The organism is Pseudoclavibacter sp. Z016 (assembly GCF_002931215.1).
Lineage (GTDB): Bacteria > Actinomycetota > Actinomycetes > Actinomycetales > Microbacteriaceae > Pseudoclavibacter.
The window spans coordinates 1-110274 of record NZ_PSTU01000003.1 but is presented as its reverse complement, the minus strand read 5'-3'; the positions used below and the strand labels follow the sequence as shown (position 1 = coordinate 110274).

114 protein-coding genes, 1 pseudogene and 2 riboswitches (1 of these 117 only partly in view) are annotated in these 110274 nt (G+C 69.5%); of the genes and pseudogenes, 44 read left to right on the top strand and 71 right to left on the bottom strand.

Annotated elements, in window-relative coordinates; translation table 11 throughout:
* The 5 genes from C5B99_RS01825 to C5B99_RS01810 all read right to left on the bottom strand — a co-directional run.
* On the bottom strand, positions 1-503 hold the 5' end (the start) of the coding sequence (locus C5B99_RS01825; protein ID WP_104240075.1) for an adenylosuccinate synthase. Its footprint begins 784 nt before the window's first position; only the first 503 of its 1287 coding nucleotides appear in the window; its start codon is at positions 501-503; its stop codon lies beyond the left edge, outside the window.
* 129 nt (positions 504-632) lie between these two features.
* Positions 633-1070, bottom strand: a complete 438-nt coding sequence (locus C5B99_RS01820; RefSeq protein WP_104240074.1) for a DUF3151 domain-containing protein — start codon at positions 1068-1070, stop codon at positions 633-635.
* Between the two features lie 81 nt (positions 1071-1151).
* On the bottom strand, positions 1152-1595 hold the full coding sequence (locus C5B99_RS01815; RefSeq protein ID WP_104240073.1) for a PaaI family thioesterase: 444 nt from the start codon (positions 1593-1595) through the stop codon (positions 1152-1154).
* A 110-nt stretch (positions 1596-1705) separates the two neighbouring features.
* A complete protein-coding gene (locus C5B99_RS18940; RefSeq protein WP_146080459.1) occupies positions 1706-1891 on the bottom strand; it encodes a hypothetical protein in 186 nt (61 codons plus the stop codon).
* Positions 1892-1953: 62 nt separating this feature from the next.
* Positions 1954-2472: a MarR family winged helix-turn-helix transcriptional regulator gene (locus C5B99_RS01810; RefSeq protein WP_104240072.1), complete on the bottom strand. Its 519-nt coding sequence runs from the start codon at positions 2470-2472 to the stop codon at positions 1954-1956.
* A gap of 221 nt (positions 2473-2693) precedes the next feature.
* Between C5B99_RS01810 and C5B99_RS01805 the strand changes: the two genes are divergently transcribed.
* Together C5B99_RS01805 and C5B99_RS01800 are read left to right on the top strand one after the other, a co-directional pair.
* The gene (locus C5B99_RS01805; RefSeq protein WP_181059569.1) at positions 2694-3155 is read left to right on the top strand and encodes a nuclear transport factor 2 family protein; all 462 of its coding nucleotides are present in this window, start codon (positions 2694-2696) and stop codon (positions 3153-3155) included.
* On the top strand, positions 3152-3625 hold the full coding sequence (locus C5B99_RS01800; protein ID WP_104240070.1) for a nuclear transport factor 2 family protein: 474 nt from the start codon (positions 3152-3154) through the stop codon (positions 3623-3625). Before C5B99_RS01805 ends, C5B99_RS01800 begins: the two co-directional genes overlap by 4 nt.
* 33 nt (positions 3626-3658) lie before the next feature.
* On the opposite strand, the gene C5B99_RS01795 is transcribed toward C5B99_RS01800, so the two are convergent.
* Together C5B99_RS01795 and C5B99_RS01790 are read right to left on the bottom strand one after the other, a co-directional pair.
* Positions 3659-4078: a hypothetical protein gene (locus C5B99_RS01795; RefSeq protein ID WP_104240069.1), complete on the bottom strand. Its 420-nt coding sequence runs from the start codon at positions 4076-4078 to the stop codon at positions 3659-3661.
* Positions 4075-5691, bottom strand: a complete 1617-nt coding sequence (locus C5B99_RS01790) for an ATP-binding protein (RefSeq protein ID WP_104240068.1) — start codon at positions 5689-5691, stop codon at positions 4075-4077. The genes C5B99_RS01795 and C5B99_RS01790 overlap by 4 nt, the downstream gene beginning before the upstream one ends.
* Before the next feature lie 185 nt (positions 5692-5876).
* On the opposite strand from C5B99_RS01790, the gene C5B99_RS01785 reads away from it, so the two are divergent.
* A complete protein-coding gene (locus C5B99_RS01785; RefSeq protein WP_181064906.1) occupies positions 5877-7247 on the top strand; it encodes an NAD-dependent succinate-semialdehyde dehydrogenase in 1371 nt (456 codons plus the stop codon).
* A 125-nt stretch (positions 7248-7372) separates the two neighbouring features.
* Complete coding sequence (locus C5B99_RS01780; protein ID WP_104240066.1) at positions 7373-8524, top strand: AAA family ATPase; 1152 nt, start codon at positions 7373-7375, stop codon at positions 8522-8524.
* A gap of 16 nt (positions 8525-8540) precedes the next feature.
* Here C5B99_RS01780 and C5B99_RS01775 read toward each other — a convergent pair whose 3' ends face one another.
* A complete protein-coding gene (locus C5B99_RS01775) occupies positions 8541-10184 on the bottom strand; it encodes a bifunctional 3'-5' exonuclease/DNA polymerase (protein WP_104240065.1) in 1644 nt (547 codons plus the stop codon).
* A gap of 99 nt (positions 10185-10283) precedes the next feature.
* Here C5B99_RS01775 and C5B99_RS01770 point away from each other — a divergent pair, with 99 nt between their 5' ends.
* The 3 genes from C5B99_RS01770 to C5B99_RS01760 all read left to right on the top strand — a co-directional run bounded on the left by C5B99_RS01770 (position 10284) and on the right by C5B99_RS01760 (position 12399).
* Positions 10284-10925 (top strand): SRPBCC domain-containing protein, encoded by a 642-nt coding sequence (locus C5B99_RS01770; RefSeq protein ID WP_104240064.1) that lies wholly within the window; start codon positions 10284-10286, stop codon positions 10923-10925.
* A 90-nt stretch (positions 10926-11015) separates the two neighbouring features.
* Positions 11016-12023 carry an LLM class flavin-dependent oxidoreductase gene (locus C5B99_RS01765; RefSeq protein ID WP_104240063.1) on the top strand — a complete coding sequence of 336 codons (1008 nt, stop codon included), beginning with the start codon at positions 11016-11018 and terminating at the stop codon, positions 12021-12023.
* 46 nt (positions 12024-12069) lie between these two features.
* The gene (locus tag C5B99_RS01760) at positions 12070-12399 is read left to right on the top strand and encodes a DHCW motif cupin fold protein (protein WP_104240062.1); all 330 of its coding nucleotides are present in this window, start codon (positions 12070-12072) and stop codon (positions 12397-12399) included.
* 19 nt (positions 12400-12418) lie between these two features.
* Here C5B99_RS01760 and C5B99_RS01755 read toward each other — a convergent pair whose 3' ends face one another.
* Entirely contained in the window at positions 12419-12700 is a 282-nt protein-coding gene (locus tag C5B99_RS01755; RefSeq protein WP_104240061.1) for a hypothetical protein, read from the bottom strand.
* Positions 12701-12801: 101 nt separating this feature from the next.
* The gene (locus C5B99_RS01750) at positions 12802-12966 is read right to left on the bottom strand and encodes a hypothetical protein (RefSeq protein WP_258063000.1); all 165 of its coding nucleotides are present in this window, start codon (positions 12964-12966) and stop codon (positions 12802-12804) included.
* Between the two features lie 59 nt (positions 12967-13025).
* Between C5B99_RS01750 and C5B99_RS01745 the strand changes: the two genes are divergently transcribed.
* The 3 genes from C5B99_RS01745 to C5B99_RS01735 are packed head-to-tail and all read left to right on the top strand — an operon-like array spanning position 13026 to position 14970.
* Complete coding sequence (locus C5B99_RS01745) at positions 13026-13523, top strand: SRPBCC family protein (protein ID WP_104240060.1); 498 nt, start codon at positions 13026-13028, stop codon at positions 13521-13523.
* Positions 13478-14227 carry a helix-turn-helix domain-containing protein gene (locus tag C5B99_RS01740; protein WP_146081115.1) on the top strand — a complete coding sequence of 250 codons (750 nt, stop codon included), beginning with the start codon at positions 13478-13480 and terminating at the stop codon, positions 14225-14227. Before C5B99_RS01745 ends, C5B99_RS01740 begins: the two co-directional genes overlap by 46 nt.
* Positions 14224-14970 carry a hypothetical protein gene (locus C5B99_RS01735; RefSeq protein ID WP_104240058.1) on the top strand — a complete coding sequence of 249 codons (747 nt, stop codon included), beginning with the start codon at positions 14224-14226 and terminating at the stop codon, positions 14968-14970. The genes C5B99_RS01740 and C5B99_RS01735 overlap by 4 nt, the downstream gene beginning before the upstream one ends.
* Before the next feature lie 187 nt (positions 14971-15157).
* Here C5B99_RS01735 and C5B99_RS01730 read toward each other — a convergent pair whose 3' ends face one another.
* Together C5B99_RS01730 and C5B99_RS01725 are read right to left on the bottom strand one after the other, a co-directional pair.
* On the bottom strand, positions 15158-16558 hold the full coding sequence (locus C5B99_RS01730; protein ID WP_104240057.1) for an ice-binding family protein: 1401 nt from the start codon (positions 16556-16558) through the stop codon (positions 15158-15160).
* Positions 16559-16691: 133 nt separating this feature from the next.
* Positions 16692-17618, bottom strand: coding sequence for a LysR family transcriptional regulator ArgP (locus C5B99_RS01725; RefSeq protein ID WP_104240056.1), 927 nt, complete (start codon positions 17616-17618; stop codon positions 16692-16694).
* 69 nt (positions 17619-17687) lie between these two features.
* On the opposite strand from C5B99_RS01725, the gene C5B99_RS01720 reads away from it, so the two are divergent.
* The 5 genes from C5B99_RS01720 (at position 17688) to C5B99_RS01705 (ending at position 20365) form a co-directional block, all read left to right on the top strand.
* Positions 17688-18302, top strand: a complete 615-nt coding sequence (locus C5B99_RS01720; RefSeq protein ID WP_104240055.1) for a LysE/ArgO family amino acid transporter — start codon at positions 17688-17690, stop codon at positions 18300-18302.
* 112 nt (positions 18303-18414) lie between these two features.
* A complete protein-coding gene (locus tag C5B99_RS01715) occupies positions 18415-19359 on the top strand; it encodes a hypothetical protein (RefSeq protein ID WP_104240054.1) in 945 nt (314 codons plus the stop codon).
* The gene (locus C5B99_RS01710) at positions 19356-19691 is read left to right on the top strand and encodes a GntR family transcriptional regulator (protein ID WP_104240053.1); all 336 of its coding nucleotides are present in this window, start codon (positions 19356-19358) and stop codon (positions 19689-19691) included. The genes C5B99_RS01715 and C5B99_RS01710 overlap by 4 nt, the downstream gene beginning before the upstream one ends.
* 108 nt (positions 19692-19799) lie before the next feature.
* Complete coding sequence (locus C5B99_RS19125) at positions 19800-19946, top strand: hypothetical protein (RefSeq protein WP_181057671.1); 147 nt, start codon at positions 19800-19802, stop codon at positions 19944-19946.
* Between the two features lie 131 nt (positions 19947-20077).
* Positions 20078-20365 carry a hypothetical protein gene (locus C5B99_RS01705; RefSeq protein WP_104240052.1) on the top strand — a complete coding sequence of 96 codons (288 nt, stop codon included), beginning with the start codon at positions 20078-20080 and terminating at the stop codon, positions 20363-20365.
* On the opposite strand, the gene C5B99_RS01700 is transcribed toward C5B99_RS01705, so the two are convergent.
* Genes C5B99_RS01700 through kdpF form a run of 6 tightly spaced genes read right to left on the bottom strand, consistent with a single transcriptional unit; the run spans position 20362 to position 28223 of the window.
* Positions 20362-21087 carry a response regulator gene (locus C5B99_RS01700; RefSeq protein ID WP_104240051.1) on the bottom strand — a complete coding sequence of 242 codons (726 nt, stop codon included), beginning with the start codon at positions 21085-21087 and terminating at the stop codon, positions 20362-20364. The genes C5B99_RS01705 and C5B99_RS01700 overlap by 4 nt on opposite strands.
* Complete coding sequence (locus C5B99_RS01695) at positions 21084-23636, bottom strand: ATP-binding protein (RefSeq protein WP_104240050.1); 2553 nt, start codon at positions 23634-23636, stop codon at positions 21084-21086. The genes C5B99_RS01700 and C5B99_RS01695 overlap by 4 nt, the downstream gene beginning before the upstream one ends.
* A gap of 3 nt (positions 23637-23639) precedes the next feature.
* Positions 23640-24275: a potassium-transporting ATPase subunit KdpC gene (kdpC, locus tag C5B99_RS01690; RefSeq protein WP_104240049.1), complete on the bottom strand. Its 636-nt coding sequence runs from the start codon at positions 24273-24275 to the stop codon at positions 23640-23642.
* A gap of 41 nt (positions 24276-24316) precedes the next feature.
* Entirely contained in the window at positions 24317-26449 is a 2133-nt protein-coding gene (gene kdpB / locus C5B99_RS01685; protein ID WP_104240048.1) for a potassium-transporting ATPase subunit KdpB, read from the bottom strand.
* Between the two features lie 2 nt (positions 26450-26451).
* Positions 26452-28113: a potassium-transporting ATPase subunit KdpA gene (gene kdpA / locus C5B99_RS01680; protein WP_374953458.1), complete on the bottom strand. Its 1662-nt coding sequence runs from the start codon at positions 28111-28113 to the stop codon at positions 26452-26454.
* Between the two features lie 20 nt (positions 28114-28133).
* A complete protein-coding gene (kdpF, locus tag C5B99_RS01675; protein WP_104240046.1) occupies positions 28134-28223 on the bottom strand; it encodes a K(+)-transporting ATPase subunit F in 90 nt (29 codons plus the stop codon).
* Positions 28224-28529: 306 nt separating this feature from the next.
* Here kdpF and C5B99_RS01670 point away from each other — a divergent pair, with 306 nt between their 5' ends.
* Positions 28530-29522, top strand: a complete 993-nt coding sequence (locus tag C5B99_RS01670) for an NAD(P)H-binding protein (RefSeq protein WP_104240045.1) — start codon at positions 28530-28532, stop codon at positions 29520-29522.
* Here C5B99_RS01670 and C5B99_RS01665 read toward each other — a convergent pair.
* On the bottom strand, positions 29512-30129 hold the full coding sequence (locus C5B99_RS01665; RefSeq protein WP_104240044.1) for a biotin transporter BioY: 618 nt from the start codon (positions 30127-30129) through the stop codon (positions 29512-29514). The two genes, C5B99_RS01670 and C5B99_RS01665, sit on opposite strands and share 11 nt — an antisense overlap.
* Before the next feature lie 69 nt (positions 30130-30198).
* Here C5B99_RS01665 and C5B99_RS01660 point away from each other — a divergent pair, with 69 nt between their 5' ends.
* Entirely contained in the window at positions 30199-30879 is a 681-nt protein-coding gene (locus C5B99_RS01660; RefSeq protein ID WP_104240043.1) for a TetR family transcriptional regulator, read from the top strand.
* Here the strand turns inward: C5B99_RS01660 and C5B99_RS01655 are convergent.
* Positions 30876-31523 (bottom strand): TrmH family RNA methyltransferase, encoded by a 648-nt coding sequence (locus C5B99_RS01655; RefSeq protein WP_104240231.1) that lies wholly within the window; start codon positions 31521-31523, stop codon positions 30876-30878. The genes C5B99_RS01660 and C5B99_RS01655 overlap by 4 nt on opposite strands.
* A 114-nt stretch (positions 31524-31637) precedes the next feature.
* Here C5B99_RS01655 and C5B99_RS01650 point away from each other — a divergent pair.
* The 5 genes and pseudogenes from C5B99_RS01650 to C5B99_RS01630 all read left to right on the top strand — a co-directional run.
* A pseudogene (locus C5B99_RS01650) lies at positions 31638-32288 on the top strand (NUDIX domain-containing protein); the annotation flags it as partial.
* A gap of 22 nt (positions 32289-32310) precedes the next feature.
* Entirely contained in the window at positions 32311-33609 is a 1299-nt protein-coding gene (gene nadA, locus C5B99_RS01645; protein ID WP_104240042.1) for a quinolinate synthase NadA, read from the top strand.
* 1 nt (position 33610) lies between these two features.
* Entirely contained in the window at positions 33611-35329 is a 1719-nt protein-coding gene (nadB, locus tag C5B99_RS01640; protein WP_104240041.1) for an L-aspartate oxidase, read from the top strand.
* Positions 35329-36210 (top strand): carboxylating nicotinate-nucleotide diphosphorylase, encoded by an 882-nt coding sequence (gene nadC / locus C5B99_RS01635; RefSeq protein ID WP_104240040.1) that lies wholly within the window; start codon positions 35329-35331, stop codon positions 36208-36210. Before nadB ends, nadC begins: the two co-directional genes overlap by 1 nt.
* A gap of 1 nt (position 36211) precedes the next feature.
* Positions 36212-37348 carry a cysteine desulfurase family protein gene (locus C5B99_RS01630; RefSeq protein ID WP_104240229.1) on the top strand — a complete coding sequence of 379 codons (1137 nt, stop codon included), beginning with the start codon at positions 36212-36214 and terminating at the stop codon, positions 37346-37348.
* Here the strand turns inward: C5B99_RS01630 and C5B99_RS01625 are convergent.
* A complete protein-coding gene (locus C5B99_RS01625; protein WP_104240230.1) occupies positions 37345-38283 on the bottom strand; it encodes a site-specific DNA-methyltransferase in 939 nt (312 codons plus the stop codon). The two genes, C5B99_RS01630 and C5B99_RS01625, sit on opposite strands and share 4 nt — an antisense overlap.
* A 138-nt stretch (positions 38284-38421) precedes the next feature.
* Here C5B99_RS01625 and C5B99_RS01620 point away from each other — a divergent pair, with 138 nt between their 5' ends.
* Positions 38422-39000: a sugar O-acetyltransferase gene (locus tag C5B99_RS01620; protein ID WP_104240039.1), complete on the top strand. Its 579-nt coding sequence runs from the start codon at positions 38422-38424 to the stop codon at positions 38998-39000.
* A 29-nt stretch (positions 39001-39029) separates the two neighbouring features.
* Positions 39030-39680 (top strand): TMEM175 family protein, encoded by a 651-nt coding sequence (locus C5B99_RS01615; protein WP_104240038.1) that lies wholly within the window; start codon positions 39030-39032, stop codon positions 39678-39680.
* Between the two features lie 27 nt (positions 39681-39707).
* Here the strand turns inward: C5B99_RS01615 and C5B99_RS01610 are convergent, their stop codons facing one another.
* Entirely contained in the window at positions 39708-41057 is a 1350-nt protein-coding gene (locus tag C5B99_RS01610) for a PLP-dependent aminotransferase family protein (protein ID WP_104240037.1), read from the bottom strand.
* An 89-nt stretch (positions 41058-41146) separates the two neighbouring features.
* On the opposite strand from C5B99_RS01610, the gene C5B99_RS01605 reads away from it, so the two are divergent.
* Entirely contained in the window at positions 41147-41989 is an 843-nt protein-coding gene (locus tag C5B99_RS01605; protein ID WP_104240036.1) for an NAD(P)-dependent oxidoreductase, read from the top strand.
* Between the two features lie 210 nt (positions 41990-42199).
* On the opposite strand, the gene C5B99_RS01600 is transcribed toward C5B99_RS01605, so the two are convergent.
* The 10 genes from C5B99_RS01600 to C5B99_RS01555 form a co-directional block, all read right to left on the bottom strand.
* A complete protein-coding gene (locus C5B99_RS01600) occupies positions 42200-43258 on the bottom strand; it encodes an ABC transporter substrate-binding protein (protein WP_104240035.1) in 1059 nt (352 codons plus the stop codon).
* Positions 43259-43293: 35 nt separating this feature from the next.
* Entirely contained in the window at positions 43294-44103 is an 810-nt protein-coding gene (locus tag C5B99_RS01595; RefSeq protein WP_104240034.1) for an ABC transporter permease, read from the bottom strand.
* Positions 44104-44205: 102 nt separating this feature from the next.
* Positions 44206-44332: riboswitch (FMN riboswitch) on the bottom strand.
* Positions 44333-44522: 190 nt separating this feature from the next.
* On the bottom strand, positions 44523-44951 hold the full coding sequence (locus C5B99_RS01590) for an SRPBCC family protein (RefSeq protein ID WP_104240033.1): 429 nt from the start codon (positions 44949-44951) through the stop codon (positions 44523-44525).
* A gap of 23 nt (positions 44952-44974) precedes the next feature.
* A complete protein-coding gene (locus C5B99_RS01585) occupies positions 44975-45565 on the bottom strand; it encodes a septum formation family protein (RefSeq protein ID WP_104240032.1) in 591 nt (196 codons plus the stop codon).
* A gap of 9 nt (positions 45566-45574) precedes the next feature.
* The gene (pyrE, locus tag C5B99_RS01580; protein WP_104240031.1) at positions 45575-46138 is read right to left on the bottom strand and encodes an orotate phosphoribosyltransferase; all 564 of its coding nucleotides are present in this window, start codon (positions 46136-46138) and stop codon (positions 45575-45577) included.
* A 31-nt stretch (positions 46139-46169) separates the two neighbouring features.
* Positions 46170-46388 carry a hypothetical protein gene (locus tag C5B99_RS01575; RefSeq protein WP_146081914.1) on the bottom strand — a complete coding sequence of 73 codons (219 nt, stop codon included), beginning with the start codon at positions 46386-46388 and terminating at the stop codon, positions 46170-46172.
* A gap of 313 nt (positions 46389-46701) precedes the next feature.
* Entirely contained in the window at positions 46702-47538 is an 837-nt protein-coding gene (locus tag C5B99_RS01570) for an alpha/beta fold hydrolase (RefSeq protein WP_104240029.1), read from the bottom strand.
* Between the two features lie 97 nt (positions 47539-47635).
* Positions 47636-48754, bottom strand: coding sequence for a GNAT family N-acetyltransferase (locus tag C5B99_RS01565; RefSeq protein ID WP_104240028.1), 1119 nt, complete (start codon positions 48752-48754; stop codon positions 47636-47638).
* A complete protein-coding gene (locus C5B99_RS01560; protein ID WP_104240027.1) occupies positions 48751-49818 on the bottom strand; it encodes an LLM class flavin-dependent oxidoreductase in 1068 nt (355 codons plus the stop codon). The genes C5B99_RS01565 and C5B99_RS01560 overlap by 4 nt, the downstream gene beginning before the upstream one ends.
* Complete coding sequence (locus tag C5B99_RS01555) at positions 49815-50681, bottom strand: DUF1684 domain-containing protein (protein ID WP_104240026.1); 867 nt, start codon at positions 50679-50681, stop codon at positions 49815-49817. Before C5B99_RS01555 ends, C5B99_RS01560 begins: the two co-directional genes overlap by 4 nt.
* 235 nt (positions 50682-50916) lie before the next feature.
* On the opposite strand from C5B99_RS01555, the gene C5B99_RS01550 reads away from it, so the two are divergent.
* From C5B99_RS01550 to C5B99_RS01540, 3 genes are all read left to right on the top strand, one after another.
* Positions 50917-52185, top strand: a complete 1269-nt coding sequence (locus C5B99_RS01550) for an ammonium transporter (RefSeq protein WP_104240025.1) — start codon at positions 50917-50919, stop codon at positions 52183-52185.
* Between the two features lie 125 nt (positions 52186-52310).
* Complete coding sequence (locus tag C5B99_RS01545; protein ID WP_104240024.1) at positions 52311-52892, top strand: hypothetical protein; 582 nt, start codon at positions 52311-52313, stop codon at positions 52890-52892.
* A 125-nt stretch (positions 52893-53017) separates the two neighbouring features.
* The gene (locus tag C5B99_RS01540; RefSeq protein ID WP_104240023.1) at positions 53018-53413 is read left to right on the top strand and encodes a hypothetical protein; all 396 of its coding nucleotides are present in this window, start codon (positions 53018-53020) and stop codon (positions 53411-53413) included.
* 61 nt (positions 53414-53474) lie between these two features.
* Here the strand turns inward: C5B99_RS01540 and C5B99_RS01535 are convergent, their stop codons facing one another.
* The 3 genes from C5B99_RS01535 to C5B99_RS01525 form a co-directional block, all read right to left on the bottom strand.
* Positions 53475-54245, bottom strand: coding sequence for a lytic transglycosylase domain-containing protein (locus C5B99_RS01535; protein ID WP_146081268.1), 771 nt, complete (start codon positions 54243-54245; stop codon positions 53475-53477).
* Between the two features lie 151 nt (positions 54246-54396).
* A complete protein-coding gene (locus C5B99_RS01530) occupies positions 54397-54750 on the bottom strand; it encodes a multidrug efflux SMR transporter (RefSeq protein ID WP_104240022.1) in 354 nt (117 codons plus the stop codon).
* Between the two features lie 2 nt (positions 54751-54752).
* On the bottom strand, positions 54753-55067 hold the full coding sequence (locus C5B99_RS01525; RefSeq protein WP_104240021.1) for a multidrug efflux SMR transporter: 315 nt from the start codon (positions 55065-55067) through the stop codon (positions 54753-54755).
* A gap of 10 nt (positions 55068-55077) precedes the next feature.
* Positions 55078-55144: riboswitch (guanidine-III (ykkC-III) riboswitch) on the bottom strand.
* Between the two features lie 142 nt (positions 55145-55286).
* Between C5B99_RS01525 and C5B99_RS01520 the strand changes: the two genes are divergently transcribed.
* Both C5B99_RS01520 and C5B99_RS01515 read left to right on the top strand, forming a co-directional pair.
* Positions 55287-56609, top strand: coding sequence for an APC family permease (locus tag C5B99_RS01520; protein WP_104240020.1), 1323 nt, complete (start codon positions 55287-55289; stop codon positions 56607-56609).
* Positions 56610-56723: 114 nt separating this feature from the next.
* Entirely contained in the window at positions 56724-57677 is a 954-nt protein-coding gene (locus C5B99_RS01515) for a manganese catalase family protein (protein ID WP_104240019.1), read from the top strand.
* Positions 57678-57708: 31 nt separating this feature from the next.
* Here the strand turns inward: C5B99_RS01515 and C5B99_RS01510 are convergent, their stop codons facing one another.
* From C5B99_RS01510 to C5B99_RS01470, 9 genes are all read right to left on the bottom strand, one after another.
* A complete protein-coding gene (locus C5B99_RS01510; protein WP_104240018.1) occupies positions 57709-59406 on the bottom strand; it encodes an HNH endonuclease signature motif containing protein in 1698 nt (565 codons plus the stop codon).
* 60 nt (positions 59407-59466) lie between these two features.
* Entirely contained in the window at positions 59467-61008 is a 1542-nt protein-coding gene (locus C5B99_RS01505; protein WP_104240017.1) for a PepSY domain-containing protein, read from the bottom strand.
* Positions 60966-62204 carry a Dyp-type peroxidase gene (locus C5B99_RS01500; protein WP_104240016.1) on the bottom strand — a complete coding sequence of 413 codons (1239 nt, stop codon included), beginning with the start codon at positions 62202-62204 and terminating at the stop codon, positions 60966-60968. Before C5B99_RS01500 ends, C5B99_RS01505 begins: the two co-directional genes overlap by 43 nt.
* Positions 62204-62830 carry a copper chaperone PCu(A)C gene (locus C5B99_RS01495; RefSeq protein WP_258062999.1) on the bottom strand — a complete coding sequence of 209 codons (627 nt, stop codon included), beginning with the start codon at positions 62828-62830 and terminating at the stop codon, positions 62204-62206. The genes C5B99_RS01500 and C5B99_RS01495 overlap by 1 nt, the downstream gene beginning before the upstream one ends.
* 49 nt (positions 62831-62879) lie before the next feature.
* Positions 62880-63587, bottom strand: coding sequence for a copper resistance CopC family protein (locus C5B99_RS01490; RefSeq protein ID WP_104240015.1), 708 nt, complete (start codon positions 63585-63587; stop codon positions 62880-62882).
* A 141-nt stretch (positions 63588-63728) separates the two neighbouring features.
* Positions 63729-64565 (bottom strand): hypothetical protein, encoded by an 837-nt coding sequence (locus tag C5B99_RS01485; RefSeq protein WP_104240014.1) that lies wholly within the window; start codon positions 64563-64565, stop codon positions 63729-63731.
* A gap of 22 nt (positions 64566-64587) precedes the next feature.
* Positions 64588-65919 carry a glycosyltransferase family 2 protein gene (locus C5B99_RS01480; protein ID WP_104240013.1) on the bottom strand — a complete coding sequence of 444 codons (1332 nt, stop codon included), beginning with the start codon at positions 65917-65919 and terminating at the stop codon, positions 64588-64590.
* Positions 65916-66617: a lysophospholipid acyltransferase family protein gene (locus C5B99_RS01475; protein WP_104240012.1), complete on the bottom strand. Its 702-nt coding sequence runs from the start codon at positions 66615-66617 to the stop codon at positions 65916-65918. Before C5B99_RS01475 ends, C5B99_RS01480 begins: the two co-directional genes overlap by 4 nt.
* A gap of 54 nt (positions 66618-66671) precedes the next feature.
* Positions 66672-67244: a hypothetical protein gene (locus tag C5B99_RS01470; RefSeq protein WP_104240011.1), complete on the bottom strand. Its 573-nt coding sequence runs from the start codon at positions 67242-67244 to the stop codon at positions 66672-66674.
* 170 nt (positions 67245-67414) lie between these two features.
* Here C5B99_RS01470 and C5B99_RS01465 point away from each other — a divergent pair, with 170 nt between their 5' ends.
* The gene (locus tag C5B99_RS01465) at positions 67415-68461 is read left to right on the top strand and encodes an alpha/beta hydrolase (RefSeq protein WP_258062998.1); all 1047 of its coding nucleotides are present in this window, start codon (positions 67415-67417) and stop codon (positions 68459-68461) included.
* 85 nt (positions 68462-68546) lie between these two features.
* On the opposite strand, the gene C5B99_RS01460 is transcribed toward C5B99_RS01465, so the two are convergent.
* The 4 genes from C5B99_RS01460 to C5B99_RS01445 form a co-directional block, all read right to left on the bottom strand.
* The gene (locus tag C5B99_RS01460; RefSeq protein ID WP_104240010.1) at positions 68547-70022 is read right to left on the bottom strand and encodes an MFS transporter; all 1476 of its coding nucleotides are present in this window, start codon (positions 70020-70022) and stop codon (positions 68547-68549) included.
* Positions 70023-70039: 17 nt separating this feature from the next.
* Positions 70040-71062 (bottom strand): ABC transporter substrate-binding protein, encoded by a 1023-nt coding sequence (locus C5B99_RS01455; protein ID WP_104240009.1) that lies wholly within the window; start codon positions 71060-71062, stop codon positions 70040-70042.
* A gap of 71 nt (positions 71063-71133) precedes the next feature.
* Positions 71134-71952: an amino acid ABC transporter ATP-binding protein gene (locus tag C5B99_RS01450; protein ID WP_104240008.1), complete on the bottom strand. Its 819-nt coding sequence runs from the start codon at positions 71950-71952 to the stop codon at positions 71134-71136.
* Entirely contained in the window at positions 71949-73046 is a 1098-nt protein-coding gene (locus C5B99_RS01445) for an amino acid ABC transporter permease (protein WP_104240225.1), read from the bottom strand. The genes C5B99_RS01450 and C5B99_RS01445 overlap by 4 nt, the downstream gene beginning before the upstream one ends.
* Before the next feature lie 340 nt (positions 73047-73386).
* Here C5B99_RS01445 and pcp point away from each other — a divergent pair, with 340 nt between their 5' ends.
* On the top strand, positions 73387-74028 hold the full coding sequence (gene pcp / locus C5B99_RS01440; protein ID WP_104240007.1) for a pyroglutamyl-peptidase I: 642 nt from the start codon (positions 73387-73389) through the stop codon (positions 74026-74028).
* 8 nt (positions 74029-74036) lie between these two features.
* Here the strand turns inward: pcp and C5B99_RS01435 are convergent, their stop codons facing one another.
* The 4 genes from C5B99_RS01435 to C5B99_RS01420 all read right to left on the bottom strand — a co-directional run bounded on the left by C5B99_RS01435 (position 74037) and on the right by C5B99_RS01420 (position 78381).
* Positions 74037-75098, bottom strand: a complete 1062-nt coding sequence (locus C5B99_RS01435; RefSeq protein WP_104240006.1) for a sulfate/molybdate ABC transporter ATP-binding protein — start codon at positions 75096-75098, stop codon at positions 74037-74039.
* Positions 75095-75913 (bottom strand): ABC transporter permease, encoded by an 819-nt coding sequence (locus C5B99_RS01430; protein WP_104240005.1) that lies wholly within the window; start codon positions 75911-75913, stop codon positions 75095-75097. Before C5B99_RS01430 ends, C5B99_RS01435 begins: the two co-directional genes overlap by 4 nt.
* A gap of 11 nt (positions 75914-75924) precedes the next feature.
* The gene (gene modA / locus C5B99_RS01425) at positions 75925-76734 is read right to left on the bottom strand and encodes a molybdate ABC transporter substrate-binding protein (RefSeq protein WP_104240004.1); all 810 of its coding nucleotides are present in this window, start codon (positions 76732-76734) and stop codon (positions 75925-75927) included.
* A gap of 213 nt (positions 76735-76947) precedes the next feature.
* Positions 76948-78381: a hypothetical protein gene (locus C5B99_RS01420; RefSeq protein ID WP_146081913.1), complete on the bottom strand. Its 1434-nt coding sequence runs from the start codon at positions 78379-78381 to the stop codon at positions 76948-76950.
* 137 nt (positions 78382-78518) lie between these two features.
* On the opposite strand from C5B99_RS01420, the gene C5B99_RS01415 reads away from it, so the two are divergent.
* Both C5B99_RS01415 and C5B99_RS01410 read left to right on the top strand, forming a co-directional pair.
* Positions 78519-79559, top strand: coding sequence for a Gfo/Idh/MocA family protein (locus C5B99_RS01415; RefSeq protein ID WP_104240002.1), 1041 nt, complete (start codon positions 78519-78521; stop codon positions 79557-79559).
* Between the two features lie 88 nt (positions 79560-79647).
* Positions 79648-84426, top strand: a complete 4779-nt coding sequence (locus tag C5B99_RS01410) for an NAD-glutamate dehydrogenase (protein WP_104240001.1) — start codon at positions 79648-79650, stop codon at positions 84424-84426.
* Positions 84427-84459: 33 nt separating this feature from the next.
* Here the strand turns inward: C5B99_RS01410 and C5B99_RS01405 are convergent, their stop codons facing one another.
* Both C5B99_RS01405 and C5B99_RS01400 read right to left on the bottom strand, forming a co-directional pair.
* Positions 84460-85089: a Fic family protein gene (locus C5B99_RS01405; RefSeq protein ID WP_104240000.1), complete on the bottom strand. Its 630-nt coding sequence runs from the start codon at positions 85087-85089 to the stop codon at positions 84460-84462.
* A complete protein-coding gene (locus C5B99_RS01400) occupies positions 85089-85328 on the bottom strand; it encodes an antitoxin VbhA family protein (RefSeq protein ID WP_104239999.1) in 240 nt (79 codons plus the stop codon). Before C5B99_RS01400 ends, C5B99_RS01405 begins: the two co-directional genes overlap by 1 nt.
* Positions 85329-85457: 129 nt before the next feature.
* On the opposite strand from C5B99_RS01400, the gene C5B99_RS01395 reads away from it, so the two are divergent.
* Together C5B99_RS01395 and C5B99_RS01390 are read left to right on the top strand one after the other, a co-directional pair.
* Positions 85458-85925: a nuclear transport factor 2 family protein gene (locus tag C5B99_RS01395; RefSeq protein WP_104239998.1), complete on the top strand. Its 468-nt coding sequence runs from the start codon at positions 85458-85460 to the stop codon at positions 85923-85925.
* A 5-nt stretch (positions 85926-85930) separates the two neighbouring features.
* A complete protein-coding gene (locus C5B99_RS01390; protein ID WP_104239997.1) occupies positions 85931-86494 on the top strand; it encodes a TetR/AcrR family transcriptional regulator in 564 nt (187 codons plus the stop codon).
* Between the two features lie 73 nt (positions 86495-86567).
* Here C5B99_RS01390 and C5B99_RS01385 read toward each other — a convergent pair whose 3' ends face one another.
* The 4 genes from C5B99_RS01385 to C5B99_RS01370 form a co-directional block, all read right to left on the bottom strand.
* Entirely contained in the window at positions 86568-87407 is an 840-nt protein-coding gene (locus tag C5B99_RS01385) for a DNA-3-methyladenine glycosylase (protein ID WP_104239996.1), read from the bottom strand.
* 238 nt (positions 87408-87645) lie between these two features.
* On the bottom strand, positions 87646-88635 hold the full coding sequence (locus tag C5B99_RS01380; RefSeq protein ID WP_104239995.1) for a C-terminal binding protein: 990 nt from the start codon (positions 88633-88635) through the stop codon (positions 87646-87648).
* Entirely contained in the window at positions 88635-89420 is a 786-nt protein-coding gene (locus tag C5B99_RS01375; protein ID WP_104239994.1) for an HpcH/HpaI aldolase/citrate lyase family protein, read from the bottom strand. The genes C5B99_RS01380 and C5B99_RS01375 overlap by 1 nt, the downstream gene beginning before the upstream one ends.
* A gap of 77 nt (positions 89421-89497) precedes the next feature.
* Positions 89498-90895 (bottom strand): MFS transporter, encoded by a 1398-nt coding sequence (locus C5B99_RS01370; RefSeq protein ID WP_104239993.1) that lies wholly within the window; start codon positions 90893-90895, stop codon positions 89498-89500.
* A 75-nt stretch (positions 90896-90970) separates the two neighbouring features.
* Between C5B99_RS01370 and C5B99_RS01365 the strand changes: the two genes are divergently transcribed.
* Positions 90971-91642, top strand: a complete 672-nt coding sequence (locus C5B99_RS01365) for a GntR family transcriptional regulator (RefSeq protein WP_104239992.1) — start codon at positions 90971-90973, stop codon at positions 91640-91642.
* Positions 91643-91712: 70 nt separating this feature from the next.
* Here C5B99_RS01365 and C5B99_RS01360 read toward each other — a convergent pair whose 3' ends face one another.
* Genes C5B99_RS01360 through C5B99_RS01345 form a run of 4 tightly spaced genes read right to left on the bottom strand, consistent with a single transcriptional unit; the run spans position 91713 to position 94444 of the window.
* Positions 91713-92465: an ABC transporter permease gene (locus tag C5B99_RS01360; protein WP_104239991.1), complete on the bottom strand. Its 753-nt coding sequence runs from the start codon at positions 92463-92465 to the stop codon at positions 91713-91715.
* 5 nt (positions 92466-92470) lie between these two features.
* Complete coding sequence (locus tag C5B99_RS01355; RefSeq protein WP_104239990.1) at positions 92471-93436, bottom strand: ABC transporter ATP-binding protein; 966 nt, start codon at positions 93434-93436, stop codon at positions 92471-92473.
* A 1-nt stretch (position 93437) separates the two neighbouring features.
* Complete coding sequence (locus C5B99_RS01350) at positions 93438-93743, bottom strand: transcriptional regulator (RefSeq protein WP_104239989.1); 306 nt, start codon at positions 93741-93743, stop codon at positions 93438-93440.
* Complete coding sequence (locus C5B99_RS01345; protein WP_104239988.1) at positions 93740-94444, bottom strand: hypothetical protein; 705 nt, start codon at positions 94442-94444, stop codon at positions 93740-93742. The genes C5B99_RS01350 and C5B99_RS01345 overlap by 4 nt, the downstream gene beginning before the upstream one ends.
* 66 nt (positions 94445-94510) lie before the next feature.
* Between C5B99_RS01345 and C5B99_RS01340 the strand changes: the two genes are divergently transcribed.
* Entirely contained in the window at positions 94511-95347 is an 837-nt protein-coding gene (locus C5B99_RS01340; RefSeq protein WP_104239987.1) for an exodeoxyribonuclease III, read from the top strand.
* Positions 95348-95372: 25 nt separating this feature from the next.
* Here C5B99_RS01340 and C5B99_RS01335 read toward each other — a convergent pair whose 3' ends face one another.
* The 3 genes from C5B99_RS01335 to C5B99_RS01325 all read right to left on the bottom strand — a co-directional run bounded on the left by C5B99_RS01335 (position 95373) and on the right by C5B99_RS01325 (position 98536).
* The gene (locus tag C5B99_RS01335; RefSeq protein WP_104239986.1) at positions 95373-96302 is read right to left on the bottom strand and encodes a carbohydrate ABC transporter permease; all 930 of its coding nucleotides are present in this window, start codon (positions 96300-96302) and stop codon (positions 95373-95375) included.
* The gene (locus C5B99_RS01330) at positions 96299-97150 is read right to left on the bottom strand and encodes a carbohydrate ABC transporter permease (protein WP_201297692.1); all 852 of its coding nucleotides are present in this window, start codon (positions 97148-97150) and stop codon (positions 96299-96301) included. Before C5B99_RS01330 ends, C5B99_RS01335 begins: the two co-directional genes overlap by 4 nt.
* A 129-nt stretch (positions 97151-97279) precedes the next feature.
* On the bottom strand, positions 97280-98536 hold the full coding sequence (locus tag C5B99_RS01325) for an ABC transporter substrate-binding protein (RefSeq protein ID WP_104239984.1): 1257 nt from the start codon (positions 98534-98536) through the stop codon (positions 97280-97282).
* Between the two features lie 225 nt (positions 98537-98761).
* On the opposite strand from C5B99_RS01325, the gene C5B99_RS01320 reads away from it, so the two are divergent.
* Entirely contained in the window at positions 98762-99997 is a 1236-nt protein-coding gene (locus C5B99_RS01320) for a Gfo/Idh/MocA family protein (RefSeq protein WP_104239983.1), read from the top strand.
* 86 nt (positions 99998-100083) lie between these two features.
* On the top strand, positions 100084-101064 hold the full coding sequence (locus tag C5B99_RS01315; RefSeq protein WP_104239982.1) for a LacI family DNA-binding transcriptional regulator: 981 nt from the start codon (positions 100084-100086) through the stop codon (positions 101062-101064).
* Positions 101065-101121: 57 nt separating this feature from the next.
* On the opposite strand, the gene C5B99_RS01310 is transcribed toward C5B99_RS01315, so the two are convergent.
* From C5B99_RS01310 to C5B99_RS01295, 4 genes are read right to left on the bottom strand one after another with little or no spacing between them, the layout of a single operon-like run.
* Entirely contained in the window at positions 101122-101841 is a 720-nt protein-coding gene (locus tag C5B99_RS01310; RefSeq protein WP_104239981.1) for a CoA pyrophosphatase, read from the bottom strand.
* A 28-nt stretch (positions 101842-101869) separates the two neighbouring features.
* On the bottom strand, positions 101870-102670 hold the full coding sequence (locus C5B99_RS01305) for a DeoR/GlpR family DNA-binding transcription regulator (RefSeq protein ID WP_104239980.1): 801 nt from the start codon (positions 102668-102670) through the stop codon (positions 101870-101872).
* A 7-nt stretch (positions 102671-102677) separates the two neighbouring features.
* On the bottom strand, positions 102678-104108 hold the full coding sequence (locus tag C5B99_RS01300; RefSeq protein WP_104239979.1) for a GntP family permease: 1431 nt from the start codon (positions 104106-104108) through the stop codon (positions 102678-102680).
* Complete coding sequence (locus tag C5B99_RS01295; protein WP_104239978.1) at positions 104101-105489, bottom strand: homoserine dehydrogenase; 1389 nt, start codon at positions 105487-105489, stop codon at positions 104101-104103. Before C5B99_RS01295 ends, C5B99_RS01300 begins: the two co-directional genes overlap by 8 nt.
* 140 nt (positions 105490-105629) lie before the next feature.
* Here C5B99_RS01295 and otnK point away from each other — a divergent pair, with 140 nt between their 5' ends.
* Positions 105630-106883 carry a 3-oxo-tetronate kinase gene (gene otnK, locus C5B99_RS01290; protein WP_219819603.1) on the top strand — a complete coding sequence of 418 codons (1254 nt, stop codon included), beginning with the start codon at positions 105630-105632 and terminating at the stop codon, positions 106881-106883.
* Positions 106880-107533 carry a class II aldolase/adducin family protein gene (locus C5B99_RS01285; protein WP_104239976.1) on the top strand — a complete coding sequence of 218 codons (654 nt, stop codon included), beginning with the start codon at positions 106880-106882 and terminating at the stop codon, positions 107531-107533. The genes otnK and C5B99_RS01285 overlap by 4 nt, the downstream gene beginning before the upstream one ends.
* Before the next feature lie 18 nt (positions 107534-107551).
* Here C5B99_RS01285 and C5B99_RS01280 read toward each other — a convergent pair whose 3' ends face one another.
* Positions 107552-108085: a ferritin gene (locus C5B99_RS01280; protein ID WP_104239975.1), complete on the bottom strand. Its 534-nt coding sequence runs from the start codon at positions 108083-108085 to the stop codon at positions 107552-107554.
* Positions 108082-108636 carry a hypothetical protein gene (locus C5B99_RS01275; protein ID WP_104239974.1) on the bottom strand — a complete coding sequence of 185 codons (555 nt, stop codon included), beginning with the start codon at positions 108634-108636 and terminating at the stop codon, positions 108082-108084. The genes C5B99_RS01280 and C5B99_RS01275 overlap by 4 nt, the downstream gene beginning before the upstream one ends.
* A gap of 93 nt (positions 108637-108729) precedes the next feature.
* Between C5B99_RS01275 and C5B99_RS01270 the strand changes: the two genes are divergently transcribed.
* Both C5B99_RS01270 and C5B99_RS01265 read left to right on the top strand, forming a co-directional pair.
* Positions 108730-109389 (top strand): XRE family transcriptional regulator, encoded by a 660-nt coding sequence (locus C5B99_RS01270; RefSeq protein ID WP_104239973.1) that lies wholly within the window; start codon positions 108730-108732, stop codon positions 109387-109389.
* Between the two features lie 55 nt (positions 109390-109444).
* Complete coding sequence (locus tag C5B99_RS01265; RefSeq protein ID WP_104239972.1) at positions 109445-110170, top strand: GPP34 family phosphoprotein; 726 nt, start codon at positions 109445-109447, stop codon at positions 110168-110170.
* Positions 110171-110274: the final 104 nt, after the last annotated feature.

The window sequence follows — 110274 nt, the reverse complement described above, 5'->3', positions numbered from 1 at the left end:
TTCTTGCCGAAGAGCGCTGCTTCGACCTTCTGGCGGAGGATGTTCTCGTCGAAGAGGTCCTGCACGCGGATGCCGATGCGGTTGATCTTGTCGGCGTAGGCGGGGCCGATGCCGCGTCCGGTGGTGCCGATCTGGCGCTTCCCGAGGAACCGCTCGGTGACCTTGTCGAGCGTGGTGTGGTACCCGGTGATGAGGTGCGCGTTCGCGGAGACGCGCAGCTTCGAGGTGTCGACGCCGCGCGCCTCGAGGTGGTCGATCTCGTGGAAGAGCACGTCGAGGTCGATGACGACACCGTTGCCGATGACGGGGGTCACGCCTGGGGTGAGGATTCCGGAGGGCAGCAGGTGCAGCGCGTACTTCTCGTTACCGATCACGACCGTGTGGCCGGCGTTGTTGCCGCCGTTGAACTTCACGACGTAGTCGATGCGGTCGCCGAGGAGGTCGGTTGCCTTGCCCTTGCCTTCGTCGCCCCACTGGCCGCCGATGATTGCTACGCCTGGCATGTGTCGCCCCTGTTCTGTCGGATCGGCGCAGCTCGCGCCTGTCGTGTGCGTGGCGTGAGCCGCGCGGTCGGCGGACCGACTCGGCGGCCCTGCCTTGTTCCCTGCTTGTCTGCTGGTGCGGATGCGCCGCTAGCTCGCCGCGTGCATCCGCTCGATCTCGGTGATCGCCTGCGGGTCGGCGTCGTGGAGCAGGCTGGCGAGGCGCTCGGGCTCGCCCTCCTCGCCGATCTCTGCTGCGCTTCGTCGGAGCGCGTAGAACGCGCGCAGGACTCCCTTGTTGGGGTCGTGCGACCACGGCACGGGGCCCTGGCCTCGCCACCCGGCCTTGCGAAGGGCGTCGAGCCCCCGGTGGTAGCCGACGCGTGCGTAGGCGTACGCGCCGATCGTGTTGCCGTCGGCGTGCGCGGCGTCTGCGAGGGTCGCCCACGCCAGCGATGAGGCCGGGTGCTTCTCGACGATGGCTGCAAGCGCGGCCTGGTCGTGGGGCAGGTTGGACAGGTCGTCGACGACCTCTGGCTCAGCCGCAAGGCGCGTCTCGGGGATGCCGAGGAGATTCGTTCCGGTCACGGGAGCCGATTCTATCCTGTGCTCGTTTCGGGGCGCGCTCGAGAAGTGAAGCTGTGGAGAAGCGCGACTCAGAAGACCGGGTCAGCGCGCTGGGAAGATCGCGCACGTGCTGGTCGCCGTAGCGAGGAGCACGTCGGCGGAGTCCCTGAGCTCGGCTTCGACGAACGCCGCCCTCGCCCCTGACTTCACGACGCGACCGCGCACCCGGACGGGGCCCGTCTCCACGGTCATGGGGCGCAGGAAGCTGACCTTGATCTCGAGGGATGTGTAGGCCTGCCCCGGGCGGAGCGTCGTGTGGACTGCCGTGCCGCACGCCGAGTCGAGGAGCGTCGCCGCGAATCCGCCGTGCACGGTTCCGATGGGGTTGTAGTGCGACCGGTCGGGAACACCCTCGAAGATCACCTCGCCCTCGGCGAAGCTCACGACGGTCATGCCGAAGTGCTGCGCGATCGGAGCGATCTCTGCACCGTTCGCGAGGTGAGCCCTCAGCTGCTCGAGGCCGGTCATCGAAGTCGGGTCGGTCATGTCGCTCCTTTGCGCCATGGCATCCGGAGATGGATGCGCACCGAAGAGCCTCGCACCCATCGGCTGGCACTTCGAGAGCCTTGTGGCGACCATCCAAGTGGCCGCTCGCGCTACCAGGGGAGGAAGGCGAAGAACGAGACCGCGATTCCGATCGAGATAGTGGCACCCACGAAGCAGAGCGCAAGAAGCTCCCCGGGCATGATGGTGCGCTGGTAGACGTCCCAGTAGCGCTCTTCTGCCCGTCGTCGAGCGGCGGCTACGGCACTGCGGTTGAGCCTGCGTCGTTGTTTGAGCACATAGGTAGCTTATTTAACTAAACAAAGCCGAAGACGGGGGTTGACTCTCGAGGAGGCACCCACTAGTGCTGCGGAGCGCCCTGCGGCTCGGCCGCCTCGACCGAGCCGACCATGCCGGAGAGGAACTTCGCCACCCCGTCGAGCTCCTCGGTCGTGAGCGAGTCGACGACCGCGATCATGCGCTGGTGCATGAGGCCGAGCGTCTCCCGCACCTCACGGTCGGACTCCGCGGTCGACGCGATGATCGAGGCCCGCCGATCGGTGGGGTGCGGCCGCCGCTCGACGTGACCGCTCTTCACGAGGCGATCGACGAGGCCGGTGACAGATGCGGAGGAGATCTTGAGCCGCTCCCCCAGGTCCTTCTGCACGACGACCTTGCCCTGGCGCTGCTGCTGGAGCAGGAAGCGAAGCGCGAGGAGGTCGTTCTCGTTCATCCGCATCGACGAGCGCGTCCGCGCTCGCATCTTCGCCTCCGCTTCGCGGTAGTCGCGCAGCAGGTTGAGCACGTCGACCGAGGTCGCATGCTCTCCGCCGGTCGGGTACCAGTACCCGGACGAGCGCTCAGCGGGCGTGTGCGCCATGGTCCTCCTCGTGGTGGCGCCGTCGACGCCATGAAACTAGTTCAACAAACTAGCAAAAATGGGTGCGCCCCGGTGCGGAAACGACAGACAGAGCCCCCGCTGGCAGGTTTTGCCCGAGATTTCCGCTCGTGACGCCCGCGGAAGTTCCGCGACCACGGAGAGCACGCGGATGTCGGTGGCTGGTGAGACTGTTCCTGAACGGAAACGAAATGGGGCTGAACGTGACCACACTCACCGCCGACGACCGCTGGGGCATCCAGCAGACCCTCGCGCTCTACGGGCACTTCGTCGACAACGGCGAATGGACCCTGCTCGACTCGGTCCTCGCTCCGGATGCGCGCATCGAGAGCCCTGCTGGCGAGTTCACTGGCGCATCAGGAGCGAGAGCCTTCGAGCAGCAGCTCGCGGCCTCGCTCGGCGGGCACCTGCCCTCCCACCACACCATCAACACGGTCATCCGGGCTGGCGAGGCCGCCGGGTCGGCCGTCGCCTGGAGTCGCTACGTGCTCGTCACCTACGAGGCATCCGCCGCAGGCGGCGACTACCTCGACACCCTCGAGGAACGCGACGGCACGTGGGTCATCACGAGCCGCCGCATCACGGAGCGAAACCGCGAGCGCCCGAGCGGACAGTACTCGGCCGAGGGCGCGGAGTCCTTCGCGAGCTTCGAGTCGTCGCGATGACAGCGCAGAGCCCGAGCGCCGTGGCAGCGCAAGTGCCTGCCGCCGACGCCGCCGAGGTCCTCGACGTGCTCGCCCGCTACGGGCAGGTCATCGACAACCGCGACTGGGATCACCTGCGCAAGGTATTCACGGAGGACTTCTCCTTCGGCACGGGCCCGAACGCGGTGCGCGGTGACGAGGCGCTCGCCCGGGTCATCAACACCGTGCAGCCGTACCACCCGCATTACACCACCGACACCGTCCTCCATCGGGTCGACGCCGACACCATCACGTCCTGGTCGAAGTTCCTCCTCGTGCGAACGGACGGCACGACGGCGAGCGGCGACTACATCGACACCTTCGTCCGCACTGCAGACGGCTGGCGCATCAGGGTGCGCGACGTGAGCCGCGGCTCACGCCCGCCGAGCGACCCGGGCGGCGCTTCGACTCGCACCTTCTCGTCGGAGCGCTGGCTGTCAGTGGTCAGCTGAGAAAGTCGCGGGACACGGAGCGCGGCGCCAATATCAGTCGATGCAGGGGCCCTCATGATCGAAGTGGGTGCCACGGAGCTGGCATGAGGCCGCTTCTTGATCACTGCGGTCTACGCCCGCCTTTCCGGCGAAGTCCATGACGATAAAGTTCGACTGCGCCCCGTCTGCAAGCCCATCAGCGAACTCGGCGGCCTCGTCGCGCGTCGCGAAACGGTAGTAGTCAGCCTGATCCGTCGACCAGGCCTCAAGACAGTCGATCTCTTCGCCGCAGGCCGACTCCGTGATCTCCACGGGGTCGCTGGCGTAGTCGGGGCCCGTGTACTCCGCGTCGACCACCGCTTCCCTGATCGTGAGTCCGTATTGTGGGATGAAGATTGAGCATCCGCTCGTCGAGAGCAACGCGGCTGCGCAGAGGCCGGAGATCAGACCCGCGCGAAGTGCGCGCGTTTTCATCGCTGGTCCGCCTGATGCACGGGGCCAGAGCCGTTCGCCTCCCCCGCGGAACCGACACCTGGCTCAGGCGGGGCGCCAGGCACACCAGGCGGGTAGACCGCGTCCGAGGCCGGAACGTACGCCGTCCAGCCGGGGTCAGCCTCTGCACCCAGAGCCCCGTAGGTGACGGACCCCGTGCGGTCGCCTTCCGCTGTGGAGATGATCTCCACCCCGCCCTCAGTGGCTTCGTCGCCGCTCGGCTCCGTGCCGTCGCCGAGGAGGCGCCTCGTGAGCGCGGACTGCGCCGACATCAGCTCGTCGAGCTCGAACAGCAGGATCTCGTCGTCCGGCTCGACGCCATGCCGTGCCGCCGCGAGCACCGCACGGCGGATGAGCTCCTTGGCGAACGACCCGGTGGTCTGCTCGGCACGACCCGACGCCTCCAGGAGCGCTTCGTCGCTGAACGGCAGGCCCGCGGCGTACTTCTCGAGCAGACGGTAGCGCTCCGGCCCGCCTGGCAGCGCGATCTCCACGGCCAGGTCGACGCGACCGGGACGCGAGACGAGCGCCCGCTCGAGCACCTGCACCCGGTTGGTGGTCATGATGAAGGCGACGTCGGCATCGCCGTCGAGGCCATCAAGCGCGTCGAGCACCTCGAAGAGCAACGGCTGCGGGGACGCGTGGCGTTCCATGGCAACGAGGTCGATGTCCTCGAGCACCACGATCGACGGCTGCAGGGTGCGGGCCAGTTCGGCGGCCGCGCCGATGTGCTGGATGCTCGACCCGGTCAGCAGCACGGCCGTCACCCCCTCCGTGCGGCTCAGGAGATGCCTGACCGTGAGCGTCTTCCCGGTCCCAGGCGGGCCGTACAGCAGCACGCCTCTCTTCAGGTGCTGGCCCGCGGCGAGCAGGACCTCACGCTGCCGCCCGATCTCGATCACGTGCGCCACCACTGATTCGAGGACGCCGTACGGCAGGATCACGTCGGTCTCGGCGACGTTCGGGCGCTCCAGGAAGGACGCGCCAGCGTCCATCCGGTAGTCGCTGTTCTCGAACGCGAGCACCTTGCCGCGCAGCACGCTGCGCTCGATCATGAGGGCTCGAACCTCGCCGAGGAGATCGGAGACGAGCGAGGGGTCTGCGGCGGTGAGCACCTCGAGCTGCCCCTGCGGTCGGCCCATGTCGGGGCGGGATGCGCGCTGCATGACCACAACTCGGGCACCACGGTAGGTGAAGAGTCGTGCACCGAAGCTCACGACCTGTCGTGTCGACCTGGGCCCTGTCGCCTTCTCGGCGAACTCGGCGGGCCCCGACCTGAACGGCATGTGCGGGCTCGAGATGAGCTCCGCGAGGCCGGCGTGCGCGTGGGCGGAGCCACCGGCGACACCGACGAGCCTCGCTTCGCCGCGGGCGGCGATCTCCTCAAGTGCGATATCCGCGTCGACGATCCGGTAGCTCGCAAACTCCTCGACGACAACCGGGAGCGCCTCGGCGTCGGCGCCGAGGAAATCGCTCAGCTCGCCGCCGAAGGGCGTGCGCACGACTTGGACCTCGGCCGGCGTCTCGTTGACGCGTTCGAGGAACCGCTTGAACGCACGGAAGAACTGGACATCGTCGTGTGACTGCTCGCTCATGCCATCCCCTGCCTGCGGGCGAATCCCGCCGCTCCAGAGCCTAGAGCCGCATCGCCGGAGAGGCACCCTGTAAATAAACGATATTCAGTTAAATCGGCCCGAACCCTGGGTTTCCAAGGCCCCATCTCCTAGGCTTCACCCAATCGCGCGATGCTGCGCGCACGCATCCAATGTCTGGAGTGAGTTTGAGCACCTACGTAGTCGTGAACCCAGCCACCGGCGAGCAGGGACAGGAATTCCCGCTCGTCACATCCGAGGGCATCGAGACCGCCCTGCAGAGCCTCGACGGCGCCTACCGGACCTGGTCGAAGCCGAGCACCGTCGCAGAGCGCGCCGCCCTCATGAGCCGGGCAGCCGAGCTGCACCGCGAGCGCCGCGAGGCCCTCGCCGAGATCATCACGAAGGAGATGGGCAAGCCCATCGAGCAGTCCTACGGGGAGGTCGACTTCAGCGCCGACATCCTGCAGTACTACGCCGACAACGCGGAGAACTTCCTGAAGGACGCCCCGATCGAGCTGCTCGGAGGCGAAGGCACCGCCCTCATCCGCCGCTCCGCCCTCGGTCCCCTCCTCGGCATCATGCCCTGGAACTTCCCGTTCTACCAGGTCGCTCGCTTCGCCGGCCCGAACCTCGTGCTCGGCAACCCGATCCTGCTGAAGCACGCCGGCCAGTGCCCCGAGTCGGCGACAGCGCTCCAGCAGATCTTCGCCGACGCCGGGTTCCCCGAGGGTGCCTACGTCAACATCTTCGCCACCAACGAGCAGATCGCCGACATCATCGCCGACGACCGCATCCACGGCGTCTCACTGACCGGCTCGGAGCGCGCGGGCGCCGCGGTCGCCGAGATCGCGGGCCGCAACCTCAAGAAGGTGGTCCTCGAGCTCGGCGGCTCCGACCCGTTCATCCTGCTCAGCACCGACAGCGTCGACGAGGCCGTCGAAGCCGCGGTCGCCGCGCGCCTCGATAACTCCGGGCAGGCCTGCAACGGCGCGAAGCGCATGATCGTCATCGACTCGCTCTACGACGAGTTCGCGGAGAAGTTCACGGCCGCGATGACCTCGGTCGCTCCCGTCGACCCGACGGAGGACGACTCGGAGCTCGGCCCGCTCTCCTCTGCCCCGGCCACGAAGAACCTCGCCGAGCAGGTCGAGCGGGCTGTCGCTCAGGGCGCGCAGCTCCTCGCAGGTGGTGGCCACGACGGCAACTTCTTCGAGTCGACCGTGCTCGCCGGAGTCACCCCCGACAACGACGCCTACACGGAGGAGTTCTTCGGCCCCGTCGCCGCCCTCTACAAGGTCAGCAGCGAAGAGGAGGCCATCGAGCTCGCGAACGCGACGCCCTTCGGCCTTGGCTCGTACCTCTTCACGACCGACCAGGAGCAGGCGCAGCGCGTCGCCGACGCCATCGAAGCCGGCATGGTCTACATCAACGGCGTCGGGCTCGACAGCCCCGAGCTGCCCTTCGGCGGAGTGAAGCGCTCCGGCTTCGGCCGCGAGCTCGGTTCGCTCGGCATCGAGGAGTTCGTGAACAAGAAGCTCATCCGCCAGGTCAAGTAGACGGCCAGCGCGCAGAGGACAAGCGCGGCACCGCCTCTCCGGAGGCGGTGCCGCGCTTGCTGCATGTGCAGGGCGCGACCGCACCCTCCAGCGGCGATGTCGGAGGTACCCCCTAGCGTGTGAGCATGCTTGAACTCCTCGCCATCGAGAACTACCGGTCCATCAAGAGCGTCACGCTCGGGCTCGAGCGCTTGAACGTCATCACGGGGGCGAACGGCAGCGGCAAGTCCAACCTCTACCGAGCGCTGCGCCTGCTGCACGACATCATCCGCGAGGGGGCCCTCTCGTCGCTCGCGATGGAGGGCGGTCTCCGGGCGGTCATCCACGCCGGCAAGCGGTCCCGCGGTGAGCCCGTCACCCTCAAGCTCGGCCTGCGCACCTCCGGGGTGTCCTTCGCGACCGACCTCGGTATGCCCTCGCCGGAGCAGGTCCAGAACTTCGCGATCGACCTCGGCATCCCGATCATCTCCGATTTCCCCTTCGACCCGGTGGTCAAGAGCGAGCTCGTCTGGGCGAGCGAGCTGCTGCGCCCCTCGACGACGCTCGTCGAACGCCGCGCGAACTCGGTGCGCGTGAGAGACGCCGACTTCAAGCTCGTGCAGGCCGAGTGGAGCGTGCGCGAGGCCGAGTCGATGCTCGCGACACTCGCCGATCCCTCAACAGCACCCGAGCTGTACGCGCTGCGCGAGTCGGCGCGCGGTTGGCGCTTCCTCGACTACCTCCGCACCGACGCGGCGGCTCCCGCTCGGCTGCCGAGCCCCGCCACGTTCACCCCGGTGCTCCCCGACGACGGCTCGCGGCTCCCAGCCGCGCTCGCGACGGTGCAGCGAATCGGCCAGGCGGGGGCCTTCCACGACGCCATCGATGCTGCTTTCCCGGGGTCACGGGTCAGCGTCGAGGAAGACGAGTCTGGCATGGCGAAGATCGTCATGTCGCAGCCGGGCCTCGCGAGGCCACTGGATGCGCGGGAGCTGTCCGACGGCACGCTGCGGATGATCCTCCTCGCGACGGCGCTCCTCTCGCCGCGCATGCCAGAGCTGCTGGTCCTGAACGAGCCGGAGGCGAGCCTCCACCCCAGCCTCCTGCCAACGCTTGCGGGCCTCATCCGGCGAGCCTCGGAGCAGACGCAGGTGATCGTCGTCACCCACTCGCAGTCCCTCGTCGATGGCTTGCGCGACGACGCGAACGTCGTCGAGCTCGAGAAGGAGGCGGGGGCGACGAGCATCCGCGGCAAACTGCAGTTCGACGGACCGCTCTGGGTCTGGCCGAAGCGCTGAGTCGCCGAAGCCGCGCCTACTTCGCTTCTCCGTAGCTGTCCACGACGTGCGCGACGACGGGGAACGTGACCTGGCTGCCGGCGAACAGGAAGCGCCCTGCCTCTGCGGCGGCCGCGATGACCTCCGCGGCGGCGCGCTCCGCGTGCTCGGCTGGCGCGTGCACGACCACCTCGTCGTGCAGGAAGTAGGCGAGGTGCGCCGTGCGCTCGAGCGGCGCATCCGCGACCGAGCCGGTGCCCCGCGGGTCTCCCGTTCCCGAGCCGAGGGCGGCGAGGCGCTGCCGGATACCCGCCATCCACGTGAGCGCCCATTCGGCTGCCGTGCCCTGCACGATGAAGTTCCGTGTGAAGCGGCCGAAGTCGCGAGGCGAGAACTCAGCGGGCGGCCACGGAGACGTGCGACCGAGCCAGGTCTGCACCTGCTGCCCCCGCTCACCGGAACGCGCAGCCGAGGCGACAAGCCCCATGGCGTGCGGGAACGCCCGCTCGAGACCCGGCAGGAGGACGGCGCTCTGGCCCGTCGTCGCGCCGTACATGGCCCCGAGCATCGCGACCTTGGCGCTGTCTCGGTCCGGCACGACGCCGCGGTCGACGAATGCCGCGTACATGTCGCGCTGCGCGCCCGCCCGTGCCATGGCCTCATCCCCCGACATGGCCGCGAGGATCCTCGGTTCGAGCTGGGCCGCGTCCGCGACGACGAGCTTCCAGCCGGTGTCGGCGACCACGGCGCTGCGGATCTCCTTCGGGAGCTGCATCGCTCCGCCGCCGCTCGTCGCCCAGCGCCCGGTCACTACGCCGCCCGGCACATAGTCGGGGCGGAACCGCCCACCGTGGATCCACTCCTCGCGCCACGTCCAGCCGTTCGCCGTGAAGAGCCGATGCAGACGCTTGTAGTGCAGCAGCGCGTCGACGACCGGATGCGATTTGCCGACGAGTTCCCACTTGCTGGTGCTGGCCACATCGAGCCCCGCCCGGCGCAGTGCAGCGAGGAGGTCTTTTGGCGAGTCGACGTTGAGCGTCGCCTCCCCGAGCGCAGCTCGAACAGCTGAGGCCGCCGCCTCGAGCTTCGCCGGTCGGCCACCCGTGCCCCTCGCGCCGAGCGCCTCGACGAGCACTCCCTCGTGGCGTTCGACGCTGAACGGCATGCCCGCCGCCCGAAGCTCGGCCGCGACGAGGGCTCCAGCGCTCTCGACGCCGACGAGGAACGCGAGGGCGCCCTTCCGATCCGCTTCCTGATCCGACGCCTCCAGCCCGGCGAGCTGGGCGTCGAAGAGCCGCCGCGTCGCCTCGGGCGTTCCCGGGTTCTCGGCGTCGAGATCGAAGAGGCCCTCGCCGGGGTGCGAGCCCCCACGAGCATCCGCGACGTCGAATCGAGCGTCGAGGTAGCCGGCCGTGATGAGGATGCGCCCGGCAAGGCGCAGATCGTGGCAGCGCCCCACCCGCACGCCGTGGGCGAGAAGTCGCGGCACGATGTCCTGGCTGTTCCACACCCACCGGATGGGATCGGACGGCGGCGCAGACCGCTCACGTTCGGACACGAGCTGCGCGAGGGCGATCGCGTCGGGAACGGTGACGGGCGCCGACGCCTCGTCGCCATCGGCGGGACCTCGCCGGTCTTCGAGCGCGAAGCCGCGCGCGAGCGACGTGACGAGGATGTGCATCCGTTCATTGTGGGGCAGGGCACCGACAATCCAGGACGCCGATACCCGGGTCGCCCCGGGTCTGCGCGATTCCACAACATCCGCGGGCACGCTGGTCGCATGGAAACGAAACCGGTGTCCCCCGCCGGAGCGTCGACCGACAGCCTCGAGAACGTCACGCGCAGCGTCGCGCGGGATGGCACGAGCCACGTGGTGACGCTCGAGCGCGACTTCGCGAATCCACCAGAGAACATCTGGGGCCTGTGCACGACCCCGGAGGGTCTGGCCCGCTGGTTCGAGCCCGCCGAAGGCGAGCTCCGGCAGGGCGGCAGGTACCGGCTGACCGACAGCGGCACCTCCGGAACCATCGAGCGCTGCGAGGCGAACGCCCTCATGCATCTGACGTGGGAGTACGACGGCGACGTGAGCCGCGTCAGCCTCGCCCTCGAGCCAGCGGGGCACGGGACGCGCCTCACGCTCCGACACGTCGTGGCAGACAACGAGCACTGGGCCCAGTACGGGCCAGCTGCCACCGGCATCGGCTGGGACGGAGCTCTCCTCGCCCTGGCGATCGCCCTCGCCGACGAGGACGCGGACGTCCACGCGACCATGTCCGCCTTCAACGACTCCGACGGCGGCAGGCGGTTCGTCGCCTCCGCGGCTGACCGCTGGTGCATCGCGCATCTGAGCGCGGGCGCCGACCCCGACGACGCCCACGAGTCGGCGACGCGCACCGCGGCCTTCTACACGGGCGACGAATAGACGTAGAGCGGTGCGAGAGTTCAGGCACGGCCGACGAGACGACTCCGACCCGCCGGGAACACCTGACGCCTCTCGGCGGTTGCATCCAGGGTGACTGTTCCTCTCTCAATCCTCGACCTCGCTCCCATCGCCCCTGGCCAGACCGTCAGGGAGAGCTTCCAGGCGAGCGTCGAGCTCGCCCAGGCTGCCGAGCGCTCCGGCTACCGCCGTGTCTGGTACGCCGAGCACCACAACATGCCGACGATCGCGTCGAGCGCAACGAGCGTGCTCATCGGGCACATCGCCTCGCAGACCTCCACGATCCGGCTGGGCGCGGGTGGCGTCATGCTCCCGAACCACTCCCCGCTGGTCATCGCGGAGCAGTTCGGCACCCTCGCGACGCTCTACCCGGACCGCATCGACCTGGGCCTCGGGCGCGCGCCAGGGAGCGACCAGGCGACGTTCCGAGCGCTGCGGCGTTCCCCGGCCTCCGCCAATGAGTTCCCGCAGGATGTTCTGGAGCTGCAGGCGTTCCTGCGCGGCCAGTCGACCATCCCCGGCGTGCAGGCGGTGCCGGGCGGTGGCACCGAGGTGCCCCTCTACATCCTCGGCTCGAGCCTCTTCGGCGCGCAGCTCGCCGCACAGCTCGGCCTGCCATACGCGTTCGCGTCGCACTTCGCCCCGGACCAGCTGTTCCAGGCCGTCGCCCTGTACCGCGAGCAGTTCCAGCCCTCCGAGCAGCTCGCCGCGCCCCACCTCATCGTGGGCGTCAACGTCGTCGCGGCCCTCGAATCGGCGGATGCGCAGGAGCAGTTCACCCGCTCCCGGCGCTCCAGGCTCCGCAGCATCCTGCTCCGCGGGCCGAACTCCGACTTCAGCGATGAGCAGATGGACCAGATCATCGCGAGCCCGCAGGGGCAGCAGATCGCGAACATGATGCGGTACACGGCGGTGGGAACCGGCCAGGAGGTGCGCGACTACCTCACCGAGTTCGCGGAGGCGACCGGCGCCGACGAGCTCATCATCGGGCACGGCTCGCTGGAGAGCGCCGATCGGGTCAGTTCGCTGGAGATCACGGCAGAGGCGATGCGCACCCGGGAGCTCAGCGGTTCCGTGTGAGCCGCGGCGGTCTCGCCGGCATTCGCCGGGGAGCTATCGTCGGGGGATGGACCTCATCGGGCACGCCTTCACGACCACCGACTGGGCGGCAGTAGCGCCGACGCAGCACTCCGGCGAGACCGGCGGCGCCACCTGGCGGACGCAGCAGATCGGTGACACGCGCATCCGTCAGGTCGAGTACTCGCCGGGCTATCTCGCCGATCACTGGTGCTCCCGCGGGCACGTGCTCCTCGTGCTCGAGGGGAGCCTCGAGACCGAGCTGGACGACGGCCGCCGCGTCACGCTGGAGGCGGGCCAGAGCTACCAGGTCGGCACCGGCATGGAAGCGCACCGCTCCAGCACGGCGACCGGCGCCAAGCTCTTCGTCATCGACTGATCGTCGGCCCGAGGGGCGGCTACGGGGCGCGCCGCGCTCCACCCGTGCCGCCGGTCCCGTCATCGTCGGTGTCCGCCGACGGCGTCCCGTCGGCGGTCGAGGCGGCGGCTGACGCGTCCGGGAGCTTCCCGAACGCGAACACGTTGGCGAGCTTGCCGACCGCGCCGAGCAGGTCGCCCTTCTCGCCAGCCGTCTCGGCACCGGATTTCTCTTCACGCCCGCTCCGCTCGCCCGGGTCCCCAACGGGGTCACCGGCGCCTGAGCTTCCGGGGCGCGCGTCGCGGTGTCGCTTGTCTTCCATGGGGGCTCCCGCCAATTCGCTTGCGGAGTTCTCGCGTCTCAGGCAAGCACGCGATCCTCCGCGAACCTGGGGAGCGGGGTTCAGGGGCGCAGCCGGGATCTTCAGTCGGGCCGCTTGGCTTCGATGAGGTGTCGAGTGGAGTGCGCGACGAACGCCCCCTCACGCTGGATGAGCTCGTGCAGCTCTCGCAGGCGGGTCCGATAGGCGTCGACGCTGGCGGCCTCGGCCTCGGCCTCGGCGATGAGTTCCTCGAATGCGCTGTCCATCACCCCATCATGTCGAACCTCGCGGACGCCTCTCGGGAACGCGCGTGTCACGATGGGGCATGCCCGTCGTCGAGTCCCGCTGCATCGTCCACGTCGATCCTGCGACGGCGTTCGCCGTATCCCAGACCACCGGCGAGGTGCGGATGCGCTGGGACCCGTTCATCCGGCGCCAGCACTTCCTCGACGGGGCGACGCTCCCCGCGAAGGGGGTGCGCACCGCCACCGTGCAGCGGCTCGGCTTCCGGATGATCAGCGAGTACGTCTCCTACGCCCCGCCGACGAATGTTGGCATGAAGATGACGAAGGGCTCCTGGTTCTTCGAGCGCCTCGGCGGGGGCTGGCGGTTCACACCCGCCCCGGACGCCGAGGGCGACGGTGAGGCCCGCACACTCGCGGTATGGCGCTACAACTTCGCCTGCAAGCCGAAGTGGCTCGCCCCGGTCGCGGAGCGCATCGGGAAGTTCGTGCTGCAGCGCGACATCGACCGCCGCATCCGCGGATTCGCACGCGGATGCGAAGACCCCGTCGTGCTCGCCGCGGTCGCCGCGGCGGCTTAGGCACGCCCAGCAGCCGCACCCATATACACATCCCTACCGCTGCCGGTACGCTTGTGTACATGCCAGAAGAGAGCGTTGCCGAGTTTGCCAAACGTGAGGGGGTGTCCCCTCGCCGCGTGCGCGCACTCATCGAGCAAGGCACCATCCCGGCCCGCCAGGTGGGTAGGCAGTGGCTCATCGATCAGTCCTCCGCACACCGCCCCGCAGCCTCTCGCCCGCTGGCCAACCGGATGCGCGCGAACCTCCTCGCGATCCTCTCCGGAGATGCCCCTGAGGGGCTCTCGACATCCGAACGCGCACGACTCCGCCGCTACCGCAACGAACTCATGCACAGCCCCGATCCGGACCGCATCCTCGGCGCTTGGATCCGCGAAGAGGCACCCCTGAAGCTCCAGGTGGCTGCCAGTGACCTCGCCGACCTCGCCGCCGACGAGCGCATCGTCAAGTCCGGGTTCAGCGATCCGCGCGCCGAGATCGCCGCCGCGGGCCAGCTCGAAGCCCGGGTCGCCAAGGATGATGCCGCCGCGATCCGCCGCGAGTACCTGCTCCGGCCATCCGAGAGGCCCAATGTTCTCTTGCACCTCACCGACGAGAAACCGCCGTCACCCCTGCCTCTCGGGCTGCTCCTCGTAGACCTCGCACACCATGACGGCGTCCGCGAGCGATCCCGCGTCGCCGAACTCCTCCGAAAGGTCGACGATTGACCTTCACCGCCCCAGCCATGACTCCCGCCCAGGCCGAGGCGTGGCACGCGCTCTTCGAGGTCTACAAGGCGCACCCAAAGGGCTGGGCGCTCGTCGGCGGGCAGATGGTCCACTCGCTCTGCTGGGAGCGCGAGGCGGACCCGCCTCGGCCCACGCAAGACGCGGACGCCATCCTCGACATCCGGGCCCATCCGACCATGCTCTTCGACTTCACCAAGACTCTCACCGACCTTGGCTACAAGTCCGCAGGCGAGTCGCCGTCGATCCTCGAAGGCATGAAAGGTGTGCAGCATCGCTGGGTGAAGGGTGAGGCGCAGATCGATGTCCTCATTCCGCGATTCTTGGGGGAGCACGCCGACAATCGAACCGGCGTCACGGGCGGCCGCACCATCGCCGCACCTGGTGGCCAAGGCGCTTTGGATCGCTCCGAGGTGATTGAGGTCGCCGTCGCGGGCGTCACTGGCACCGTCCGCCGACCCACGCTTCAGGGGGCCATCATCGCGAAGGCGTCCGCAATGCTGATCGGCGAGGGCACTAAGGAAGAACGCCACCTCAACGACCTGTCGATCCTCGCCTCCCTCGTCACCCGAGGTGACCAGGTCGGGGAGAACGTCACCAGTAAAGAGGCCGGCAGAGTCCGGGTCGCGTTCAAAAGGATCCTCGACCGGCCTTCTCTGCACCTCAGCGTCGGCGTGGACGCGGAGGCGATCAAGATCGTCCTGGAGCAGTTCGTTTTGGAGTGAGAGCGGGATGCCGGCGGGGTTCGGGATGGGAGAACCTGTGCTTTGCCTAGGCGGTACCTTGCTGCGGCCTCAGAAGAACGTGCGGTGAATGCACGGTGACGGGAGGCGGACGCCGAGAAGGCCCCGGCCGGTGCGTTTGGCACCTGCCGAGGCCTGCTCAGTTCAGTTCAGTCGCAGCCGCGCGGGCTCAGACCTCGTGCGAGTTGCGTCGACGCAGGCTGGCGATCAGCAGCGCGCCGCCGGCGATGAGCACGGCGAGCCCTCCGATGAGCCAGGGACCCGCATCCTGAGCACCGGTGGTCGCCAGGTCAGGCGAGCCGGTGGCTCCGGGCTTCACGGGAACGACTGCGGGGGCCGTCGTCGTCGGCGTGACCGACGCCGTCGTCGTCGGCGTGACCGACGCTGTCGTCGTCGGGGTGACTGACGCTGTCGTCGTCGGGGTGACTGACGCTGTCGGCGTCACGGTCACGGTCGGCGTCGCCGTCGCCGTCGCCGTCGGCGTCGGCGTCACGGTCGTGGTCGGCGTGGTCGTCTCCGTCGGCGTCGTCGTCTCGGTCGGCGTCGTCGTCTCCGTCGGCGTGACCGTCACGGTCGGCGTCGTCGTCTCCGTCGGCGTGACCGTCACGGTCGGCGTTGTCGTCTCCGTCGGCGTGACCGTCACGGTCGGCGTCGTCGTCTCCGTCGGCGTGACCGTCACGGTCGGCGTCGTCGTCTCCGTCGGCGTCGTCGTCTCCGTCGGCGTCGTCGTCTCCGTCGGCGTCGTCGTCTCCGTCGGCGTGACCGTCACGGTCGGCGTCGTCGTCTCCGTCGGCGTCGTCGTCTCCGTCGGCGTGACAGTGACGCATTCACTGGTCGTGAAGGTGTTCGTGTCGAGGGTGACCGAGCCGTTCCTGGCGAGCGCACGTCCGTCGACGGTCGATCCCTCGTTCACGGTGATCGAGGTGAGGGCGAGGATCGAGCCGACGAAGGTCGTGTCGGTGTCCAGCGTGGCGGAGCTGCCGATCTGCCAGAACACGTTGCACGCCTGTGCGCCGTTGAGGAGCGCCACGGTGCTGTCGGGTGCGGTGGTCAGCGCGGAGCCGATCTGGAAGATGAAGACCGCGTCGGGATCGCCTTCCGCGTCGAGGGAGAGCGTCCCGGTGATGCCCGCGGTGCTCGAAGCCTCGTACACGCCGGCCGTGAGCGTCTGCCCGCCGAGGTCGGCGCTGATGGGCGCATCGGCGGCCTGACCTTCGAGCGCGTTGTACGCGGTGGTCACATCCGCCTGGGCCTGCAGGGAGTTGGCGTCCGTGGCGTGCACGTCGCCGAGCACGATGCCGGGCGGGAACCCGCTGATCGCCGTCCCGGGGTTCACTCCGAGGTCGCCATCGAGCACGCTTGGGCCCGTGTTCGTCACCGACTGCCCGCCGAGCACCGAGTAGCTGGCGGCGGTGCCGAGGTCGGGCGCCGTGCCGATGGCCTGGGCCGACTGGGAGCCGAGCAGGACTGGGAAGAGGCCCGCGACGGCGACCGTCGAACCCGCAAGGAGGAGGAGCTGCTTGCGTCGAAATCTGAGGGGAGGAGTGGTGCGAACGGATGTGCTTCCCATGGGGACCTTCCTGGTGCCGCGGATGCGGGCGCGCGCGAGAATGCGAGCCCGGCTGAGACTAGATGAACTCCGGGAAACTTATTGGGGGTTGCACTCTGCTCGGCAAAAGCGCACTGTTGGTAGCCATTCCAGCTCAGAGGCTGCGAGCGGCGGCGGCGAAGACCGCCGACGCGGTCCTGCCGAGGGCCTCCGTATGCAGCTGCCATTGCTGCCAGAACAGGGGCACTGAGATCGACGCGCCGGGGTCGATCTCGACGAGCGAGGCATCGTCGCCTCCCTGGAGGTCCGGCACCAGGCCCCAGCCGAAGCCGAGGCGAATGGCCCGCACGAAGTCCGCGGAGGACGGCACGAAATGGCAGGGCGGGCCCGCCGGGTCGACGCCGACCCCGCGCAGGTAGCGCTCCTGGAGCCTGTCGGCTCGGTCGAAGACCACAACGGGCGCGTACGCGAGCACCCCTCCCGAGTTCCGAGCGCTCCCCGTGAACCAGCGTTCCACGAAGTCCGGCGATGCCATCGGCGTGTAGCGCATCTCTCCGAGGAGCGCGGAGGTGCAGCCCTGCACGGGGACCGGGTCGGCGGTGATCGCGGCGGTCACGGCGCCCCGCCTGAGGAGGTCCGTGGTGTGCGCCTCGTCGGCTCGGTGCAGGTCGAAGGCGATCTCCCCGGCCAACGGCGCGAGGGCGGGGAGCAGCCAGGTCGCCAGCGAGTCGGCGTTGACGGCTATCGGCAGCCGCTCGAGCATCGGTGGTGCCTCGGCGGCTCCATGAGTGGCGCCGGATGCTCCGCCCACTCGCCCGAGGACGTTCGACGCCTCCCTACCGAGCGCATCCACCTGCCGTGCGAGGCGGAGGAGGACCTCGCCCGATTCGGTCGGCACGACCGGCTTGCTGCGTTGGAGCAGCACGCGCCCGGTCTCGCTTTCCAGGGATTTGATGCGCTGGCTGATCGCCGAGGGCGTGATGCGCAACTCCCGGGCGGCCGCCTCGAACGTGCCCGTCTCGACGGCGGATCGGAGTGCGGCAAGTCGCTGAGGGTCGAACGCGTGCGGGAAGTCAGGCATGAAGCAATGCTAATGATTCACAAGAAACATGAGCTGGACCATCACCACGGGCACGAATACGGTCACACCATGACCCCGGATCTGCTCCCCCTGCTCGCTGGCTTCGGCTTCGGCCTGTCGCTCATCGTCGCGATCGGCGCGCAGAACGCGTTCGTGCTGCGCCAGGGACTGCTCCGCACACATGTCCTCGCCGTGGTCGCCGTGTGCGCCCTCTCCGACGCGATCCTCATCCTGCTCGGCATCGGGGGTGCCGGCATCGTCTTCACGGCGCTCCCCTGGCTGACGACCGTGGTCCGCATCGGGGGCGCCGCGTTCCTCCTCGGCTACGCCGTGCTCGCGGCCCGCCGCGCCCTCAGGCCGAAGGCACTGGATGCGGACGAACCACGCGCCTCGGCCGCCCTGCTCCCGACGCTGCTCACGGCACTCGCGCTCACCTGGCTGAACCCGCACGTCTACCTGGACACGGTGGTCCTGCTCGGGTCCGTCGCGAACACCCACGGCGATGCGCGCTGGCTCTTCGGCGCGGGGGCGGCACTCGGCAGCATCGTCTGGTTCACAGCCCTGGGCTACGGGGCCAGGCTCCTGCAGCCGGTCTTCGCACGCCCCGCCGCGTGGCGCATCCTCGACGCCATGATCGCCGTGGTGATGGCTGGCATCGCGGCCTCCTTGCTACTCGGGCTCTGAACCAGGCAAACCGCCGACGCCTCCAACCTCAGCACTTGTACCGCCGAGCAGGTACAAAATCTTGTACCCTCGAAGAGTAACAAGAGGTTGACGACTGCCAAAGGAGGCGCAGATGAGCCCGCTGTTCTTGATCCTGATGTTCGACCTGGTCACATTCGTGCCGGCGGCGGTGCTCGCCCTCGGACTGTGCTTCGCCCCGTGGGTGCGCTCTCGAGTGCACGTCCCGACAGCGACCCCGGGTCTGCTGCGCTCACGCCCAGATGCGCTGGCCAGCCTGACCCTCGGCGTCGCCGCCATGCTGGCCGCCCTCGTCGCGTTTGCACCCTTCGTCGAGGGCATGCTGCCCGGCTGGCTCACGCTCAACTCGGACCCGTTCGACTTCCGCTGGCACGACTTCTCTCGAGAGCTCATCGTCGGCAGCCTCGCCCTCATCGTGGTCGCTCTGATCCTCGCCCTGTTCCGCAGCACGCCTCGCGCTGCGGTTCCGCCTTCCGGGCCGCGCGGTTTGCGGACCTACGCCCCGGGTCGCGGACTCGCGACCCTCGCCGCGGCTCTCGCTGCGCTTCTCCTCCTGACCGTGTTCGCGGGCTCGATCTCGAGCGCGGATGAGGACGGCCGCCACACCCTGTTCGTCATCGAGACCGGTGGGCAGTTCTCGGCTGCATCGGGGCGCTTCTACGGGTGGGCGTATGGCGTTCCGGCAGCGATCGCGGCGGTCGCCCTCGTCGCGGCAACCGCGTTCGCACTGCACGCCAATGCGACGCGCACCTTCCTCGAGCCGAAGAGCGTCGAGTGGGAGAGCCAAGCACGTCGGGCGCTCGCAACACGCGTCCTCTGGTTCTCGATCGGGATCCTCGTCTTCGTGCTCGGCAACTGCGCGCTCCGGATGGGAGGCGCGGCCGGTGCGCAGCTGACCGCGCCCGACTACTCCTGGGGCACGAGCATGGCCGCCTTCGAGCCGGTGCTCACATGGGGCGGCCGCCTGCTCCGCGGCATCGGCCTCACGCTGCTCCTGCTCGTCGGCTTCACGCATCGGACCGGTCGGGGACGACGATGAGCGAGGGCACGTCGGAGCAGGTCGCGGCCCACTTCCGGGGGCTGATCCTGGCGGGACGGATCGGCGCGGGTGAACGACTGCCAACCGTTCGCCAGACCGCCAGGGACTTCGGCGTCGCCCTCGGCACCGCGGCGCGGGCCTACCGGCTGCTCGAGGCGGAGGGCACGATCGTCACACGCGGAGCCGCGGGAACCCGGGTCGCGGACCAGCCCTCGACACTGCCCGGTGCCGTCACCGCGAAGCTGCGGGCCGCCGTCGAGGAAGCACGGCGCTCAGGCACGTCGCAGACGGAGATCATGAACGCGCTGACGGCGATCTGGGACTCCGAGTAGCAGCCACCGCTCCCCGACGTCACCCCGCCGCGTCACGTCCCGCAAACTCCCCAGCCGCGAGCGCTATCGTCGGCCCAGTCAAGGAAGATCCCGACCGGAAGGCCAACGATGAGCGACCAGAAGATTTCCCACGACGCCGACGGCGAAGAGAAGCCGAACGGCCTCGGCGAAGACGGGACGATTCCCGACTCCGACGATGGAGTCGCGGTCGGCTACGACCCTGACGCCTCCACCTTCGAGCCCGAAGAGGACTGACACCGGCCATCCAGCCGGTTGATGCTGTGGCCCGCGACGCTCCGGCGACGCGGGCCATCTGCGTCGAGACTCACGGGCTCCACGCATCCGGACCCCCGCGGCTTCCCAGGACGAGCCCACAGGCTCGCGGGATGAGCCACCAGATGCACGATCACGAAGACAGCCTCTCCACGGACGAGCAGCTCGAGAAGGACACCGCCTACTCCCCCGGAAGCGAGACCGAGACGCAGGCGAAGCAGGAGACCGGCACCGCACGGGTCGACGAGGTCGACGGGCGCCTCGACGGCGACATCGACACCGACAAGGTGAACGTGCGGCCGGGCACGGGCGGGCCAGACGACGTCGGCGATATCGACGCGGAGGGCATTGAATTCCCCAGCGCGGAGGAGGCGAGCCGAGCGGCCCCCTCGGACAGCTAGCCCTTCTCGGCCAGCGAGGCCGAGGCGGGGCCGTCCGGCCGCAGCACCAGCCGGTAGCCCATGCCGGCCTCCGTGAGGAGGTGGCGAGGCTCGGACGGCACCGGCTCGAGCTTCTTGCGCAGCTGCGACATGTACAGCCGGAGATATCCAGTGTCGGTGACATGCTCGGAGCCCCAGATGCTCGTGAGCAGCATCTGCCTCGTCACGAGCCTCCCCGCGTTGCGCACGAGCAGCTCGAGCACCTGCCACTCCGTCGGGGTGAGGCGCACGTGCGCCGCCTCTCCCCCTCCCGTGCGCACGACGCTCTTCGCGGCGAGGTCGACAGACACGTCGCCGAACGCGACGACGGGTTCCGCGTCGCCCTGCGGCACCCGACGAGACAGGGCACGGATGCGCGCGAGCAGCTCGTCGACGGAGAACGGCTTCGTGACGTAGTCGTCGGCGCCGGCATCGAGCGCATCCACCTTGTCGCCGGCCCCGCTGCGCCCGGAGACGACGAGGATCGGCGCGTCCGACCACCCGCGGATGGCTTGGATCACTTCGATCCCGTCGAGCTCGGGCATCCCGAGGTCGAGGAGGTACAGGTCCGGGCGGCGCTCGGCCGCGATCGAGACGGCCTCCGTTCCGTTGCGGGCGACGAGCACCTCGTACCCCTTGGCGGTGAGGGTGATGCGCAGTGCGCGCAGCAGCTGCGGGTCGTCGTCGGCGATCAGGATCTTCATGCGCGGTCTCCCTGGATCTGCTCGGGCGGGTTCCCGGTGACCGGCAGCGTCACGACCATCGTGAGCCCTCCTCCCGGGGTGTCCTCCGGCACCAGTGTGCCGTGCATCCCCTCCACGAATCCCTTCGAGATGGCGAGGCCAAGCCCGAGGCCCGTCGAGTTGTCGGTGTCGCCGAGGCGCTGGAAGGGCACGAACACGTCGTCGCGGCGTTCGGCGGGGATTCCGGGCCCTCGGTCGATGACCCTGATCTGCACGCTCCCGCCGAACTCGCTTGTCGCGAGCCGCACGCGGCGGTTCGGTGGCGAGTGCCGGACCGCGTTGGCGAGGAGGTTCACGAGGACCCGCTGCAGGAGGGCCGGGTCGGCGGCGATGGATGCGGCGCTCGAGTCGAGCGCCAGCTCCACGTCGTCCGGGCCGAGCTGCAGCTCGTCGAGCGCGGGCACGATCACGTCGGCGGGGTCGGTCGGCATGATCGACACCGCGAGTCCCCCGGACTGCAGTCGACTCACGTCGAGGAGGTCGGTGACGAGAGCGGCGAGCGTTCCGAGGCTCTCGTCCGCGGTCTCGAGGAGCTCGTCACGGTCGGCTGCCGCGAGTTCCTCGCCAGCGGAACGCAGGCCGCTGACGGCCGCCGTCGCCGAGGCGAGGGGCCGCCTCAGGTCGTGGCTGAGGGCGGACAGGAGCGCCCGTCTGACCTTGTCGGAGGCGGCGAGCGGGGCCACCTCGTCTGCCGCGACCCGCAGGTCGCTGTGCTCCAGAGCCGCACCGAGCTGGGCGACGATGACCGTCAGGAGGCGACGCTCAGAGGCATCGAGCTCGCGCCCGTGCAGCTCGAGTCGCGCGCCAGCCCCGTCTGACGTCCCCGCGCTCACCGGGATGACCGCGTGGCGGTTCCCGCGCACCGGCTCTCCGCAGCTCGCGAGCACAAGCGGGTCATCCGCGCTCGCCTCGCCCCGCGCATCCACGAGTCGTACACCCGCGAGCCCGAACGCCTCCCGTGTCCGCTCGACCAGCGCCTGCAGGGCGCTCTGCCCGCGCAGCACGCTGCCGGCAACCGTCTGCAGCAGCTGCGACTCCGCGGCGGCCCTCCTCGCCTCGCGCGCCCTCCTGGCCGCCCGGTCGACGACGAGGCTCACGAGCGTCGCGATGACCACGTAGAGGACGATCGCGACGAGGTGGCTCGGCTCGGTGATGAGGACGGTGCCGAACGGGGCGACGAAGAAGAAGTCGAGCGTGATCCCCGAGAGCACGGCGGCGAAGAGCGCGGGCCACAGCCCGCCGATGAGGGCGACCGTGACGACGAGGAGCTGGTAGCTGAGCGCGTGCGTCGTGAACGAGTCGACGCTGCCGAGCGACGCCAGGAGCCAGGTGAGCAGTGGTCCAGCCACCAGGGCGAGCGCCAGCCCCGCGATGCGGCGACGCATCGTGAGCGCACCGCCGAGCCGGGGCAGCCTCACGCCGCCGCCGGCTCGCGCGTGGTTCACGATGTGCACGTCGATGCTGCCCGCCTCGCGGGTCACCGCGCTCCCGACGCTCGGCCCCGTGAGCAGCGCAGCCAGACGATTCCGGCGGCTCACGCCGATGACCAGCTGGGTCGCGTTGACCGAGCGCGCGAACTCGATGAGTGCCGCCGGGACATCCTCGCCGACGACCTGGTGGTACGTTCCGCCGAGCTCTTCGACGAGCGCCCGCTGGCGCGCGAGGTGCGCTGGGTCTCCGGCGCGAAGACCGTCCTGGCTCGTGACATGCAGCGCAAGCAGCTCCCCGCTGCCCGACCTCGCGGCGATGCGGGCGCCGCGGCGCAGCAGCGTCTCGCCCTCCGCGCCACCGGTGATCGTCACGACGACTCGCTCGCGCGCCTCCCACGTGGTGTCGATGCCCTGCTCGGCGCGGTAGCTCTGCAGGGACTGGTCGACCTCATCGGCGAGCCACAGCAGCGCCAGTTCCCGCAGCGCCGTGAGGTTGCCGAGGCGGAAGTAGTTGGAGAGCGCGGCGTCGACACGCTCCGCCGGGTAGACGAGGCCAGCCGCGAGCCGATCGCGCAGCGCCTGGGGCGAGAGGTCCACCACCTGCACCTGGTCGGCGCGACGCAGCACCTGGTCGGGGATCGTCTCCCGCTGCGGTGCGCCCGTGATCTGCTCGACCACGTCGCCCAGCGACTCGACGTGCTGGATGTTCACCGTCGAGAGCACGTCGATGCCGGCCTCGAGGAGCTCCTCGACGTCCTCCCAGCGCTTGGCGTTGCGCGAGCCGGGGGCGTTCGTGTGGGCGAGCTCGTCGACGAGGGCGATCTCGGGGCTGCGCTCGAGCACGGCGTCCACGTCCATCTCCGAGAGCGTCACGCCGCGGTGGAGGGACTCCGCACGCTGCAGCACCTCGAGCCCGTCTGCTGCGGCAGCCGTCGCGGCCCGGCCGTGGGTCTCGACCACCGCGACGACGACATCCTGTCCGGCTTCGCGCATCCGCCTGCCCTCGTTGAGCATCGCGAACGTCTTGCCCACGCCAGGGGCGGCGCCGAGCAGCACCCGCAGCCGTCCGCGCTTCGCCATGACTCAGCGCTCCTTCGTATCCGTGGTCGGGGCCTGCTGCTCGACCAGGGCCTGGTTGAGTTCGAGCACGTTGACGCTCGCCTCCCCGAGGAAGCCGAGGAAGGGGCTGGTCGTGTGCGCTGCGACCAGAGTACGGACGTCCGCCTCCGCGAGCCCGCGAGCCTCGGCGACGCGTGCCACCTGCAGGGCGGCGTACTCGGGGCTGATGTGCGGATCGAGGCCGGATGCGGACGCCGTGACGGCATCCGCGGGCACCTCCGCGAGCGAGACGCCGTTGAGCTCCGCGACTTCGCGGCGCCGCTCGTCGATGGCTGCGACGAGCTCCGGGTTCTCGGGCCCCAGGTTCGAGCCGGAGGAGGCGCCCGAGTCGTAGCCGTCGCCCGCGGCCGATGGGCGCGACTGGAAGAACTCGGGAAGCGGATTGCCTTCGGCGTCCGTGAAGGACTGCCCGATGAGGCTGGACCCGATGCTCGTGCCGTCGTCGTGCAGCTGGGAGCCGTTCGCCTGGGCTCCGAACGCGAGCTGCCCGACGCCCGTGATGACCAGGGTGTAGCCGACGCCGAGCACGAGCGTGAAGAGGAGCATCGCCCGCACGGCGACCCAGGTGGTGCGCGCCGTGGCGCGAGTTGAGGAGTTCAAGGTGGAGTCCTGTCAGATCAGTCGGGGCGGTGGTGGCGGGGTCAGAAGCCGGGGATGAGGCGCACGACGAGGTCGATGAGCCAGATCCCGACGAACGGTGCGACGATGCCGCCAGCCCCGTACACGAGCAGGTTCCGGCCGAGCGTGCTCGCGGCGTTCGCTGACCGGTACTTCACGCCCCGGAGCGCGAGCGGCACGAGCGCCACGATCACGATGGCGTTGAAGACGATGGCGGAGAGCACGGCCGAAGCAGGCGAGTGGAGACCCATGATGTTGAGGACCCCGAGACCGGGGTACACGCCCATGAACATGGCCGGGATGATCGCGAAGTACTTGGCGATGTCGTTCGAGATGGAGAACGTGGTGAGCGCGCCGCGCGTGATGAGCAGCTGCTTGCCGATGCGCACCACGTCGATGAGCTTCGTCGGGTCGGAGTCGAGGTCGACCATGTTGCCAGCCTCCTTCGCCGCCGACGTGCCCGTGTTCATCGCGACGCCCACATCGGCCTGCGCGAGCGCCGGCGCATCGTTCGTGCCGTCCCCCGTCATCGCGACGAGGTTGCCGCCGTCCTGCTCGCGGCGGATGTAGGCGAGCTTCTGCTCCGGTGTCGCCTCGGCCAGGAAGTCGTCGACTCCGGCCTCCTTGGCGATGGCGGCCGCCGTGAGCGGGTTGTCGCCCGTCACCATGACGGTGCGGATGCCCATCGACCGCAGCTCCGCGAAGCGCTCGCTGAGGCCCTCCTTGACGATGTCCTTGAGGTGGACGACGCCGAGCACGCGCCCGGCGGCCGCGCCGGGGCCGGTGCCTCCGGCCGCGCCGGTGCCGGGCGCATCCATCACGGCGACGACGAGCGGGGTGCCTCCGCTCTGCGAGATGCGGTTCGTGGCGTCCTGGAGCTCCTCGAGCCGTGAGGCCTCGAGTGGCGCGCCCTCGTCGGCGAGCCAGGCGGTCACCGCGGACCCGGCGCCCTTGCGGATGCGCGCGCCGTCAGGCAGGTCGAGTCCCGACATGCGGGTCTGGGCCGTGAACGCGACGACCTCGCCCTGCGCCGCACCCGGTTGGGCGGCGAGATCGACGCCCTCCTGGCGGGCGAGCTCGACGATGGAGACCCCCTCGGGGGTCGGGTCGGCGAGCGAGGACAGGGCAGCGGCGCGGACCAGTTCCTGCTCGCCCGTGGCGGGCATCCGCACGAACTCGGACGCGCGCCGGTTGCCGTAGGTGATGGTGCCGGTCTTGTCGAGCAGCAGCGTCGTCACGTCGCCGGCGGCCTCGACGGCCCGCCCGGACATCGCGAGCACGTTGCGCTGCACGAGCCGGTCCATGCCCGCGATGCCGATCGCCGACAGCAGCGCTCCGATGGTGGTCGGGATGAGGCACACGAGCAGGGCGATGAGGACCGTGATGCTGACGGGCTTCGCCGCGTACGAGGCGATCGGGTTGAGCGTCAGCGCGACGACCACGAACACGATCGAGAGGGACGCGAGGAGGATGGAGAGCGCGATCTCGTTGGGCGTCTTCTGCCGGGAGGCTCCCTCGACGAGGGCGATCATCCGGTCGACGAACGTCTCGCCCGGCTTCGAGGTGATGCGAACCACGATGCGGTCGGAGAGCACTCGGGTGCCCCCGGTCACAGCGCTGCGGTCGCCGCCGGACTCGCGGATGACGGGGGCCGACTCGCCCGTGATGGCCGACTCGTCCACGGAGGCGATCCCCCAGATGATGTCGCCGTCGCCCGGGATCAGCTCGCCCGCGGAGACGACGACGACGTCGCCGAGGGTGAGGTCGGCCGAGGAGACCTCGACGGTGCTCCCGCGCTCCGCCCCCGGGTCGCCTGCGGGGTCGTAGCCGCCCACCCGGTGAGCCGCGGTGCTGGTCCTGGTCTGCCGGAGGGTCTCGGCCTGCGCCTTGCCTCGCCCCTCGGCGACCGACTCGGCGAGGTTCGCGAAGAGCACCGTCAGCCACAGCCAGACGGCGATGGCGATGGTGAACGAGGCAGGGATCTGCGTGCCGCCGGAGTCGGCCGGACCGCCCAGGAAGGGCTCGGCGATGGCGAGCGCCGTCGTGAACGCCGCTCCGACCCACACGATGAACATGACCGGGTTGCGCCATTGCGCGCGAGGGTCGAGCTTGCGGAACGCGCCGGGCAGCGACGCCATGATGGGGATGCTCTGCATGGTCAGGAGAGTCCTTCTGCGAGGGGGCCCAGCGCGAGCACTGGGAAGTAGGTGAGGGCCGTGATGAGGACGCTCACGCCAGTGAGCAGCCCGATGAACTGCGGGCGGTGCGTCGGCAGGGTGCCGACGGTGGCCGGCACCTTGTCCTGCGCGGCGAGCGAGCCGGCGAGCGCCAGCACGAACACGATGGGGACGAAGCGGCCGAGCAGCATGACGGTGCCGAGGGCCGTGTTGAGCCATGGCGTGTTCGCGGTCAGGCCGGCGAACGCCGATCCGTTGTTGTTGGCGGCGGAGGTGAAGGCGTAGAGCACCTCGGAGAGGCCGTGCGCGCCCGGGTTCCAGATGGACGTCGACTGCACGTCCTCGCGGATGCCCGGGATGGCGAAGCTCAGGGCGACTCCCGTGAGCACGAGGACGGGCGTGACCAGGATGTAGAGGCTCGCGAGCTTGATCTCTCGCGGCCCAATGCGCTTGCCGAGGTACTCCGGGGTGCGCCCGATGAGGAGGCCGGCGATGAACACCGCGATGATCGCCAGCACGAGCATGGCGTAGAGGCCGGAGCCGACGCCGCCTGGCGCGATCTCGCCGAGCATCATGTTCAGCATCGGGAGGAGGCCGCCGAAGGCCGTGTAGGAGTCGTGCATTGAGTTGACGGCCCCGGTCGACGTGCCAGTGCTCGTGGTGGCGAAGAGCGTCGATCCGATGATGCCGAAGCGCTGCTCCTTGCCCTCCATCGCTCCCCCCGCGGCCTCGGGCGCGGCGCCGATGCCCGCGCTCTCGACGGCGGTGAGCACGGCGAACGACACGGTGAAGAGCGTGGCCATGACGGCGAGCACGGCGAGCCCCTGGCGGCGGTCGCCGACCATCCGCCCGAACGTCCGAGGCAGCGAGAACGGGATCGCGAGCATGAGGACGATCTGCAGCAGGTTCGTCACAGCGCTCGGGTTCTCGAACGGATGCGCCGAGTTCGTGTTGAAGAAGCCGCCGCCGTTCGTGCCGACGAGCTTGATCGCCTCCTGGGACGCGACGGGGCCGCCTGGGATGGACTGCGTCGCCCCGGCGAGCGTCGCGACGTCGGTGAACCCGTTGAAGTTCTGGATGACGCCGCCCGCGAGCAGCGCGAGCGCGGCGATCGTCGACATGGGCAGCAGGATTCGGACGGTGCCCCGCACGAGGTCGACCCAGAAGTTGCCGAGCGTGCCGCTGCGGGTGGCGGCGAGACCGCGCACGAGGGCGATCGCGACGGCCAGGCCGACCGCGGCGGAGACGAAGTTCTGCACGGTGAGCGCCGACAGCTGGACGGTGTAGCCGAGCGTGAGCTCCGGCGAGTACGACTGCCAGTTCGTGTTCGTGACGAACGAGACTGCCGTGTTGAAGGAGAGGGGCTCGGACGGCGCCGGCAGCCCAAGCGAGTACGGCAGCCACTGCTGGGTGCGCTGCAGCAGGTAGACCAGGAGCACGCCGACCGCGGAGAAGATGAGCACTCCGCGGAGGTACGACTGCCAGGTCTGCGGGGAGGCGGGGTCGACGCCCACGAGCCGGTACGCGGCCCGCTCGAGACGCCAGTCCTTCTCTGAGGTGTAGACCCAGGCGAGGTAGTCGCCGAGGGGGCGGTGGAGTGCCGCGAGGATGAGCGCGAGAGTCAGGAACGTGAGGGATGCCATGAACACAGGAGATCCATCCATCAGAAGCGCTCCGGTTTCAGGAGTGCCACGACGAGGTAGACGATGGCGGCGATGCCGAGAGCGACGGCGACGATGTCGAAGACGATCACAGCTTCTCCATCGCCTTGCCGAGCAGGCCGATGGTGGCGAAGAGGGCGAGCACGCCCGCGACGAAGACGACGTCAAGCACTTGGGCTCCGTTCGGAGGTCAGCGGCCGAGCCGAGGCGGCTGGGCTGCACGCCGTGAGGCGCAGTGCTCGATACAACTCCTCTCAGAGCGCCAGGAGGGTCGTCCTAACGGAACCCATACGAGGTGGATGCCCTTCCTTACAGAACGCCGATGCCGCCTCGCAGCTTGCACCGCCATGATGAGGGTCGGCACCCGACGCGGTGCCGAGGAGGCAGGGCTTCGACCGATGAACGTACTGGTGATGGGCGCGACGGGATACATCGGCAGCCGAGTGATACCGGTCCTGCTCGACGCGGGCATGGAGGTCACGGCCGGCGCCCGCAAGCCGGGCGACCTCGACGCGTTCTGGTGGGCCGAGCGGGTGCGCCGGGTCGAGCTCGACGTGCTCGATGAAGCTTCCGTCGCGGCAGCGGTGACGGCCGACGTCGACGCCATCCTTTACCTCGTGCACGGCATGGCGAGCGACGACTTCCGCGAGGCGGATCTCGAGGCGGCGCGGCTCGTGCGCGCGGCCGCTGACCGCTCCGGGGTGCGACGCATCGTGTACGTCTCCGGCATCATCCCGCCCGTTGCGGAGGAGGAGCTCTCGGAGCACCTCACTTCGCGCCTCGAGGTCGAGCGCGAGCTCCACGAGGCGGACGCGGTGGTCGTGACCCTGCGAGCCGCCATGGTCCTCGGCGCGAGCTCCACGAGCTTCGAGCTCATGTCGCAGCTCGCCGCCCGGCTGCCCGTGACCGTGGTGCCTGCGTGGATGCAGAGCGACGTCGAGCCCATCGCGGTGGTCGACCTTGCCAGGGCCGTGAGCGGCGCGCTGACCGCCGACGTCTCGACGCGCGCCTACTCCGTCGGCGGCGGCGAGCGACTCCCCTACCCGAGACTCATCGACCGCTACGCCGACACCGTCGAGAAGCGCCGACCGCAGGTCATCCTGCCTGGACTGCCTGAGCCCCTGGTCGCGAGGCTCGCCACCCTGATCACCGACGTGCCGTCCTCGACCGTGACGTCGCTCATGGAGAGCCTGCGCGAGGACATGGTCGCCGACGACGACACGTGGATCGCCGAGCTCCTCCCGGAGGACGCCGAGCGCCCGCTGTCCATCGACGAGGCGCTTCGTCGCTCCGTCGCGCAGCCCGACCCCACCGTGCCCGCGTCGCAGCGAGACCCGATGGGGCGGCTCCCCGGCGACCCGTCCTGGGCCGCGGCTGCCGCTACCGCCTGAGCAGCTTCCACGTCGACGGCAGGAGCGCGCTGACAGCCGCGATCTTGATGGCGTCGCCGATGAGGAAGGGCACGACCCCGAGCGCGAGGGCGGTGCCGAGGTCGACGCCGAGCGAGACCGCGAGCCACGGCACGCCGGCCGCGTAGACGAGGAGCGTGCCGAGCACCGTGGCGCCCACTGTGGACGCGACGTGGCGGTCGGCGCGGCGACGGGCGAGCGCACCGACGGCGACCGCGGCCAGCACGTAGCCGATGATGTAGCCGAACGACGGGAACAGCACACCGGAGGCCCCGTCGGCGAAGATGGGCGCGCCGAGAGCTCCGAGCGCGAGGTACAGGCCGGCGCTCGCCGCGGCCCGTGCTGGCCCGAGGGATGCGCCGGTCAGCAGCACGGCGAAGGTCGCGAGCGAGACGGGCACGGGCGTGAACGGCAGCGGGATGACGATGAAGCCGGCCGCGATGAGGAACAGCGTGCCGCCGAGCACGAGCGCGACGTTGAGGAGCTGAACCCCGGTGCGTGAACCGGCCCCGGCCACGAGATCGGCGAGAACGCGGGGCACGGCGCCATTGGCGGGACGCCTGGCGGCGTCGATCGATTCGGTGCTCATAGGGAGTTGGACCTTTCTCTCGAATCTCCTGAACGGTGTTCAGTGAACAGTGTTCAGTAGATTAGCGCCATGACACCCCGTGGTCCAGCCGAAGGCGCCTCGCGTGACGCCGCACGCACCCCTGCGAGCAGCCACGAGAAGCTCAGCCGCACCGAGATCGTCACCACAGCGCTCGAGGTGCTGGACGAGCACGGCCTGCCGAACCTCTCGATGCGGCGCATCAGCGACTACCTCGAGGTGCAGCCGAGCGCGCTCTACTGGCACTTCCCCAACAAGCAGTCGCTGCTGGCGGCCGTGAGCGACCGCATCCTGCGCCCCCTCACCGCCGAGACCTGGCTCCTCCCGGGTGCAGGGACCGAGCCCGGAACACAGCAGACCCGCACCCTCGCGCTGCAGCTTCACACCGCGCTCCGCTCCCGCAGGGACGGCGCCGAGCTCGTCTCGAGCTCGTTCGCCCTCGGCCTGCTGACCGTCGATCTGGTGCGGATGACCTCAGGCGCGGCCCGCAGCGACTTCGCCCTCGATGGCTGGGGCGGTCGCACGTGCGCCGAGGCGGTCGTGCACTACACGATCGGGCAGGCCTTCCACGAACAGCAGCAGACTCACGCCGCGGAGGTCGGCGCCCTCCAGGCCCACGCCCAGGACCCACTCGAGCCGCAGGACCCCACCGAGCGCTTCACGGCTGGCCTCGACCTGATCCTCGCCGGAGCCGCGACGCTCGCGAAGGACGAGACGAGCACCGCCCCCTAGGCGAAGTCGACGTGCTGCAGCACCCACGTGTGCATCGCGACGGCCGCCGCCGCTGACGCGTTGATCGAGCGAGTCGAGCCGAACTGCGAGATCTCCAGCACAGCATCCGACACCTCGACGGCCTCCGCCGACACCCCTGGGCCCTCCTGCCCGAACAGCAGCACGCACCGCTCCGGCAGCTCGTAGGTCTCGATGGGCACGCAGCCGGGCACGTTGTCGATGGCGAGCACGGGCATGCCCTCGCTTCTCGCCCAGGCGATGAACGCCTCGACCGTCTCGTGATGCACGACGTGCTGGTACCGATCGGTGACCATGGCACCCCGCTTGTTCCAGCGGCGCTTGCCGACGATATGCACCGTGTCGGCGGCGAACGCGTTCGCGCTGCGCACGATCGAGCCGATGTTCATGTCGTGCTGCCAGTTCTCGATCGCGACGTGGAACGCGTGACGCTTCGTGTCGAGGTCGGCGACGATCGCTTCCATCGACCAGTACCGATAGCGGTCGATCACGTTCCTGCGGTCGCCGTGCTCGAGAAGCTCCGCATCGAACCAGGGCCCCTCTGGCCAGTCCTCGCGACCGCCGGGCCAGGGGCCGACCCCGTGCGGGGCGTCGTCTTCGCTGCCGAACTGCTGCTGTTCACTCACCGCCACAGCCTAGGCGCGCCGGGCCGCGAGCGTGGCGTACACTCCACTTAGAGTCGAACTGACCTTAAGTACCCGCCGCCACGGCGACACCACCAGCAGAGAAGAGAGCAGCGGATGACCGCCACCAACGCGACCCTCGCCGTCTCCACGGTGATCTTCGCGCTGCGCCCATCCCCGCCCTCGTCGCACCGGGCGCCAGCGCCCACGATCTGGGTGCCGCTCGTGCGCCGTCAGCGCCAGCCGTTCATCGACCTCCTCGCCCTCCCAGGCGGACCGCTCGGCGACGAAGACCTCGGCGCCGCCGCCTCGCGCACCCTCTTCGAGACGATGCGCCTCGCGCCCAAGTACCTCGAGCAGCTCTACGCCTTCGGCGACGCCGACCGCGTCTTCGGCAACGACCCCCGCGTCGTCTCGGTCGTCTACTGGGCGCTCGTGGGCGGCGAGGAGGCCAGCTCCGCCCGCCTCGGAGACAACGTGCGCTGGCACCCCGTCGACGACCTCCCGCCCCTCGCCTTCGACCACCGGCGCATCATCGACTACGCCCTCTGGCGGCTCAGGAACAAGGTCGAGTACAGCTCGATCGCGCACAGCTTCCTCGGTGACTCCTTCACCCTCGCCCAGCTGCGGGAGGTCTACGAGGCAGTGCTCGGCAGGCCGCTCGACGCCGCCAACTTCCGCCGCGACATGCTCGCCTCGAAGTCCCTCACCGAGACCGGGGAGACCCTCGCCGGCACCCGACACCGACCCCCGAAGCTCTACCGGTACCTCCCCCAGAAAGACGCAAGCCATGACCACGACCGCCTCAGTGCACACCACGATCACGCGCATCCAGAACGGCAAGCAGGCGGGCGAGAGCTGCTCGCCGGAGCTCGTGAAGTCCCCGTGGGTGTTCGACCTGCAAGTGCCGTCCTACGGGCCTGGGGCGTCAATGGCCGACCGGCTTCCGCCCGCGGCGCCCAGGCAGGAGCTCCTGCCGGAGGAGTACCGGACCGCGAGTGACGACGAGATCCACGACCGCATCCTCGCCGCCAAGGCCACGCTCGGCGACCGAGTCGTGACCCTCGGCCACTTCTACCAGCGAGACGAGGTCGTGCAGTACGCCGACTTCATCGGCGACTCCTTCCAGCTCGCGAACGCCGCCAAGGCCAAGCCGGAGGCAGAAGCCATCGTGTTCTGCGGCGTGCACTTCATGGCGGAGACCGCCGACATCGTGTCGGCACCGGAGCAGGCCGTCATCCTCCCGAACCTCGCGGCCGGATGCTCCATGGCAGACATGGCCGACAGCGACTCGGTCGAAGAATGCTGGGAGCAGCTCACCGAGCTCTACGGCACGGAGCCGGACGCCAGCGGCCGCGTGCCCGTCATCCCCGTCACCTACATGAACTCCTCCGCCGAGCTCAAGGCGTTCTGCGGCCGCAACGGCGGCATCGTCTGCACCTCCTCCAACGCCGAGACGGTGCTGACGTGGGCCTTCGAGCGCGGCCAGCGGGTGCTCTTCTTCCCCGACCAGCACCTCGGCCGCAACACCGCGAAGGCCATGGGCGTGCCCACCACGGAGATGCCGCTCTGGAACTCGCGCCGCCCCCTCGGCGGGCAGACCCCGGAGTCGCTCGACGCCGCCAAGGTGATCCTCTGGAACGGCTTCTGCTCCGTCCACAAGCGCTTCACCGTCGCGCAGATCGAGAAGGCCCGCGCCGAGTACCCCGACGTGCGCGTCATCGTGCACCCCGAGTGCCCCATGGCGATCGTCGACGCCGCCGACGAGTACGGCTCCACCGACTACATCACGAAGGCCATCGCGGCCGCCCCAGCCGGGTCGGTGTTCGCGATCGGCACCGAGATCAACCTCGTGCAGCGCCTCGCCGCCGAGTACCCCCAGCACACCATCTTCTGCCTCGACCCCGTCGTGTGCCCCTGCTCGACGATGTACCGCATCCACCCCAGCTACATCGCCTGGGTGCTCGAAGGGCTCGTCGCGGGCGAGGTGCGCAACCAGATCAGCGTGCCCGCCCACATCGCCGAGCCCGCCAGGGTCGCCGTCGAGCGGATGCTCGCGGCAAGGCCAGACACCACGATGGCGTCCTGACATGGCCCCGGAGGCCGGGCCCCTGCGGGTCCTCGTCATCGGGAGCGGCATCGCCGGCCTGACCGCCGCCCTCGCCGCCTGTGCACAAGGCCACGACGTGAGCGTCGTCACGAAGTCGACACTCGATGACACCGCCACGTCCCACGCCCAGGGCGGCATCGCGGCGGTGCTCGGCACCGGCACCGGGCCTGGCGGCGACGCCGACGACAGCGTCGAGTCGCACGTCCGCGACACCGTCGCGGCCGGTGCCGGCCTCGGGGACCGGCGCGCCATCGAGGAGCTCTGCCGTTCCGCGGAGGCGCGCATCCTCGAGCTGATCGCGCTCGGCACCCGCTTCGACCGGGAACCCGCCGGCGCGCTCAGCCGGGGCCTGGAGGCCGCGCATTCGCACGCCCGCATCCTGCACGCGTTCGGGGATGCCACGGGGCGAGAGATCCAGCGCGCGCTCAGCGCAGCAGTCCGGTCGGCGGCCGCGAAGGGCGAGCTCCGGCTGCTCGAGCACACGTTCCTCGCCGACGTCGCGGTGCGCGGCGAGCGTGCCATCGGCGCGCGGCTGCTCAGCCCCGAGGCGTCGACGCCCCGGTTCCACTGTGCCGACGCCGTCGTCCTCGCGACGGGCGGCACGGGCCAGCTCTTCGCCCACACGAGCAACCCCGCTGTCGCGACCGGCGACGGCATCGCCGCCGCAGCCAGGGCCGGCGCGCAGCTCGCCGACCTGGAGTTCGTGCAGTTCCATCCGACGGTGCTCGCCGGTTCCGGCGGCGCGCTCATCTCGGAGGCCGTGCGCGGGGAGGGAGCCGTGCTGCTGAACGAGGCGGGCGAGCGGTTCCTCCTCGGCGTGCATCCCGACGCGGAGCTCGCGCCGCGCGACATCGTGGCGCGGGGCATCGCCGACGAGATGGCGAGGCAGGACGGCCGCCCCGTCCGCCTCGATGCGAGGCACCTCGGGCGGGAGTTCCTCGAGCGCCGATTCCCCAGCATCACCGCGCACATCGACGAGAGCGGGCTCGACTGGTCGCGCGAGACCGTGCCCGTGACGCCGGCCGCCCACTACCTCATGGGCGGGGTCGTGACCGACCTCTCCGGGCGCACAAGCATCCCCGGACTGTTCGCCGCCGGGGAGACCGCCCGCACCGGCGTGCACGGCGCCAACCGGCTCGCGTCGAACTCGCTCCTCGAGGGTGCCGTGTTCGGGCGCCGCGTCGCGGAGGCGATCCACCACGACGCCGCAGCGCGATCCCTCGCCCCGGCTCCCGCCCCCGTTGCCGGCGCCGCTGACCAACTTCAGTGCGAATCTGCCCCAGCGGGGCCAGTTCAACCGCTTTCTCGCCAGAATCGCACTCATGTTGGACAGGCGACGTCGCGCGACGAAGCTCCGGCCTTCTCGCGCGCGGCGCTGCAGGAGCTCATGTGGGCGCACGCGGGCCTGCACCGCAGCGGTCCGGCACTCGAAGACGCCAAGCGCACGCTCGACGCGTGGGCCGAAGCACGGCCAACAGAGGGGGCTTCCTCCTCCGTCTCCGACCGCGAGGACACGAACCTGCTCCTCCTCGCCCGCCTCACGGTGGCCGCAGCTCTTGCCCGCACCGAGTCGGTGGGCGCGCACTTCCGATCCGACGAGCATCCGGCGGCGGGGGCGGCAGTGGCCGCGTCCCCGCCCGCGTCGCCGCGCGCACTCCCCCGCTCGCTCCCCCTCCGACAGAAGGCGATGGCGCACTGATGCTGACTCCTGCCCACATCGCGACCGCCGTGAGCGCGGCGCTCGCCGAAGACGCCCCGTGGGGTGACATCACGGTGCACGCGCTCATCCCCGTCGAGGCGACCGCGAGCGCGACGCTCGTCGCCCGCGAGGCGGGGGTGCTCTCGGGCATCGACGTGTTCGCGGCGGCGTTCCGGCTGACGGATGCCGAGGTCCTCGTCGATCTGCACGCCGAGGATGGCGAGGCGTTCGCGGCCGGGGATGTGCTGGCGACCGTGACGGGCCCCGCCGGGTCGGTGCTGACGGCCGAGCGGGTCGCGTTGAACTTCACGCAGCGGATGAGCGGCATCGCGAGCCTCACTCGGAGCTACGTCGAGGCCGTCGCCCACACCTCGGCTCGCATCACGGACACCCGCAAGACGACGCCAGGGCTCAGGGCCTTCGAGCGGCACGCCGTCGCGAGCGGGGGCGGCCGGAACCACCGCTTCTCGCTGTCCGATGCGGTCATGGCGAAGGACAACCACCTGGCGGTGCTGCTCCAGCAGTCCGGCCTCGGGGTCACGGATGCGCTCCTCGCGGCGCGCGCGAGGCTGGGCCACACGACGCACGTCGAGGTGGAGGTCGATCGGCTCGACCAGATCCCGGCGGTGCTCGACGCGGGCGTGGACACGATCATGCTCGACAACTTCTCGCTTGCCGAGCTGCGCGAGGGTGTCGCCCTCATCGCTGGTCGGGCGGTCGTGGAGGCGAGCGGCGGGGTGAGCCTCGAGACGGTCGCGGCGATCGCGGAGACCGGTGTCGACGTCATCTCCGTCGGCGCACTCACCCACAGCGCGCGGGCCATCGACCTGGGTCTCGATATGTCGCTCGAGGTCGGGCCCGTGTCAGACGCCGATGGCTGACGTGCTGCACCTCGACGCCGCGGCGACCTCGCCGGTTCGCGAGGAGGCGCTCGCCGCCGCCTGGCCGTTCCTGACGGCGTCGTTCGGCAACCCGTCGAGCACGCATGGGCTCGGCGAGGAGGCGGCTGCAGCGCTGGCCGACGCCAGGAAGAGCATCGCGGCCGTGCTCGGCTGCCGCGCCACCGAGGTCGTCTTCACCTCGGGCGGCACCGAGGCGAACAATCTGGCGGTCAAGGGCCTCGCGCTCGGCGACCCGCGCGGACGGCACGTCGTGACGAGCCGCCTCGAGCACGAATCGGTGCTCGCCTCCGTCGACGCACTGGTCCGGCTCCACGGCTTCGAGGTGTCGTTCGTCGACGTGGATGCCCGCGGCACGGTCAGCGCGGAGTCGCTCGCCGCTGCCCTCCGCGACGACACGACGCTCGTCTCGCTCTCGACGGCGAACAACGAGGTCGGCACGGTGCAGGACATCGCCGCTCTCACCGTCGTGGCCCACGCGCGCGGTGTGCCGTTCCACACGGACGCCATCCAGGCGGCGGGCTCCCTCGACATCTCGATGTCGTCGACCGGCGTGGATGCGATCAGCGTGTCCGGCCACAAGCTCGGGGCCCCGAAGGGGGTCGGGGTCCTCGCGGTGCGGTCGAGGCTGCCGCTCGAGCCGCTCATCCACGGTGGCGGCCAGGAGCGTGGGCGGCGCTCGGGCACGGAGAACGTGGCCTTCGCGGTGGCGTTCGCGGTCGCGCTGCGACTCGCCGACGAGGAGCGGCGCGCGGGTCAGCTCGACGCCGTCAGCGCCAGGGACGCCTTCATCACCGCGGTGCTGGGGTCGATCCCGGGCGCGCGGCTCACGGGCCACGCATCCGCTCGCCTCCCCCGGCACGCGTCGCTCGTCATCCCCGGCATCAACGGCGAGACGGTGCTGCTCGAGCTCGAGCAGCACGGCGTGCTCGCCTCGGCTGGCGCGGCCTGCGCCGCAGGCCACGACGAGCCGTCGCACGTGCTGCTCGCCCTCGGCATCGCGGAGGACGACGCGCGGACCGCCCTACGGTTCACGTGGGGAGCGTCCACGACCGCAGAGGAGCTCGGTGGGGTCGCGGATGCCCTCCTCGAGTCGGTCGCGCGCGTCTCGAGGGGCTAGCGCCTGCGCTTCGGGGCGCCCGAGAGGAGCCTCGAGCCGTCCTTCGTGAGCTTCCGGTACTCGACCCCCTCTGGGCCGAGACGCCTCCGCATGGTGCGCAGCGCATCCACCGACGCGTCGACCGTCACGACCCTGCGCCCGCACTCGCGCGCCACCGCCGCCGTCGTGCCGGAGCCGCCGAAGAAGTCGGCGACCCAGTCGCCCTCTCGGCTGGATGCGCGGATCATGCGCCGCAGCAGCCCTGCCGGCTTCTGCGTCGCGTAGCCGGTGCGCTCCTTGCCGGTCGGGGAGACGATCGTGTGCCACCAGACGTCCGTCGGCAGCTTGCCCCGCTCCCGCTTCGCCTCGGTGACCAGGCCGGGTGCCATGTACGGCTCACGGTCGACCTCGGCGGCATCGAAGTGGTACTTCTTCGGGTCCTTCACGTAGACGAGGATCGTGTCGTGCTTCGCCGGCCACCGCTTCGACGTGCGCGCCCCGTAGTCGTACGCCCAGATGATCTCGTTGAGGAACTTGTCGCGCCCCACGAGCGCGTCGAGGACCACCTTCGCGTAATGCGATTCCCGGTAGTCGAGGTGCAGGTACAGGGTGCCCGTCTCGTCGAGCAGCCGCCAGGCCTCCACGAGGCGCGGCTCGAGGAAGCCCCAGTAGTCGGCGAACTCGTCGTTGAACGCCGAGAGCTCCCCGAGGGTGTGCTCGTAGCTGCGACCCTGGAACCCCGTGCGGGTGAGCGGCGTGGATGCTGGGGCCGCGGCCTCCGACTCGGCGGGTGCGGCGTCGTGCGCGAGCGCCTCCCCGAGCTCGGCGGCTTCGACGGACTCCTCCACTGGCGACTGCCGTTTCACCTTCACCGACTGCCGCTTCTGCTGCTTGCCGGTGTTGAAGGGCGGGTCGAGGTAGATCACCTGGAAGGCACCGTCTGGGAGGCGACTCATGGCGTCGAGGTTGTCGCCGTGCACGACGAGGTCGGGTCCTGCGGCGTTCCACAACGAGGTCACCCGTCGAGATTAACGCGCCGAGCGCGTCGGAATGTGCACACTCGGCCGTATCCGGGCGCAGGCTAGGGTTCTGCCATGACGGTGAACTTCGACGACGGTCGCACCATGAAGCAGCGGATGCTCGCCGGCGAGCTGTACCACGCGGACGACCCGGAGCTGCTGGCGGGGGCGGAGCGCGCGGTTCGGCTGCAGGCCGAGTACAACGCGGCGTTCCCCGTCGACACGGAGCGCGCATCCGGGATCCTCGCCGAGCTCCTCGGCAGTCTGGGCGCGAACGTCACCGTGAAGGCGCCCCTGTACGTCGACTACGGCTCCAACATCACGATCGGCGACGGCACCTTCGTCAACGTAGGTCTCGTGGCGCTCGACGTCACTCCCATCACGATCGGTGCGGGGTGCCAGATCGGGCCGAACGTGCAGCTGCTGACGCCGACGCATCCGCTCGACCCCGAGCCCCGTCGCGCCGGCTACGAGGCGGGCGCGCCCATCACGCTCGGCGACAACGTGTGGCTTGGCGGCGGCGTCATCGTCTGCCCCGGCGTCACGATCGGCGAGAACACGGTCGTGGGCGCTGGCGCCGTCGTCACGAAGGACCTGCCCGCGAATGTCGTCGCCGTGGGCAACCCGGCACGCGTCATCCGATCCCTCGACTGACCGGACCTCACGGAGACGGAGCATCCATCATGGCTTCACGCAGCTACGCACGCGGCACCACGGAGTTCGACCGTGGGCTGACGTTCTTCGACGCGGTCTACGCGGTCGCCATCACCCTGCTTGTCGTCGACATCGTGCCGCCAACGGCAGACCATTGGGCGAGCTGGGATGCGCTCGCCGGCTCCGGCGTGCTCGACCAGCTCCTCGCCTTCGCGATCAGCTTCTTCGTCATCGCGAACTTCTGGAAGGTCAACCACCGCCTCATGGGCGAGGTGTCGGCGCTCGACGGCCCGCTGCTCAACACCAACATCGTGGCGATGTTCTTCATCGTGCTGCTGCCGTTCAGCACCGCGTCGATGAGCGAGGCGACCCTCGACGCGCAGCCCCTGCCGGTCGTGCTCTACGCCGTCAACATCATCTGCGCGTCGCTCGCGCAGCACGTCATCTGGGTCGTGGCCGTGCACCGCGGGCTCACGGAACCGTCGCGGGCGGCGCGCCGCCGGTCGGCGTTCACGTTCGTCGTGCCGGCCGTGTTCGCCCTGTCGATCCCGGTCGCGTTCCTCCTCGGCCCGGACCCTGCGCGCTACACCTGGCTGCTGCTGCTCCTCACGGGCCCCGTCACGTCGGCCATCCAGAAGCGGATGGCCGCGCGCGACGGCGAGGAGCCGGAGGACGCCTAGCTGTTGCTGGCCGTGAGGTTGTTAACGTCAAGGCGTGTTCAGTAGCGCGATGAGGGCGTTGATCGCTGGTTCGAATTGAGGGCGCGAGGGTGTAGCGAATCCGGTGACGAGCGCACGGGGTTGCGGATGGCTTCGGGTGTAGCGGGAAAGCGTGTGCACTGCGACAGCGTCTGAGGAGAGGCCGTCATGGTCGCTCGCCAAGGTCACCTGATCCTCACTCACCGGGATCAGGGCGTGGAGTCCGGCCGGGATACCGGGGACGTCGTACCCCGCGCTGTGGAGCGCGCGTTGAAGATAGGCGCGGCGTCGAGCGTATTCGCGGCGCTGGCGGCGGATGTGGCGTTCGTAGTCCCCACTGCGGAGCAGGTCCGCGAGAGCGAGCTGGTTGAGTACCGCGGCGCCGCCAGTGAGGGCCTCGGAGACCTCAGTGACGGGCTGTACGAGATCGTGCGGAAGGACGAGCCAGCCGAGCCGAAGCCCGGGATCGAGGGTCTTGCTGGCGCTACCGGCGTAGACGACGTGTTCGGGCACGGATCGTTGCAATGCCGCGATCGGGCGACGATCGAAGCGGAATTCGCCGTCGTAGTCGTCCTCGATGATGTAGCTGTCGTTTGTTGTGGCCCAATCAGCGACGAGTTGACGTCGGGCAGGGGCGAGCGCGCCGCCGAGCGGGAACTGATGCGCCGGGGTCAGCAGGACTGCGTCGGTCTCATTGCGTAGCTGACTGACATCGGCACCGTCGTTGTCTACGGGAAGATCCTTCACGGTGAGCCCGGCCGTGCGCCAGGGCCGGTCGATCCCGGGCAGCGATGGGTCTTCGATCTCGATCGTTGTCGCGCCCTGAGATGCGAGTGCGGCGGCAAGAAGCGTGCAGGCGATGCGGAAACCAGCACAGATCACGATCGCCTCGGCAGTGGCCTCTACCCCGCGGGCTCGACTGAGATAGGCCGCGAGCTCGCTGCGCAACTCCAAGACGCCCGCTCCATCCGTTTCTAAGGCCCCCGCGGTTGACGCGGCGCGCCGGGTGGCACTGAGCCATCGTGTGGTCGGGAAGGAGCCGCGCTCGGGCTGCCCTGGCCGAAGATCAAACCCAGACCGCATCCCAGGGGCAGTCTTCTCCGTGCGGTGTGCCGGGGAGGTGTTGCGAGCGACGAAAATCCCGGCCCGCGGCCGGGCTTCCAGGACGCCTTCGGCGACGAGGTCGTCGATCGCGGCCACAACGGTGTTGCGGGCGATGCCGAACTCCACAGCGAGTTCGCGCGTGGCAGGCAACCTGGACCCTTGAGCGAGGGCACCTCGTGCGATCGCATTGCGGATGGTGTGCTCGACCGCACGCGCTTTCGGCAATGACCTGTCCAGACGGAAGAGATCATCCATTGGACCAAGATACTGCTCGTCATCTGGAACTTTCAGATGGTCCAGGGCTGGTTTAGCCTCGTGAGCGTTCCTGACGAGAGGGGTTCCTGTTGCGCATCTTCATTGCTGGTGGTTCCGGCGTGCTCGGGCGTGCACTCATTCCGCTGCTCAACGCGGCCGGGCACGAGGTGGCAGCCACAACCCGCTCCGAGGTCAGGGCGGCCCTCTTGAGCCGGCTCGGCGCGGCCCCGATCGTCGTTGATGCGCTCGACAGAGACGCCGTGTTGCAGGCGGTGGGCCAGGCAAGACCAGAGGTGATCGTGCATCTCCTGACGGATCTCGGCACGGGAAGCTCTGCAAGCAACGCGCGCTTGCGCATCGTGGGCACCCGCAATCTCGTCGACGCAGCCCGGCAGGCTGGTACGTCTCGGATGATCGCAGAGAGCATCTCCTGGGTCTACTCCTCTGGAGCCGAACTCGCCGGAGAGGCCGAGCCGCTCGATCCCGACCCCGCCGAACCCAGGCGTACGACGATCTCCGCGGTGAGGGCGCTCGAGTCTGCGGTCAGCGAGATCCCGGAGCATGTTGTGTTGCGGTTTGGTCAGCTCTATGGACCAGACACCTGGTACTCCCGCGACGGACGCTACGGACAGGACGCACGAGCCGGTCGCTTGCAGACCACCGAGACAGTGGCGTCCTTCATCCACACCGCCGATGCTGCCCACGCGGCCCTCCTCGCGCTGGGGTGGCCGAGCGGGATCTGGAACATCGTCGACGACGAGCCCGCGGCCGGGTACGAGTGGGCACCACTCTTCGCGGCCGCAGTCGGCGCGCCCGAGCCGAACACCCCGGACTCCGGCAATATCGGTCGCCCCGTCTCGAACGCGCGCGCCCATGACACCGGTCTCGTTCTGCAGCACCCAAGCTGGCGCGAAGGTTTCAGCACTCTGTGAGGCCAGCATTCCGGCCCGGAACCTGGCGACAGGCCGTCATCACCTACACGGGAGTCCTGCCCGTCAGCCTGGTCCTCAACTTCGTCCGCCCCACTCACTGGCCACTGGCCACGACTGGTATTCGTCGTCTCCAACGCCGCCGTCCTCGTCGCAGCACTGAACTGGGCGTTATTGCCGGCGCCGCGTCAACAACGTCCTGGTCTCAGACGTCTAGCCCTTTGGCACGTACGCGTTCGTGAACGCGTCGCCGTCCAGCGGCTTCTCGAGCAGGTCCTGATCGCTCATGAACGTCGCCATCGTGGCCCACACGTCGGCGTCGTTCGTGAAGAGCGGCTGCCCCTCCTGCGCGGACAGGAACGGGATGGTCGCCTCGAGCGTCGCGAGCGCGTCGCTCTTCGCCTCGTCCGTGTAGAGGGTCGGGATGTACTCGGCGGCGATGTCGATCGACTCCTCCGGGTTGTCGATCACGTCCTGCGTGGCCAGGGCGAGGGCCTCGAGCACGGGGGTGATCGACGCATCGTCGCCCTCGATGATCGAGTCGGCGACCCCCAGGGACGGGCCGACGAGGGTCGGCGCATCCGCCGGCGCGATCTCGATCGTGCGAACCGGGAAGCCCGCCTTCTCGAACTGCACGGCGTCGTTGTTGATGTAGCCCATGACCCCATCGACCGCGCCCGTCGTGAGCGCCGCCTGCTGCGTGTAGCCGATGTACTCGATCTTCACGTCGTCCGCCGTCAGCCCGTTGCTCTGCAGCAGCGACAGCAGCGCGAAGTACGTCTGCCCGTAGGGGCCGGGCGTGCCGATGGTCTTGCCGCGCGCATCCTCGGCCGTCGTGATGTCGGAGTCCTCCGGCACGATGAGCGTCGCCGGGTACGTGTTGTAGAGCGTCGCCACCGAGGTGACGGGGATGTCGGCCGCCCGCGCCTGCGTGATCTCGTCGCCGCCCGCGTACACGAAGTCCTCCGTGCCGTTCGCGAGCGCACCGAACAGGTCCTCGCCCTCGCCGTGGTGGCGCAGCTCCACGTTGACGCCCTTGTCGTCGAAGTAGCCCTTCGCCTCGGCCACGTAGAACGGCACGAACTGGATGTTCGGGGTGTAGGTGAGGCCGATGGTCACGTCGCCCGCGGCCGCGGCGGGCGCCTCCGCGCCGTCGCCACCTGCCGAGGGGGAGCATCCGGCGAGCACGGCCACGGCTGCCACGGCGCCGGCCGCGATGACGGAGCGCACGGCCCGCGAGCGGAAGCCCGCGGTGGTTGGACGAGTGTTCATGGGCGTCTCCAGATCGAGAGAGGTGCGGTGGGAGGTCAGGCGGGGAGCGGTTCGTCGGCGAGCACGCGGGCGCGCCGCCTCGACTTGGGTTCGTCGTCGTTCCAGGTCACGGCGTTCTGGAACAGCCGCATGAGGATGTACAGGGCGACCGCGAGGAGCACGAGCATGAGCAGCGTGGAGAAGATACCGGGGATGTCGTTGGCGTCGCGGTTGAGGGTGAGGAGCATGCCGAGCCCCCGCCCACCCATCGTGAACTCGCCGACGACGGCACCCGTGATGGACAGCGTCACACCGGCGCGGATGCCGGCGAGCACGCTCGGCAGGGCGAGCGGCCCCTCGACCCACCACAGCAGCTGGTACCAGTTGGCGCCGTCGATGCGCCCCGCCTCGATGACGTCCTGCGGGAGCTGCCGCACGCCGAGCACGGTCGTGACGATCATCGGGAAGAAGGACATGATCGCGCAGAGCACGACCGTCGGGGCGAGGCCGTAGCCGATCCACAGCACGAGCAGGGGTGCGAGGGCGATGGCCGGGACGGCCTGCGACGCGGCGACGTACGGGGTGATCGCGACATCGACCCACGGGAGGCGCGCGATGAGGTAGCCGAGCGGCACGGCCACGAGGATCGCGAGGAGACTGCCGAGCAGGGCCGCCGAGAGCGTCACCCAGGCGTGGCCCAGCATCGGGCCCTTCGTCACGTCGAGCCAGAAGCGCTCGGCGAGCTGGCCGGGAGCAGGGAGGAACTGCGGCGAGATGAGCCCCGCCGCTGTGACGAGCCACCACACGGCGAGCACACCGATCGCCACCGTGATCGGTGCGAGGAAGCGTGCTGACGTCGTGTTCATCTACCCGGCTTTCGTGGAAAGCTCCGGGGATGACGAGGCGCGTGGAGGTCGCCGAACTGGTCGGCGGATTCCACGAGCTGACGGTACGCCGAGGCGTGCCGTCACGTGCGCCTCCCTTCCGGACTTTCACCGTCGGTTCCGGAATTTCACCAGATCAGCCACTCCCTTGCGGGAGCAGGTCGCGGACTATAACCGCCGGCTCGGAATTACACCGACCCCGGAGCACGTGGACTCTGTCGCCAGAATACGACACGCCCCCGTGATGCGCGACATCGTGACGCTCCGCGACGAGCGAACAGCTCCAGGGAATGCCTGGACAGCAGCGCCGTCGCCCTTGCCACCGTTCTCTCGGGATGGTCTGCACGCACGCGGATGGCTTGCAACACATCCCGAGGCGCGAAGGCCATCTCGAGACACGGCTATCCGGCGGCGGCCTGCGCCTCCGCGGTCTTCTTCGCGCTGCGGAGCTCGCTGGCGATCGCGGCTGCTGCGATGGGCTTCACGAGGCCGAGGCGCTCGGCGATGCCGCCGGCGTCGAACTCCGCATCCACCGTCACGCGGGTGCTGGCCGGGGTGATCGCCTCGGTGCGCACCTCGGCGGCGAAGGACGCACGGCCCTCGACCGATTCCCAGCGAAGGCGCTTGCCCGGCTCGTTGACGACGACCTTCGCGTCGATCGAGCGTCGCTGCCCGACGAGCTCGACGTCCCACCGGATGAGGTCGGGGCCGAGCACCTCGACGTGCTTCACGATACTGAGGACGCTCGGGAGCGACTCCGGCTCGGCGTAGAGGTTGAAGAGCACGTCGACGGGCACATCGATGTCGATGGATTCACTCACGAAGGTCATGCGATGAGCGTAGCCGTCGCACGCTACCGGTTCGCCGCGAGCGAGCCGGTCGTGGACGCCCCCGGCGTGGAGGCGAAGCAGCGGTAGCCGCGCAGCCCCGCGTCCCAGTCCGCCTGGTTCAGGGGGTAGCTGGCCTCGATGACGAGCCCGGGCACGGCCGCAGCCGCGGCGGTGTCGAGGACGTCGCTCGCCTGGCACGTGATCTGGGCGCGGTCCCTGAGCGCTTCCTCGCCCGGGTACTCGGCGTCTGCGGACAGCGTCGTCGCCTCGACGTCGGCGAGCAGCTGCCCCGAGTGCTCGGCGTCGCAGTCGACGACATCGAACCTGGGCTCCCAGGGCGAGACGTAGTCGCGGATGCACTGGCCCGGCTCGAGCAGCGACGCGTCGACGCCCGCGAGTGGCACCTCCGTGAGCGCGGGCCCGGCCGTCTCCTCTGGCGGGACCTGCCCGCCGCCGAACGGCTGGAGCCAGACTCCGAGCGCGGCCCCACCGAGGAGGAGGACCCCGATCAGCGCTGCGAGGACGCCGCGGTTGCGGCGCTTCGCGGCGCGCTCCACCTGCTGCTCGCGCGCTTCAGGCTGCTCGCGCGCTTCAGGCGTGGGGGTCGCTGCCATGGGGAGTGCCTAGGCGAGGCCCAGGTCTTCGAGGCCGATCGCGGCGCGATACGGGTAGCCCGCGGCTTCGATGACGCCCTGCGCTTCCGTGGCGCGGTCGACGATGACGGCGACGCCGACGACCTTCGCGCCGACCTTCTCGAGGGCTTCGATGGCCTTGAGCGGCGAGCCGCCCGTGGTGGACGTGTCCTCGAGCACGACGACCCGCTTGCCTTCCAGGTCCGGCCCTTCCACCTGGCGGCCGCGGCCGTGGTCCTTCGGCTCCTTGCGCACGACGAACGCGTCGACGATCTTGCCCTGCGCGAGCCCCTGGTGCATGACGGCGCTCGCGAGCGGGTCTGCACCCATCGTGAGGCCGCCGACTGCATCCACCGGCGCGCCCGTGAGGGTCTCGAACTCCTCGATGACCTCGAGCAGCACGCGGCCGATGAGCGGCGAAGCGCGGTGGTCGAGGCTCAGCTTGCGGAGGTCGATGTAGTACGTCGCCTTCTTCCCGCTCGTGAGGGTGAAGTCGCCGTGGAACACGGCTTCGTCGCGGATGAGTTCGATGAGGGCGTCGCGGTCTGTCGTCACGGTCCTCAAGCCTAATCGCCCGAGGGGCCGGTCAGCGCGCTGAGAGCGGGTCCGCTGCGATGGCGTCGGCGATCGTGGCCCGCGGATGCGCGCGACGCCACTCCCGCAGGGCGGCGCCCGTCGGCAGCCCGTGTTCGTCGCGGCTCGCGGTCATACCGCCGCCACCGGAGGACGCGGGCCGATGGTCGCCTGCCCCGGACGACGTGGTCGGGTCGAGTTCGCTGGTCTTCGTCACGGTGTTCGTCTTCATCACGCCTCCTCCGGCCAGCGCCTCGCTGGCCTTCGTTGTCTCGGGATGCTTCCGGTCCTGCGCGTCGAGCTGCCGCCAGCCCATCAATCCCCTCGGGCCGCTGTCAAGCGCCGAGGGCTGTCCATGGCCCGGATTCGCGCGATCCCACGACTCCCAGCGAACTCTGCGAACCCTGCGATGGCGGCGATCCCGTCGCCTCCAGGGCCGCCGAGCGCGCGCACACTGTGAGATTGCCGAGACGCCGAGACCCGGCCACCGAATGAACGGTGGCCGGGTCTCGGCGTTCGGCGGAGTTGTCGCCCTCCGCGCGGAATCAGCGGCTGAGGAACTCCAGCACGACCCGGTTCCACTCGTCGGCGTGACTCACGTTGACGCCGTGGGGCGCATCCGCCACGACGTACAGCTCGGAGCCGGCGACGGCCTCGTTCGTGCGAGCTCCGGAGCCCTCGAAGGGCACGGTCGCGTCGCTGTCACCGTGGATGACGAGCGTCGGCACCTTCACGGCCTGCAGGTCGTCGCGGAAGTCGGTGCTCGCGAACGCCGCCATGGCCTGCAGGGCGGCGGGCTTGAACGCCTGCTTGGTCAGCTCGATGGCCGCCTGGCGCTCCTGCTCGGAGACGACGAGCTTGTCGTCGACCGAGTAGAAGGTGGTGATGAAGCCGTCGTAGAACGACTCCTGGTTGGCGGTGAGCGCGGCCGTCATCTTGGCGGCCTCTCCAGCCTCGAGGGGGCCGTCCGGGTTGCCGGCGGTCTTCAGCAGGTACGGCGGGACAGCGGATGCGAAGACGACGCTGTGCACGCGCTCGTCGCCGAACTTCGCGAGGTAGCGGGCCACTTCGCCGCCGCCCATGGAGAAGCCGACGAGGGTGACCTCGCGCAGGTCGAGGGCCTCGAGCACCGACTGCAGGTCGTCGGCGAAGCTGTCGTAGCTGTACCCCGTGAGGGGCTTGTCGCTGCGGCCGAAGCCGCGTCGGTCGTAGGTCACGACGCGGTGGCCGGCGGCTTCGAAGGCCGGCACCTGGTGGTTCCAGGCTTCGCCCGAGAGCGGCCAGCCGTGGATGAGGACAACGGGGCGACCGGTTCCGCCCGTGTCGTCGACGTGGAGCTTCGTGTCCGCGAGCAGGCCGTGGTGTGCGGTGATCTCAGTCATTGCGGTGCCTTCCCGCGCCGCGACTTGCGACGCATCGGGAATCATTCGGAGCCGGGCTTCGCATCGGATCGGTGGCTCGGAGGTTCGGAGGCAACGCTCAGACGTCGATCGTGAAGGCGAGGAGCTGGAACGGCGGCCGCCCGTCGCCGGGGTCGACGGTGCGCACGCGCGACTCGAGGATGGAGAAGCCGAGCCGCTCGTAGAGGCGGTGCGCTCGCACCATCTGCGGTCCGCTGTTCATGACGACGCGCCGCAGCCCGCGCTGTCGCGCGAGCTCGATGACAAGCCTCGTGAGGATCGCGCCGACCCCGCGCCCGCGAGCGCCTGGGTCGACGGCGAGCAGCCGGAAGTCGAGCTCCTCGTCGCTCTCGGGCAGCGTCGTGAGGTGCTCCCCCGGTTTCGGCGTCACGACGGATCCGAGCAGCTCCCCGCTCAGTGCATCCACGGCGACCCACACCTGGTTGGCTTCGGCGCGCTCGGCGACGGAGACGATGTCGTCGCGGTAGTGGCCCGAGATCGTGTACTCGAGTTCGTAGGCGCGCAGCGAGAGGGCTGAGACGGCGTCGATCTCGTTCGGCCGCACGAGCCGCACCACGACGCCGGGGTCGAGCTGCAACGGCAGCCGGTAGTCGATGTGCGGGACACGGGACGCGTCGGCGACTGCCTCCGTGTCGCTCGCGTCGGCCCCGTTGGTGCGCCGATAGCCCAGGCCCTCGTAGAGCGCCTGCGCGGCGAGGTTCTTGCCTCCCGTGTCGAGCACGAGCGCGGATGCGCCCCACCCGAGGGCCGTCTCGCTCGCCGCCTGCATGAGGCGCTTCGCGACGCCGAGCCGCTGCGCGGTGGGTGAGACGGCGAGGAGGCGCACCTCCGCTTCCTCCCCCGTGGCGAGGCGCGAGGGGCCCGTGCCGGCGCGCGCGATGCTGAGCGTGCCCACGACCTCGGCGCCGCCGCGACCGCCGGGACCGCCGCGTTCGGCGACGAGCACAGCACCGGCTGCGGCTCGTCCCTCGACGTCCCGCACGAAGCGTCGGCGCTCCTCGCCGACCTGCAGGTGCCCGTATGGCCCAGCGGCGAACGCGGCCTCGCTGACCCGGATGACCTCGGGCCAGTCGGCGGGCACCGCCTCGCGGACGTGGATCCCAGCGGGCACAGCGCGCCTTGCGGGCCCTGGCCCGGCCGACGCCGACTGCGTCGGCACGGGTGCGGTCTGCGTCATGCGGCGGATGCCCCGACCAGCTCGTCGCTCCAGAGCGTCGTGGGGAACTCCTCGCGGAGCGCTGGGATGACGGCAGTTGCGAAGTACTCGAGCTGGTCGAGCTGCTGCTCGTGCGGGAGCGTGGTGGGGAGGCTGATCGACTGCAGGTCGTGGTCGAAGGCGCCGTGGAAGCGGCCGATCTTGTCGATCACCTGCTGCGGGCTGCCGACGAGCGCCGGCCCCTCGGCGATGGCGTGGTCGATGTCTCGGAACACGGAGTTGTTGCCTGGCACGTTGGTGGCGGCGACGAGGGCCTCGTAGACGGGCCCGTACTGCTCCTTCGCCTCCTGGGAGGTCTCGGCGATGAAGAGCGAGCCCGCGCCCGCGCCGACGAACGCGGTGCGGGGGTCATGGCCGTGGCGCTCGAACTCGTCCCGGTAGTGGCGCACGAGCACCTCGTAGTTGCGCAGGGGCTGGATGGCGTTCGCCGAGAAGAGCGGGTCGCCCCACTTCGCCGCGAGGGCTGCTGAGGCGAGCGTCGTGGCCGAGCCGTGCCACACGCGGGGCGGTCCGGCATACGGCCGCGGCAGGGTCGTGACCTTCGTGAGGGGGCGCGTGAACTCGCTGCCTGGCCAGTCGAGCTCGGTCTCCCGCCACAGCTGCCGGAGCAACGCGTACTTCTCGGCGAGCAGCTCCCACTGGTCGTCGATCTCGAGACCGAACAGCGGGAACTGGGCGACCTCGTTTCCTTTGCCGATGGTGATCTCGAGGCGGCCACGCGAGAGCTGGTCGATCGTCGCAAAGTCCTCGGCGACTCGAACGGGGTCGAGGATCGACAGCACGGTCACGCCCGTCTGGAGGCGGATCGTCGACGTCTGCGCCGCGATGGCCCCGAGGAGCACGCTCGGCGAGGACGACAGGAAGCGGCCAGCGTGGCGCTCCCCCACCGAGAAGGCGTCGAAGCCGAGCTCCTCAGCGCGCAGCGCGAACTCGAGGGTCTCGTGGAGCCGCTCGGACGGCGTCAGCTGCTCGCCCGTGACCGGGTTGGCGACGTACGGGACGATGTCGAGGACCTGGAACTTCACGCTGAGGCGCCCTCTGCGTGCTCGCCGGCCTTCGCGAGCGGCGTCTTCTCCCCGGCCTCGATGCCGACGGGGAGTCGGTTCTCCGCGGGAGGCAGCGGGCAGGTCGCGAAGACCGTGTACGCGCATGGCAGGTTCACGGCGCGGTTGAAGTCGACCGTGACGCGGCCCTCCGCATCCGGTGCCGAGACCGACAGGGCACGGTTCGCGGCGTACGTCGTGAGGCCGCTCGTCGCATCCGTGAACAGGACGAGCAGCGATCCAGCCTCGTGCCCGTTGAACGCGGTGAGCGAGAACTGCTCGCCGCGAAGCTCGAAGGTGACCTTGCCCGGCGAGGAGTAGACGTGCTCGAGCCCCTCGACCGCCGCACCGACGGTGACATCGCGCGGCTCGTCGAACGCCTCGAATGTGCCCTGCGCGCGCCAGCGCGGGTTGGGGAGGTAGGTGGGGGTGCCCGAGTAGGCGGCCAGGTAGTCGTAGTCGGGGTCGCGGGGGCGCACGATCGTGAAGCCTCCCCGCTTGGCGATCTCGATGAGCACCCTGCCGGCGCGGGCGGTGACCCCGTCCCGCTCGGCGATGCACGGGAACCGGTGCAGCCGGGGCCCCTGCAGCAGGAGGCCGTCAGCCTCGAGGGTCTCGCCGTCGGCAAGATCGACGATCGCCTGCCCGTCCTCGAGCGACCAGGAACCGGGGATGCCGTCGATGGCCTGCGGATCCTCCGACAGGAAGTTCAGGCTGGTCACGGCTAGGAACCCGTGGCCATCGGTGCGCCGCTTCTCGTGCTCGACGTGCCACGCCTCCCAGTCGCGGTTGAACTGGGCGCGGTCGACGTCGCGGACAAGGGACGGGGAAGCCGAGATGCTCATGCCGGGATGGTAGGCAGACGCCGCCTGGAACCGTAAGACGGGGGCTGCGCCGGACTACTCAGGGCGTCACATTGTGCAAGGCGGGCGGTGCGTTTCAGGGGACACACCGGAAACACGACTGCAACACACTTCGTTCGTTCGCGTAACACCACCGCCGCGCAGGCGAAACAGCACGAGCGCACCATGAGTGCACCCCGACGCCCCACGTGCGTCCCTTGCAGAGAGGTCTACAACGATGGATCAAGGAAATACCGCATTCATCCTCTTCGCGGCGGCGCTCGTGCTGCTGATGACACCAGGACTGGCGTTCTTCTACGGAGGCCTGGTCAAGGCGAAGAGCGTGATCAGCATGATGATGATGAGCTTCGGAGCGATCGGCCTGATCGGCGTGCTCTGGGTGCTCTTCGGCTACTCGATCGCCTTCCCGGCGGCTGAGGGCCTGAGCCCGCTCTTCGCGATCGACCCGTCCGCGATGGGGCTCTCCAGCCTCCTCGAGGTGCCGGAAGACGCCGCCTACCCACCGCTCGCGTTCGCCGCCTTCCAGGCGACCTTCGCGATCATCACCGTCGCCCTCGTCTCCGGAGCCATCGCCGACCGCGCGAAGTTCGGCTCGTGGATGATCTTCGCCGGCATCTGGGCGACCGTCGTCTACTTCCCCGTCGCGAGCTGGGTCTTCAACTTCGGCCTCGCCGATGACGGCTCCTTCGCCTACGGCGGATGGACGACCTACGGCCTGCAGGAGACGTTCGGCCTCGGCGTCATCGACTTCGCCGGCGGCACGGCAGTGCACATCACGGCCGGCGCGGCAGCCCTCGCCCTCGCGATTGTCCTCGGCCGCCGCGTCGGCTTCGGCAAGGGAGCCCACGTCCCCCACAACCCGCCGTTCGTGCTCCTCGGCGCCGGCCTCCTCTGGTTCGGCTGGTTCGGCTTCAACGCCGGGTCCGAGCTCGCCGCTGACGGCGTCGCAGCCCTCGCCGTCGTCAACACGATCGCGGCCCCCGCGGCCGCGCTCCTCGCCTGGCTGGTCGTCGAGAAGATCCGCGACGGCAAGCCCACCTCGGTCGGTGCAGCATCCGGTGCCGTCGCGGGCCTGGTCGCCATCACCCCCGCCTGTGCATCCCTCGACCCCGTGTGGGCGATCCTCCTCGGCGTCATCGCCGGAGCCGTCTGCGCCATCGCGATCGACCTGAAGTTCAAGCTGGGCCTCGACGACTCGCTCGACGTCGTGGGCATCCACCTCGTCGGCGGCCTCATCGGAACCCTCTACCTTGGCTTCTTCGCCAACGGCACCGGCCTGTTCCTCGGTGGAGACGGCACGCAGCTCCTCGTGCAGGCCATCGCGGCCTTCGCCATCATGGCGTACTCCTTCGTCGGAGCCCTGGTCATCGGATTCATCATCCACAAGACCATCGGCTTCCGTGTGAAGGACGAGGACGAGATCGCCGGTCTCGACACCGTCTCGCACGGTGAGGCTGGCTACGTGCTCGAGGACACGCGCGTCTAGCGTCGCCCCGTTCACCGACCTCGAAGGTGGCGGCACAGTTCACAGACTGGCCGCCACCTTCTGGCCTTCCCCCACCAGGGCAGCGCCAACCCCAACTGAGCTACACGCAGATTGGACGCCGTTCGATGAAGATCGTCACGCCGCAGTCGCTGCCCCGGGAACGACTCGGCACCGACCTCCGCTCGGGAAGCGTGCACGAGATCTGGCGCGACCCGGACGACGAGGTCGACCCCAGGTGGAGCCTCTCCCTCGTCGACGTGAAGCGAAACGTGAAGTCGCTGCACCGACCTGAGGGAACGGTCGACCACTGGCTCGGCATCAGCGGGCCGCAGCTGCGACTCGTGGATGGGACACGGCAGGAGAAGGTGCGCGCCGACCACCAGATCGTGGTCGAGTCGACGACGCCGCTCCTCCTGCTGCGCAGCTCCATCGGACGCGCGAAGAGCACCCGGCTGCTGCGGGTGACCCGCAAGTCGGAGATGCAGCCCATCATCCTCGGCCGCGTGTTCGTGAGCGACCCCGTCGAGTTCGACCCGGACGTGCGGGCCATCTACCTGATCAGCGGGCGCCTCCGCGTCGCCGACACCGACCTGGCTGAGGGCGAGGCGGCGATCTTCGACGAGACCGTCCCCCCGGTGATGCACTCGGATGGCGCCTTCGTCGCGACCATGGCGATCCCCTGCGTCGAGGTGCCCCAGGGCTCGTGACCGGGCTGTGACAGGTACGCGCTTGATCGTGCCGAACCGTTATCGCAAACGTCGCCGCGCATCTGCTCGCTCCCCATACGGTGGTGAGCGACAGCTGGCAGAGAGCCGGCAGACGGGGAGCATCAATGCGCGTCGACTTCTTCCGTCTGGCATCCCTCGTCGCTGGGCTCGCAATCGCCCCACTAGCGCTCAGCGGTTGCACGGCGCTCGATACTGCACAGGAGGCAGAGCCCAGCCCGACCGCGACGCTCGTCGCGGAGTACACGATCGAGCCCGCGCTTGAGCTGACTCGCGAAGAGGCGATCAGCAAGTGCGTGACCGCGATCAAAGACAAGTACGCCGGGCCGATCTTCGGTAGCGACCCGGAGGTGTCTTCCTACGAGGCGATCTTCGGACACCTCGCGCCTCAGGTGCACCAGGACGGAATGAATTGGGTGGTCTCCTACTCAGGCGCAGAAGCGTTCTCCCTGAAATGCACGACACAAGGCGATCAGGTCAAGATCTCACTCCCCGGCAACTGAGCCCGCATTCCGCTCCCCGTTCGACGCATTCTCGCGCCCCTCCGCGGTTGCTCTGAAACTCCTACGGGGCGTAGAGCACGGCGTAGCCGGCGACCTCGCGTGCGTACTCGGCCGGGAGGTTGTAGGCGGAGATCGCGGTGTTCCAGCCGTCATCGCTCGTGAGCTCGCCACCCCGCTCGCACAGGTAGGCGGCCGCCGTCTGCACGGCGTCGTCGATGTGGTGCGGGTCGGCGACCCCGTCGAAGTTCGCGTCCTGCCCGAACTTCGCCCACGTCTCCGGGATGAACTGCATGGGGCCGACGGCGCGGTCCCATTCCGTGTCCTCATCGAGGGCACCGCCGTCGGTGTCCGGGATGGCGAGGAACCCTGCGCTGCCATCGAGCGGCACGCCGATGATGCGCGGCTCGACCTGACCCGAATCCAGTACCTGAGACCCGCCGTACGTGCCGTGTCGGGACTCGACGGCCCCGATACCGGCGAGGGTGTTCCAGCCGATGCCGCACTCCGGACGTGTCTCCGAGACGCGGATCGCGGCTCCCGCGTACGCCGAGAGCGCCCTGGTCGGGATGCCCGTCGCCTCCGAGGTCGCCTGCACCCAGGCCGGAGCTGCGAGCTCGGCGAGCGGCACATCCCAGATCCCGTACCCCGCCGACTCGGGCAGGGCCTGCGCAGGCGCCGCCGGGTAGCCCTCGGCCGCGGGGTCGAGTTCCGGCTCCGTCTGCACCTGAGCCTCCCCGCTGCCGACCTCGTCCTCGCCGTAGGCGGGTGAGAAGAAGGACCCGGCGCATCCCGTCAGCAGCGAAGCGGACGCGACGCCGACACCCAGGGTCATGAGCAGACGGGTGCGAGCGGGGGTGCTGGCAGACGAGGCGATGATGCTGGCCCTTCCTGGGGTCGGCGGCGGGGGTCGGCGGCTGGCTGGGGCCGAAAGGCTCAGCGTACGTGCGACCACGGACACCCGACTGGATGCGCGCCGAACGCGCTCAGGCGCGTTCGGCTTCTTCGGCCAGCCCAGCCTTCTTCTCCGGCACGAGCTTCAGCCCGATGACGGCCAGGATGATGCCGGAGATGAACACGGCCTTCCACGGAGAGAACGCTTCGTCGCCCGTCGCCATCGCGTAGATGACGGTGAGCGCCGCCCCGATGCCGACCCACACGGCGTAGGCGGTGCCGATCGGGATGCGAGCCGCGGCCCACCCGAGGCCCAGCATGCTGAGCACGACCCCGACGAAGAAGACGATCGTCGGGCCGGGCTGCGTGAACCCGTCCGACTGGCCGAGGGCGGTGGCCCAGACGGCTTCGAGGATGCCGCTGATGACAAGCGCGATCCACGCCATGGTCAGCTCACCACCTTGAGGCCGATGACGGAGCCGACGAGCAGCAGGAGCAGGAGGACTCGGGCGACCGAGACGCGTTCCTGCTTCGTGACCATGGCCCAGACGACGGTGAGGGTCGCGCCGATGCCGACCCAGACCGCGTAGGCGGTGCCGGTGGGCAGCTGCGTCATGGCCCAGGCGAGGCCGGCCATGCTGATCGTGAGCGACACGAGGAACACGACGACGGGGACGGGCTTCTTGAAGCCCTTCGAGGCGGAGAGCGCTGAGGCCCAGACGGCCTCCAGCATTCCAGACAGAATCAACACGAACCAAGCCACGACGGCTCCTTCTGAGTCAGTCTTGTCGTGGTGCGGGTACTGCTCCCTCGTCCGCAAGCCCGATTCCGGGGCTTCAACATCCAACGGTAGCAACAGCCAGGACCATTGGCCAGGCCTGAGGCGCGGTCGCTGCGGATGCACAGGGGCCGTCGGATGCACACCACGGCACACGTGACAAGGGGTGGGGGCCTTCATCCCCACGCGGGACAGACTCAGAGCATGTCTCCCACGCAGCCCCCATCGCAGACTCCGGCACTCAAACGCGACGTCACGGGGCTGCTGCTCTTCGTGTTCATCCTCGGCGACGTGCTCGGGGCCGGGATCTACGCCCTCGTCGGCACCATCTCAGGCGAGGTCGGCGGCGTCACCTGGCTGCCGCTGCTCGTCGCCCTCGGCCTGGCCCTGCTCACAGCGGCGTCGTACGCGGAGCTCGTCACGAAGTACCCGAAGGCGGGCGGCTCCGCGGTGTTCGCGCAGCGCGCCTACCGCTCGGAGTTCGTGTCCTTCATGGTGGGCTTCTGCATGCTCGCGGCCGGCGTCGTGAGCGCGGCGAGCCTCGCACTCGCGTTCAGCGGCGACTACCTGGCCACGTTCGTCGATCTGCCGCCCGTGGTCGGCGCATCCCTGCTGCTCGTGCTCATCGCCCTCGTCAACCTCCGCGGCATCAAGGAATCGCTGCGCTCGAACATCATCATGACGTGCATCGAGCTCACCGGTCTCGTCTTGGTCGTGGTCCTCGTGGGGGTCCTCGTCGGCAACGGCGGTGGCGACATCGGCCGGGCCGTGTCGTTCGGCGACGGCATCAGCCCGCTCCCGGCCGTGCTCGGCGCGGCCCTGCTCGCCTACTACTCCTACGTCGGATTCGAGACGTCGGCGAACCTCATCGAGGAGGTGCGCGAACCGTCGAAGGTGTACCCGAAGGCCCTCTTCTTCTCGCTGCTCACCGCCGGCTTCATGTACATGCTCGTCGGCACCGCCGCATCCATCGCCGTGCCCGCCGGCGAGCTCGCCGAGTCCACCGGCCCGCTGCTCGACGTCATCGAGGCGACCGGAGTGCCGGTTCCGGCTTGGCTGTTCAGCGCGATCGCCCTCATCGCGGTCGCCAACGGAGCCCTGCTGACCATGATCATGGCGAGCCGCCTCACCTACGGCATGGCAGGGCAGGGCCTGCTGCCCCGGATGCTCGGGCGCGTGCTCCCCGGGAGGCGCACCCCGTGGGTCGCCATCATCGTCACCACCGTCTGCGCCATCGTGCTCACCGCAACCGGCGGCATCGCCGTGCTCGCCGAGACCGTCGTCATCCTGCTGCTCATCGTGTTCATCAGCACCAACCTCGCCGTGCTCGTGCTGCGTCGCGACAAGGTCGAGCACGCCCACTTCCGAGCCTGGACGGCGCTGCCCGTGCTCGCGATCATCTCCTGCATCGTCCTGCTCACGCAGCAGAGCGGCGAGGTGTGGCTGCGCGGCGGGATCATCGTCGCGGTCGGGCTCGTCACGTACGTCGTGCTGCGCTTCGCGCGGCGAACACGGACGAGGGACTGAGGTTCTACACCCCCGCGGCCATTCGCGATACCCCACGGGGAAACACAGGGCGGCTTGGTCTGGTTGCGACAGCGGCGTCTTCTTGGCGTCGCGCTCGATGACGAGGAGACACCCATGTACTTCCACGCACAGACCTGGATCAATGACATCGCCGACGGCGAGCCAGACCCCGCAGCGGCGAACGCGCTCCAGGAGGGGCTCGGTGGGCAGTTCGGCGAGATGCGCACCATGATGCAGTACCTCTTCCAGGCGATGAACTTCCGGGGCCCCACCGCGAAGCCCTACCGCGACCTCATCCAGGGCATCGGCACGGAGGAGATCAGCCACGTCGAGCTCATCGGGACGACGATCTCGCGCCTCCTCGACGGCTCCCCCGAGTACACGGGCAAGCTCACCGACCCCGTCGACAAGCCGGGCGCCGGCGGTGCGACGCCACTGAAGATCGCGCTCGACACGAGCAACATCCACCACTATCTCGTGGGTGCGCAGGGTGCGCTGCCGGTGGACGCGGCCGGCAACCCGTGGAGCGGCAGCTACGTGTACAACTCCGGCAACCTGCCCCTCGACCTGCTGTACAACCTCATGCTCGAGTCGACGGGGCGCCTGCAGAAGTGCCGCATCTACGAGATGACCGACAACCCGACGGCGCGCGGCACGATCGCCTACCTCATCGTGCGCGATCAGGCGCACGAGAACGCCTACGCGCGGGCGCTGGAGACGCTCGGCGTGAGCTGGAAGTCGCTGCTGCCCATCCCCAAGACGAACGCCGAGGCGTTCCCCGAGGTGAAGGAGCTCCTCGACCTGGGGTTGCAGAGCAAGCAGTACTCGTTCGACCTCGACGGCAAGTCGGAGGCGGGCAAGATCTTCCAGGGAGCGTCGCCCTCGAAGGACGGGACGACGCTGGACGCCTCCGAGCAGGCGCCGGCCGGCGCCCCGTCGTTCATCGCCGACGAGCGTCTCGAGGAGTTCGCGCCGGGGCTCGACGCCGAGCTGCTCGCCCTCATCCAGGCGACGGCCGAGCTCGAGCTGTCGGAGGTCAACGGGTTCTACGGGCCGACAACGAAGTAGAGCGAAGACAGGGCAGCGCGACCGGCCCCGGTCAGAACGGCGGAGGGTCGACGCCAGAGGCTGGGCCAGGCGACGGGCCGGGCGCCAGGCCAGAAGCCGGGCCGGTCGCCGGGCAAGCGGACGGGCCGGGCGCCAGGCCAGAAGCCGGGCCGGTCGCCGGGCCAGCGGACGGGCCGGGCGCCGGGCCAGCGGACGGGCCGGGCGCCGGGCCGGTCGCCGGGCCAGCCGACGGGCCAAGCGCCGGGCCAGAAGCCGGGCCGGTCGACGGGCCAGAAGCCGAGTCAGCGTCTGGGCCAGCGACTGGACCAGAAGCCGGGCCAGAGAACGGGCCGGAGAACGGGCCAGGCGCAGATCCCGGCGGTTGCACCCGGTAGGTGCTCCCGCGGATCTCGATGCTGGGCGCACCGCCCGGCGAGGGCCCGAAGGTGACGCCGCGCGGTTCAGGAGCGTCGACCAGGACGATGCCGCTGGGCGAGGTCCACTCGAGGACCCCGCCCGGCAGCTGGCGGACCCGCCAGGCCGTGTTGCCTTTCACCGTGTGGTTCCAGCGACACAGCCCGGCGAGGTTGACGAGGCTCGTCGGCCCGCCCTCGGACGCCGGGATCGTGTGGTCGAGGTCGCACTTCTCGGCGGGGAGGCGACACCCCGGGAACCGGCAGTGCACGTCTCGAGCGCGCAGCCACGCACGCATCTCCTCGGTCGGCCGATAGCGGTCGACCTCGACCACCGTTCCCGTGATCGGGTGGGTCAGGATGCGCTCGAAGCTCGGCACGTTGGCGGCGAGGGCCTTCGCGACGCTCATCGGGATCGGCGTCACGCCGTCCAAGAGCGCGGGAGTCGTCTCGAGCGGGCTCCCGTCGCCTGCCCTGGCGTCGAGAATCGTCAGCACCGGCATCGTGACCGATGCCTTCGCGGTGATGCCTGCCGCAGCCGGGCAGGACGTCAGCTCGCCGGTGAGGAGCAGCTCGGCGAACACGTCGGCCCGCACCTGGTAGAAGGTTCGCGGGTCGTCGGATTCACCGCCCCTCGCCGCGATGATGGACTTCGCAATTTCGGACAAGCGCCCGTCGATCGCCGTGAGCACCGGCAGCGAGTGCCGCGCGCCAAGCGACGCCATGCCGTCCGCCTCGCGCGTGACGAGCACAGCCCGCGACCCCATCGCCTGGTCGTAGCGTTCCTCCAGCGACGAAGCCGTCAGTCGCTCGGCCTGCTTGATCGCGAAGTCCTTCAACCTGCCCGGCGACGTCGACCGGGCCTTCTCGAGCGCAACCTGCACGAGCAGCTCACGCCGCGCGGCCTGTTCCGCTGGGTCTTCGTGCACGATGATCGTGCCCGCCTCGCACACGATGCGCGCGTGCGCCATCGACACCTCACCGGCCGCGAGCGCCGCGTGCACAAGCGGGAAGTCCTCCGTGAGAACCGCCGAGCGGCCCATGATGCTCGCGACGGCCTGCCTCGAGGTGTTCGTGACCGCCGCGATCTCCGCCTTCCACGACCGCAGCGCCCACTCCTGCTCGAGGGTGCCCGCTCGCTCATCTTCAGCGACCCCGGTTCGTGCCGCCAGCGCGTAGACGCGCGCCTGCTCTGCCTGCGCGCGGGCCACGTCGGCGTTCGCCTCGGCGATCAGGGAGACCAGCAGGAAGCGCTCGAGGTTGCGCACGCGTTCGACCATCTGGGCAGGTGGCATCCACCCTTCCGGGATCCTCGTTGCGAGCGCTTCATCGATCATGCGACCAGCTTCCCCCGGACCACCGACATTCTTGGTCCGGTCCGACGACACGCTCGAAACTCACCGCTGAAGATGAGGAGTTCTGCTGCGCTCCCTTCCCCGACGCCGACCCCGACGCCGACGCCCGACCACGCCAACGGCGAGGTCGACCAGCAGGAACGCGGCGAGGCTGGCTCCCATGAGCGGCAGGAACACTCCGACCGCTGCCGCACCCGCCAGCACGAGCAGGACGCCCCACCACGGCGCGCGCCGGAACGCTCCCCGCGGCGGAGACGCGCCGACACGACGCGACGGGTCGTGCTTCGGCCGCCGCTGCCACCACATGACGTAGCCCCATACGACCATCGCCGCGATGCCGACGGCGACGGCGAACAGCACGAGCTGGTTGGCGAGGCCGAACATGGAGCCCATGTGCAGGTCGATGCCCCACCGACTGAGCTTCGCGACCGGCCCGAACTCGGCGAAGTCGACCCGGTCGACGACCTGCATCGTCGCGCCATCGATGGCCACCGCATCCACCTCGGTCGGGAAGCTGCGCTGGATCTCCTGCACGACCCACGCCGTGCCCGGCTCGGCCGGCGGCCTGATCTCGACGAGACCCGTGTTGACGTTCACCTCGCGCGCGACCGAGAGCACCGAGTCGTAGGCGCGCGGGCTCAGCGCTGCGACGTCGGCACTCGGCGTCGGCGCACCGTGACTGTGCCCGTGCCCGGTGTGCTCGTCGTGCTCGTCGGCAGCTGGGCCGCCCACGCCGTCGAGGCTCGTACTGACCGACGGCGTCGTCCAGCCCACGGCGGCGCGCAGCTCACTGAAGTTCGCCCCGCCGTACTGCGACCAGGTGATGCCCGTGACCGACAGGAAGAGCGCCCCGGCGAGCACCCAGATGCCGGTGGATGCGTGCAGGCTGCGCGTGCGAACGAACCCTGTCGCAGCGAGGTTCGGCCGCAGCAGCTCGCGCTGCTGCGACGCCCGCTTCGCACTGCGAGCCCGCAGATACCTGGTCGCCCAGAGGCCAGCTCCGGCGAGTGCGACGACCCCGAGCCAAGACGCCGCGAGCTCGCTATAGAGCCTGCCGGCATCGCCGAGGTGGAGGCTGCGGTGCAGGTCGGAGACCCAGGTTCGGAACGGCAGGGAGCCCGAGGTGCCATACACGGGCAGGTCCCCGCGCACCTCGGCGGTCGCGGGATCGACGAAGACGGCTCTGGTCGTGCTCTCCCCCAGCCCGGCATCCGCGTACATGACTCGCGTCGTGTCGCCGGGTTCCGGGGCCGGCCGCACCGCGACGATCGCCGGGGCTGCACCGTCCGCACCGTCCGCACCGTCCGCGATGTAGGCGTCGGCCGCCTCGATCTGCTCGGCGAGCGGCAGGACCTCGTCCGCCGTCGGCGCGTGCAGCTCGCGGTCGTACACGAGCTGCTCGATCTGCGGTGTCAGCGCGTACAGTGCGCCGCTCAGCGCCGCGATGAGGATGAACGGGCCGACGAACACGCCGGCGAAGAAGTGGAGGCGCATCAGCAGCTGAGCGAACCAGCCTTGCCGTGGAGTCGGACGCGCAGCGCTCACGCGAGGATTCCCTCTCCGATGTAGCCGCCTTCCGCGCATCCGGGTGGGATGGCGAACACCGCGGAGCCGATCGGCGTCGTCCACTCGTTGAGCAGATCGAGCTCGTCGAGGCGCCGCTGCACGGGCACGAACTGCGCATCCACGTCCGCCTGAAAGGAGATGAAGAGCAGGCCGGAGTTCGAGATCTGCTCCCCACTCGGGGCGTCGTCGTAGTTGTAGCCGCGGCGGAAGAACCGCTCCGCCGTGTTCTCCGACCGCGCCCGCCGCAGGTGCGAGAACTCGGCGATGACGGGGAATCCCGCGGCGTTCTTGGCGGTGAAGTCGGGCTCGTCGTGCTCCTGGGTTCCGGTGAGCGGGGCCCCGTTCGCGAGGGTGCGCCCGACCGACTGCTCGCGGCCGCTGCGGTCGAGCCTGTCCCACTTGTCGAGGTCCATGCTGATGCGCCGCACCACCATGCCCGTCCCTCCCGCGAACGCGCCTTCCGTGATCCACACGAGCTGCTCGAAGTCGACGGTCGGGGGCGCGGGGTTGACGGTGCCGTCGACCTGCCCGAACAGGTTCCGCATCGTCGTGCCGGATGCCTCGGAGCCACGTGCCCGGCGGAATCCGGGCTGCGTCCACCGCACGGTCGCGAAGCTGCGGGTGTCCTTCAGCAGCATCCGCAGCGCGTGGGCGACGGTGAACGGGTCGTCGGCGGCGACCTGCAGGAGCAGGTCGCCGTCGTTCCACGCGTCCTCGAGGCGGTCGATCCCGAAGGCGGGGAGTGGCCGCAGCCAGGCGGGGGCCTGCGTCGAGGAGGTGGAGGCGCGGCGGACGAGCTCCGGCCCGAACCCGAACGTGACCGTGAGGTTCGCGGGCACGTGCGCGAGCTCGGGTTCCGAGTCGGCGAGCGCCGGTTCGCCGCGTGCGAGCCTCGCCGCGTCGTCGGTGAGGAGCTGCATGAGGCGGCGCAGCGCGTCGCGGTCGGTGCCGTCGCGCAGGTCGAGAGCCACGAGTGTCGCGTGCGCCTGCGGCGGCGTCGCGATGCCGGCCTGATGCTGGCCGTAGAACGGGACGGTGTCGTCCCCCGGCAGGGGAACGGAAGCGCTGTCGTCCTGGCTCGCAACGGGTGCCGCGAGGCGGAGCGCCTGGTCTGCGCCGATGGCCGCGGCCGCGCCGAACCCGGCGACAGCTCCTCCGAAGAGGAGCTGCCGCCGAGTCGGGCGGGTGCGACCAGGGCTCTGGTCGCCGTGCATCAGCTGTTGTCCGCGTGGTCGCTGTTGTCCGCGTGGTCGCTGTGGTCGCTGTTGCCCATCTCCATGTCGCCGCCCATGTCATCCATGTCGCCGTCTTCGTAGGTCTCGTTGGCGCCCGCGTAGTCCTTGGCAGGGGCGGTGAAGTCGAGCGTCGAGTCGTCCGAGAACGTGAGGGTGAACGTGATCTCGTCACCCGCCACGATGGGCTCCGGCAGGTCCATGAGCATGATGTGGTTGCCACCGGGCTCGAGGGTGAGCGCTTCGCCGGCGGCGATCGTGAATCCGCCGCCCTTCTCGCGCATCGTCATCTCACCGGTCTCGTTCGCGACGGTCTCGTGCAGCTCGAGGGCGGTGGATGCCGGGCTCGCGACCGAGACGATCGTCACGTCCCCGGCACCCGTGTTCTCGATCTCGCCGAACGCGGCGGACATGCCGGAGTCCTTGGCCTTGACCCAGGTGTTCTCGACGGTGACGGACTCGGCGGCGGGCGTCGCCGAATCGGCATCGGCCCCGGTCGCGGTGCTTGCCGTCGCGCACCCAGTGAGGGCGAGCGCCGCGGCCGCGAGGAACGCCGCTGCTGCGAGGGGGCGGGTGGTGGTGGTCGTCATGCTGGTCGTGCTGGCCATGAGTGGGGTTCCTTTTCGGGAGGAGAAGTGAAGGTGTTGGGCGGCCGAGTCAGCGCGCATCGGCGTCGCCGTCCTGCTGGGCGCCCTTGCGGGAGCGGACGATCACCCAGGCGACGCCGAGCGCGACGACCGCGCCCAGCCCGCCGATGAGGAGCAGCCGCGGCACGTCGAACGCCGACCGGGAGGTGACCTCGGCCGTGGGCTCGGTCGTCGCGCCGGAGTCGGATTCCGAGGCAGGGGCCGAGTCGGCGTCCGGCACGGCCGCCTCGCTCGGCGCCGGTGTGGCGGCCTCGGCGGCGAGCGCATCCGCTGCACTCGCGTCGCCGACCGTGAACGGGATCGTGCCGGTGATCGGGTGCCCGTCTGACGAGACGACGCGCCAGTTGATGGTGTACGCGCCGTCCGGCAGCGCGTCGTCGATGGTGCTCGTGACCTCGGAGCCGTCGATGACCGGTTCGCCGGTCGCCCAGGCGGCGCCGGCGGCGTCCTCGAGGACGATCATCGGCCCGATGTCCATGATGTCGGCGGAGTAGCGGAGCGTGACGTCGGCGGGTGCCGCGTCGAGCGCCGCCCCCGGCGCTGGTGCGCTCTCGATGAGCTGGTCGTGCGCCTGCGCGGGGGCCGCGCCGGCGAAGCCCAGGAGGCAGGCCACGAGCAGCGCGAGCACTGCGGAGGCCGCGCGGAGGGCGCGCTTCGGTTCGGTGGTCGGTGGGAGGAGTGCTTGGGTCGTGGAAAGGGAAGTTGAGTCGATTGACATCTCGAGAATTCCTCGGGTCTGTCCGACCGCACGCGAACCGAGCGCGCAGAGGGCGCGCGGCTGCCGCGGACGGAGAAAGTTCGACGCCGACCCGCACCGGAGTGCTTCCCCCGTGGAAGAGGGGGGTGAGGGAATGCGGTGCTAGCTCGGGGTCGCGAACGTTGAGGGTCGCTGGGGCGCGGGCGGGCCGCGTCGCGGCTGCGTGCGCCCGGCGCGAACCGTCAGCGACGGCACCCAGGGCAGGTCGAGTGGCGCCGAGTCGACGGTCGCCGTGGAGCGCGCGCCTCGGGCGAGGAGGAGGAAGATCGTGCGCAGCAACGGCAGCAGCAGTTCGACTGCCGCGTCCTTCGCCTTGACGAGGCTCGCGACGAGCGTCTCGCCGAAGAAGAGGGCGAGGGCCGTCAGCACCGCGGCCACGGCGTGCATCGCCCACATGAGCGCGCCGTCGTGGGCCAGGTGCAGCGCCGCGCCAGAGGGAACCGCGCTGCCCGCGCTCGACGCGAAGTCAGCCATGGCGGAGGCTGCGGCGAGCTGGCCGTGGCCGGCGTGCGCATCCGCCGCCGACCCCGCGCCGACGGTCGCGGACGGCGTGCCGAGCACGAAGAGCGTGTGGAAGAGGAACTGGCTGGCCCCGACCGACAGAGCCAGGCGCAGCGAGTCGGTGCGGATGCGCGCGAGCAGCAGGCACGCGAGCACGGCAAGGCCGAACGGGAAGGCGACGCCGAGGAGGCCCGGCATCCCGCCACCCGCGAGGACGTGCGAGGCAAGCGCGATGAACGTGGAGACGGAGGCGGCGACGAACGCGAGCTGCACGCGGCGGACCCGGGCGGCATCGCGCGGGCGCTGATCGACGGGCGCGGCCAGGCTGGCCTCGACGTCGAGATCGGTGCCGAAGTCGAGATCTGTGTCGAGATCGAGATCGGTGCCTCGCAGCTCCACTTCACCCATGGCGGGTGTCAGCAGGCCGGTCGAGGTCACCCCTCAAGTCTAGGCGGCTCTTCTACGCCTCGTAGACGCGGCCCTTCCATGCGACACGGCGTCGCCCGGCCAGCGCGTAGACGGGCAGCACGAGCAGCGGACTGATCGGGCCCAGGATCCCCTCCGCCAGGTCGAGCGGCCGGTATCTCCCCGTGATGACGCTCACGAGGGTGCGATCGAGGAGCCCGGCGATGCGGACGAAGTGCAGGATGCGGGCGGTCGCGCCCCTGCCCGCGCTGGCATGGGCAACCGGCCACACGCGCAGCACCCAGGGCAGCGTGTAGACGCAGATCGTGAGGATGCTCGTCGCCGCCATGAGCGCTCGCGAGCCGTGGTGGAGGCCGAGGAGCGACTTCGCGAAGCCGCGCACGGAGCTGCCGTAGCCGTCGTACATGCGCACGGCGATGGCGGTTCCGCCGCGCGCGACGACAACCCGCCCGCCAGCTGCGCGCATCCGCTCGGCGAGGCGCATGTCCTCGACGAGCTCCCCGCTCACGGCGGTGTGGCCGCCGATGCGGTCGTAGGCGGCGCGGGTGAACGCCATGACCTGGCCGTTCGCGACGACCGGCGCGCGCCGGTGCTGCAGGGCCACGGGCACCGAGCCGAGCACGACGGCGTCGTTCAACGGGGTGATGAGCCGCTCGCCGAGCGTCCGCGTCTCCTGGCGCGGGAACACCGTGAGCAGATCGGCGCGGGACTCGCGCATGGTGGCCAGCAGCGCATCGAGCGCGCCGGGGCTCCAGCGCACGTCGGCGTCGGTGAACACCAGCACGTCGCTCGGGTGCCGCGCGACGGCGTCTGCGTCTGCCTCGGCTGCTTCAGGATCTCCTGACCAACATCGGTGCGATTCCGAGTGTTCTCGGCCCGCAGCGGGCGCTGCCGGCGGATTCTGCACTGAAGTTGGACACTGGCTTGCGCGACCAGCGGGACCGGGAGCGGCACGACCGGGAAAAGGAGCGGGAGCGGGAGCGGGAGCGGGAGCGGGCGCAACTGCCTCTGCGAGCTGCGCGCACGACCAGTTCTTGCCCGTCCAGCCGTCGGGGCGGGGCGCGCCGCCGAGCACTCGGGCGCCCGCCGACTCGCTGAGGGCCCTCGTCGCATCGCTCGACTCGTCGTCGAGCACGACGACCTCATCGGCGCCCTGCCCGAGGAACCCTGGCAGCGTCTCCTGCAGGGTCGCCTCCTCGTCGCGGGCGGGGATCAAAAGCGAGACGCGAGGAGCAGGCTCCCGAGCTGGTGCGCCGGCCCGCAGGCTCGGCTGCGTCAGCAGGTTCGCGAGCAGCACGACGGACCGTGCACCGAGGTAGGCGAGCGCGATTCCAGCGACGGCGCGGCTCGCGAGCCCCCGGTTCACCCGCGCCCCCTGCCGCGCGCCCCGCCGCGGCGCATCCCGAAGCCCTCGGGCCTCGTCAGGTAGGCGAGCATCCGCCCGGCGATCCCGACCCGGTCTCGGCGGAAGCGCTGCGCGTCGAACACGACCCGGTACCCGGGGAGCGGGCGGGCGGGATCGGCGGCGTCGAGCGCCCGGTCGAGCTCGTCGAGCATCGACGCGAGCGCCGCCCGGAGCTGCTCCGGGCGCACCGGTGCGCCGAAGCGGATGAACGCCTCCGGCTTCGCGGCGCCCCGCAGGACGACGCGGATCGCGACGGGCACAAGCGGCACCCCAGCTCGCTCCGCGACCCACTCGGCACCAGGGTGCAGGGCGGACAGGCCGCGTCCGGCGCGCAACTCGCCCTCGGGAAAGATCAGCGCCCAGTCGCCCGCACGGGCGCGGGCGACGAGGGTGCGGAGCGCGCGCGGAGGCACGGCCCCGACCAGCCGCAGGAACGGGAAGCGCTGCAGCTGCTCGTCGCCCATCATGACGGCCACGTCGGAGCCGACGTTCCTGGCGAAGAGGCCGATGAGATAGGCGTCCCACCAGGAGCCGTGGTTCGCGGCGAGCACCGCCCCGCCCGCCGGGGGCGTGCCCGTGACGGCGATCGAGAGCAGCCCCGTCCGCACGTCGCGCACAGCGCTGCGCACGAGCAGTGCGCGGGCCAGGCGAAGCATCATGGTGTGCTCGACGCTATCGCAGGCGAGGGAGCGACAGGCCGGTCGGGTGGATGCTCACCAGCCGCGCAGACCCGCGGCGACGACGCCCCCGACGACGAGCAGGAAGACCAGCAGGTCCGTCCAGGTGGCGACGAGCTCGTTCGTGCTCTTGCCGCGCTTCGCGAGGTGGCGCAGACCCGCGAGGCCGAGGTAGATCGCCCCAGGGAGCGCGCCGATGAGCCCCCAGCCGGGGACAAGCGACGAGACGAGTGCAACCACGCCGAGGCTGAGGTTGGCGAGGCCGAGCTCTTGCACGACCTGCGCGGTCGCCGCTCCGGTCTTCATCATCGTGTCGGTCGCGGCACCGGTTCCGGTTCCGGTTCCCGTCTCGTCCCGCACGGCGGCGTCGTCGTCGTCGTCAGGAGCGTCTTCCGCGTCGTCGTGCGCCGCCCCGAGAATCGTCTGCGTGGTGCGCCGCGGGTTCGTGAGCTGGCTGATGCCGGCGACGATGAGACGTATCCCCACACCCCAGAACGCGAACCAGATCCCGAACACGATGGCCGGGTTCCCGCCCGCGACGCCCAGGTGGACGCCGCCGAAGATCAGCGGCAGCACCACTGTCTGGAGGATCACGAGGAGGGCGTACATGCACGGTCCGATCGGCGTCGGGATGCCCGCAGCACCACTGCCGATCTGAGCGGTCAGTGCTGCATCGCTGCATCGAGGGAGGGGTGATCTGCACGCTATTGCATGCCGAGTACCGCCGACAACACGGCGACGTGCGTTTACATGGACCGCGGTACTGAAAGAATGGCCGGGTGAGCATCCACCCGAGTGTCACGCCGAAGAAGCCCTGGTACCGCCGGAAGAGCAGGACGGTGCCCCTCGGTGTGCTCTCCGCCGGGCTCGTGGGCGCGATCATCTGGGTGTCGACCCCCTGGCCAGCTGCCATGCTCATCCGCGCCCTGTTCGAGCTCGACGCGAAGCGCACCATCACCGAGATGGAGGCGTTCGCCCCGACCGCCGACACCCTGCAGGCGCAGCTCGACGTCTCCTACGGCGACGACGGAGCGGACACGAGCTTCGACCTGTACTCCCCCGCTGGCACGAGCGAGGCGCTGCCCACGGTCGTGTGGATTCACGGGGGCGCGTGGATCTCCGGCGGCAAGCAGAATGTCGCCCCGTACGTGCAGATCCTCGCCGCCGAGGGGTTCACGACGGTCGCCCTGAACTACACGGTGGCCCCCGAGGCCACGTACCCGACGGCGCTCACGCAGCTGAACGACGCGCTCGCGCACCTCATCGAGCACGCCGCCGAGTACAACATCGACCCGAGCCGCATCGTCCTCGCCGGCGACTCCGCGGGCGCGCAGCTCGCGAGCCAGCTCGCGACGGTCGCCACGAACCCCGACTACGCTGAGCTCGTCGGCCTGACGCCGGCGCTCGCCGGCGAGCAGATCGCCGGGATGGTGCTGAACTGCGGCATCTACGACGTGAGCGGCATCCCGGACGCGCCCGGCCTCGGCGGCTACGGCTTCCGCGTCGCCCTGTGGGCCTACCTGGGTGAGAAGGACTGGTCGCAGACGCCTGGTGGCCTCGAGATGTCGACCCTCGACTCCGTGACCGCCGATTTCCCGCAGACGTGGATCTCCGGCGGCAACGCCGACCCGCTCACCTCGAACCAGTCGCAGCCGTTCGCGGCGAAGCTGCAGGGGCTCGGCGTACCGGTCACTACTGTCTTCTATCCGGACGACCACCAGCCGGCGCTGCAGCACGAGTACCAGTTCAAGCTCGAGGGGGCGGATGCGCAGAGCGCGCTCGCCTCGACGATCGACTTCCTGAAGTCGGTCACGTCGGCTGCCTGACCGCCGCCGCGCCGCCCGCCGCCCGCCGCGCCGCCAATAGGTCGCTTTCACCCCGTTCTCGGCGTCGAAATGGGGCGAAGCTGACCTATCCGGCGGCGTGGTTGGCGGCGGCGGCGGGGGTGGCGGCCGAGATGAGCAGCGCCCCGAGCGATGCGGCGATCGTGATCGACGCGGCCGCCCCGAACGCGAAGCTCGCCGGCATGTTCGCCCCCACGGCGAGGTAGGTGCCCGCGTAGACCGAGAGCGCCAGGGCCGCCGCGAGGCGTTGGCTGAGCTGGAAGAATCCCGCCGCGACCCCGTTCACCCCTGGCGGCGCCTCGTTGAGCGTCAGCGATTGGTTCGATGGGATGAAGAGCCCGGAGAAGACCCCCTGCAGCGTCCCGGCGCCCAGGATCCCGAGCACGATGAGCGGCTCCGATCCGGTCGTCACCAGGGCGATCTCGACGGTCACCACGATGAGCGCCAGGCCGAGGACCCACGTGATCCCGCTGCGGCCGAAGCGCCGCACGAGCCGCCAGCTCAGCATCGACCCGACGACCATGCCGAGGGCGCGGGGCGTGAGCAGCAGCGCCGCAGCGAACGGCGAGTAGCCGAGCCCCTCGATGAGGAACAGCGTGGTCAGCAGTCCGATGCCGAGGGCAGACCCGAACGTGAGCGCGGCGACGGCGGTCCCGAGCAGGTAGCCGCGGTTGCGGGCGAGCTCGGGATGCAGCACCGCGGCGCCACCCCGCGCGTATACGCGACGTTCCCAGAGGGCGAAGAGCACGAAGAGCGCAACCGCAGCCGCAGCCAGCGCTGCGAGGAGGCCCCCGGCGCTCACCGCCGCGACCAGCAGCGCGAGCGTGCCGGCGCCGAGCAGCACGACGCCCACCGCATCCACCTGTCGCAGCGCACTTCGCACACCGCCCGGCACGGCAGAGGGCCGCGGCAGCACGAACACCGCCGACACGATGAGCACCACGGCGAGTGGCACGGCGAGCAGGAAGACGAGCCGCCATCCCGTGTCCTCGGGGAGGACGGTCAGCAGGATGCCCCCGCCGAGCGGGCCGACGAGCCCGGCGGCCGAGCCTGCGGTCGTGTACCCGGAAAGCGCGCGCGAGCGCATGATGCCGCGGAAGGTGTCCTGGAAGAGCCCAAGCACCTGGGGGTTCACGACGCCGGCTCCGAAGCCCTGCACGAGGCGGGCGATGATGACGGTGGTCGTGTCGTCCGCGAGCGCGGCCGCGAACCCGGCGACCGCGAACAGCGCGAGCCCGAGCAGGTACAGCGAGCGTCGCCCGAGCAGGTCGCCCAGCCTCCCGGCGCCCACGAGGGCGAGCCCGAACGCGAGTGAGTACGACGACGTCAGCCACTGCACCTGTGCGCCATCGGCGTCGAGGGAACGCTGGATGCTCGGCACGGCGAAGCTGAACACGGCTTGATCGAGGAGGGTCGTGAAGGCCGTCGCGACGCCGAGCGCCAGTATGAGCCCGTCCGGGCGCCCTCGACGACGGAGAGCTGAGGGCGCGGCGAAACCCGCCGCGCCCTCAGCCTTCGAGGACGCGACGGGTTCCGTCGCCATGGGGTGCGCGGCGATGGCTACTCCTCGCGCGGGAGGCCCGCGGGGTTCACCTCGGAGACGTCGATGCGCTCATCCTGCAGTCCCCAGCGGTCGAGGATCGCGTCGTACTGGCCGTTCTCGATGGCGTGGTTGATGACGATCGAGACGGCTTCGATGAGGCCGTTGTCCTTCGCGGTGCCTGCTGCGATCTGCGCGTTGGCGGGGAAGCCGCCGTTGAGGGTGCCGACGAGCTTCGTCTCGCCGTCGCTCGCAGCCTTGAACGCGGCGGTCGCGTTCGGGCCGAAGTTCACGTCGACTCGACCAGACTGCAGCGCGAGGGTGCCCGCCGCGTCGTCTTCGAAGTACTGGAAGTCGACCGGCTCGAGCCCTGCGGCCTTGTTCTCCTCGTCCCAGGCGACGAGGATCTTCTCCTGGTTCGTGCCGGCGCCGACGATGACGGAGAGGCCCGCGACGTCCTTCGCCTCGGTGATCGACTCGATCTCGCTATCGGCCTTCACGTAGAAGCCGAGCACGTCCTCGCGGTAGGTGGCGAAGTCGAAGAGGTCCTTGCGCTCTTCCGTGACCGTCACGTTCGAGGTGATGAGGTCGTACTTGCCGGACTGGATGCCGAGGGGCCAGTCGGCCCATGCGGCGACCTCGCCCTTCAGCTCGAGGCCGAGCCCGTCGGCGATGAGCTGCGCGAAGTCGGCCTCGCTGCCGAGGCGCGTCACGTTGTCGTCCTCGGCGAGGAAGCTGAGCGGCGGGATGTACGCGCTGCCGACGACGGTGAGCTTGCCTGCCTCGGCGGGCTGCCATCCGGAGGCCTCGAGAGCCGCGATGGCTTCGGGGACCGGGTCGATCTGCGGGCGGCCGTCGACGTTCGCGCTGGTCAGGTCGAACTGGATGAGGTCGCTCGCGGGGGCCGCGCCGTCTGGCTCTGCTGCCGTGACGGGGGCCGACTGGCCGTTGACGATGAGGGTCGTGGCGACGACGCCGATGACGGCGAGTGCTGCGACACCGCCGGCGATGACGCCGACCTTCTTCTTGTTGAGCTTTGCCATGGGTGGCACCTTTCGGGTACGTGCGTTGCTGAAGTTCTGGGGTGGGAGATGAGCGACAGGCCAGGGTGTGGCTAGAGCACCTTGCGGATGAAGTCCTGCGTGCGCGGATGCTGCGGGTTCGTCAGCACCTGCTCCGGTGTGCCCTGCTCGATGACACGGCCGGCGTCGAGGAACACGATGCGATCGGCGACCTCGCGGGCGAAGCCGATCTCGTGCGTCACGATGACCAGCGTCGTGCCGCCGTGGGCGAGCTCGCGGATGACGTCGAGCACCTCACCGACCAGCTCGGGGTCGAGTGCGCTCGTCGGCTCGTCGAAGAGGAGCACGTCCGGCTTGAGTGCAAGCGCCCTGGCGATCGCGACGCGCTGCTGCTGGCCGCCGGAGAGCTGCCGCGGGTAGTGGTGCTCCTTGCCCTCGAGGCCAACGCGCTGGAGGAGCTTGCGCGCTTGCGCCTCTGCATCCGCTTTGGATGCTCGCTGCAGCGCCACCGGTGCGGCCGTGATGTTCTGCAGCGCCGTGAGGTGCGGAAACAGGTTGAAGTTCTGGAAGACCATGCCAACCCTCGTACGGCGGCGAAGCGTCTCAGCTTCGCGCAGCTCGAAGAGGCGGTCTCCCTTCCTGACGTAGCCGATGTACTCGCCATCGATGAGGATCGATCCGCCGTCGACGGACTCGAGGTGGTTGATGGTGCGCAGGAGCGTCGACTTGCCGGAGCCGGAGGGCCCGAGGAGGGCGACGACCTCGCCTGGTTCGATCTCGAGGTCGATGTCGTGCAGCACCTCGTGGGTGCCGTACGACTTGCTGACGCCGCACACGCTGACCTGCCCGGATGCTGCGCTGCTGCGTTCGAGTTCCGCTTCGGCGTTCCGGTTGATGGTTGCCTGGCTCATGCTTCGCTCGCATCCTTCCGTGCTGGTGCTGGTGCTGGTGCTTCTGTGGGGCGGGCGGTCGCGCCCGCGGGGATGCCGTGCCTCTTCCGGTCGAGCGCCTTCGCGCTCTCGGCGCTCTCTCCCTCCGGCTTCTCGGGGTCCTCGCGTTGTTTCTCTGTGCCTCCGCTTTGCTCACCGTCGTCGAGCAGCGCCCACTTCTCGGAGATCCACGCGCGCGCCTTCTGGATGGGCGTCGGCGGCAGCTCCCGGTGCGCGCCCTTCGAGAAGTGCCGCTCGATGTAGTACTGCGCGATCGAGAGGAGCGTCGTGATGATGGCGTACCAGACGACCGCGACGAGGAGCAGCGGGATGATGCGCTGGTTGCGGTTGTAGATGACCTGCACCGTGTAGAACAGCTCAGGCAGGGCGACGACGAACACCACGGAGGTGCCCTTGACGAGGCCGATGATCTCGTTGAAGGCGTTCGGCGTGATGGCGCGAGCCGCCTGCGGCAGGATGATGCGGAAGAAGCGGTACCGGCGGGGCAGGCCGAGCGCGGCGGATGCCTCGAGCTGGCCCTGGTCGACGGACAGGATGCCGGCGCGGATGATCTCCGCCGAGTAGGCGGCCTGGTGCAGGGAGAGGCCGAGCGTCGCCGCGGCGAACGAGGAGATGAGCTGCACCGTCGGGAACTCGACGAGCCAGAAGTCGGTCGTGAAGGGCGTCCCGAGCCCGAGCGTCGGGTAGAGGTAGCCGAGGTTGTACCAGACCACGAGCTGCACGACGAGCGGCACGGACCGGAAGAACCAGATGAAGCTCCACGAGAACGAGTTCAGGAGGGGCGACTTCGAGAGGCGTGCGACCGCGAGCAGGGCGCCGAGGATGAAGCCGATCGCGCCGGAGAGCACCGTCAGCTGGAGCGTCAGGACCAGCGCGTTGAGCACGATCTGGCTGAAGAAGTACTCTCCGAAGACGTTCCATTCGTAGCGCTGGTTCGTGACGAGCGACCACGCGAACTGGGCGACGGCGAATACGGCGACGGCGGAGAGGATCCACAGCACCCAGTGCTTGGGGTGGACGACCTTGAGGTGCTCGCCCGGCCCGAGCGTCTGCATCCGCCGGCTCGCGAGTGGCTTCGCGTCGTCTGGCGGCGTCGACGACGGGCTGTCGGTGGTCGGTGCGGTGTCGAGTTGTGACATCGCGTTCTCCTCTCGGCGGACCCTCGATTCGAGGGGCTCACCCTCGATTTCGAGGGCATGTCGAGAAGGTATGGGCACGCGGATGCGGGGGCGACGGCCTCCCTTCACGGAAGTTCCGACACGGTCGCGCGGCGAAGCTCCGCGTCACATTCGGTCACCTGCTCGTCAGGTGAGGGGCCAGCGAGGGGTGCATCCGCGGCGTAGCGTTGAGGTCTCCCCCCTCCGGCCGCCCCACCCGCACGACAGGAGCCCCCGCATGCCGACCGTCCTCCTCACCGGCTTCGAACCCTTCGACGGCCACACGAGCAACCCGTCGTGGACGGCCGTGCAGGAGGTGCGCGATCGCTGGGACGGCGACGCGGAGATCCACGTGCGTCAGCTCCCCGTCGACTTCGCGAGGGTGGACGACGCGCTGCGGGCCGCCCTCGCCGAGGTCGACCCCGACATCGTGATCGCCGTCGGGCTCGCCGGCGGCACCGACACGATCAGGGTGGAACGGGTCGCGATCAACGTCGACGACGCGCGCATCCCCGACAACAGCGGCTTCCAGCCGATCGACGAGCCCATCGTGGGCGACGGCCCCGCCGCGTACTTCAGCACCCTGCCCATCAAGGCCGCGGTGGAGGCCGTGCGCTCGAGCGGCATCCCTGCCGTCGTCTCCCAGACCGCCGGCACCTACACCTGCAACCACGTCTTCTACCTGCTCCTGCACGAGCTCCGGCAGCGGGCCGACGCACGCGGCGGCTTCGTGCACATCCCGTACTCCGCGGAGGAAGCCGTCGGCACCGACCGCCCCTTCCTGCCCATGGACCAGCTCGCGAGCGCGCTCACCGCCGTCGTGCGAGCGACCCTCGCGCACGAGAGCGACGTGCGGGTCGGCGGCGGCACCCTCGACTGAGCAGGGCCTCAGAGCCGGTACGCGATGGCATCCGAGGCGGCGAAGGCGAACCACACGCGAGTGCCGGGCGCCAGGTCGAGCTCAGCGACTCTGCCAGGCGGCACGTCGGCGGAGAACTCGGCGCTCCGGACCCGGATGATGTCCCCTCGCGGCTCGAGGTCCGTGACGATGCCGGGGAGCACGTTCCGTGAGGCGCTCGGCTCCGACGGTTCCTCGGTGGTGACGGCGACCTGCGTCGGCCGCACGGAGATCCCGACCCGCGTGCCAGCCGAAAGCGATTCGACGAAGCTCGCCGCGAGGCGCTGCCCGCCGTCGGCCCTGACGGAGGCGTCGTCGAGGGCGGTGCCGGTCACGAGGTTGAGCGCGGCGAGGCCGGCCGCGAACTGCGTGGCGGGCCGCTCGAGCACTTCGCGCGTGGGGCCGACGTCGACGATGCGCCCGCCCTCGAGCACGACGACGCGGTCGGCGAGCATGAAGGCGTCGAGCACGTCGTGCGTGACGATGATCGTCGTCTGATCCGCCAGGACGTCGCGGAGCATCCGTCGGATCGCCGGCGCGACCGACACGTCGAGGGCTGCCATCGGCTCGTCGAGCAGCAGCAGAGCGGGGTCGGACGCGAGCGCACGGGCGACGGCGACCCGCTGCGCCTGGCCCCCGGAGAGCTGAGCGGGCCTGCTCTGCGCCAGTCCTCCCGCATCGACGCGGTCGAGCCAGCCGGATGCGCGCGAGTTGGCCTCGGCACGCGAGCGTCCCTTGCTGCGCGGACCGAAGGCGACGTTGTCGAGTGCGGTGAGGTGCGGGAAGAGCAGCGCGTCCTGCGCGAGCATCGAGACGCCACGAGCATGAGGGGGCAGCCAGCGTCCACGGCCGCGATCGCCGATGTCGAAGAGGACCTCGTCGTTGAGCCGGGCCGTGCCGGTGTCGGGGCGGACCAGGCCCGCGATGAGCGTGAGGAGCGTCGACTTCCCGGCGCCGTTCGGCCCGAGCACCGCGACGGTCTCGCCGTCGGCGATCGTGAGCTCGACGTCGAACGCCCGCGCGCGCACGGTGGCGGCGAACTCGAAGCTCACGACGCGCTCCGCCGGAGCCTGAAGCCGTTGGCCTCGCCGGCCTGGTGGGCCACCGCGACCACGATCACCGCGACGGCGACCAGGACGAGCGACAGGGCGACCGCGGCATCTGGATCGGTTTCACGCTGGAGGTAGATCTCGAGCGGGAGGGTGCGCGTGACGCCCTGCAGCGAGCCCGCGAAGGTGAGAGTGGCCCCGAACTCGCCGAGCGCGCGCGCGAAGGAGAGGACCGCGCCGGAGATCACGGCGGGCAGCACGAGCGGCAGCGTGATGCGGCGCAGCACCGTGGTGGGCCGTGCACCGAGCGTGGCGCCGATCGCCTCGTAGCGCGTTCCGACGGTGCGCAGCGCCCCCTCGAGGCTGAGCACGAGGAACGGGAGCGCCACGAAGGTCTGCGCGAGGACGACGGCCGTCGTCGAGAACGCGATGGTGACCCCCATGGCCTCGAAGCTCTGACCGAGGAGCCCGCGCCGACCGAAGGTGGCGAGCAAGGCGATGCCGCCGACCACGGGCGGCAGCACGAGCGGCAGCAGCACCAGGGAACGGAGGAGCTTCTGCCCCCAGAAGTCGGTGCGGGCGAGCACGATGGCCATGGGCACCCCCAGGACGACGCAGAGCACCGTCGCGCTGAGGGAGGTGCGGAGGCTCAGCAGGAGCGCGTCGATCGACGACTCCGACGTGACGAGCGGAACGAACTCGGCCCAGTTCACGCGGGTGACCATCCCGATCAGCGGCAGCAGCACGAAGGACGCGCCGATGATCGCGACGGTCAGCACCCAGCCGGGCACGGCGGCGGCGGCGCTTCTTCGTGGCATTGGATGCGTTCCTACGGCTGGCCGAACCCGGCGGTCGCGAGCACGTCCTGGCCCACTGCCCCCGTGACGAAGTCGATGAACGCCTGGGCGACCTCGGGGTTCGTCGACGCGGCGACCGGGGCGATCGGATAGGTGTTCACAGCCTCGCTCGATTCGGGGAACTCGATGCCGGTGACAGCGTCTCCTGCGGCGATGATGTCGGTGACGTAGACGAGTCCGGCATCCGCTTCTCCGGAGGTGACCTTGCCCAGCACGTCGGTGACCGACGACTCCTCACTCACCGGGGTGATGTCCACACCGGTCGCCGTCTCGACGGCGAGCGTCGCGGCGCCGCACGGCACCTGGGGAGCGCAGACGACGGTCTTCGCCTCCGGCTTGGCGAGGTCCGCGAAGGTGGCGATGCCGGCCGGGTTGCTCGGCGGGACCGCGATCTCGAGCACGTTGGTGGCGAAATCCACCGGGGCGTCTGGCGCGATGAGGGTGGCGTCCGTGAGCTTCGTCATGTTCTTCTCATCGGCCGAGGCGAACACGTCGGCCGGGGCGCCCTCGGTGATCTGGGTGACCAGGTCGGAGGAGCCGGCGAAGTTCAGCTCGACCGTCACGCCCGGGTTGCTCGACTCGAACTCGTCGGCCAGCTCCGTGAACGTGCTCTTGAGCGACGCCGCCGCGAACACCGTGATGGATCCCTCGAGGGCGGACGCGCTCGCCGGGGCAGTTTCCGCGGCGGGAGCTGCGGGGGCGCCACTGCCCGCGCAGGCCGAGAGGCTGAGAGCAACCGCCGCCGTCAGCAGCGTCGCCGCGATCTTCCTGGTGGGGGTCATGTGTCGAGACCTTTCGGGCAGTGGTTCGAAGATCGAGGCACGGGAGCTTCTGAGTGATCCTGGATCTGAGGAACCAGGTTGGCCCAGGGCCCGAATCTGCGCCACGAAGCCAACTCTACTGCCGCAGCTGCGGTTCTGCCGTGCCTGCCGGAGACCCGAGGGCACGCCGGCCGAAAGCACCCACGCACGACGCCCCGCACCTCACGACCACCCCTAGAGCTGTGCGACCTGGATGCTCCAGGGCTGCGGGGTGCCGTCGATGCGCCTCGCCTCTTCGACCTCGACCACCATCGGACCCGGCTGCCAGGTGCGCGAGACGGTCTCGGGAAGCTCGACCTGCGTCAGCTCGGGCGTCGCCCCGTGCGTGGTGATCTGCAGCTTCCCGTAGTCGCCGGCGCTGATCGCGGCCTCCCCGCCAGCCCCCGTATAGAGGTACAGACCGGCGCCCTCACCGGAGAGGGTCGCATCGAACGTCGGAAGGACGTCGACAGCGGAGAGCGTCATCTCCCACACGCCACCCGAGATGACCTGGATGCTGTTGGTGGCCACGGGCGTCGGGTCTTCGCCCCGAGCCGCGGCGTCCGCACCAGCCGTGTTCACGAGCCATTGCGTGGTGTCCCCCGGGATGCCGCTGCTGAACTCCACGTCCTCCGTGGCCTGCGGGTTCGCGACCAGGAAGGTGACGTCGCCCATGGTGTCGACGACCTCCAGCACCGCGAGCTCTCCGGCGCCGGAAGGAAGCAGGACGTCGATGTTCGCCTCCCCGTATCCGCTGAGCGGCACCCCTGGCTCGAGCGTGAGCTCTGGCACCGGATCGGTCACGACGGCGTCGCCCTCCAACCCGACCGGCGTCGACGTCGCGCTGCTCTCGGCGGCAGAGCTCTCCCGCGAGTCGGAGGCGAACTGCAGCAGCTGGATGCCGGCGGCCACCACGAACAGGAGGATTGCGAGGATCGAGACGGCGACGCCCTTGGCGCCCGAGCGGAAGCCGCGCCTGATGGACGGGGCCGCGAAGATCAGAGCCAAGACGATCCCGAACCAGAGGCCCACGAGGGCCGCGACGATCGCGGCGACGCCGGCACCCACGGCGAGGCCCGGCTTGAGCCCGGGCTGATTGCCGGTCGGCCTGCCACCCTGGCGAGCCGCGCGACCAGACGGCGCCGGCGGGAGTGGGGGTGGCGGGGCTTGCCCCGCGGTGGTGGGCTGCGGTGCGTCGGCCGCCTCGAAGGGAGCCGACACCGAGGGAGACGCGGGCCCGGACCCGCGCCGCAGGGCGTCCTGCGAGCCGCCGTGCGTGTAGGCGAGGCCGCGCTTCGCGCCCTCCCCGACCCGGTCGAGGTCGTACGTGGCGCGCGCTGCGGTGCTCGTCGCGGCGCGCCCCTCATCGCGGGCGAGCTGCTCAGCCGCGCGCTGCGCATCCCGCGCCGACTGGCCAGCCGAGCGCTGGGCGTCCTGCGACGTCTGATCGAGGGCACGCTGCCCATCCTGCGCGCGCTGCGCGGCGGCCCGCTCGGCGTCCCTCGCCCGCTGCTCGCGCTCCTGCTCGATGCGGTCTGCGCCGCGACTCGCGGTGCCGGACCACTGCCGCACGAAGTCAGGCGCCTTGTAGTCCGCCGGCGGCGTGTACCCGTTCTTGCTCTCCACCACGGTCGCACCCCTTTGTCACTGTCTGCGCCCATTCAACACCACACCCCCGACAGGCGAGCCGTTGTCACCCGGGCACCCCTGACGTAGCTTTGTCCTGTCATTAGAACGAATCACTGCAGCGCAGAATCGAGAGCACCATGGGCGCGTCCACCCCCGCACGCATCGGCGTCGTCGGCTACGGGGCTGGCGGCCACCGCTTCCACGTGCCCTACATCCAGGCCGTCGAGGGCTGGGAGCTCGCCGGCGTCGTCACCCGCTCAGCGGAACGCCGCGCGATCCTCGCCACCGAGGCACCGGGCGTGCCAGCCTTCGATTCGCTCGACGCCCTCCTCGACGACGGCGTCGACGCGGTCGTCATCACCACCCCACCGGACACACGCCGCGAGCTCGTCCTGCGCGCCCTCGAGCGCGGCGCGCACGTCGTCGCCGACAAGCCCTTCGCGCCCACCGCGCAGGGAGCGCGCGAGCTGCAGGCAGCCGCGGAGCGCAGCGGTCGCATCCTCACCGCCTACCAGAACCGCCGCTGGGACACCGACCTCGTCACGCTCAAGCAGGTCATCGACGAAGGCCAGCTCGGGGACATCTGGCGCGTCTCCTCCCGCATGGACCAGGACGACTCCGGCACCCTCGAGACCGGCCCAGCCCACGGACTCCTGCGCGACCTCGGCAGCCACCTCGTCGACCAGATGGCCTTCCTCTTCGGCCCCGTCGAGCGCGTGAGCGCCCACTTCGACATCACCGAGGTGGACGGCGTCGAGGTCGACTGCGGCTTCGACGTCGCCCTCCACCACGCGAACGGCGTCTTCACCCGCGTCGCCTCCAGCAAGATCAACCACCTCGACGGCCGCGAGCTCATCGCGTACGGCGACCTCGGCGCCTACGAGTCGCGCATGGACGACGTGCAGACGGCGCAGATCGATGCCGGCCTGCGCCCAGCATCCGCCGCCGCTGCCTGGGGACTCGAGGCCGAAGCGCGCTGGGGCACCCTGCACACCACCGAGGGCAGCAGGCAGATCCCGTCCGCGCGCGGCGACTACGCCGAGTACTACCGGATGCTCCTCGCCGCAGTCCGGGGCGAGTCCGCTCCCCCGGTTCCCATCGAGCAGGCCGTGCACACCGTCGAGATTCTGGATGCGGCACGCGAGAGCGCGCGCACCGGACTCACCGTGGAGATCTGAGCCGCACCCCTCGCCCTTCCACCCCGCTACCATCAAGGCACGGGGTGCGACGGCGGGCCAATGGGGGCTCGCCTGCGAAGGGGGAAGCATGATCCACGGAACCGAGTTCACCGGACTGCGCGAGGCGCTCGACGACATCGAGCCGAGCCTGCGGACCGGACTCGAACGGCTCATCGACGACGTCGACGCCGACGACATCGCCACGCGCGAGCCACGCGACATCGTGGGCGCCGCGGCGACCATGCGCCGGCTCGCCACACGACGCAAGACGGGCGAGACCCTCATCGCCGTGTTCACGCCGACGCTCAAGGAAGAGGGCTGGAGCTCCCGGCGCACGATCGTCGACATCTGCACCGCGGATGCGCCGTTCCTCGTCGACTCCGTCACGGCGGCGATCGCGCGCCAGGGCCTCGCCGTGCACCTGCTCGCACATCCCGTCGTCTCGGTGCGCCGCGACGACGCCGGCGAGCTGCTCGAGATGCACGCCCACGGCGGCACCCTCGAATCGTGGATCCACCTCGAGGTCGACCGCATCCCCACCGAGGAAGGCCGCGACGAGCTCGCCGACCGGCTGCAGCATGTGCTCGACGACGTGCACACCGCGGTCGCCGACTGGCGGCCCATGCGCCGAGCTTGCCTCGACCTCGTCACCGACCTGCGCACGGAGCCGCCCACGAGCGTCGACGACGGCGAGGTCACCTCCGCCGTCGAGTTCCTGACCTGGCTCGCCGAGGACAACTTCACGTTCCTCGGCTACCGCGAGTACTCGCTCGAGACCGATGAGCGGGGCGAGGAGGTGCTGCGCCCGCTGCCGCACACCGGACTCGGCATCCTGCGCCGACCGTCCACCGCGACCACCCACCTCACCCCGGAGGCCCAGCGCACCGCCCGCGAGCCGCGACTCCTCACCATCACCAAGGCGAACTCCCGCGCCACCGTGCACCGCGACGTGTACCTCGACTACATCGGCGTCCGCAGCTTCGACGAAGCGGGCAACGTCACCGGGGAGCTCCGCTTCCTCGGCATGTTCACGTCCGTCGCCTACGCCGCCTCCGTGCTCACCCTGCCCATCGTGGGTGCCAAGGTGCGATCCGTGCTCGCCGCATCCGGCCACGCGCCGAACTCCCACTCCGGCAAGGACCTCCTGCAGATCCTCGAGCAGTACCCGCGAGACGAGCTGTTCCAGGACAGCACCGAGCACCTCCACGCCGTCGCGTCCGAGATCAGCCGGCTGCGAGAGCGCAGGCGCTACCGCATCTTCCTGCGCCGCGACGAGTTCGGCCGGTTCGCGTCCGCACTCATCTACCTGCCGCGAGACCGCTACAACACGACCGTGCGCCTCCGCATCGAGCAGGAGCTCCGCACCGCCTTCGACGCGAGCCAGGTCGATCACGCGACGAAGGTCGGCGACTCCCCGCTCGCCCAACTCCACTTCGTCGTGCGCGCCGCCAAGGGCGTGCACCTGCCAGAGGTCTCCGAGCAGGACATCCAGCCCCGCATCGAGCGCGCCATCCGCGGCTGGGATGAGGAGCTCGTCGACGCCCTCCACCTCGACCACGATGAGGAGCGGGCAGCCGAGATCCTCAGCAACTACGGCTCGGCCTTCCCCGAGGGATACAAGGAGAACATCCCCCCGAGCGATGCGGTGAAGGACATCGCCCTCCTCGAGCAGCTCGACGAGGACACCACCTTCGCCGTGCACCTCTACGCGCCGGAAGAGGACGAGCCCGGGAAGCGCTACTTCACGTTCGCGTCGCACGACGTGTACCCGCTCACGATGGTGCTCCCCGCCCTCACCGATCTCGGCGTCGACGTCGTCGACGAGCACCCGTACGTCGTCACCCTGCCGGACGGGCGCAACCTGCACATCTCCGACTTCGGGCTCACCGCGCCGAGCGCGTCCGTCTGGAACGACGCCGAATGGGGTGCCGAGCTCGAGTCGGTCTTCAGCGCCGTCTGGTCGGGGGCCGCGGAGAGCGACCGCCTCAACTCGCTGGTCCTCCTTGGCGGGCTGCGCTGGCGGCAGATCGTGATCCTCCGCGCTATCAGCATGTACCTGCGGCAGGTCGGCACCACGTTCTCCGTCGACTACATCGAGCAGGCCCTCATCGCCAACCCCGTCATCGCCGCCGACATCGTGCGGCTCTTCGAGACGAGGTTCGACCCGGACTTCGCCGGCGACCGAGAAGCGGCGCTCGCCGCGCTCGCCGAGCAGCTCCAGGAGGCCCTCGACAACGTCGCCAGCCTCGACTACGACCGCATCCTCAGCTCCATGATCGGCATCGTCGACGCCACCTGGCGCACCAACTTCTACCAGGTGGATGCGCAGGGCGAGCCCAAGTCGTGGGTGTCGATGAAGCTCGACTGCACCCGCGTGCCCGGCCTCCCGAAGCCCCACCCCATGGCCGAGATCTGGGTCTACTCGCCAGAGGTCGAGGGCGTCCACCTCCGCTTCGGCCGCGTCGCCCGCGGCGGGCTGCGCTGGAGCGACCGGCGCGAGGACTTCCGCACCGAGGTACTGGGCCTCGTGAAGGCGCAGATGGTGAAGAACGCCGTCATCGTGCCGACCGGATCGAAGGGCGGCTTCTTCGCGAAGCAGCTCCCCGCGCCGAGCGACCGGGGCGCGTGGCTCGAGGGCGGCCGATCCGCCTACCGCACCTTCATCCGCGGGCTCCTCGACATCACCGATAACCGCGACGGCACCGACATCGTGCCTCCGCCACGGGTCGTGCGCCACGACGGGGACGACTCCTACCTTGTCGTCGCCGCCGACAAGGGCACGGCCTCGTTCTCCGACATCGCGAACGGCATCTCCGAGGAGTACGGCTTCTGGCTCGCGGATGCCTTCGCTTCTGGCGGCTCGGCCGGCTACGACCACAAGGGCATGGGCATCACCGCCCGCGGCGCGTGGGAGTCCGTGAAGCGGCACTTCCGGGAGCTGGGCCACGACACGCAGACGCAGGACTTCACGGTCGTGGGCGTCGGCGACATGTCGGGTGACGTGTTCGGCAACGGCATGCTGCGCTCGGAGCACATCCGCCTCGTCGCGGCGTTCGACCACCGGCACGTGTTCGTCGATCCGACCCCGGATGCGGCGGCCACGTTCGTGGAGCGCCAGCGACTCTTCGACCTCCCCGGCTCCTCGTGGGACGACTTCGACCGCAGCGTCATCTCGGAGGGCGGCGGCGTCTTCCCGCTCTCCCAGAAGTCGATTCCGGTGACGCCGCAGATGCGGGAAGCGCTCGGCCTCGACGCCGACGTGCAGCGCCTGACCCCGCTCGAGCTGAAGAAGGCCGTACTGCTCGCCCCCGTCGACCTCCTCTGGAACGGCGCCATCGGCACCTACATCAAGGCCAGTGACGAGACGAACGCGGAGATCGGCGACCGCGGCAACGACGCGGTCCGCGTCGACGGCCATCAGCTCCGGCTGCGCGTCGTCGGCGAGGGCGGCAACCTCGGCGTGAGCCAGCGCGGTCGCATCGAGGCGGCCCTCGCCGGGGTGAGCCTCAACACCGACGCGATCGACAACTCCGCTGGCGTCGGCACCTCCGACCGCGAGGTCAACATCAAGATCCTCCTCGGCGCCGTGGAACGCGACGGCCGCCTCGACCGCGACGCCCGCAACGAGGTACTGCGCGCCATGACCGACGAGGTCGGTACGCAGGTGCTGCGCGACAACTACGAGCAGAACGTGCTCCTCGGCAACTCGCGCTCGAACGCCGCCAAGATGCTGCCATCCCACAAGCGGCTCATCACGTGGCTGGAGGAACGCGACGAGCTCGACCGCGACCTCGAGTTCCTGCCGAGCAACGCCGAGATCAGGCGCCGCATCGACGAGGGACGCGGCCTCACGAGGCCCGAGTTCTCGGTGCTCGTCGCCTACGCGAAGCTCGCGCTCAAGAGCGACCTCGCCGAGACCGACCTCGCCGAGGACCCGTGGTTCGCGAACACCCTCGCCGAGTACTTCCCGGCCGAGGTTCGCGAGCGGTACGCGGACGACCTGCACGCGCATCCGCTGCGCCAGGAGATCATCGTGAACTCCGTCGTGAACTCGATGGTCAACCGCGGCGGCATCACCTTCGCCTACCGAGCCCAGGACGAGACGGGGGCGACGAGCGAGGAGATCGCGCGCGCCTACGTCGCCGCCCGGGAGATCTTCGACCTGCGCGGCTTCGTCGTCGAGATCGAGGCCACCGACAACCTCGTGCCGGCGTCCATCCAGACCGAGCTGTACCTCGGCTTCCGTCGACTCCTCGACCGGGCGACTCGCTGGATCGTGCAGCACCGGCCCGACAGCATCGACGTCGGTGCGGAGATCGAACGGTTCAGCGGCCCGGTCGCGCAGTTTGCCAGCCGGATGGGCGAGCTGCAGCAGGGCGAGGAACGCGAGCGCTTCGACGCCCGCGTGCAGGAGTTCGAAGATGCCGCCGTCCCGCGTGCGCTTGCGCTGCGCGGGGCCGGCCTGCTCGAGCTCATGCCGCTGCTCGACATCATCGAACGCGCGGACCAGCACGGCTGGGACCTCGAGGAGTTCGTCGGCCTCTACTACGTGCTGTCGGCGCGCGTCAGCTTCGACGACATGCTCGTGCGGGCGACGGCACTGCCGCAGGACGACCGCTGGGGGTCGATGGCGCGCGCCGCCATGCGCGACGACCTGTACGCGGTCATGATCGAGCTCGCCGCCTCCGTTATGACGCAGACCGCGCCGGCCGAGCACACCGCGCGCATCGACGCGTGGATCAGCCAGCTCGGCCCCAGCGCCACCCGCGCGCTCGACGAGGCTGCGGATGCGGTGCACGCTGGCGACGACACGGGTCTCGCCACGCTGTCGGTCGCGCTGCGGCGCCTGCGGTCGCTCGTGCGCTGACCGCGGGCGCGGGTCCGGCCTCGACGCCGGCCCTCACCGCTCAGCGGCGAGCGCGCGGAATACTGGCACGAGCGAGTCGGGCACCGGCTCGTAGGAGAAGCGATCGGGACCGGAGAATCGTGATCCCTCGTTCCACATGGCAGCCGTGACACCTGACGTTGCGGGGTCGTAGTCGATCTCGAAGCGACTCAGCTCCGAGACGTGCTGCATGAAGAGCTTCGATGCGCGCCCGTTGCCTTCACGGAACGGATGCGCATGGTTGACGTACGCGAACACCTCGGCAGCCGCGGCCGCGAACTGGTCGATGTCGAGCTCCGACCAGTCGAGCTCGTCGATGATCCGGCCGGCGTCCTCGAGGTATCTGGGGATGTCGTCGAGCTCCGCGAACCCGAACTGGTCTTTGTAGATGGGCACCGTGCGGTACTCCCCTGCCCACTCGTAGATGTTCCCGAAGAGCTGCCTGTGGAGCGCTTTCACGTGTGCAGCGTCGTATGTCTTCGGGATCGACAGCAGACCCTCTTCGACGAGCGCCTGCTGCGCATTCGCCTCGGCGAACTCCGCCCTCGCCAGATCGGCCTTGTCCCGCAGCCCGAAGAGGTTGCGCAGCACGGAACCGCCCGGCTCCCAGAGGTACGAATCCCAGGCGGCGCAGTCGGCCGCCATCAGCTCGCGGCAGCGTGCGCGTGCGTGCGCTCGATCGCACCGGCGACTCGACGGTCGTACTCGGCCTTGTCGATCGCTCCGCGCAGCAGGTCAGTCAGGTTCTCGACGTCTTCGCGATTCGGCACCCAGCCCTCGTGCCAGCTGGAGGCGAGCGCGTTCACGACGATCTTGCGCTGCTGTGCGCTCAGCGGGGCGAAGAGCTCCGGCCAACGCTTCTGGATGTCGAATTCGACGGCCATCTCGAGCCTCTCGCTCAGTGGGCTCCAAGTCTACCAAGCAACCCATCCCGCATCCTGGCTTTACCGATCGATACAGCGTAGCCTCTGTACCAATCGGTAAAGAACCGGTGGTGACATCGAGGAGCTTTCATGGACGAGCGTCCACCCCTTCCCCCGTTCACAGCGGAGACCGCTGCACGCAAAGCGCGAGCGGCCGAAGATGCCTGGAACACGCGTGATCCCGAGCGGGTCTCCCTGGCCTACACCGTCGAGAGCGCCTGGCGGAACCGTGACCGGTTCGTGAGCGGGCGCGCCGAGATCGTGGCGCTGCTGACAGAGAAGTGGAGCCGGGAGCTCGACTACCGGCTCATCAAGGAGGTCTGGGCCTACGAAGGGAACCACATCGCCGTCCGCTTCGTCTACGAGTCCCACACCGCGACGGGGCAATGGTTCCGCTCGTTCGGCAACGAGAATTGGGAGTTCGATGAGCACGGCCTGATGCGTCGTCGACTCGCGGCGATCAACGACGTTCCGATCGACGAGGCCGACCGACTCTTCCACTGGCCCCTCGGCCCGCGACCGAGCGATCACCCGGGGCTGACCGAGTTGGGCATCTGAGCGTCATGGCCAAGCCGTCGACGACTCGTGAAGCCGTGATCCCCCTCCTGACGGAGGCATTCCGCGAGCACGGATACGAGGGGGCCAGCATGGCCATCCTCCAGGACGCGACCAGCCTCGGCCGCGGGAGCCTGTACCACTTCTTCCCCGGTGGCAAGGAAGAGATGGCAGCGGCAGTCCTCGCCGACATCCAGGCATGGTTCGACGAGAGCATCTTCACACCGCTGCGCGCCACCAGCACCAACGCGGAGGAGGCGCGACGAGGCATCCACGCCATGATCGACGAGGTACGGGCCTACTTCCGCTCGGGTCGGCGCGCGTGCCTCCCCGGCGCATTCGCCACCGGCCGCGAACGCGACCAGTTCGATGAGGCCGTGCGCGGCTACTTCACCGAATGGGTCGACTCGCTCACTGCCGCCCTGGCTGCCGCCGGGTCGCCGGAGCCCCGCTCGCACGCGCTCCAACTGGTCGCTGCCATTCAGGGCGGCATCGTCCTCGCCCGCGCACTTGATGATCCCAACGCGTTCGACACCGTTCTCGACGCAGCATCGCCAGCGCGCAGGCGCTAGCGGCTCACTGCCGCTGGCCGTCACTCATCCTGAGTTCGGCCCGCGCCTGCGGCGATGCGATCGTGACGATCGTCTACTCGTCGAGCGCCCGCAGCGCGCGCAAGTGCACCCCTGCCCACGAGCGGAACGGCTTCCATGCCTCGGCGATCTCGTCGATCGAGCGGTCGGGGCCGTAGCGCTTCATGACCTCCTCGCTCAGTCGACCCTCGTTGCGCGGCAGGACATCGGGGAAGTTCGCGCCGCGAATCACGACGAGCTCGGCCGAGAACGGCCCCATCCCCAGGATGCTCTGCACCTGGACGAACGCCTCGGACGACTGCAACGAGCGCAGGTAGGTGCCGGAGAGCTGGCCGTCGAGCGCGGCCTCGGCGATCGCGTGCAGGTACTCCGCCTTGCGCCCGGGCAGGGTGAGTGACGCCGCCCGCAGCGTGGCCGGAGACGGAAATGCTCCGTCATCGCCGAGCTGCAGCGTGAGCCGCGTCTTGATAGCCACCGCCTGGCGCATTTGCAGCCGTTGCGACAGCACCGACCACACGGCCGCCTCGTATGGCGAGAAGAAACCGCACGGCCTGAACCCGGGGAGCCGAGCCTGCGCACCCGCGATGACCTCATCGCGCGCCGCGACGCCGGGCCAGCCGCGCGCATCGATGTCTATCGACAGCAGCCGACGGACTTGCTCGGTCGCGGCATCCAGATCACCCGGGCCCTCCACCACGATGCGGACGGATGGCCCGTCCTGGGTGATGACGGCATCCACTCGCTGCCAGTCGGTATCGCAGAGAAAAGTGGTCTGGATGCCCGCGGTCTCCGTCTGGGAAGCGAGCCTGCCGGGGGCGAACCCCTCCCAGAAACGCTTGCTGGTGGCGAGCGACCATGGCCCGACGATCTCGTGAACCGTCTCGAGTCGAGTCATGTGTCCGACCTTGTCGTGGAGAGTGATGGCAGTGCCGCCAGTCGGTGAAGGTGAGCGTGCGGCCAAAGGCTCCGTCGACGGGCGCTGGGAACGATCGCAAATATAGGGCCATCCACCTGGATCGAGACTCGGAGGCGGCCGACATCGGCCACCACCAGTCGATGGGCACGCCAGCAGGGAGGGCGCCGCTGAGCCGACGACGCCTTCCCTGCCCAATGCACCTCAGCGCCGAGGCTGGTCAGCCGATGCGCAGTGACAGAGGATCGTTCACGGCATAGATCGGGCTTTCACCGCGCAGTGCCCTCGCAACGTCGTCGAGCGCCTTGGACTTCGTCTCGGCGAGCGACTCCACGCTGTAGTGAGCAGAATGCGGGGTGAGGACCACGCGCTCCAGACCACGCAGCGGATTGGTTACCGACATGGGGGCCGGTTCGCCCTCACGAGCGTCGATCCCTGCCCCGGCGAGGCGCCCGGAACGGATCGCAGCAGCAAGCGCGCCCTCATCGACCAGGCCGCCTCGCGAGACGTTGATGAGTGCTGCGCCGGCGGGCATGCGATCGATGACGGCACTGCTGATGATGTTTCGCGTGGACTCGAGGAGGGGGACGTGCAGCGAGAGGATGTCCGACGTCTCCACCAGCTCGTCGAAGCTCACGGGAACGAATCCGAGCGCTCGGATGTCGTCGGCCGAGACACCCGGATCGTAGGCCTGGACGTGATATCCGATCGCCGAGGCCATGCTGGCCACGCGTCGGCCGATCCGTCCGATCCCGAGCAGCCCGAAGGTCTGGTCATCCGGTCGCCTGGTTCCGGCCGCGAGAGCGAGCGACGCCGTCCCGTCTCGGTGCATCGCCTGGTCGAGCGAGGCGATCCGCCGCGAGACGGAGAGCGCGAGCGTGATGGCGTGAACGGCCACTTCGCGGTAGTTCGAGTCCGGCACGTTGGTGACCCACATCCCATTGGAGGTTGCCGCATCGATATCGACACCATCCAGGCCGATACCGAATCTCGTGATGGATCGGCAGCGGGAGAGGCTGTCGATCACGCGGCGGCTCAGGGGCTCCGCCAACGCGATGATCGCGTCGGCGTCCCCGGCAACCCTGATCAGCTCGTCTTCAGTGGGTGCATCCACCGTCACGAACTCGACATCCATGCCGAGGAAGGCCTTCTCTGCTTCTTCGGCCAGCGGGACAGCGCTGTTGGTCAGGACCACTTTGTAGGACGCCATCAGCGGGTACCTGCGGTCTCTGCCTCGGTCGAGAGGCTCTGGATAGCGTGCCACTCGGACATCGCGCCGCTGACGGCCCAGTTCAGGTCGCCACCCGACAGGATCACCCGTGCTCCGCTCGCGAGGTACCGCTGCGCATCCGGAACCGTGAAGCAGAACGCGCCCGTGCCGACGCCGTGGGCGGCAGCGCTGCTCAGCACGCGATCGATGGCTGCCCAGTGCTCGTCCGATCCCATGCGAACGCCGAGGGAGAGGGCGAGATCGCCCGGGCCGATGATGACCGCGTCGAGGCCAGGAGTGGCAAGGATCTCATCGGCCGCTTCGACACCTTCCGCGGATTCGATCTGGATCGCGACGAGGACGCTGGCGTTGGTCACGGCGGAGTAGTCCGGGGATGCGAGGCTGGCTCCATAGGCAGCACCACGGCCAGGACCGCTTCCTCGCTTCCCCTCCGGGGCGTATCGAGCTCGTTCGACGACTTCAGCTGCCTGAGCCGCCGTCTCGATACGGGGAACGATGATGCCGGCGGCGCCTGCGTCGAGCACGCGGGAGATGTAGTGACCGACTTCGGGCACCCGCACGAGCGCGGGAGTCCTGTGCACGTCAGCAGCACGGACGAGCTGCTCGAGCTGCTCGATCGTCGTGGCGGAATGCTCGAGGTCCATGCAGAGCACTTCGAAGGGGGTCGCGGCGAGGGCTTCGACGAGCGTGGGGGAACCGGTGAGGATCGTGGTGCCGATCACGGGTGCGTCTCGCACACGGGACCGGAGGTCGTACTGCGGCATTGCTGCTCATTTCTTTCTGGTGGTGCTGGTGGGATGTGTGCAGCGCGGAGTGCGGTGCATCGGTGAGACGTCGAGGATCATGCGGAGGACTTCACTCCGAGCCCGCGATGGGCAGATGCTGATTCCACTTCCTCAGCGGTGAGAGTCGGGCGGGCGATGAGCATTCCGACGATCGTCATCGTCTGAGCGAGCACGATCATGGCGGCGACGAGCCACGGCGCACCGCCGAGTGCGAGGACGAGAGCCGTCGCTATCAGCGGAGTAGGACCGGCGACCAGCGCCCCCTGCAGCTCACGCGAGGAGGTGAGACCTGATGATCGATATTCCGTGCGGAAGATGGCCGGGAGGATGATCAGCTGGGCGGCATTCCCAGCGGCCCAGCCGACAGCCCAGATGAGGACGCTCGCGACCACGATGAGCGGGAGGTTTCCCGTCTGGAGCGCCATGAAGTACGGGAACGCGAGGATGATGCCGCCGATCGCTCCCGCGTACAGGACGAGCTTGGCGCCCAGCTTGTCGGTCAACCGCCCCCAGAGTGGCAGGACCAGAACGCCGACTCCCATCATCACGAAGATCGTGAGCAGGGTCTCATCGGCGCTGAGCCCGATCTGACCCGAGAGGTAGCTGATGCCGAATGCCTGCGCGACGAAGCCGGTGACGTTCAGCCCTGATGGCAGGAGGAAACCGGCAATGAAGTTCCTCGGGCTCGCCTTGAACGCGTCCCTCATCGCCGCGAGCGGATTCCTGCGCGCCATCGGGGCCCGGCCGGCGTCACGCTCACGCTGGACTCGCTCGAACTCGGGCGATTCACCGACCTTTCGGCGCAGGAGGAGACCGATCACCGTGAGCACGGCCCCGAGCAGGAAGGGCACACGCCATCCCCACTCGAGGAACGCTTCGGAGGTCAGCGCGGCGCTGAGTCCCGTGAAGAGCACGAGCGAGAGGATCGCGCCCATCATGGATCCGACCAGCAGGAAGGAGGAGTGATAGCCCTTGGCCTTCTGCTGAGTGGATTCGTTGACGTAGATCATCGCCGAGGCCAGTTCGGCTCCTGCTCCGAATCCCTGCATGAGGCGGAACAGGACCAGGAGCGCTGGTGCCCAGATGCCGATCGCGGCGAACGGCGGGAGGAGACCGATGCTTGTCGTTGCGACTCCCATCAGGATGATCGAGAAGATCAGAACCGGGCGCCTGCCCCATCGGTCGCCAGCGGCGCCGAGGACGATGCCGCCGACCGGGCGGGCAGCGAAACCGACCGCGAACGTTGCGAAGGTTGCCAGCACCGCGACGGAACCCGCCCCTTCGGGGAAGAAGAGGGGCGCGATGACCAGGCCCGCGACGTAGGTGTACAGGCCGTACTCGTACCACTCGATGAATGTGCCTGCCGTCGCTGCGGCGATAGCGCGAAATGATCGCGCTCGGGTAAGTCCGTCTGCCGGCGATGTTGGGGACGCCACGACATCTTGGTTGGACACTAGAGCTCCTTTGCTCGGTTGAGGTCAGAGTATTGCGTACTGTCGACAATCGCAAGTCGCCTGTACTCTAAGAACATGGCCTCACGCAGCGACTTCCAGAAGATCAGACCCATGTCGCTGACCGATGAGGCTCAGATGCAGATCAGGGAGCAGATCCTGAACGGTACGCTCCGGCCGGGCGACACGCTGCCGGACTCGGTGATCGCCGAACGCATGGGGGTCAGCCGTTCGCCTGTGCGCGAAGCGCTGCGGCTGCTCGAGCAGGTCGGGCTGGTGGAGAAGGCGACCCATCGCGCATATCGCGTGCTCTCGATCGATCAGTCCGACCTCCCGGAGCTGGCCGCGCTGAGGGTTGCCGACGAACTCCTCGCCGTGCGACTGATCGTGCAGAACCGCACCCCGGTTGACTCGCTCCGCGTGCACATCGACGAGATGCGCACGGCGGAAAGCTCCGAGGAGTTCGTCGCAGCCGACACTGATTTCCACGCCGGCGTCGTCGCCCTGGCCGGGCTGCCGCGGCTGTCGAGTCGCTACGGGGCTTTGCGCGACCAGATCCGACTCGCGCTGAGCGTGACGCCGCACCCGTCCGGTCTTGGCACTCCCGAGTTCCTCCGGTCTCACGAGGAGTTGTACGACCTGCTGGAGGCGGCTCTGGCCAACGGGCAGACACGCGAGCTGCTCCGAGCTTGGGAGCTCCACGTCCTGGCGGGCATGTCATCGACGGGAATGCTGACGCCGCAGGACTAGGTCGACGTCGGCGCAGCACGCGTCGTTGCCCAGCAGAACGCTGTGCACATGCGGCCTCCCCCACGGCCCCCTAGGAGAACTTGCGGCCCTCGTCGCGCTTGTACAGGAACACGGCGAGGAAGCCGAGGACCGCAGTCCAGGCGAGGATGCCGAGCAGCGCCCACACGGGGAACTCACCGCCGGAGACGGTCGCGATGACGAGCTCGCGGGCCTGGCGGACGGGCAGCACCTTCGACGCCGAGTCGAGCCAGTCGGGGAACAGGAAGGGCGGCAGGAACAGGCCCCCGCCGAACGCGAGCAGGAACATCAGCACCTGCGTGATCGCGATGGCGGCCTTCGGGCCGGCGGTCGTGCCGACGATCGCGCCGACGAGGGCGGAGGGAACCGCGGTGAGCACGACGGCGACGAGTCCGAGCAGCACGCGCATCGGGGTCGGGTCGGCGGCCGTGAACAGTCCGCCGACGACGAGCAGGGGGATGATGGCCAGCGTGGCCATGACCAGCGTGCTGATCACGAGACCCGCGATGCGCGCCGACGGCTTGCCGGGCAGCGTGCGCAGGTAGGGCACCCACGGCTTCGACCGCTGCTCCGCCAGGTCGAGGCCGAGGCTGAAGAGGCCGTTCGTCATGAATGCGAAGACGATCATGGACGCGGTGGCCTGCGTCGCGAACGCCGGGTCGTCGACGATGGCGCTCTGCGGCAGCACGAAGAAGCAGAACGCGAGCGTCGGGAAGACGAGCGAGCCGATCACGGCGATGGGCACGCGCGCGGTCTCGATGAGCGAGTACTTGACGTGCGTGGCGATGAGTCCTGCAGTGGACATGGTCCTCAGCTCCTGTTCTGGGCGTTCTGCGTCATGGCGAGGAACGCCTCCTCGAGCGTGGCTCCGCGAACCGTCAGGTCCGTGAAGGGGGCACCGGATGCGACGAGCGAGCGGATGAACGCGTCCGAGTCGCGGACGAGTGCCGTCACGACCCCCGCATCCGCTGTCCGCCCGCCGGACACCGAACCCTCGACAGCTTCGGTGAGGGCGTCGGCGTCGATGGCCTGGATGCGCGCGACGTCCACGCCGCGCATCGTGACGCGTCGCCGGGAGACGCTGCCGACGACCGAGGCGAGGCTTCCGTCGGTGATGACGGTGCCGTGGTCGATGACGACGACTCGCTCGGCGAGCTGCTCGATCTCCTCCAGGTGGTGGCTCGTGACGATGACCGCGCAACCGCTGCGGTGCTTGGCCCGGAGGGCGTCCCAGAGGCTGCGCCTCGCGTCGACGTCGAGGCCCGTGGTCGGCTCGTCGAGGAGCACGAGCTCGGGGTCGCCGACGAAGGCGAGGGCCACGGCGAGCCGACGCTGCTGCCCGCCAGAGAGCGAGCCGCACTGCTTGCCGAGCAGGGGGCCGAGGTCGAACGCATCCACCAGCCCTCCCCTCGCCGCGGGTCTCGGGAAGTGCGCGGCGACGTAGTCCAGCACCTCCCCGACCTTGAGGGCCTCCGGCAGCGCGCTCGCCTGCGGTGTCGAGCCGACGCGGGTGCGGGTGCGCACGTCGAGCGGGTCGCCGTCGAAGAGACGGACCGTGCCGGTCGTGGGCGAGCGGAGGCCGAGCAGGAGCGACAGCAGCGTCGTCTTGCCCGCGCCGTTCGGGCCGAGGAGACCCACGCACTCCCCCGCCCGGACGTCGAGGGTGACGCCGTCGAGGGCCGCGTGCTGGCCGAAGCGCTTCACGACGTCGGTGACCTCGACGATGGATCGTGTCGGCGTGGTGGCGCGCTGTTCGCGCGTGGGCTGTGCGTCCATGTCATCCTCCGAGGAGCTTCAGGAGCGCCGTCCGGTAGCTGCGAAACGCTGCGCGTCCGGCGGGGCTGATGGTCAGATACGTGATGGGCTTGCGGCCGGCGAAGGCCTTGTCGATGACGACGTAGCCGGCGTCCTCGAGCTTCGAGAGGTGCGTCGTGAGGTTCCCGGCTGTCATGTCGAGGAGGCTGCGGAGCTTCGAGAAGGTCATCTCGTCGCCGTCGTCGAGGCTCTCGGCGAGGGTCGTCATGATGCGCAGCCGGGCAGGGGCGTGGATGATCGGATCGAGGTCGATGCTCGTGTCGCTCATGCGGCCACCTCGTCTCGCAGCGTCGGCTCGCTCGAGATGACGCCCGTGCGCAGCAGCACGATGAACGTGATGAAGATGAGCGGACCCACGGTGCCGTAGACGAGGTAGTGCGTGGGGGCGCCGAGCGCCGTCGCCACGACAACGAGGGCGATGACCGCGGCGCCGAGCGCGAACTGCGCTTTCGATCGTGACATGGCAGCGCCCGCCATGTAGAGGACGCCGATCGTGAGGGCGAAGATGCCGGGCATGAGGAGCGGCGCGAGCAGGGGATCGTTCACCTGGCGCAGGAGCGACGCCGCGAAGAACCAGGCACCGATCATCGAGATCGACCAGGAGAAGCCGTAGAGCATTCCTGCGGTGTTGCTGCGGCCGCGCATCCCGCGGCCCATGGAGATGCCGGAGACCGCCGAGACGATGATGCCGATGACCATGAGCACCCCGAAGACGATGAATGCGGTCGCGGTCGGGATGCGCAGCGCCGGGTTGCCGCCGCCGTCCTCGGCACTCCAGAGGGCGAGGAATCCGACGAGCCAGGCGAGGGCCCACGTGGCGAGCAGGATGTAGAGGGCCCGGTCGAGGCGGGTGCGCGTGGTGCGCTGCTGCTCGCGCATGAGGGCCAGCATCTCGCTCGGCGCGAGGGCTGCCTCGTCGTCCTGCGACGGGGTGATGCCGGCGGGGGTCGAGCTTCCGTTTGTCTCCATGCAAAGTAGTTTGCATTACAAACTGGTTTGCGTCAACCGCGATACCTGGGCGATAGCCTTGATCGCATGCGCATCGCCACCTGGAACGTCAACTCCATCCGGGCCCGCTCGGGCCGAGTCATCGACTGGATGGTGCGGGCCGACATCGACGTGCTCGCGATGCAGGAGATCAAGTGCAAGCCGGAGCAGTTCCCTCGCGAGGTGTTCGAGGAGGCCGGCTACGAGCTCGAGATCCACGGCCTCAACCAGTGGAACGGCGTGGCCTTCGCGAGCCGCCTCCCCATGAGCGACCCTGAGATCACGTTCGCCGACATGCCCGGCTTCGGCAAGACGACCCCGGAGGGCACGCTCCCCCTCGAGGCCCGCGCGCTCGGCGTCACCGTCGAGGACCTCCGCCTCTGGTCGCTCTACGTGCCGAACGGGCGCGAGCTCACGCACGAGCACTACACCTACAAGCTCGCCTGGCTGAAGGCGCTCCTCGCCGACATGACCACGTGGCGGCAGGCGCACCCGGACACCCCGCTGGCACTCATGGGCGACTTCAACATCGCACCCCTCGACATCGACGTGTGGGACCTCGCCGCGTTCGTCGACTCGACGCACATCTCGGCCCCTGAGCGCGCCGCGTTCGAGGCGTTCCTCGAGGCCGGCTTCGTCGACACCGTGCGCTCGCGTGGCGTCAAGGGCTACACGTACTGGGACTACAAGCAGCTCCGCTTCCCCCGCAACGAGGGCATGCGCATCGACTTCATCCTCGGGAACACCGAGTTCGACGACCTCGTCGTGGATGCATCCATCGAGCGCGACGAGCGCAAGGGCGACGGCCCAAGCGACCACGTGCCCGTCGTCGTGGAGCTCGACCTCGAGACTTCCCTCGACGACGACCGCCCGATGATCTTCTAGAGCCGGCCCCGGGATGGGACGCTGGCTACTTCTCGGAGCCGGCGACCATGCCCTTGATGAAGTACTTCTGCAGGAAGAGGTAGGCCACGAACACCGGCAGGACGGCGAGCAGCGACGCCGCCGCGGCGGCCGGGAGGTTGCTGCTCTGCACCGAGAAGAACGAGGCGATCGCGGGGGCGATGGTCTGCATCTCGGGCGAGGTGAGGATGTACCCGGAGATCGCGAACTCGTTCCACACGGCGACGCCGGTGAGGATCACGACGGTCGCGGTGACCGGCTTGAGCATGGGGAACACGACGAGGAAGAGGATCTGCAGTCGGTTCGCGCCGTCGATGGTGGCCGCCTCCTCCACCGATTGCGGCAGCGACCTCATGAACGCCGTGTAGAGGAAGATGCTCAGCGGCAGCTGGTGGGTGACCATGACGAGGATCGCGCCCCAGTACGTGTTGAGCGCTCCCATCTGGTTGAGCAGCGTGTAGAGCGGAACGAGGATCGACAGCGGCGGCACCATGATGAGGCCGAGGATGCCGAACGAGACGATGCTGTTGAGCGTCGAGGCGCGTCGGGCGAGCGGATACGCGGCCAGTGCTCCCAGCACGCACACGAGCACCGTCGAGACTCCGGTGACGATGACGCTGTTGCCGATGGCCCGCAGGATGTTGCCGCTCTCGACGGCGATGGCGAAGTTGCCGAAGAAGATGTCCGTCGTCGGGAACAGCCATTGGGAGGAGCGGTCGGTGCGCTCTTTGAACGCCGTGGTGACGGCGATGAAGAACGGGAGCAGCTGCACGGCGGAGGCGACGATGAGGACGGCGCCGAGCCCGAGGGCCGTCCCCGTGGCTCGGCTCGTTCGCTTCGGGCGGCCGGTGCTGCGCGCACGTCCGCCGCTGCGAGGCGGCTTGGTCGGTGGGGCTGGATGCTCCACCTTCGATTCGGTCACGGTCGTTGCAGTCATGCGCGGTCCAGTCGTCGTCGGTTGAGCAGGGTGTTGAGCCCGAGGGTGAAGAGCACGATCACGAGGAACAGCACGATGCCCATCCCCGAGGCGTAGCCGGCGCTCTGGTTGTCGAAGTAGGCGACGCCGATGAGCGTCGAGACCGAGTTGGTCGAGTAGCCGGGGCCTCCACCGGTGAGCACGACGATGACGTCGAAGAGCTTCAGCCCGCCGATGAGGTTGAGCACGATGCTCGTCGCGAACGCCGGCTGCAGGAGGGGCAGCGTGATGTGCCAGAACTGCTTCCAGTACCCGGCACCGTCGAGGGTGGATGCCTCGTAGAGCTCGGTGGGGATCGATTGCAGCCCGGCGAGGTAGATGATCATGGAGACGCCCACGAACTGCAGCGAGTTGACGAGCACGATGATGGCGATCGCGGCGCCCGAGTCGCTGAGCCAGGCGACGCGCTCGCCGCCGAGCCCGACGACGATGTCGTTGAAGGCGCCGTTGTTGTACTGGAAGAGCAGGTAGTACATGGTGCCCATGACCACGGGCGAGACGAGTACCGGCAGGTAGATGATCGCCCGGGCCAGGTTGCGGCCGCGCACCTTCTGGTCGAGGGCGAGGGCGAGCCCGAGCCCGAGGGCCTGCTGGATGATGGTCGACCCGAAGCCGTAGATGAACGTGTTGATGAGCACGAGCCGGAACGTCTCGTCCTGGAAGAGGCGAGTGTAGTTCGCGAAGCCGACGTCGCTGCGGTCGGCGCTGTACCCGTTCCAGTTCGTGAAGGAGATGGCGGCGCCCGTCACGAGCGGGTAGATGGTGAAGACGGCGAACAGCAGGAGGGCCGGCACGTAGAGCAGGTTCATCCCTGCTCCGGCGAGAGGGGAGGACCCCCTGCTCCGCCGCGCCCTTGGTGCTCTGGCTGGCAGCTTCTGTGGCGTTCTTGCAGTGTCAAGCGAGCTCATGGGGATCTCCTCTCAGCATCCGCTCGCCGTTCAGCTCTGGCCCCAGAGGCTGGTGAAGTCGGCGTCGACCTGGGTCACGGCCTGGTCGACGCTGGACTGGCCGGTGATGATCGAGTCGGTGGTGGTCACCATCGTGTTCCACATGCCGTTGGGCAGGTAGACGCGGTCGAAGTACGGCACGAGCGGCGCTGAGCCGGAGATGACGTGGGTGTCGAACGACTCCTGCAGCGGGCCGAGGTCGGCCGAGGCGTCGGTGAGTCCGGGGAGGTTGCCGACGGATTCGGCGAGCACGGTGATGTTCTCCGGCTGCGCGAGGAACGCCAGGTAGGCCTTCGCGTCGTCGAGGTGCTCGCTCGTCTTCGAGATGCCGAAGGCGTTGAACTCTCCGCCGACCAGGTACGGGTCTTCGTCCGTGAGGGAGGGGACGGGCATGAAGCCGAGGTTGGCGTCTGGGTTGTACTGCAGGGCGTTGTTGGCCGCCTGGTTCTGGCTGAAGACGAAGGCGGTGTTGCCGTCGGCGAGCGCGCGCGACACGTCGTCGGAGGTCGCCGAGGAGTAGTCGGGGTTGAAGTAGCCGGAGGTGCGCCACCCGTCGATGAGGTCGAGCGTCGTCGCGTAGGGCGCGTCGACGAACGAACCGGCGCTGAGCTCGTCGAGCTGCTCGGGCGTGTAGGCGCCGGCGACGATCCAGTCGGCGAGGTTGCCGGCCGGGCCACCGTCCTTGCCGGACACGGCGATCGGGGCGATGCCGCTCGCATCGACGGCCGCGGCGGCTTCGGCGAAGTCGTCCCAGGTGGAGATGGAGGCGGGGTCGACGCCGGCCGCGGTGAGCACGTCGGCGTTGTAGATGATGCCTGCGACGTCGGTGTCGATGGGGAGGGCGAAGAACTCGCCGGCGTCGTTGCGCATGGCCGAGTCGAGGGCTGGGTTGAAGTTGGCGGCCCAGGCCTCGTTCTGGAGGGGCTCGAGGAACTCGCTGTAGCGGAGGAGCGACCATCCGTGGGTGGCGAAGATGTCCGGGGCGTCGCCTGCTGCGAGCCTGACCTTCATGTCGGCCTCGTACTGCGAGCTGGGCGCGACGAGGTCGATCGTGACGCCCGGGTTGGCTTCTTCGAAGGCGGCAGTCACTTCCTCGAGGGCGATCATGAGCTTGGAGTCGACCGAGGCGTTGGTCTGGAACTCGATGGTCGTGCCGGATTCGGCGGAGCCGCCACTGCAGCCGGTGAGGGCGAGGAGGAGCGTCGCTGCGACGGAGGCTGCCGCGACGGTGGTAGCGCGAGACTTCATTGTCATTCCTTCGTGTGGGCGATGGATCCGGCCGACCGCAAGGACGCGGATGGCTCCATCGCTATCTGCCGACAATTTATGCGAGTAAATATTTAACCGCAAGGGCCAATAACTCAGACACATAACGTGTTGACGCGAGTAAATACTCATGCGATGCTCGAGGTCCGCGCCCGACTCCCCACCGTGGTGGAGCCAGGGTTTTCCTGTCACCTTGAAAGGTCACCAATGTCGCTGTCCCTGGGAATCGTCGGAGCCGGTCAGTTCGCCGGCCAGTTCGCCACCCTCTTCAAACTCCACCCCGGCGTCGACCGGATCCTCGTGACCGACGTGCTGTCCGAGCGCGCGGAGGCGCTCAACGCATCCGCCGACCTCGACGGAACCGCCGAGAGCTTCGAGGCCCTCCTCGCCGACGACTCGATCGACGCGATCGCCCTCTTCACCCAGCGCTGGACGCACGGTCCGCTGGTGCTCCGCGCGCTGCAGGCTGGCAAGCACGTGTACTCGGCAGTGCCCATGGCCATCTCGGAAGACGAGATCGCCGCCATCATCGAGGCGGTGCGCGAGACCGGCCTCACCTACATGATGGGCGAGACCAGCTACTACAACCCGGCGACGATCTACGCGCGCAACCAGCTCGCCGACGGGAAGTTCGGGCGCATCTTCTACGCCGAGGGCGACTACGTCCACGACATGGACCTGGGCTTCTACGATGCCTACGCCTACTCGGGAGGCGCCGAGTGGAAGCGCACCGCGAGCTACCCGCCCATGCTCTACCCGACCCACTCCATCGGCGGCGTCCTCGGCGCCATCCCGGGCCACGCCACCAGCGTGAGCTGCATCGGCGTGGTCGACGACCGTCAGGACGGCGTCTTCGACCGCGAGATCAGCATGTTCGACAACAACTTCTCGAACGCGACGGCGCTCTTCGAGCTCTCCGAGGGCGGGTCCATGCGGATCAACGAGATGCGTCGCGTCGGCTACCCCTCGCACATCCGCGAGAGCCGGTTCCGCTACTTCGGCACGGAGGGCAGCTTCGAGCAGCTCGCCGAGGTCGCCGTGTGGCAGGACAAGCAGGGCGTCACGGATGTCTCCGACCTGATCGCGACGGATGCGACTGCGGATGCCGACGACCCGTCGCTCGCGCACGTCGCCCCCGCCCTGCGCGACGCGTTCGTGTCCGGGCACTCGAAGGTGCACGACACCTCGCGGCTCCCCGCGGAGTTCTCAGGTGTCCACAACGGACACGAGGGCAGCCACCACTTCCTCGTCGACGACTTCGTCACCGCCGTCAACAACCGCACCCTCCCGCCCGTCAACGCCTGGGTCGCCGCGCGCTTCACGCTGCCAGGCATCGTCGCGCACCGCTCTGCCCTGGCGGGTGGAGAGCGACTCCCGATCAACGACTTCGGCGACGCACCCGCGGCGCTCGGTGCAGTGAGCGCCGACGCCGCACACGCCTGACGGAGCGAGCGATGAAGATGCGGGCGTCCGAGGATTCGGGCGCCCGCATCGACCGTAAGATCGACTCGAGTGAACGAGGAGTAGTGATGCCCGAAGGTGCACCCCGGAAGGTCACGCGCCGGGACGTTGCGCGCCACGCAGGTGTCAGCGATGCCGTCGTCACGTACACCCTCAACGGCCGCGCCCCCGTCGCGCCGGCGACCGCGGCGCGCGTGCGCGAATCGATTCGCATCCTCGGCTACACGCCGAACGCCGCGGCCCGCGCACTGAAGATGGGGTCCTCGCGGCTCATCGGCATCATCGTGCCGGACACCACGAACCCCTTCTGGTCGGAGCTGTGCCAGCAGGTCGAGAACGTGGCGGCACGTGAGGGCTACGCCGTGCTCGTCGTGAACTCGCGCGACGACGACAACCGGGCCATCGCACTCGCCCGGTCCCTCGCCTCCCGGCAGGTCGACGGATTCCTCGTCGCCTCCATCGTGCACCCGAACGAGGTCACCGCCTTCAACGCGCTCGGCATCCGCTGGGCCACCCTCAACAACCCCCACCCCATCGCAGGCACCATGGGTGTCGGCGTCGACCTCGATCAGGGCGCACGCGACGCCACGCGCCACCTCATCGACCACGGCTACCGCAGGATCGCGTTCGTCGGCTCGACGAAGGATGCCCGCTACGGCGGGTGGACCGCCGAGCTCGCCTCCGCCGGCCTCGAGCCCGGGCTCGTGTTCCCCGCCGACTTCGAACGCCGATCCGGGTACCTCGCCGGCCGCAACCTCGCCGCCGCGAGCGCCCAGGTCGACGCGGTCTTCATGAGCTCCGACCAGCTCGCGATCGGAGCGATGCGGGCGCTCCACGAGGCTGGCGTCGACATGCCGGGCGACGTCGCCGTCGTCTCGTTCGACGGCACGGACGACGCCGAGTACGCCTGGCCGGGGCTCACGACGCTCGCCCAGCCCATCGCCGAGCTCGCCGAGCAGGCCGTCTTCCGGCTGCTCGGCGTCGGGAGCATCCCGGACGAGCGGCCTCGGGGCGAGCTCGTCATCCGGAGGTCCTGCGGCTGCGAATGAGCCCACCGACTCGGCGGTCGCGGCCTCGCGCCACGCCGATTCGGGCGACTGGCGAGCTCAGGCGTCGGGGAGCTCGAACTCCCGCGCCTGGTCCCAGGGCTCGGTCCAGCCGAGGCGGTCGAAGATGCCGTCGAGCAGCATCGCCGTGAAGCCCCAGACGAGGTGCTCGCCCGACTCGTTCCGCACCAGGAACGCCGGCCCACGCCATTCCTCGCCGTCGCGGCGCAGCACCGTGGTGCCCCGATTCATGGGGTCCAGCAGCTCGGCGACGGGGGCACGGAACACGGCCGCCGACTCCGCCTCATCGACGACACCGACCTCGGACGCACGCCGCCACCAGGCGAGCACGGGCGTCACGAGATGCCGCGAGTAGGTGAGGGGCACGGGCTCGAGGGGGCCGAGCACGTCGATGCCATCGGCATCGAGCCCCGTCTCCTCCACCGCCTCGCGCAGCGCGGCCGCGACCGCATCCCTGTCCTCCGCGTCGACCCGGCCGCCCGGGAACGCGACCTGGCCCGGGTGCGAGCGCAGCGTCGAAGCTCGCGCGAGCAGCAGCACGTCGAGGTCACGGGAGACGGCGCCGGCCTGTGCTTCGCGATCGCTGGGAAGCGAGTCGAGGACGCCGAAGAGGATGAGCACCGCGGCCGAACGGGAGACGCGCACGAGGCGCTCATCGACGGGCGACAGGTGCACGGCAGGCTCTCGCCCAGCAGCCGCGCACTCGGCGAGCTCGGTCAGCTGCGCTCGCGCCGCCTTCGTCACGGGTTCAGGATGCACGGCTTCAGCGTACGCGGCGCTCGCCGGCTCAGCCCTGCACCGCGGCGGTCACCAGCTCGACGCCGATCTCGCGCACAGCCGCCGCGTCGGCCTCGGAGATGCCCTCGTCGGTGATGACGGTCGAGAACCGATCGAGCCCGCAGACGCGGTAGATCGAGTAGCTGCCGAGCTTGCTGCTCGTGGCCAGCAGCACCGCGCTGCTCGCCACCTCCATGGCGGCCAGCTTCACATCCACCTTCTCAGCGCTCGGCGTGGTGACTCCACGCTGGGCGTCCCACGAGCTGGCGCTCACGAACGCGATGTCCACCGCGAGCTGGCGCAGCACGCCTGCCGCGAGGTGCCCCACGCTGGAGCGGTTCGCGTGGTCGAGCTTGCCGCCGATGTGCACGACCTCGACGTGAGCGTCGCCAATGAGGGAGCTCACGATCGTGAAGTCGTTCGTGACCACCGTGGGCGCGGCCAGCGCCCGGATCGCGGGGAGCAACGACGAAGTCGTCGTCCCCGCGTCCAGGTAGTAGACGCCGTCGTCGCGGAGCAGCTTCCCCGCGGCGCGGCCGATGGCCGCCTTCTGCGCCCGCTCCGAGCTCGCCTTCGCGTCGAAGCTGGGCTCGACCGCGACGGAGCGCGCCGAGCGCACTCCCCCTGGCACCACCGCGGCGACGCCCTGGCTCACGAGTTCGCCGATGTCCCGGCGCACCGTCATGTGCGACACCCCGAGCAGCTCCGTGAGCTGATGCACGCTGAGCACCTCGTGAGCGCTCAGCAGCTCGAGGATCTTCTGACGTCGCTGGTCCGGAATCAACGGCGGCTCCTCGGTGTGGCTTCTCATGCGACCTCTAGATCAGTCCTGCGTAGTACAGCACGAGAACGATAGCGAATCCCGTCACGCCCGAGATGATCGAGGCGACGCCGATCGACCTGATCCCCTGGCCGACCGTCATGTTCGACAGGGTCGTCGTCACCCAGAACCCGGACGAGTTGGCGTGCTTGAAGATCTGCGCGCCCGTGCCGCAGGCGAGGTAGACGGCGAGCGCGGACACACCGAGGTCGTCGATGAGGGGAGCCATGATCGCCGACGCGGTGAGCATCCCGAGGATGTTCGAGCCCGTGATCGTGCAGATCGCTGCCGCGACGAGGAAGGGCACGATGAGGGGCGGGATGCCGACCTCCTGGATGACCTCCGACATGCGCTCGGCCACCCCGGTCTCGCGGATGAGGAGGGCGAGCGCGCCGCCGACTCCGGTCAGGGCGAGCGGCATGGCGGCCGTGCGCAGGCCATCCTCGAACATGCCGTTGACGATCTCCTTGCGACGCCACGCGCCACCGAAGAGGGGCAGGGTCGACAGCACGCCGATCGCGAGCGCCATGATGGGCGCTCCGACGAATCCGACGAGCTCCTGGATGAACGAGCCCTCCGGAAGCGTCGGACCCAGCAGCGAGTCGATCATGATGAGCGAGATCGGCAGGTAGATGGGGAGCAGCGCGAAGCCGAGCCGGACGGGGAGCCCCGTGAACGGGCTGAGCGCGAGCGTGCGGCCGACGCCGCCGTTCTGAGCGGTGAGCGTCTTCGTGGTGCCGGAGCCGCCTTCGCGCTGCTCCTGCTCTGCCTGCTCCGCCTTGGCGATCGACTCGATGAACTCCGCCTTGGGCGCGACGTAGGTCTTGATGCGCGTCAGGTAGAACGTGGCGACCGCGATGCCGGGCAGACCGACGAGCAGTCCGTACATGATGGACATGCCGAAGTCGAGGCCGAGCACTCCCGCCGCGGCGAGGGGGCCGGGCCCTGGCACGACCAGCGAGGTCATCACGTAGGCGCCGATGTAGAGGATCGGGCCGAACTTCATCATCGACTCCTTCGACCGGTAGGCCATGGCGGAGACGATCGGGATGAGCATGATGACGGTCGTGTCGGCGATCAGGGGGATGCCGATAATGGTCGAGGCGAGGGCGATGCCCCATGGCATCTTGCGCTTCGTTCCGAGCATCTTCTCGACGGACTGCGTGATGCGCAACGCCCCGCCGCTGATCTCGAGCGCCTTGCCGAGCACGCAGCCGAACACGATGAGGAGGCCGACGTTCGCGAGCGTGTTCCCGAAGCCCTCGTTGATGAGGGAGACGGTGCCGGCGCCGCCCTGCCCGAACATGAGGCTCAGCACGGCGACCACCACGAAGAGCACGAACACGGGATGCACCTTGAACCGTCCGATCATGAGCACGAGGCCCACGATCGCGAACGCGAAGGAGAGGAGGATGAAGACGTCAGACATGGCTGCCCTCCCGGACGTCGTCGCCAGCCCACGCGGCGAGGAGCTCGGCGTCGTGGTCGGCGAGGTCGTCGATGAGGATGAGCTCGCCGGCACGCACGTCCCGGGCGAGCGTCGCGCGCGACGCGACGTAGAGCGGGGCCACCTTCTCGGACTCGGGACCCGCCTCGAGCAGCACGGCCTGCACGCCGGTCACGTCGTGGTGGTGTCCACCCATCTCGAGGAGCGTCCCCGCGGCCAGGTCCGCTTTCGCTCGACCTGCCATGAGGATGCTCCTCGTCGGCTCCGGACTGCCGTACGGCGCCCCGAGGTGCACGGCGAGCAGCAGCGTCATCGGCGTCTCGACGCCCATGAAGTGATACGGCAGGTAGATGCAGGCGTACTCGCCGGAGCGACTGACGACGTGGCCCTTGCCGCGCAGCACCTCCCAGGTCTGCGCGTCGTAGGTGCGCACGACGACGAAGACGCCGCCGCCGAACGATGCCTCGTCCGGGGTTCGCAGCACGGAGAACACGTCGACGACGCCGGTGCGCTCGAGGACTCCGCCGGAGGACTTCGGCGCGTAGATGTCGGCGAGCTCGCTGATGCGGGCCACCGGGTAGTGCATGAGCTCGTCGTCGACGACGAAGCCGGTGTGGTTGGCGACGACCGCCATCTCGCAGTAGTCGGCCGTAGCGCCGGTGGGGAGCGCCGCGACGGCTTCGGCGCGAGCGCGCAGCGTCGCGGGGATATCGTCGCCGAGCGTCAGGTGCTCGCCGAGCTGCGGTGCGTGGATCTGCTTGTCGAGGTGGGTGACGGTGCCGACGGACGGGTCGAAGACGAGGTCGTACTCGCTGGACTTGCCGATGGCGACGATGTCGAGTCCGAGCGTCCGCACCCAGGAGACCAGGGCGATGAGGTTCGCGGGCTGGTCTCCGCTCGCGGGCGTGTAGACGACGCCGTTCTCGCGGGCGATCGAGGCGAGCTCGATGCCAGCGACCGAGTCGACCTCCTTCGAGACCATGGCGACCGGCCTGGACGCGCGCAGCGCATCCGCGGCCACCCGGTAGCCGAACCCCGGGTCCCCGGTTGCCTCGACGAGGATGTCGAAGGCGTCGGGAAGCAGGAGCTCGCGACTCGCGACCACGGCGGTCTTTCCGGCCGTCACGACCTCGAGTACTTCGCCTGGTGTGCCGCAGACGACGACGGAATCGGCCGTAAAGCCGACCTCAAGGGCGAGCTCACGCGCACCCTCCGGGTCGAGGTCGCAGAGCACGCTGGCGTGCAGGTCCTCGATCTGCGTGGTCTGCGCGAGCAGGGTGCGAGCGAATCCACCCTTGGCCCCGGTGAGCGCATACTGCACGCGGGTCCCGCGATGCGCGGCGAGAAGGTACTCGATGTTCATTGGTCTCCGTTTGGCGTCGTTGCCAACGACCGGCAGGTCGTCGTGCTGACATCATGTATAAAGGATTCACAGATCATGTGCAAACACTCACAGATATTCACACTGTCTCGTTCGAGTGCTGCAGCAGGAGGGAACCCAACTTGACGATTCTTCACGGCTGCGTGGCCGACGACTTCACCGGAGCAGTCGACCTCGCGGGAAACTTCGCGGCACGGGGGCTGAACGCAGTCGTCATCACCGAGCCCGACTCCGCGCTGCACGAGCTCCCCGCCGACACCGAGGCGGTCATCATCGCCCTCAAGACGAGAACCGCGTCGCCCGACGCAGCTGTCCGCCAGAGCGTGGATGCGTTCCGCCGGCTGACCGAGGCAGGCGCACGCCAGCTGTACTTCAAGTACTGCTCGACCTTCGACTCGACCGAGCACGGCAACATCGGCCCCGTCATCGACGCCATGCTCGCCGAGCTCGACCTCACGACGACGATCGTCGTCCCATCATTCCCCGGCAACGGGCGCACCGTGCGCGACGGCCAGCTCTCCGTCTGGGGCGAGCTGCTCGAGCACAGCTCGATGCGCCACCACCCGCTCACGCCCATGACCGAATCCGACGTGCGCCTGCTGCTCAGCCGTCAGGCGCAGACCCCGGTCGACTTCATCGACCTCGCGACGGTTCGCGACGGCGTCGAGGCGCTGAGCGCGGCGCTCGAGGGCGCCTCGACTCCCAGCGCCGTGGTCATCGACGCCGTCACGGACACCGACCTCGCCACCATCGCGGCAGCCGGCGCAGAGCTGAGGTTCGTCACGGGCGGATCCGGACTCGCGCTCGGCGTCCCGGTGCCCGAACGGCGCGCAGCCGAGGCGCCTCGACTCGCGGCGCTCGCCGGCCACCGTGTCATCCTCTGCGGCAGCGCCTCCAAGCGAACCCAGGAGCAGGTTCAGGCAGCCAAGCAGGCGGGATTCCTCAGCCTGCAGGTCGATCCGCGCGCCGGCACCGAGCAGACCGTGTCCATCGTCAGGTGGGCGCGCGAATCCTGGGCGGAACGCCCAGACGTGCCCGTCCTCGTCTACGCGACCGGCTCCCCCGACGACCTCGCCACCGACGACGCGTCAGCGCACGCCGACGCCGCCGATCGCATCGAGCAAACGCTCGCCGAGGCCGCAGTCGCACTCATCGACGCCGGCGCCGTCGAGGTCATCTCGGCAGGCGGCGAGACCTCCGGCCGCATCGTGACCGAGCTGGGGATCAGCAGCCTCAAGCTCGGACAGCCGATCTGCCCTGGCGTGAGTTGGGCCCGAGCGACGACCGCAGACGGCCACGTGATCAACCTGGCCCTCAAATCCGGGAACTTCGGCTCCACCGAGTTCTTCGTCGAGGCCTGGGACGAGCTCGCGTGACCCCGACCGCCACCCTCGACCAGGCCACCGAGCTCCTGGACGCCGGACGCCGGCTCTCCGACCTGGGGCTCAGCCCAGGCACCTCAGGCAACATCTCCATGCGCCTGGGCGAGCGGATGCTGATGAGCCCGACCGGCACGGAGCTCGGACGCCTCCAGGCCGACCAGCTCTCCGAGGTCTCCCTGGCGGACGGGGCGCACCTCGCCGGACCCCGGCCGTCGAAGGAGCATCCGCTGCACCGGGCGTTCTACGAGCGCAACCCGGACACGCACGCCGTCATCCACCTGCACTCCATGCACGCCGTCGCGGTGTCCCTGCTCGACCCGTGGACCACGAGGTCGGCGCTCCCGCCGCTCACCCCGTACTTCGTCATGCGCGTGGGGCAGACCCCGCTTGTGCCCTACGCGCACCCCGGCGATCACGACCAGGCCGACGGCATCCGCGCACTCGACTTCGCGTTCGACGCCGTGCTCATCCAGAACCACGGGCCAGTGACGAGCGGCGCCAGCATGGACGCCGCGATCCAGGCCGCGATCGAACTCGAAGAGGTCAGCAAGATAGCCCTCATCACCCGAGGGCACCGGGTCGCCCAGCTCACCCAGACGCAGGCGCAGGAACTCGCGCTGCAGTACGGACGGAACTGGGACTGACCCGGGCCGAGCCGGCTGCTAGAGCGCGCCGCCTGCCGCCGCAGGCGCGTCCGCGTCCTGGCCGCTGTCGCCGATGGTCTCGCGGGCGATGAAGTTCTCGATGTCGAACAGGTTGTCGCCGGCGCGCTTCGCGATCGTGACGAGCGTCGACATGGACGCGACCTCCTCGACCTGCTCCTTCAGGAACCAGAGCATCGCCTGCTCGCCGATCGCGTCGCCGTCAGCACGCGCAGCGCGGAACAGCGCCTCGATCTGCGAGGTCACCTCCTGCTCCTGCGCGAGCGCAAGCGCGATGGGCTCGACCACATCGGCGAACTCGGTCTTCGGCGCGGCGACGCCGGGGATCGTGACGCCGAGGTCGCGGTCGAGGCGGTACTGCACGAGCATCATCGCGTGGTTCCGCTCCTCGACCGACTGCTGGTAGAAGTGCGCCGCGAGCTGCGGGAGGTCGTGGTTGTCGAACCAGACGGCGATCGCGATGTACTGCTGCGAGGCCGAGAACTCGTTGCCGATCTGGGCGGTCAGAAGGTCATTGAACGTAGATGAAGTCACGCCGCAACGCTACTCCTGGCAGGTTTCGCGTGGCGGTCAAGTTTCGTCGCGGCGCGAATCGTCCACAGGAGCAGGGCGACACCGGTCGCCAGCACGAATGGCAGGCAGGTCAGCACGAAGGCTTCCCCGATGATCGCCCCCGTGCTCCCCCAGTACCTGGTCTGGTCGGCATCCACGCCGATGCCCGCGACGAGACTGTTCACGATGACGGCCACGCTCAGGGCTGCGCAGGCGGATGCAGCCAGGACGGCGACCGAGGCAAGCCACAGCAGCGACGCTCGCAGGCTCATCGCGATGGCCCTCGTCACATCGAGCGCCAGCCACACGCCCAGCACCACCGCTGCCGCGATGCTCGCGTACGCGATCGGGATGAGCGTGCCGGCGAGGCGCGCACCCTCGGCGGAGTCGCGATCAACGTCGGATCCGGCAGCCGCGTTCGGGAACACCAGCAGCATGTACGCCAGGTACCCGGCGATGATGACGAGCAGCACCGCCCTGATCGCGGCGCGCGCGACCCAGCCACGGTCAGCACCAGCGCTCGTCTCGCTCATGACCGCAACGCTAGAGCCAGGCGCGCCCAACACCAAACGACGCGGGCGGGCCGGTCGGCGAAAGCTAGGCTTGAACGGAACCCCGGAGGCTGCATGAGCGACGCACACGACCACGACGAGATCGGCGTGGGCTCCGTGCACCGCGAGGTCGACCCGGCCACGGTCGGACCGCAGCCGGGCGACCTCGAGCGTGCCATCGCCATCCAGGTGCGCGCGTACCGCCTCGCGACCGGGATGTCGGTCGCCGAGATGGCCGACAAGGTCGGCATCTCCAAGGCCATGCTCTCGAAGATCGAGAACGCCCTCACCTCCTGCAGCCTCACCACCCTCGGCCGCCTCGCGCACGGCCTCGACGTGCCCGTCACCGCCCTCTTCCGCGGCGTCGACTCCGACAGGGAGGCCGTCTACGTGCCGGCAGGCCACGGGGCGCAGATCGTGCGCCGCGGCTCCCGATCCGGCCACCTCTACGAGCTCCTCGGCGCCCTGCGCGGCCAGCACAAGCGCATGGAGGCGGTGCTCGTGACGCTGACCGAGGCGAGCGAGGTGTTCCCCCTCTTCCAGCATCCGGGCACCGAGCTGCTCTACATGCTCGAGGGCCGCATGGCCTACGGGCACGGGGACGCGCGCTACGAGATGGGCCCCGGCGACACCCTGCAGTTCGACGGCGAGGGCCCCCACGGCCCGGAGGAGCTCATCGAGCTCCCGGCGCGTTTCCTCTCCGTCACGGCGTACGGAGACCGCGCGGAGGGCTGAGCCTCGGCTGGTACCTTGGCCGGCACGACGACTCGCGCACCTGCCAGGGGGAACCATGGAACAGCCCGACCACATCCCGACCATCGGCCCCGACGAAGCGCAGCCGCTGCTCGCCGAAGATCTGCTGCTGCTGCTCTTCAATCCAGACGACGGAACGATCGGCGGCGAAGGCACCCTCTTCTACGTGCTCGCCGGTGCCGTGCTCACCGAGCTGGCCCTGGACGACCAGGTCGCTATCGAGAAGGTCGGCCTGCGCGGGACCCTGGTGCTCTCCGTGGGTGAGACGGCGCCGGACGACGAGATCCTCCGGGCCGCGTGGGAGTACTCCGACGGGAAGCGGCGCGAGGTGCAGGGCATGCTCGCGTCCATCGGCCCCAAGCTGCGCGGCCAGCTGCTGGAGAGCCTCATCTTCCGTGGCGACCTGCACCGCGAGCAGGGCAAGACGTTCGGGTTCATCCCCAAGACCACCATCAGCCTGGGCGACACGGGCCGACGAGCCGCACTCATGAGCCGAGTTCAAGCCGTGCTCATCGACGGCGCCGAGCCCGACGCCCGCACCGCCGCCCTCGCGGCGCTGCTCTCCGCGAGCGGCTCGCTGCCCACCCTGCACCGAGAGCTCCCGTGGGAGACCGAAGTGATCAACCGAGCGAAGGCACTCGAGGCCGGCGACTGGGGAGCTGCCGCCGCGAGCTCGGCGGTCTCGCGCACCATGAACGCGATCACCATCAACGCCGCCGTCGCCGCGAGCGTCGCCGCCAACGCGAACGCAGCGAACAGCTAGCCCTGCGCTGCCCCGGGCCCGCGCGGCCCCCGCGGCCCCGCGCGCAGTTTCCGGGTGGGTTCTACGCTTCGGGATGGCTTGCAAGCCATCCCGAAGCGTAGAAC

Excerpts from the sequence above, each read along its gene's own strand:
- C5B99_RS01665 (WP_104240044.1), bottom strand. The coding sequence starts at position 30,129 with ATGAGCACCGAATCGATCGACGCCGCCAGGCGTCCCGCCAATGGCGCC.
- C5B99_RS01570 (WP_104240029.1), bottom strand. The coding sequence starts at position 47,538 with ATGACTGAGATCACCGCACACCACGGCCTGCTCGCGGACACGAAGCTC.
- C5B99_RS01745 (WP_104240060.1), top strand. The coding sequence starts at position 13,026 with ATGCCCGTCGTCGAGTCCCGCTGCATCGTCCACGTCGATCCTGCGACG.
- C5B99_RS01610 (WP_104240037.1), bottom strand. The coding sequence starts at position 41,057 with ATGGATGATCTCTTCCGTCTGGACAGGTCATTGCCGAAAGCGCGTGCG.
- C5B99_RS01755 (WP_104240061.1), bottom strand. The coding sequence starts at position 12,700 with ATGGAAGACAAGCGACACCGCGACGCGCGCCCCGGAAGCTCAGGCGCC.
- C5B99_RS01770 (WP_104240064.1), top strand. The coding sequence starts at position 10,284 with ATGGAAACGAAACCGGTGTCCCCCGCCGGAGCGTCGACCGACAGCCTC.
- modA (WP_104240004.1), bottom strand. The coding sequence starts at position 76,734 with ATGACCCCCACCAGGAAGATCGCGGCGACGCTGCTGACGGCGGCGGTT.
- C5B99_RS01700 (WP_104240051.1), bottom strand. The coding sequence starts at position 21,087 with ATGAAGATCCTGATCGCCGACGACGACCCGCAGCTGCTGCGCGCACTG.
- C5B99_RS01455 (WP_104240009.1), bottom strand. The coding sequence starts at position 71,062 with ATGGCAAAGCTCAACAAGAAGAAGGTCGGCGTCATCGCCGGCGGTGTC.
- C5B99_RS01395 (WP_104239998.1), top strand. The coding sequence starts at position 85,458 with ATGGACGAGCGTCCACCCCTTCCCCCGTTCACAGCGGAGACCGCTGCA.
- C5B99_RS01705 (WP_104240052.1), top strand. The coding sequence starts at position 20,078 with ATGAGCCACCAGATGCACGATCACGAAGACAGCCTCTCCACGGACGAG.
- C5B99_RS01585 (WP_104240032.1), bottom strand. The coding sequence starts at position 45,565 with ATGGCAGCGACCCCCACGCCTGAAGCGCGCGAGCAGCCTGAAGCGCGC.
- C5B99_RS01520 (WP_104240020.1), top strand. The coding sequence starts at position 55,287 with ATGTCTCCCACGCAGCCCCCATCGCAGACTCCGGCACTCAAACGCGAC.
- C5B99_RS01450 (WP_104240008.1), bottom strand. The coding sequence starts at position 71,952 with ATGAGCCAGGCAACCATCAACCGGAACGCCGAAGCGGAACTCGAACGC.
- pcp (WP_104240007.1), top strand. The coding sequence starts at position 73,387 with ATGCCGACCGTCCTCCTCACCGGCTTCGAACCCTTCGACGGCCACACG.
- C5B99_RS01335 (WP_104239986.1), bottom strand. The coding sequence starts at position 96,302 with ATGACTGCAACGACCGTGACCGAATCGAAGGTGGAGCATCCAGCCCCA.
- C5B99_RS01375 (WP_104239994.1), bottom strand. The coding sequence starts at position 89,420 with ATGCCGCAGTACGACCTCCGGTCCCGTGTGCGAGACGCACCCGTGATC.
- C5B99_RS01730 (WP_104240057.1), bottom strand. The coding sequence starts at position 16,558 with ATGGGAAGCACATCCGTTCGCACCACTCCTCCCCTCAGATTTCGACGC.
- C5B99_RS01800 (WP_104240070.1), top strand. The coding sequence starts at position 3,152 with ATGACAGCGCAGAGCCCGAGCGCCGTGGCAGCGCAAGTGCCTGCCGCC.
- C5B99_RS01360 (WP_104239991.1), bottom strand. The coding sequence starts at position 92,465 with ATGTCCACTGCAGGACTCATCGCCACGCACGTCAAGTACTCGCTCATC.
- C5B99_RS01595 (WP_104240034.1), bottom strand. The coding sequence starts at position 44,103 with ATGAACACGACGTCAGCACGCTTCCTCGCACCGATCACGGTGGCGATC.
- C5B99_RS01615 (WP_104240038.1), top strand. The coding sequence starts at position 39,030 with ATGGCTTCACGCAGCTACGCACGCGGCACCACGGAGTTCGACCGTGGG.
- C5B99_RS01510 (WP_104240018.1), bottom strand. The coding sequence starts at position 59,406 with ATGATCGATGAAGCGCTCGCAACGAGGATCCCGGAAGGGTGGATGCCA.
- C5B99_RS01720 (WP_104240055.1), top strand. The coding sequence starts at position 17,688 with ATGACCCCGGATCTGCTCCCCCTGCTCGCTGGCTTCGGCTTCGGCCTG.
- C5B99_RS01305 (WP_104239980.1), bottom strand. The coding sequence starts at position 102,670 with ATGAGAAGCCACACCGAGGAGCCGCCGTTGATTCCGGACCAGCGACGT.
- C5B99_RS01505 (WP_104240017.1), bottom strand. The coding sequence starts at position 61,008 with ATGCGCGGAAGGCGGCTACATCGGAGAGGGAATCCTCGCGTGAGCGCT.
- C5B99_RS01460 (WP_104240010.1), bottom strand. The coding sequence starts at position 70,022 with ATGGCGACGGAACCCGTCGCGTCCTCGAAGGCTGAGGGCGCGGCGGGT.
- C5B99_RS01790 (WP_104240068.1), bottom strand. The coding sequence starts at position 5,691 with ATGAGCGAGCAGTCACACGACGATGTCCAGTTCTTCCGTGCGTTCAAG.
- C5B99_RS01270 (WP_104239973.1), top strand. The coding sequence starts at position 108,730 with ATGAGCGACGCACACGACCACGACGAGATCGGCGTGGGCTCCGTGCAC.
- C5B99_RS01670 (WP_104240045.1), top strand. The coding sequence starts at position 28,530 with ATGAACGTACTGGTGATGGGCGCGACGGGATACATCGGCAGCCGAGTG.
- C5B99_RS01490 (WP_104240015.1), bottom strand. The coding sequence starts at position 63,587 with ATGTCAATCGACTCAACTTCCCTTTCCACGACCCAAGCACTCCTCCCA.
- C5B99_RS01565 (WP_104240028.1), bottom strand. The coding sequence starts at position 48,754 with ATGACGCAGACCGCACCCGTGCCGACGCAGTCGGCGTCGGCCGGGCCA.
- C5B99_RS01385 (WP_104239996.1), bottom strand. The coding sequence starts at position 87,407 with ATGACTCGACTCGAGACGGTTCACGAGATCGTCGGGCCATGGTCGCTC.
- C5B99_RS01350 (WP_104239989.1), bottom strand. The coding sequence starts at position 93,743 with ATGAGCGACACGAGCATCGACCTCGATCCGATCATCCACGCCCCTGCC.
- nadB (WP_104240041.1), top strand. The coding sequence starts at position 33,611 with ATGGCCCCGGAGGCCGGGCCCCTGCGGGTCCTCGTCATCGGGAGCGGC.
- C5B99_RS01320 (WP_104239983.1), top strand. The coding sequence starts at position 98,762 with ATGTCGCTGTCCCTGGGAATCGTCGGAGCCGGTCAGTTCGCCGGCCAG.
- C5B99_RS01315 (WP_104239982.1), top strand. The coding sequence starts at position 100,084 with ATGCCCGAAGGTGCACCCCGGAAGGTCACGCGCCGGGACGTTGCGCGC.
- C5B99_RS01475 (WP_104240012.1), bottom strand. The coding sequence starts at position 66,617 with ATGATGCTTCGCCTGGCCCGCGCACTGCTCGTGCGCAGCGCTGTGCGC.
- C5B99_RS01275 (WP_104239974.1), bottom strand. The coding sequence starts at position 108,636 with ATGAGCGAGACGAGCGCTGGTGCTGACCGTGGCTGGGTCGCGCGCGCC.
- C5B99_RS01445 (WP_104240225.1), bottom strand. The coding sequence starts at position 73,046 with ATGCAGACGCTCGGGCCGGGCGAGCACCTCAAGGTCGTCCACCCCAAG.
- C5B99_RS01470 (WP_104240011.1), bottom strand. The coding sequence starts at position 67,244 with ATGTACGCCCTCCTCGTGATCCTCCAGACAGTGGTGCTGCCGCTGATC.
- C5B99_RS01590 (WP_104240033.1), bottom strand. The coding sequence starts at position 44,951 with ATGACCTTCGTGAGTGAATCCATCGACATCGATGTGCCCGTCGACGTG.
- C5B99_RS01265 (WP_104239972.1), top strand. The coding sequence starts at position 109,445 with ATGGAACAGCCCGACCACATCCCGACCATCGGCCCCGACGAAGCGCAG.
- nadC (WP_104240040.1), top strand. The coding sequence starts at position 35,329 with ATGCTGACTCCTGCCCACATCGCGACCGCCGTGAGCGCGGCGCTCGCC.
- C5B99_RS01550 (WP_104240025.1), top strand. The coding sequence starts at position 50,917 with ATGGATCAAGGAAATACCGCATTCATCCTCTTCGCGGCGGCGCTCGTG.
- kdpA (WP_374953458.1), bottom strand. The coding sequence starts at position 28,113 with ATGGCATCCCTCACGTTCCTGACTCTCGCGCTCATCCTCGCGGCACTC.
- C5B99_RS01795 (WP_104240069.1), bottom strand. The coding sequence starts at position 4,078 with ATGAAAACGCGCGCACTTCGCGCGGGTCTGATCTCCGGCCTCTGCGCA.
- C5B99_RS01300 (WP_104239979.1), bottom strand. The coding sequence starts at position 104,108 with ATGTCTGACGTCTTCATCCTCCTCTCCTTCGCGTTCGCGATCGTGGGC.
- C5B99_RS01365 (WP_104239992.1), top strand. The coding sequence starts at position 90,971 with ATGGCCTCACGCAGCGACTTCCAGAAGATCAGACCCATGTCGCTGACC.
- C5B99_RS01600 (WP_104240035.1), bottom strand. The coding sequence starts at position 43,258 with ATGAACACTCGTCCAACCACCGCGGGCTTCCGCTCGCGGGCCGTGCGC.
- kdpB (WP_104240048.1), bottom strand. The coding sequence starts at position 26,449 with ATGCAGAGCATCCCCATCATGGCGTCGCTGCCCGGCGCGTTCCGCAAG.
- C5B99_RS01625 (WP_104240230.1), bottom strand. The coding sequence starts at position 38,283 with ATGAGTCGCCTCCCAGACGGTGCCTTCCAGGTGATCTACCTCGACCCG.
- C5B99_RS01725 (WP_104240056.1), bottom strand. The coding sequence starts at position 17,618 with ATGCCTGACTTCCCGCACGCGTTCGACCCTCAGCGACTTGCCGCACTC.
- C5B99_RS01325 (WP_104239984.1), bottom strand. The coding sequence starts at position 98,536 with ATGAAGTCTCGCGCTACCACCGTCGCGGCAGCCTCCGTCGCAGCGACG.
- C5B99_RS01415 (WP_104240002.1), top strand. The coding sequence starts at position 78,519 with ATGGGCGCGTCCACCCCCGCACGCATCGGCGTCGTCGGCTACGGGGCT.
- C5B99_RS01740 (WP_146081115.1), top strand. The coding sequence starts at position 13,478 with ATGCGAAGACCCCGTCGTGCTCGCCGCGGTCGCCGCGGCGGCTTAGGC.
- C5B99_RS01390 (WP_104239997.1), top strand. The coding sequence starts at position 85,931 with ATGGCCAAGCCGTCGACGACTCGTGAAGCCGTGATCCCCCTCCTGACG.
- C5B99_RS19125 (WP_181057671.1), top strand. The coding sequence starts at position 19,800 with ATGAGCGACCAGAAGATTTCCCACGACGCCGACGGCGAAGAGAAGCCG.
- C5B99_RS01410 (WP_104240001.1), top strand. The coding sequence starts at position 79,648 with ATGATCCACGGAACCGAGTTCACCGGACTGCGCGAGGCGCTCGACGAC.
- C5B99_RS01540 (WP_104240023.1), top strand. The coding sequence starts at position 53,018 with ATGCGCGTCGACTTCTTCCGTCTGGCATCCCTCGTCGCTGGGCTCGCA.
- C5B99_RS01620 (WP_104240039.1), top strand. The coding sequence starts at position 38,422 with ATGACGGTGAACTTCGACGACGGTCGCACCATGAAGCAGCGGATGCTC.
- C5B99_RS01340 (WP_104239987.1), top strand. The coding sequence starts at position 94,511 with ATGCGCATCGCCACCTGGAACGTCAACTCCATCCGGGCCCGCTCGGGC.
- C5B99_RS01815 (WP_104240073.1), bottom strand. The coding sequence starts at position 1,595 with ATGACCGACCCGACTTCGATGACCGGCCTCGAGCAGCTGAGGGCTCAC.
- C5B99_RS01710 (WP_104240053.1), top strand. The coding sequence starts at position 19,356 with ATGAGCGAGGGCACGTCGGAGCAGGTCGCGGCCCACTTCCGGGGGCTG.
- C5B99_RS01515 (WP_104240019.1), top strand. The coding sequence starts at position 56,724 with ATGTACTTCCACGCACAGACCTGGATCAATGACATCGCCGACGGCGAG.
- C5B99_RS01660 (WP_104240043.1), top strand. The coding sequence starts at position 30,199 with ATGACACCCCGTGGTCCAGCCGAAGGCGCCTCGCGTGACGCCGCACGC.
- C5B99_RS01495 (WP_258062999.1), bottom strand. The coding sequence starts at position 62,830 with ATGGCCAGCACGACCAGCATGACGACCACCACCACCCGCCCCCTCGCA.
- C5B99_RS01780 (WP_104240066.1), top strand. The coding sequence starts at position 7,373 with ATGCTTGAACTCCTCGCCATCGAGAACTACCGGTCCATCAAGAGCGTC.
- C5B99_RS01775 (WP_104240065.1), bottom strand. The coding sequence starts at position 10,184 with ATGCACATCCTCGTCACGTCGCTCGCGCGCGGCTTCGCGCTCGAAGAC.
- C5B99_RS01535 (WP_146081268.1), bottom strand. The coding sequence starts at position 54,245 with ATGACCCTGGGTGTCGGCGTCGCGTCCGCTTCGCTGCTGACGGGATGC.
- C5B99_RS01295 (WP_104239978.1), bottom strand. The coding sequence starts at position 105,489 with ATGAACATCGAGTACCTTCTCGCCGCGCATCGCGGGACCCGCGTGCAG.
- C5B99_RS01400 (WP_104239999.1), bottom strand. The coding sequence starts at position 85,328 with ATGGCCGTCGAATTCGACATCCAGAAGCGTTGGCCGGAGCTCTTCGCC.
- nadA (WP_104240042.1), top strand. The coding sequence starts at position 32,311 with ATGACCACGACCGCCTCAGTGCACACCACGATCACGCGCATCCAGAAC.
- C5B99_RS01810 (WP_104240072.1), bottom strand. The coding sequence starts at position 2,472 with ATGGCGCACACGCCCGCTGAGCGCTCGTCCGGGTACTGGTACCCGACC.
- C5B99_RS01750 (WP_258063000.1), bottom strand. The coding sequence starts at position 12,966 with ATGGACAGCGCATTCGAGGAACTCATCGCCGAGGCCGAGGCCGAGGCC.
- C5B99_RS01500 (WP_104240016.1), bottom strand. The coding sequence starts at position 62,204 with ATGCACGGCGACCAGAGCCCTGGTCGCACCCGCCCGACTCGGCGGCAG.
- C5B99_RS01715 (WP_104240054.1), top strand. The coding sequence starts at position 18,415 with ATGAGCCCGCTGTTCTTGATCCTGATGTTCGACCTGGTCACATTCGTG.
- C5B99_RS01555 (WP_104240026.1), bottom strand. The coding sequence starts at position 50,681 with ATGAGCATCTCGGCTTCCCCGTCCCTTGTCCGCGACGTCGACCGCGCC.
- C5B99_RS01405 (WP_104240000.1), bottom strand. The coding sequence starts at position 85,089 with ATGGCGGCCGACTGCGCCGCCTGGGATTCGTACCTCTGGGAGCCGGGC.
- C5B99_RS01575 (WP_146081914.1), bottom strand. The coding sequence starts at position 46,388 with ATGAAGACGAACACCGTGACGAAGACCAGCGAACTCGACCCGACCACG.
- C5B99_RS01545 (WP_104240024.1), top strand. The coding sequence starts at position 52,311 with ATGAAGATCGTCACGCCGCAGTCGCTGCCCCGGGAACGACTCGGCACC.
- C5B99_RS01695 (WP_104240050.1), bottom strand. The coding sequence starts at position 23,636 with ATGGCGAAGCGCGGACGGCTGCGGGTGCTGCTCGGCGCCGCCCCTGGC.
- C5B99_RS01430 (WP_104240005.1), bottom strand. The coding sequence starts at position 75,913 with ATGCCACGAAGAAGCGCCGCCGCCGCCGTGCCCGGCTGGGTGCTGACC.
- C5B99_RS01380 (WP_104239995.1), bottom strand. The coding sequence starts at position 88,635 with ATGGCGTCCTACAAAGTGGTCCTGACCAACAGCGCTGTCCCGCTGGCC.
- C5B99_RS01530 (WP_104240022.1), bottom strand. The coding sequence starts at position 54,750 with ATGGCGTGGATCGCGCTTGTCATCAGCGGCATCCTCGAAGCCGTCTGG.
- C5B99_RS01355 (WP_104239990.1), bottom strand. The coding sequence starts at position 93,436 with ATGGACGCACAGCCCACGCGCGAACAGCGCGCCACCACGCCGACACGA.
- C5B99_RS01760 (WP_104240062.1), top strand. The coding sequence starts at position 12,070 with ATGGACCTCATCGGGCACGCCTTCACGACCACCGACTGGGCGGCAGTA.
- C5B99_RS01345 (WP_104239988.1), bottom strand. The coding sequence starts at position 94,444 with ATGGAGACAAACGGAAGCTCGACCCCCGCCGGCATCACCCCGTCGCAG.
- C5B99_RS01330 (WP_201297692.1), bottom strand. The coding sequence starts at position 97,150 with ATGAACCTGCTCTACGTGCCGGCCCTCCTGCTGTTCGCCGTCTTCACC.